Source organism: Agrobacterium sp. rho-13.3 (genome assembly GCF_033957765.2).
In the GTDB taxonomy this organism is placed as follows: Bacteria; Pseudomonadota; Alphaproteobacteria; order Rhizobiales; family Rhizobiaceae; genus Agrobacterium.
In genome coordinates this window covers 1,739,557-1,854,899 of sequence record NZ_CP192775.1, presented here as the reverse complement: position 1 = coordinate 1,854,899, position 115,343 = coordinate 1,739,557, and the positions used below count along the sequence as shown (strand labels likewise).

The following is a 115,343-nucleotide window of genomic DNA, read 5'->3' as shown; positions in this document are numbered from 1 at the left end:
TGCCCGGAAGAGAACCGAAACCGACTGCGGAGCGCGCATGCTGGCCGGCTTCACCAAATACGGCATTGAAGAGATCGGAGCAGCCGTTGATGACCTGCGGATGGTCCAGAAAATCCGGCGCGGCATTGACCATGCCGAGCAGTTTCACGATGCGGCGAACGCGGGACAGATCGCCCAATGCATCATGCATGACGGCAAGCAGGTTAACGCCCGTCAGGCGCGCATCCGCATAGGCCTTTTCCGCCGAAACATTCGTTCCGACCTTACCAGTGTGCATGAAACCATCTGCCTCACGCGGGCCTTGGCCAGACAAGTACAGCATGTTGCCTTCGATAACATGCGTCACGAAATTGGCGATTGGTGGAGCTGGCGGCGGCAGTTCGATGCCGAGCGCAGCAAGTCGGTCATAGGGCGTGTCCGCCTTTGCTTCTGACTTGATCGGGGACTGGGTCACGCAAACTCCTGTGTCATGCGAAATTGTATGTTCATGTCTGGCAGCACTCAGCGGTAGGAATAACCATGGCTGTGACGAACCAGTTTCCGCGCGCGCGGAATGTAACGGCTGGCGATAGTCGCTTCTGCGCCAATGACGGCGTAACGCGGCTCGAACAATTGCTTCAGTTGCGAGACGTCACCATTGGAATCGGTCGCTTCGAGATCGGAGTCGATGACATCGAAAATCGTGAAATCGGCTCGCGCACCGACTGACAGGCGGTTTTGCATGTCAAGCTTGATGACTTCGGCGGGTGCATGGGTCACGGCGTTGACGACCTTGTCGAAGGGCATGCCGACAGACATCAGCTTGGACATGGTCGTCGCCAGATCCCAGACCGGAAAGTTCATGGAATGGCCGTGCAAATCGGTGGAGATGGAATGCGGCAGCAGACCGCGCGCTATCGCCGCTTCGGCCACCTTGAACGAGAAGGATGCGCCACCGTGGCCGATATCCAGCCGAACGCCTTCAGACGCGCAGCGTTCGGCAAGGTTGAACAGGTCGTCGTCTTCCATGATGGACGAACCCGCCTTACCGTTAAAGCAGTGGGTAACAACATCGCCGGGCCCCAGGATTTCCAACACTTCGTCGTACAGCGCAGGCGGCTCTCCAACATGCACCATCATCGGTATCTTCAGAATTTTGGCAATCTTCTTGCCCAGTTTAACCGGCGTCACGCCCCAAGAGCCTGTAATGACGTGGCTGGCACGCACCTTCAGACCAACGATGTGTTCGCTGTTTTCTGCGTAGCATTCGAGAATACGATCAAGGTCGATATCTCTGATATCGCGCAATTCCGCGACACGATTGCAGGCAACCAGACCAATGGAGCCAAGGTTGAGGAATGCCTTGATGCGTTCCTTGGAAGGCTCGATGATATATTCGCGGAAGCCGTGGAAATTGGCTTCACCCGCAGATCCTGCATCGACCAATGTGGTGACGCCACGTTCCGCACCGCATTCCGAAGGGCGGATCGAGATATCCGTGCCGCCGTGCCAGATGTGGACGTGCAAATCCACCCAGCCGGGGGAAATCCATGCGCCCTTGCCGTCAATACGTGTGGCATCTGCGGGAGCAGCGATAGACTGACCGATAGCGGCAATCTTGCCGTCACCGCCGACGAGAATATCGGTCGTGCCAGTCTGTGCAGTGTCGCCAAAAGCCATTGGCTTGACGTTGGTAAGGAGGAGCGGTTTCGCGTTTTCCCCGGTCATATTACAAATCCCTTCGCAGTCTTGGATCGAGCATGTCCCGCAAACCATCGCCGACCATTTGCAGCGACAGCACGGAAAGAATAATGGCAAAGCCGGGAAAATAGGTCATCCAGTCGGCCTGCCCGATATATTGGCGACCGCTGGCGATCATTGTTCCCCAGGTTGGAATTTCTGGGCTGACGCCAAGCCCAAGAAAGGAAAGCCCCGCCTCCGCCAGCATGGCGCTAGCGAACAGGAAAGTTGCCTGAACGAGAATCGGCGAGAGCAAATTGCGCAAGACGTGCCGTGTCATGATATGCAGGGTGGATATGCCGAGCGCTTGCGCAGCTTCCACGTAAGGCAGTTCGCGGATCACCAACGTTGAGGCGCGGACGATACGGGCAAGACGTGGCGAATAAACAATCGACAGCGCGATGATGACGGTGGTGAGCGAAGGCCCAAGGGCCGCCACCAGCGCGATCGCGAGAAGAATATCGGGAAACGCCATCATTGCATCGATCAGACGGGCAATCGGCGTGTCGAGTTTCTGGAAGAAACCGGCCAGAAGCCCCAGCGTGACGCCGATGGCCGCCGACAATACGACGACGGACGCACCAATCAGCAACGACAACCGCGCTGAATAGATGGTTCGCGAAAAAACGTCGCGACCAAACTCGTCGGTGCCGAACCAGAAGATGTCGCTTGGCGGCTTCAGCCGGTTGACGATGGATAGCTTGGACGGCGAATAAGGCGCAATCCAGGGTGCTAGCGCAGCCAGCAGAACGAAAATGACCAGAATGATGAGGCCGAAAGCCACTGTCTTGCGCTTCAGAAACCGCCGCAGGAACTTGGAGCCATCGCTCGCGGCGGGTTTTGGTGTAGTTGCTGCCATATCGACCATCCGTCGCGCCCCCTTAATAACGCACACGCGGATCGATCGCCAAATACAGCATATCGATTGCGAAATTGATGAGGACGTAGAGCGCCGCAATGACCAGCAGGGCTCCTTGAATAACCGGATAATCCCGCCGCAGTACGGCAGACACGACCAGACTGCCGACACCCGGTAGGCCAAACACGGTTTCGGTGACGACGGCGCCTGAGATCAGCACGGCAGCGGTGAGCCCGACGACAGTCAGGATCGGGATCAGCGCGTTTTTCAAAGCATGTTTTAGGATGACACGACGTTCGACCAGACCTTTGGCGCGCGCAGTGCGAATATAGTCGTCGCCCAGGACATCCAGCATGGAAGCACGCGTAAAACGCAGGATAAGGGCGGACGAGACGACGCCGAGCGCAAAAGCTGGAAGCGTCAGATGATACATGCGCTCCATGAAGCTTGAACCCGGCCCGCCATAACCGGACACGGGAAACAGGTTCAGTCGCACCGCAAAGAACTGCATGAGGATGAGGCCGAGCCAGAAGCTGGGAATGCTGGCCGCCAGCATGGCAACCGTCGTTGCCGCCTGATCAATAAAAGAGCCACGTCGATAAGCCGCATAAATGCCGATGGGCAGCGCGATAACGCTGGCGATCAGGAGTGAAAACAGCGTCAGGAAGAATGTGGGTTCAGCCCGCGCCATGAGAGCGGATGTCACCGGCATGTTGAGGAATATGGACTGGCCAAGATCACCCTTCAGCATTTGGCCGATATAGATCAGATATTGCACGATAAGGGACTGATCCAGCCCCAGCCGCATGCGCAGATCGGCAATGTCCTGAGCGGACGCATCCGGACCCAGCATGACGGCAGCAGGATCACCCGGCGTGACGCGCACGATGACGAAAACGATGGTCACGACGAGAAACATCACGACGATCATGCCGAACAGGCGCTGGAGAATATAACGGATCATATACGTCTCTCTTCATGCTCCAAGACAGAAACATTTTCGAAACCGGAGCCGCCGCTTAGCGGCATCCGGACGATCGAAAAAAAGCGTCACTTCTTGATAGAAGCATTCCAGAAATACGGCCATGGAGCGGGGACCACGCCCTCGACCTTCTTGGCTTTGGCAGTCAGGCCGTTGAAATCGCCGATCTTCATGTAGGGGATTTCTGCATACATGGCCTTTTGAACATCGGCCCATAGAGCGATCCGCTTTTGCGGATCGGATTCGGCGGAAAATGCCTCGACGGTTTGCTTGCGCAGCGGTGTATCCCACCAGCCGGGCGATGACGGCGCAAGCGATCCGATCAGCGCAGGCTCCGGCAGGAAGGGACTGTGGGTGATATAAATGTCCCAAAGGCCCTTGTCTGCGCGCCGCTGCGTGAGCGTTGCCCAATCCACGACCTGCATATCCACCTTGAAACCGGCGAGTTTCAGATATTCGGCTGCGACCTGCGCCATCTTGTAATGGAATTCATACTGACGGCTCGTCAGAATACGGATGGGCTTTTCGCCGTCATAACCGGCAGCTTTCGCCGCCGCCGCCGCACCTTCAGGGTCAGCCAGATTGTAACTGCCTTCAACACCGGCGTCTGTGTTCCAGACGAAATTCTTCGGATAGATATCACCATCCAGCGCGTAGAAATCCGTGCTGCCGAAGGCCGCAGCCATCATGTCTTCCATGCTCAGCGCCTGGCGGATCGCCTTGCGCATGGCGACATCCTTGGCAACACCTTCTGCCGTGTTGAACACGAAAACAGGATAGCCGAAGGGCTTGAGAACAACCGGTTCAGTGACGGTAGACGACTTTATCTTGTCGAAGGATTCGACCGGGAGACTATCGATGTAATCGTACTGGCCAGAGACTGCCGCTTCTATACGGGTATTGGCGTCCGGCACGGGTACGAAACGGATTTCATCGAGATATTGATGACGTGCACCACCGTAGCCGTTGCTTTCGCCAGACCGGGGTGTGTAACCATCGAAACGCACAAGCTGGATATACTGGTCGGCCTTTCGCTCTTTAAGCATATAAGGACCCGTGCCGATGAACTCCTTCATCGGCTCATCTTGTTTTTCGGCTGGCAGAATGATCGCAGCGGAATTGTTGAAGGCCAACAACGAGACGAGTGGCGCATAGGGCTGTTTTAAAGAGATTGTCACCGTCGAAGGATCGGTCGCCGCGATCTTGTCGATGAAGGAAGCTGCTTGCTTACCGCGTGATGCCACCTTGATCCAGCGGTTCAGCGAGGCCACGACATCGTCAGATGCCATCTCGGAACCATCATGGAACTTGATGCCGGAGCGCAGCTTGATCGTATAAATTTTGCCATCCGCACTGATCTCAGGCAGGCTTTCGGCAAGCAGAGGCGTCGTCTTCCAGTCCTTATCGAACGTGTAAAGCGTCTCGAAAATATGCTGCGTAACGATGCCGACCAAATCCGCAGTCGATGCCATCGGATCGAGTGTCGGCGGCTCGCCAATCGTCGCAACATTGATCACGCCACCTTTGTCTTGAGCGGAAAGAAGCGAAGGTGCAGCGACAAGGGCGGAGGCAATAAGAAGTGCTAGCTTGAGTTTCATGCAGAGCTCCCGTTTTTGTTTGTTCCATTATTATGTTATTTAGATTGTTATAACAGAATAACCGAAAGCGGTGAGGTGTCAATTAGGATGACTCGCCTCTGGACACGAAATCTCATCAAGCGATGAATTGCCAACGACAACCGCGTCTCGCCTGAATGAAATTTCCTAGGCGATCCTGACCATGCGTGAGGGCGCACCAAAGGTGGGCTGAAATTCCAACTCCACGCTATCGTGGTCGGTTACCAACGACCTGAAATCTTGGTCTCAATTTAGGAATAAGAATGCAATTTCAGAAGTTTAGCGTGCTTTTTTCTTTCAATCTCTCAAGAAAAAAGAGATTTCTGCCGCCAAGGGCTCTGGGCTGAATGGTCTCGAGATGGGTCAGGCGAAACGCAGAATAGGTTCGATACGCCGAGTGAAGCCGACCTTTTAAGGCAAGCACAAATAATCATCCCAGCGCACTTATCTTCTTCTGAGACCACCTCTGATCGAAGAAATCTCCGACCTCCTTCAGCGTCCCTATTAAAAGCCGTTGGATGCGGAGACTTTATTGCTCTTATTTATAAGAAGCTATTGGGCAGTGAAGAAAGTGAGCAGGACTTTGCCCTTTTCTCCGATGAGACAAACGAAACGGTCGGGCTTGCCTGTCTGTCCACCGCGAGCAATGTAAGCTTCGCCCATAATCACAGTTTTTACAGATACGTTTTCGACTTTCGTGTCTGCGGCGCTGACAGCGAGAGTTTCCATATCAAAAACGAGGTCCGTAATCTCCGGGGATGTCTGTTTGAGCGCGATAAGGCCGGTGGATTGGCAAGCAGTTGCCGCAGTATCGTTGTTGGTTTGCGCCTGAGTGATAGACGAAGTCAAGGCGACCGTACTCGTAACAAATAGTAGCAAAGCTGTTTTCATATCTTGTTCCCCTGAACGTCAATGCTGTTTCTCAAACTGAAGCGCTTGGCAGGCCAATCGGTTCCGTCCGTCTGTGAATGACGTCTGCATTGTCTTGACGGATGCTTGACGGCGAAGATCGACATTGACCTCGCGGTGGAGTCAGCAAAGCGCGGCGCTAGCCCAGGCTGTTGATTGTCACTGAGAACTGACCCAGTAGCACAAGATCGGGAATGCGGACGAAAACTTGGACCACCAGGAGGTAGTTCATGTATTCCTATGTAGACAGACTTCGAGCAGTCATGCTCTATATCAAGCTCGGCAAGCGGGTTCCTCAGCATCTTGATGGAAGTACGATAGCTTTACGTCGAGAGCATTCAATAGGATTGTTGATTTAAATGCACCGCAACACCATCTCTGCGAAATGCCGAAGCGTGAAAAAAATGACATTGAACTGATCAGGACCTGGACCTTGCCGGCCGATGTCACGATGGGGTCAGCCGTTCGTGCAAAGGGCGTCCTTCAGGCAATACAGGCAAGGCTGCCTGCCATTTCAAAAAAATCGATCTCACTGGAAGGCGTCGATCTGATACTCGCGATGGCGGCTAGCGAAAAGACTGCCTTCAATGCTGCGGCGGCCATCGTGACGAAAGTGGTGACGGAGGCCGGAGCACTGCCGGTCATTCCGCGCGAAATCGAGGACATCCTCACCATCAAGACCAGCGAGCGACATCGTTGGCTCGCCGACGGCCGCCTGCCGAGCGCTGGCACGAGAACCGTCAGACTGAACGGACGTGCACGTCAGATCACGTTCCATGTTTTCGACCCCAAGGTGGTGGAAGATCTTCTCGACAAAGGAGCTGTGGAAGAATGGCGGGTGGAGGACGCCGAGGCGAAATCCGAAAAGAGGCAGCGTGCTGCATATCAGGCGAAACTGACACGCTCTCTCAAGAAGGAGGCTGCAAAGCGGTCCAAGACGTCAAAAGACAACGCCAATGATATGGCTCCCAAGCTTGGCGGCTGGGAAGATTTCGACGTCGACGGACTGCTTCGTTAAGCTTGTTTCCTAAGAAGGGTCGGCCACAAACGGGTGTGGTTGGGTCACGCTGGAAGCTGCTCGCGAATATGTTTGCCTTTTGCAACGCGGGCAGCACCTGCAGAATGATTTAGCCGACGGTCATCCGCCGCAAGACATTTGTCTTCCAGTAGAACTGGTGAACGAGCGCTCCAAGCACGTGGCCCGCGATCAGTATCCACAGGATGACTTTCAAGACATCGGCATGGAAAGAACCTGCCCCCGAAAATCCGAGATAATAGGCGGCCATGCCCGTCAGCGGCATGCCAATCAACAGGGCATAAAGCGCGACGTGCGCGGCTTTGGCTGCCAACCGGAAGATCGCGGGCTCCTGGGGCGGCGATGCTGGAACGCCTTGGCGGAAGCGGAGAACAAGACGAAGCACAACCAGAACCAAGATGGCGATACCGACATAGGCATGAATGTTGGCGCTTGCGATTTGTTCTGCCGTCGCAGAACCGGTCCGCCTGATGCTTCGGTGCCATTCGGTCATGCCATCAGGAAGAAGCAGATTGAAGATCACCAGCGCAGCCGTGAGCCAATGCAGTATGCGTTGAGGGAGTGAAAATGAAAGGGGAGCGGATATGGTCAATGACAAACCTTTCAACCCGTCGAGAGGGGTCTCAGGGATCTGCTTGCAAATATCCCCGAGACGTATGCTTGATTTCTAATTGGTCGGTGGACCTACTTCGTTACCGTCAACATGGCGTGCATACCCGCCTGGTAGTGGCCCTTGATGTTGCAGAGAAGAACGTAAGACCCCGGTGCAAGCTTGGCCTTCAGTGTGCCATCGGCACCCGGCTTCAGTTCGGCAACTTCGCCCATGCTGTTGAGCGTCTTTTCATCGACACGATCCTTGCCCTTGACGACAGCGATTGCCTGATCCGCTGACTTCAGCTTCACAAGCACCATTTCGTGCTCTTCGGTCATCGCGTCATTGTGGACAAGAAACGTCGTCTCGCCGGACTTTATGGTCGACTGATCCAGTGTCAGGGTCATCGGTCCACCACCCTCGCCTCCTTCGACAACCTTGACCGTGGAGGCGGCAAAAGCAGGCACGGCTACGAAGATGAGAGCAAATGCGGTGAGTGTGGTTCGGACGTTGAACATCGATTTTACCTTTTGATTGTGGACGTGTGGCACTTACTGGAGGTTGATTCTGACAGCTACCTGAACGCACGCATCAAAGTTGGCGCCCTGGCTGGAGAAACAAAAAAGTGGACCTTTGCATCAACCCCAGCCGCTACCCGCGTCGCTGGTCTTCATCGGCCGTCGCGCCAAAACGCCACTGGTCGTAGTAGTGCACAGCAGTATCTTGAGCGGAGCGCAGCACTGCGGGATTTTGCCAGACCATGAGGCCGCCTATAATCAGAGCCGCGACTAATGCAACGCCGATTAGCTTGCGCACCACGAACATCACCAACCAGATCGCGATGACGACAACAATTGCCATCACCCAAATGGAATAAAAGTCTTCAGGGATATAGATCTTAAAGGTTTCCATATGTGCTTATAGAGGGAGTGTTTTGACCGAACAAAGGCAACTCCGACGTCGATTACGTTTCGCCTCTAAAACCGCCAGTATTTTAGCCTTGAACTGATTTCTGCTGACGCCGGTTCGTTTAAGCAAGAACGCTTTCGGCCAACAACAGACGCCGCACTCCACTTGCAGTTGATCGGATACGAATGATCGACCCAGTCGTGTCGCTGTTGAGCATACGGCGGCGGTCGTCGTCGGAGAGATCATCCTATGCGCCAACGTGAACCCGCACAACAAGAGAGTCTCGGAAAATAATCAATTGAACCTCGACGAACCAAAGTGGTTCAAAGATATTCGAGATGAACAAGAGAGGACCTTTTCATGACCGCATTCACGATCCGCGTCCCGGACGAGGTGGCCGACCGTCTAAACGAGATTGCTCAAAAGCTCGACCGTTCCCGCTCTTACATGGCAGCACAGGCCATTGAAGATTTTGTTTCACGCGAAGAATGGCAGCTTGCAGAAATTGAAGCCGGAATTGCCGAGGCCGACCGAGGCGAATTTGCCAGTGATGAAGATGTGGCACGCGTAGTCGGTAAATATGTCAAGACGACTGCTCAGTCATGAAGCAGAAGCGCATTCGCTGGACCGTGCGGGCGTTGCAGCGTCTTGACGAAATCGGTGCGTACATTGCGCATGACGACCCAGATGCCGCTGCGCGGGTTGTAGCGTGCGTCGATACGTTGGCAGAGTTGCCGAACGCTGGTCGCATCGGTCGCATCACCGGCACGCGGGAAGTTGTATTGTCCGACATTCCCTACATCATCCCTTATCGGGTTCGCCAATATATCGAGATCATTACGGTGATGCACGCCTCTCAGAAATGGACAAAAAGGCTGTAGTTACAGTACGTCGCGGGGATAAAACATCAGCGGCAGGGAATCTGCCGTCGCCTTTGAACGGTAACGAACCGTCGACATATTTACCAAAGGCGGGCAGTCATGGCTCATGGATTTCCTTTCGGACGGTTACGCTTGACGCACAGCTTCATCCGACGATCTTGAGCTGACAAAAGCCCCTTCCAAATACAACACTTGTGATTGCCATCTGCGGGAAAAAGCGCATACTCAATGTCGCTCAGTGACTTTCCTTCGAAAGTTGCTCGTAGCCATTCGTCAGGATTGCCACATGAAAGTGCAGGAGATGACGACGCCTGAGTGCCAGGCTATACTTGAAGCCAACAGTACCGGTCATCTGGGCTGCATAGCAGCCGGCAAGCCGTACGTTGTGCCTATCCACTACAGTTACCGCGGCGGTACGCTTTACGCTTTCTCGATGCCGGGCAAGAAGATCGAAAGCCTGCGAGCCGACCCACATGTGTGCATTCAACTCGACCAAATCGAGACAACGCAGGACTGGCACAGCGTTTTGGTTGAGGGACTGTTCCAAGAGTTACCCGATGATGAGACGGGGCATACGGAGCACATGTATGCCTGGTCGCTTTTGCAAAAGAAGAACGACTGGTGGGAGCCTGGCGCTTACAAGCCAGGTGAGACAAATATCTCAAGCACCCCTTCACTTCCGATATTCTTCAGCGTTCAAATCGAAAGTTTATCGGGGCGTCGGGCGATCAGCGACTAGATAACCAAGCGCTTGCTCAGTATGATTATCATTCCAGGCAGAGGATGAGTTCTCACCGAACAATCTGTTCGGCTACCTTAAATGGGCTGGCCACAACGGCGCCTGCGGCTTGGAACACCAACGCTCCAACATTTCCACCTCCGCGGTTTTGCGCTTCCGCCCTCCGCAGCTCTCCACTAAACCGTGCCAGCGCGGCGTAGCGATCATGTCCGAGACCGTCAGACGACTCAACTGAACCTACGTCAATTATGTTGACATGGTGAGCAATCGCCGCATCTCGTACCAGCGGATCATTGATATCCAAACGACCTATGCGGGGTCGCTCGCCGCCGATCACGCTGGATATTGTCAACGCCCCGTCGGTCTTTGACACAAGAAGGGTAATCGGTGACTTCAGGCGTCCGAGATCGCGCAACTGAGACCTGAACACGTCAACGTCTATGTCAGGGGCGGCAAGGACGATCTGCAGCTTTTCCATAACGTCACGTCTGCCTTGAAGTTTAAGCTGCGCTGCGGCCTCCATGGACAGGAAGCCGCCCATGCTGTGGCCGAACAAAACAATACGTTTGACTCTGCGGTCTGTTGCTAGCGCCCCAATGATGCGTTCAAGCTCTCCACGCGAATAAAGAGCCGCGTCCCTGTCCGTCACGTAACCGGTATAGCTGGCCGCCGAGGGCCAGGAAAAAAGAATTGGCGGGCTTAATGTGTCCGCGTCGGCCGCCATCTGCGCTGTTCTAAAGAGCGCCTCCTGGTAGCTGTAGTTGTAACCATGAACGAAGACCGCAACAGTTCCGTCGAAATTCGCCGAACTCGTCGCGTCTTCGACAAGTTCCTTCTCCGAAAGTTTCTCACGTGCCGTGACCACAAATTCGCGACGGGGATCGGGATTTTTTGACGGGTAGACAATGGCGGTGGACTTGCGCTCCGAAGGCACGGAGAACCTGTATTTTTCGTAGGTGAGTTTCGCTGCCCAACGGCTTCCAAACCCCTTTCCGTCACTGTCCTGGTTACGGTTCGTGATCGCGAGCAGTGTAATCTTGCCGCTTTCGTTTTGGACGAGACTGATAGGCTGGAGAACAGATGATGGCGGCCGCGAAGCGCACGAGGTCGCGGCTGTCAGAAGTACGAGCATTAGAACAGTGAACCGGCCGCAGCCAAGCTTGATGTATTTGACACTCATAGACCACGCGCCTCGTTTACGAAAAGAGAGAAGTGGAAGGAGACGTGGACCGTCTTCTTCCTTAGTTGGCCGCGACGACCTCAGATTTGGCTGAGATGTCTTCGGTTGGTATGCGGAACCAAGCCACGTACAGAGCCGGGAGAAACAAAAGCGTCACAACCGTTCCCACGACGATCCCGCCCATCATGGCGTAGGCCATGGGCCCCCAGAAAATCTCCCGTGATATGGGAATGAGGGCGAGTGTCGCCGCCGCCGCGGTCAGCATGATCGGCCGCATCCGATGCTCGGTCGCCTCGACAACAGCGCGCCATGGCGGTGTGCCTTCACTTCTGAGATGCTCGATCTGGACCACAAGGATTACAGAGTTTCTGATCAGTATCCCGATTAGAGCCAGTATGCCAAGGATCGCGACGAAACCCATCGGCGCATTGCTCACCAGGAGCGCCGCGACGACGCCAATCAATGCTAAAGGGGCCACGGCAAACACAAGAAACAGGCGGCTGAAACCTTGGAGTTGGATCATGAGGATCGTCGCCATGGCGAACAGCATCAACGGCGCAACGGCGGCTATCGGTCCCTGAGCGTCACCGCTCGCCTCGACAGAGCCGCCTACCTCCACCTCGTACCCGACGGGGAGAGTCTCTCTGAATTTGTCGACTTCAGGCTTTAACTGTTCAACAATCGTCGCGGGCTGAGTGGAACCTTCGACCGCGGCCTTGATGGTGATTGTGGGTATTCTGTCCCGCCGCCCGATCATGGGTTGTTCGAGTTCATACCGGAATTTAGCGACAGCCGAGAGAGGTACAGATTTCCCATTTGCTCCGGGTAGCTGCAGATTTCGAAGTGTCTCGATTGAGCCCCGTTCGCTGTCCTGGGCCCTCCCGATAACATTGATCAGATAGATGCCGTCCCTTATCTGCGTTGCCGAAGACCCTTGTACAATCCCGTTCAGAGTTGTCGCGATATCTTCTGAGGTCACCCCGAGTTGCCTTGCCTTATCCTGGAGAACGTCCACCTTGACCACCCGCGTCGGTTCGTTCCAGTCGTAAGCCATGTTGGTGACGCGTGGGTTTTCATTGACGATCGCTCCGAAGGACTGGGCGATTTGGCGAACTTTCTGGATGTCCGGCCCGCTCACCCGATATTGCACTGGTTTTCCAACAGGAGGCCCAATGTCCAAAAGCTTCACGAACGCATCGGTTCCGGGGAAGGTCTTGGTGACATAATCCTGCAGGTCTGCGCGAAGTCTTTTTCTTGCTTCGAGATCCTTTGCGACGATAACGACCTGACCAAACCATGCCGCCGGCGTCTGTACGTCGTAGGACAGAATGAAGCGAGGCGCGCCCTGACCAACATAAGTCGACCAATGATCGATGTCGGTGTTTCCTTCAAGCTTCTCGCTCTCGAACTGCATCATCTGGCGGCTGGTTTCAGCGATAGTGGTGTTTTGAGGCATACTCCAGTCTACGATGAGTTCGACACGGTCGGATGCCGGGAAGAACTGTTGCTGTACAAGACCCAGTCCGGCAATGGACAAGGCGAAGGCGGCGCATGTCGTGGCAATAGTTACCCAGCGCCAGCGCATCGCCAAGCCGAGCATCCACGAGAACGCGGTCGCTATGCGTCCCTTGCGTTCGTGGTTCGACTTCATGGTTTTGGGTAGGATGGTCACGCCGAGCAGGGGGGTGAACAGGACCGCCACGATCCACGACACGACGAGAGAAACCGCAATGACAACGAAGAGTGTGAAGGTGAATTCGCCCGCGGCACTGTTGTTGAGGCCTATCGGAATGAACCCTGCGACAGTCACGAGGGTTCCCGTCAGCATAGGGAAAGCGGTCGAGGTATAGACGTAGGTCGCTGCCTTGCGCAGATCGTCACCGACTTCAAGCCGTGCAACCATCATCTCGACCGCAATCATGGCGTCATCGACGAGAAGGCCCAGAGCGATGATGAGCGCGCCGAGAGAGATACGCTGGAGTGAAATGCCCGCATACTCCATGACGACAAAGGTGATCGCCAAGACGAGCGGTATGGAGATTGCCACAACAAGCCCGGCGCGCACGCCCAAACTGATGAAACTGATGGCAAGTACGATGGCGATCGCCTCAAACAATGCAGTTGTGAACCCCGAGACAGCTTCTTTAACAACGGCAGGCTGATCCGAAACACGCTCGACGTCCACGCCAATCGGCAAATTAGACACGACGCGCTTCATCCGGGCGTCGAGCTCCTTCCCGAAATCCAGGAGGTTCGATCCAGCCGTCATGCCAATAGCAAGGCCGATCGCCGGCTTCCCCTTAAAACGGAACAGCGACGTTGGCGGATCGACGTAGCCACGCTTTATCGTCGCGATGTCGGTCAGCGGAAAATATCGGTCGTTGACCCTGAGATTGATCTCTTTGAGGCTCTCTTCGGAAGTGAACTGTCCACCGACCCGAAGCGCTATCCGTTCGGGGCCCGCGTCCATGAAACCGGACTGCGTTACCGCGTTCTGTGCCTGCAGCGTGTCAATGACAGACTGACGATCTATCCCGAGGGCGGCGATTTTGCGTGTGGAAAATTCGAGGTAGATCGCCTCGTCCTGAGCGCCGACGACGGCGATTTCCCCGACATTAGGAACAGTCAGTAGCTTGGCACGCGAGTCTTCAACAAGATCGCGCAGCTGACGTTGCGTCAGGCCGTCCGCCGTAAAAGCATAAATGTTACCGAAGACGTCGCCGAAGGTATCGTTGAAAAATGGACCCGCGACACCGCTCGGAAACTCTCCCTTGATGTCGTTGATCATGTTTCGAACACGAAGCCAGTTCCCAGTAACGTCCTTTGCCTTCGTCGTTGCCTTCAGCTCAAGGAAGACAGTTGTCCTTCCGGCTGTCGTCTCGCTGCGGGTGAAATCGAGCGAGTCCAGTTCCTCGAGCTTTTTTTCAATCCGGTCAGTGACCTGTCGCGTCATCTCTTCAGCGGACGCGCCGGGCCACTGCGCACTGACGGTCATCGTCTTGATCGTGAAAGCAGGGTCTTCCTCGCGGCCGAGATTAAAATATGAAAGCGTGCCAGCGAGTATGAAAACGATCATGAAGTACCAGACGAGCGATCGGTGCTCGAGCGCCCAGTCAGAGAGGTTGAAAGATTTCACTTGTTGATCTCCTGCCCGACGCGGACGGTCTGGTCGTCCTCGAGCTTGTTGACACCCGCAGTGACGACACGGTCGCCTGGCGCGACCCCCTCTGTCACCGTGATGGTTGTTTCAGACATGGGATCGCCATCGAGGATAACGACGCGGGAAGACACTTTCCCTGTTTGGGCATTGATGACCCATACCGAAGGCTTTCCATCCACCATCCGGATTGCGGACGCGGGAAGTCGAATGGTGGGCTGTGAGTCAGCGGCTGCGCTGGCCGTGATGACCGATCCAAGCCTGAGCGCTTGCGGAGGATCGACAAGTGTGAGCCTGGCGCGGCGGGTGCGCGTCGCGTCATCCGCTTCTGGTGCTATTTCGCGAACGATCCCTGTCGCGTGGATCTTGGGATCAAGCTGCAAAGAGACGTCGAAGGCAGTACCTTGTACCAGGAGCAAGCTGCCTGCTTCCGGCACGTCGATGACGGCCTCGCGTTCTTCCGGTCGGGCGACTTTTGCAACACTCTGTCCCGCAGAGACCACTTGGCCAACTTCCGCAGAGGTTGCCGTCACGACGCCGTCGAATTCAGCCAGCAGACGAGAATAACCAAGTTGCTCTTCGGCTTTGTCGAGATTTGCATGGGCTTTGGCAACAGCCGCCTCGGCCGTCCTGCGTTCCAGCTCAGCGGTCTCGTAGGCGGCCTTCGCTCCCGATTGTTTTTCGAAAAGTGTTTTTTGCCGCTTTTCGATCGTGCGGGCGTTTGTAAGCTGCGCCAGGCTGTTGGCAAGGTCAGACTGCGCGCTCTTGACGGAGAATTCGAGCGCGAGTGGGTCGATAGTAGCGAGAACATCGCCTTTGTTCACCAAGTCGCCGACTTGGACATTGCGAGCCACAACCCGACCCAGGATGCGGAAACCAAACTCCGTTTCCACGCGTGCCCCGACTGTCCCGGCAAAAGCCGTAGGTGCAACAGGGAGACGCTGGGCGATTATGGATATGACCGGGCGCGGCTGTTCTGCTGGCTCTTTTTCCTTCTGACAAGAGGCAAGAAGCGATGCTCCCGACATCAAGATGCAGAAACGTAATGTCGTATTCATTTGGCGGCTCCAGCAAAGTCAACAACCTGGCCATCGCTCAGGAACTTGGTGCCGTTGGAAACGACGATGTCGCCCTCGGCAACGCCTGAGCGGACTGAAAAGTGTTCCGTACGGTAGTTTGAAACGTCCACGGGACGGAGCGATACTGAATTTGTCTCAGGGTGCACGATCCAAACCGCTGGACGGCCCGCATAGGATCCCATTGCGGACCAGGGCAATTCTATTGTTTCGGCCGGTACGTAGCGTGCCGTGGCGATGACTGAACTTCCAAGTCGGGCGTCGCCAGCGCCTTCAAGGCTTAGCTTTACCCTAATTGTCCCTGTCGTAGTGTCTATGGTCGGGGAGACTTCCCTAACCTTCGCTTTGAAAGTCTCTGCACCAGACAACATTTTGACGTCCACGTCGCTCTCTATCGCGCGCCCCAGAAGGGCGGACTCGTCGGCGTTGATAACCGCGTCGCGCGGCCCGTCGTGAGCGAGCGTGAAAACCACCGCAGCCGCTTGTGCGATTTGCCCGACTTCCACGCTACGAGCGGTAATCACCCCGCTGGCATCCGCCTTAAGGTTGGTCTGATCGAGCGCGTCGCGCGCGGTATCAACCTGTGACTGTGCCGACTGGACGGTGGCCTGCGCCGTCAGTACTCCCTCTTGCGCATCGTCTAGAGCCGCTTGGGTGGTGACACCTGTCGTGAAAAGGCTCTGCTGTCGCTTCAAAGTCTGCATTGCCTGGGTTTGCTGGGCCAGTGCGGACTGGAAGCCGGCCAGTGCGACCTGGAGGTCAGCGTTCTGTTCTTCCGGATCAATTCGAGCGAGCACCTGCCCAGGCTGAACATGGTCGCCGACGTCGACACTAAGTTCCTTGATCCTCCCGCTCCCCCTGAACGACAGGTCGGTGGTGACCCTTGCACTGATTTCGCCTGTCGTTGAGAGCGTATCGGAAACTGAGGTCGCTTTCACGACGACCGTCTCTACTTGCCTAGCGCGCTTTTCTTTGGCCTCGTCTTCGGGTCTGCAGGCCGCCAAGGAAATAGCGGCAAAACCTAGAATAACGGTGTGTGAAAGTGCCCGTCTCATAATACGCCCCTTGAACAGCAATAGGATTGTGATAATATTGACTGACTAGATAGTCAACGAAAATATGATAGCGCTTCATTTCACAAGGTAGGATCGGGTAAATGGTGGAGAATTCGGGGAAATTGACGCGTGCCGAACAAAAGGCTCAAAGACCCATCCAGATTCTCGACGCGGCTTTCGAAGAGTTCGTTGAGCGCGGCTTCATGGCGACGCGCGTCGAGGATATAGCTGATCGCATTGGGGTCACCAAAGGTACGATTTATGTCTATTTCCCGACCAAGGAAGAGCTTTTCTCCGCGATGATCAGGCACATCTCGGTTCCGTTCGAAGTCGTTCTTACGGAGGCAAACGAGCTGTCTGGTACGTGTACGGAGCGCCTAAAATCTCTTATTCGATTGTTCTACGAGCGAGTGCTGGAGAACCGCAAAACACGTGAGATGCTGCGTTTTGTGGTCGCTGAAGGCTCGCGCTTTCCCGAGGTTGTTGACACACATTTTCGAGAGCTTATGGAGCCGATATTCGCGCGAACGCAGGTGCTATTGGACGAGGGCACGCATCTTGGCGAGTTCAGGCGCGCCCCCGCAGCGCGCGCCAGCATTATCTTTGCTCCGGTGCTGTCAATGGCAGTCGAGACGCTGATCTTCGGCAATCGCAAAGACCTCGATCTGCCAAGCTATATCGAGGCCCATCTCGACATCGTCATCAACGGGCTTGCGGTTTCAAGGGGGTAAGGTCATAAGCAGAGAACCCCGATAAGCACGCCAATGCAGCATGCGGAAATCAAGAATATGTCTGCCTAGCCAACCACAGTTTCAAGCACGGAGGATCGCAGGTTTCTAACTCAGGCACTTGCGGCCGGTCAGTCATCTCCCGGCTCTTCGATTGCATCTTCCGGCGATTAATACAGTGTAAAAATAGGGTTAGCGATGGCAACCGTTTGACTGGACACGCGTTGATCATCGCCGAATTTTGTTCTTTTTGAAATATGATGGAAGTCATGACCGCCGAACCGTCTGAGCTATATCGAGATATCTTTGTCGGAGACGGCGAAATGGCGCAAATGATGCGCCAGATTGATTGGTCGAAGACGAGTCTGGGTCCGCCTGAAACCTGGCCGCAAGCTTTGAAAGTGGCGCTTCGCCTTCTGCTCACGTCACGTTTTGAGATGTGGCTCGGTTGGGGTCCGGACATCAACTTTTTCTACAATGACGCGTATCGCCCTACATTGGGCAAAAAGCATCCGAACGCCCTCGCCGTCCCCACCAAGGTGCTCTGGGCCGAGATCTGGGACGACGTCAAGGATCGTCTCGCCACGGTCTACGAGACAGGCCAGGCGACCTGGGATCGCGCTCTGCTCCTGCTGCTCGAACGCGATGGCTATCCGGAAGAAACCTATCACACCTTCTCCTACAGCCCACTTGTGGGCGACAGCGGCCGGGTGGAGGGTGTTTTCTGTGCGGTGACCGAAGAAACGGAACGGGTCATCAGCGAGCGACGCATGGGCACTATGCGACAGCTTGCATCCGCGCTCGCGGTCGCTGACCGCGCGGATGATGTCTGCCTCGCGGCGTCCAAAGTCATGGCCGAGAACACTTTGGATCTCACCTTTAGCTTGCTCTACATCTTCAACGATGATGGCAGCGCAGAACGCATCTGGGCAAACGGGATATCGCGAGATCATCCTCTCGCGCCAGCTGGGTTGACCAACGACAGCGCTGTCTGGGATTTGCGGAGCATTTGGAACAGTCAATCGCCCGAGTTGGTTGATATTGGTGACTTTAGCGAGGTGCCGACCGGTGCCTGGCATCGGCCTGCAATGCAGGCAGCGATCATACCGCTTGTCGGACAAGGGGGTGACAAGCCCAAGGGCGTTCTTATCACCGGCCTTAACCCCCACCGCCCCATCAATGACGATTATCTGGACTTCCTTAAGCTGGTTGCTGGCCAGATCGCGTCGCGCCTCGCAAGCGCTGAAGCATTCGATACCGAGCGAAGGCGTGCTACGGCTCTGGCCGAAGCTGCCCAGATGCGGGAAGACGCCGCAGTGACCCTCGAGAAGTTGAACCGTCAACTGGTTTCCGAGGTCGAACTGCGCACGGCCGAGCGGGATCGCCTTCGAGCGCTGTTTCAGCAGGCCCCAAGCTTCATGTGCATTTTGCGCGGACCGGATCACGTGTTTGAGCTGGTCAACGACGCATATCTGCAGTTGGTCGGGCATCGAGAGCTAATTGGTTTGGGTGTGCGCGACGCACTGCCGGAAGTCGCTGGCCAAGGCTTTTTCGAGTTGTTGGATGGTGTGTTTCATTCAGGGCAAGCCTATGTCGGCCGCAACATGCCGGTCCTCCTCAAGCGGATGGACAAAGAACAACCCGAAGAGCGGTTTATCAATCTCATCTACCAACCGATTTTCGATCAGGCGAACACTGTTGCCGGCATTTTCGTCGATGGCTTCGATGTGACCGACCAGAAGCGTGCCGAAGACAAGCTACAAAGCCTCAACCACACGCTTGAGCAACGGGTCGACCAGCGCACGGAGGAGTTGCGCACCGCCTTGCTCCAGCTGGAGCGAGAATCGATTGATCGCGAGGCGGCGCAAATCGCCCTGCGACAAGCCCAAAAAATGGAAGCGCTGGGCAATCTGACGGGCGGCGTCGCGCATGACTTCAACAACCTTTTACAGGTGGTGAGCGGCAACCTGCAGCTTTTGTCCAAAGACGTCGCCGGCAACGCGCGCGCAGAGCTCAAGGTTCAAAATGCGCTCGCAGGCGTGTCACGCGGTTCCAAGCTCGCGTCCCAGCTTCTGGCATTCGGTCGACGGCAGCCACTCGAACCAAAAGTCGTCAACGTCCGCAAGCTCATCCAGAACATGGACGACATGCTGCGGCGGGCGCTAGGAGAGGAAATCGAACTGGAGATCGTCATCTCCGGTGGCCTCTGGAACACATTGATAGATGCGAGCCAATTGGAAAACGCCATCCTCAACCTTGCGATTAACGGCAGAGATGCGATGGAGGGCCACGGACGGCTGACGATCGAAACGGCAAACGCCGTTCTCGATGAGGATTATGCCCGCACTCACGACGATGTTCGACCTGGGCAATACGTGCTCGTCGCCGTGACGGACACGGGTTCCGGCATACCACCGGAGATTCTCGAGCACGTGCTTGAACCTTTTTTCAGTACCAAGAGCCAAGGCAAGGGAAGCGGTCTTGGGCTGTCGATGGTGTACGGCTTCCTCAAACAGTCGGGTGGTCATCTCAAGATCTACAGCGAGGTCGGCCATGGCACGACGATGAAGATTTACATGCCGCGGACAGTGCACGCCGAAGACACCCTGGCAGACATGAACATGGCCCCGGCAGAGGGCGGCACGGAAACAGTTCTGGTCGTTGAGGACGATGACGCTGTGCGCGAGACATCAGTGGCATTGCTTAGCGATCTCGGATATCGCGTGCTGAAAGCACGGGATGCACAATCGGCTTTCACGATCATCGACAGCGGCGTGCATGTCGACCTGTTGTTTACCGACGTCGTCATGCCTGGACCTATGCGTAGCACGGAACTCGCCCGAAAGGCCAAAGCCCTGTTTCCCGGCATGGCTATCCTCTTTACCTCAGGCTACACGGAAAATTCGATTGTCCATGGAGGTCGCCTTGATGCCGGCGTCGAATTGCTCTCCAAGCCCTATACGCGAGATGCACTCGCCCGCAAGGTTCGGCATGTGTTGGGGAACGCGGCACAACACAAGATCGCCGCAGACAGGCTCGAATCGCAGGAAATCAAGCAGGCCCAATCACAGCTAGCAACTTTGCCGGTCAGAATACTTGTCGTCGAAGACGAGCCGCTTATCCTCATGTCGACGGTCGACATGCTGACGCATCTTGGCCATTCAGTGCAGGAAGCAGGGTCCGCCGAGGAGGCACTCCGTATCCTTGAAAAGGAAACCGTAGACATATTGCTCACCGATGTCGGCCTGCCGGGCATGTCTGGATCTGATCTTGCCAGGCAGGTCAGGGATCGATGGCCCGACGTTCGCATCGTCTTTGCAAGTGGTGGAGACACCGGCCGGACCGAGTCTGGCGTGGGTAATGCGCTGCAACTCTCCAAACCGTTCCGCACCGAAGATTTGGCCGAAATCATAGCCAAGGCGATCGCTGTGGTTTGAGTCCAGGGCAACCGTTAATGACGCATCTGCGGATCGAAGAGATCAGCGGGATGAACGGGCGTCAATCTGGCATCGAGCGCTGTGGATCTGAGTTTACTGTGCCAGTTTTTCAGCCTCCAGCCGAAGGACAAAGACCAAACCGTCGACCGACCAATCATACGCGGTCACCCCAGCCTCCCTTACGGGGTCAACATTCCAAGCCGATTGACACTCAAGCCATCTCGCACTGGTAGCCGATCGTCATTTTGGCGCACCGACTTTCAGGCCAGTCCAGTGAGCGGCAAAGGCCCATAAATCCCCCACTTCATCAATCATCTTGTTCATCGGTTTCCCGGCTCCATGGCCAGCGCGGGTTTCGATGCGCACGAGACGGGGTTTTGGTCCGAAATCCTCCGCCTGGAGTGCGGCAATATACTTGAAGCTATGAGCCGGAACGACGCGATCATCCGTGTCTGCAGTCGTGGCCAATACCGCTGGATAATCCTTGCCCGCCTTGATGGTGTGGTAGGGCGAATAGGAAAGCAGATTGTAGAAATCGTCCTCGACTGCCGGATCGCCAAAATCGGTCATCCATAACTGGCCACCGGTGAACTTGTGATAGCGCAGCATGTCCATCACGCCGACGCCTGCCAAGACCGCCGCGAAGAGATCGGGACGCTGGTTCGTGACTGCCCCAACGAGGAGCCCACCACCGGATTCGCCGTGGATGGCAAGACCGTCCGCAGACGTAATGGCCTGCGCTTTCAGATATTCGCCAGCGGCGATGAAGTCGTCAAATACGTTCTGCTTGTTGTCGAGGCGCCCGGCATTGTGCCATGCCTTGCCATACTCACCGCCGCCGCGAATATTGGCGATTGCCATGACACCGCCCTGCTCGACCCAGGCCATTTGTGCGGGGTTGTAGTAAGGGATCATGCTGATGCCGAAACCGCCATAACCATACAGCAGTGTCGGAGCTGGCGCGGTGACATCCTTGCGGCGGACGACGAACATCGGAACGCGCGTGCCGTCCTTCGATGTGTAGAACTTTTGCTCGACGATGATCCGATCGAAGTCGAAACCGGCGTCCGGCTCGGCCCAGACAGTGCTCGTGTTGGTGGCGACGTCGTAGCGGTAGACCGTGGTTGGAGCGTTGAAACTGGTGAATATAAAAAATGCCTCGTCGTCTGGCGCACTTCCGCGAAACCCTCCCGCGCTGCCGATGCCCGGTAGCTCGACCACGCCATCAGGTATCCCATCGAGGTGGTAACGGCGGACTTCGGTTTTCGCATCGACGAGGTATGTCGCAATCAGCCTTTGCCCCAGCATCCAGGCGTTGGTGAGAACCGCCTCCTGTTCAGCCACCAGGTCCTTGAACGTCGCACCGGCTTCGGAAAGGTCCAATGTTACGATCTTCCTGCGCTCGGCTTTCTCGCTGGTCATGATGAAGAGCGTCGTGCCCACATTGCCGATAACGCTCCATTCGGCGTGAAAATCGTCGATAAGTTTGCGCGGCTTCCAATCTTCGCTTTCGAGATCCACGACGGAAAGGGAATTGGCACCCACTCCCGGCGTCGAATAGATCATCGCGTATCGACCGTCGTTGCTGACATCGACCACGTTTATCAGGTTGGGCTGGTCCTGGGTGGCGTAAAGCAGCCGGTCTTGCGACTGGTTTGTGCCAACAGCGTGATAATAAATGGCGTGATTGGACACGCCTGACTGCGCCGAGACACCTTTCTCGGGATCAGGATAGCGGGAATAGAAAAAGCCGGAGCCATCTTTGAGCCACGAAATCTCGGTGAATCTGGCCCACTTGACCGCGTCATCAAGCACTTTTCCGGTTTTCACGTCCAATATATTGATCGTGTGCCAATCCGTGCCGCCATCCTGTACGGCATAGGCCAGATGCGAACCATCATCGGATACCGACCACGCGGCGAGAGCCGTTGTTCCATCCTCAGTCCAGCCATTGGGATCGATCAGGATGGTTTCAGCGCCGTCCAAACCCGTACGAACGTAAAGCGCGGCCTGGTTCTGGAGGCCAGAATTGCGGGTATAGAAATAGCGCTCACCACGCTTTTCCGGCGCCGTGAATGTTTCGTGGTCGAACAGCGCCGTCAGCCGCTTCGTGAAGACTTCGCGACCGGGCAGTGTCTGGAGATAGGTATCCGTCGCCTCGTTCTGGGCTTTGACCCACGCGCCTACATCCTTATCACTGCGGACATCGTTTTCGAGCCAGCGATAGGGATCAGTGATCGTCTGACCAAAGTGCCTTTCTACAACGTCGATACGCTTGGTGTCTGGATAGCTGATATTGGGCATGGTTGGTAAAACCTCCGAATTTGCTAAAGCGCTGCTGGCGAACGCCAGCAGCGGAAGTGCGTAGAAGAATGCGAGAATTGTCATAGCGTCTCCGATTTCAGGCGTGACGAGACAGGGCCGTAGATGACCCATTTTCGATGGCTCGTTGCACAATGGATTTTTACCGCTCGACGGGATCGCAGATGGGCAGCGTACTGGCCGTACGGATCGCTTTCGCGAGTTGATCGATGATCTCCGGAAGCGTGAACTTCCTGGCATATGTGATGGCGGCGGTGCTGACATCCTCGTCGACCACCCGAATCGCAGCCATAACCGAAGCGGCGCAAAGGCGGACATCGAAATCGCTGGCCGGACGTTGAGCGCGTTGGGCAACGACCTCGATCAGTTGCCCCTCTCCGAGATGACAGGACATCAGCCATGCGGTTCGCAGAGCGGGTTCCTTCGGAAGCAATGCGATCAGCCGAACGGCGAGTACGTCGTCTTCAATCTCGTGTTGCGTTTGTTCATGGGGCCGGATCGCCGCATGAAGATAGGCTTCAATGGAAGCTTCCGCCGGCCATCGGCGCAGTACCGAGGCAAACCGCAAAGCGGAGACCGAAAAGAGCGGCTCTACACACGCCTCCTTTGAGCGAAAATAACGCCAGACAGTTCGCTTCGAGAGCCCTGCCGCCTCGGCAATGTCGTCGCCGCTCGTTGCCGCGAGTCCATGCTCTAAAAACAATCTGGCCGCATGTCGGGATACAATCAAACGAGCTTCTTCGCGTTCCGCAAGCATACCATAGACCCCGTCACTTAGTGACACCATAGATATGTCACTAAGTGACAGCGATCAACCCCTGTCTCGCGAAAAACGCGAATACATGCGCAGGTGCATGCATGTCAAAGCCTGTCGCGCTCGCATTCTCACTCTTATGGCGATGTATTGAAGCAACGCCTCATGGCATCCGCTGCACGTCGACCCCGCCGCAGTTACGGCGGATCACAGTCGCGGAGGCTGCCCGTATCACCGATGCAAGCCATCACACCATCAAGGACCATCTCAAGGCACTCGCGGATCAAGGGCACCTCGTCCTGCACCGTGCCGGCCGCGGCGCCTGGTGCGGTCTCTCCTGATGAACCGGAGTCAAGCCCAGCTGAATAAGTTTGCTCTTGAACGGAATCGAACCCCAACAAACAAACTTAGCTCTCCTAAACCAAGTAAGCCCCTGAATTTACAAACCCTAGTGATCTCATTCCGCCGCCACCTTCTCATCCGCCTTGCGGCCTTCCCATTCCTGTGGTGTGAGCGTCTTGATGTCGAACTGGTCGCGGGTGCGGGTATAGGTATGCCCGCCCATGCGGCCCACCGCATCCATGAGCTGTTGGTCGATATGCAGGTTGGCGGTGTTGACAGCATCGCTGCGAACGAACACGCCGACGACTTCGCCAAGGATGATTTCACGGGCTGGGCCGACCTGAAGGGTGGTGTGGCGGCGGCATTCCAAGGCGGCGGGCGCTGCGAGAATGCGTGGGCTGCATACCATCTGACCGGGAACGGTCGCGAGGCCCGCCTCCTCCATCTCGTCTACGTCAGGGCCGAACTTGATGGCGCAGATTTCCATCTGGTCGACCAGCGCGTTATCGCAGATGTGGACAGTGAATTCGCCCGTCTCGCGGATGTTGCGGGCGGTGTCCTTGAAGCGCATGTCCGAATAGTTCTCGACGCCGATGGCGACGATGGCTGGATCATGGGTCAGAACATTGAAGAAGCTGAATGGTCCTGCGTTGGGCGTCCCGTCCTTGCTGACCGTTGTTACCAGCGCAATCGGACGCGGGATGACAGTGCCAATGAGAATTTTGTAGCGTTCCCGCTCGCTGAGCTTGGCGAAATCGAAATGGGTGTGGTCGGTCATATCAGGCCTCGACAGGGATGCGGTGGGTTTCAAGTGGGGTGTGGCGGGAGAGGTTTTCGAACCCGTCCTTTGTGACGACATACATATCGCCGACATTACCGCCTGCCGACAGCGGCTCAAGCCATTGCGTGTGCAGCACGAACACCATGCCCTCTTCCATCCGGTCATAGTTGTGGGATGAGATATTGAAACTGTTCTGGCCACCGGCCATGCCGACCGAGTGGCCGAGATTGGGGTTATGCGGCCCATGCGTTGCCGGGTAAACATGCATGAGAGTGCGGCCCTGCGCCTCCCAGTCGATATTCTTGACATATTGGCGCGGGATCAGCCGCGCGCTGCCATCATCCATCGGAGCCCAGTTGTAAGGCATGGTGCGGGCTTCCGGTGAGGAAAGCATGCCGCGCTCGATCATCGGCTCGAAGGCCGCGTTGTTGACATCGCGCATCAGCGCGCCGGGCCGGATCAGCTGTTCGGCACGTTTGACGCCGTCAGTGCAGGCTGCCAGCACCTCCTCCTGCCGCTTGGTGATATCGCCAACGGCGATCATACGAGCGGTCTGGGCGGTGTAACCGCGATAGGTGATGTTGGAGACGTAGAGATTGATGAGATCGCCCGGACGGACGACATGGCCGTAAGGCTTGCCACAATGGGTGCCGAACTCGTTGATGCCAATCTGGTAACCGTCTCCCGTTTCGCCACCAAAGGAAAGCTGCGCTTGCGTGAAGGCGGCATAGATTTCGTGATCGGTCACACCGGGCTTGGCAACATGATAGGCGGCCTGCGTAGCGATGCTAACGAGTTGGGCTGCCGCTCGGAACATCTCGATCTCGCGTGGCGAGCGCACCTTTTGCATGCGGTCGAGAATGGCATTGTCAGCGACGAACTTGGCCTTCGGCATCAGTTCGTCAAGAGCAGCCCAGAAGGTGAGTGATGTACGATCACCGATGCGGCCGATCTGCGCTTTTGCCAGGCCCATGCCAGCCAGCAGTTCGGCGCATTTTTCAGCGGTCTTGATGACACTGTCGCCGGGACGGTCGGCGTATTCGCGCCCGATTGGGCCGATCTGCCAGATGTCTTCCACCAGCACCGGCTCCCCCCCCGGCGGCAGAAGCACGGACTGGGTAAAGAAGGATAGAAGCACCATCGGCTTGTCGGCATCCGTCGGGATGATCAATACGCCTTCACGCATCCAGTCGCAGATGTAACGCAGATAGTGGTTGGACGTGTGGAACCAGCCGACACCGCCGGTATGGACCAGCAGCGCATCATGCCCAGCCTCGACGGCTTGACGGCGGATGCGGCGCAGGCGGTCTTCGAACTCTTCAACGGGCAAAGGCAGCGGTGCAACAAAGTCGAAATCCGGTTGGAAATCGGCCAGCAGCGATCCGATGCGATAATTGCCTGACTTATTGGCATGTATGTTCATTGGGTATTTCCTTCCAAAGTATTTTTCTGTGTTCAGGCTTGCCGCGATGGCGCCAGCACCCGCCTTGCAACCAGCATCACCACCAGTGTGAGTGCGATCAGGATTCCCGACATCGCGGCGACACGGACATCGAGCGATTCCTCGATCAATGCGAACATGCGCAGCGGCAGCACGGTCGTCTGCGCATCGGCAAGGAAGAGCGAGACGGAGACATTGTCGAGCGACTGGATGAAGACGAGGAAGGCACCGGCCAGAATTCCGGGGGTGAGCAGCGGCAGGATCACGCGCCTGAGCGTCGTGTACCACGTCGCGCCCATGACAGTGGAGGCTTCCGCCAGCGAAGGGTTGATGCCCTGAGCGACGACGGATGCGGCGCGATACATCAGCGGCCCGAAGACGACGATATGGCCGACAACGGTGAGCCAGAGCGATGGCTGGAAACCGACGAAGTTCGCCACGATCAGTGCCGCCAGACCATAAACGAGGCTCGGCAGAACAAGTGGGGCCAGCAGAAACGGCTCCAGCGCATTGACCGTGCGGCGTCTCATCCGCGCCATGCCGATGGTAGCAGGCACGGCAAACAGCAGCGATCCCAGCACTGCGAGGCCCGCGATCTTCAGCGAATTGCCAGCTGCAATATGTTCTGTCCCTGAACGGACAGGATCGATCAGCGCTTCATACCAGCGCAGGGAGAACCCCTGCGGAGGATATTTGAGCGTCTGGCCCGAGGTGAACGACATGGTGATGGCAATGACAATCGGCGCCACGAGATAGAGCAGGCTGAGACTGCCGAAGCCAAAGACAAACGCTTTGTAGAGGAAAGTCGGGATCGGGTTTTCACGATGATTATGCATGGCCAACAAGCCTCCGGTGACGGGAAATCATGGTCATGGCAACGAGAAGAATGCCGGTCGACAATAGCAGGACGACGGCGATGGCTGAGGCCATGGACCAATCGAACAGCGTGCCAACCTCGCGGTAGATCAATTGCGGCACATAGACATTGCGAGCACCGCCGATGACGGCCTGTGTGACGAAGGACGCGCTGGTGCTGGCAAAGACGAGTATCCAGCCCGCCAGCAGGCCGGGCAACATCATCGGCAGGAGGACCGTGACGAAGATACGCCACGGCCCGGCACCCGAAACCTGCGCGGCCTCGGTGAACTGCACTGGCGTTCGCGACAGGATGGCGATCAGCGGCAGGATTATCAAAGGCAAGTCGATCTGACACATGGCCATGACGAGACCCAATTCGGTGGAGAGCAACGTGAACGGCCTCTCCGCAAGTCCAAGCGCGACGAAGGCCTCGCTGATCGGTCCCTGTCGTCCAAGGATAACGATCCAGGCGAACGTTCGCACCACATTGCTGGTCAGCATCGGGATGAGCGTCAGGAAGATGATGATCTGTCGCGCGGTCTTGCCACTGTGCCAATAGAGCAGTGCAATGGGAATGCCGAGCAAGGTCGTGCTGGCGATGGTCTGGAGGCCGAGCGTGGCGGTATTGACCAGCACCCGGTAGTTGAACGCATCGCCTAGAAAACGTACGTAATTATGCAGCGAAACACCGTCAGGACCGATGAAGCTGAACCCGACGAGAACGGCGAGCGGCGTCGCAAAGAACGCCACCGACAGCAAAAGCATCGGGATAACGTATGGGAAACCGCTCGCTTTCATGTGCTTACCTCAACCGGCGACGAGAGCGTCGAACTGGCGGATCCATTCCGCACGGTTCTTGTTGATTGCAGCCCAGTCCGGATAGACCAGCGATGCCAACTGTTCGCGCTTCACATAGGCCTCGATGCCTGGCGTGAGTTCCACTTCCTTGTTCGTCGGGAACATCTCCGTCGGTGGCATTTTGAGCTTGTCCTGCGCTGCCTTGGAGATGGCTGCATCCATATAGGCATAGGCCGCATCCGGGTTCTTCGCGCCCTTGGTCAGATGGATGTTGACGGGTGCTGCTGGAGAACCCGTTTCCGGCTGGACGAATTCGGCCTTAAGGCCCATGGACTTGAGACGCGCGACATTGCCTGTCGAGCACATGAAGACGGCGATTTCGCCCTGTTGGAACAGGGTCATCTGGTGGTTCGTGCTGGCGACGACGCCTTTGATCTGCTCTGGATTGTCCTTGAACAGCTTGAACACGGCCTCCATGTCGGTTGGGCCCTTGCCAAATATCTTGGCGATTTCGGTATAGGCCATGACACCGGTGTTGGAGGCGAATCCGGTCCAGGACACAAGGCCCTTGTACGCCGGGTTTTCGAACAGGTCGCGATAGTCTTTCGGTGCCGGAACCAGATCCGGGTTATAAGCGATGCCATTGACTTCGACCGTCACAGTCGGGCCGTACTCACCCTGAAATGCCGGATCAAGCATGTTCCAGTTCTTGAGCTTGGACGGATCGATCTTCTGGATCAGGTCATTCTCGATGGCGACGGCCATCTGGCCGGGCGACATCAGCAGTGTGTCGTAAGGCGGGTTTCCGGGGCTTGCCATCACTTTGGCAAGCTGGTCCTGCGCCATCGCGGGTGCAACCGTCAGATCGAAACCGGCTTCCTTGACGAGTGGCGTCAGTACCGTGCGATATCCGTCTTCCCAGTTGCCGGGAAAGGTTGCGGCAACGGCTGTGCCCCCAGCGGCACGAGCCGCGAAGGGAGCGGTGACTGCGACAGCCGCACCGGCGGCAAGCAATCCGAAATGACGTCGTGTGATGTTAAAGTCCTGCATCTGTTCACCTCTATTGTTGTTGTTCATTCACTGGATGCTTCCGGTTCGCTCGGAAAGGCGTGACACCTCAAGGTGTCAATCTCGGCAAAGAGCTGTGCTCCCGGCTCGGGAATGAAGGTGGAAGGTCCGCGCACCTGCGAAGCGCGCAGGCCCGTGCCGTCTTCAAGGAGAAGATCGTGGACGAGCGTCGGCCCAAGAGGAACGGACACGGTCAGCCGCGCTGGCAATGCGAATTCACTCGGTTTTGTTGAAAGACGGACGTCTTCGGGGCGGAAGGTGATGGTGACCCTGGAGCCAACAGTAAAGTTCAGGCGGCGCGGGAGAACGAGTGTCTTGCCATTCGTAAGCGCAATGGTCGTCGCCTCAGCATCAAGTGTCTCCACCGTGCCATGCAACAGATTGGCCTGCCCGATGAAGGTGTTGACGAAAAGCGTTTTCGGCCGGTCATAGACCGCCATGGGCGTGTCGATCTGCTCGACATTGCCCTTGTTCATCAGCACCAGACGTCCGGCAAGGCTTTGCGCCTCTTCCTGATCATGGGTGACGATCAGCGTTGTGATGCCGAGGGTTTTCTGGAGATGCAGGAGTTCGACCTGCAAATCGAAACGAAGCGCGCGGTCGAGCGCGCCGAATGGTTCGTCCAGCAGCAGAAGCGAGGGCCGCCCGGCAATGGCACGGGCAACCGCCACGCGCTGCTGCTGCCCACCGGAGAGTTCGCGGGGCAGCCGGTTGCCATAACCCTTCAACTGCACGAGCGAGAGCATTTCCTCGACGCGCTCCTTGCGTTTCGCACGCGGCACCTGCTGGCAGGCCAGCGGATAGGCGATGTTTTCAGCCACAGTCAGGTGCGGGAACAGGGCGTAATTCTGGAACACCATGCCGATGCCGCGGGAGCGCGCCGAAACATTGGCAAGATCCTGTCCACCGAGCTGGATGACACCGCTCTTCGGCTGGATCAAACCAGCAATCGCCCGCAGGACCGTGGACTTGCCGCAGCCGCTCGGCCCCAGAAGTGCTACGATCTCGCCAGCCGCAACCTCGAACGAGATATCGCTGATCGCATTCTGCCCACCATAGCTGTGGGTGAGGCCGCGAACGCTGAGCTGCTTGCCCTCTGCTGCCTTCGAGGCGTCTGCCATTGATATACCTTCGAGTTGTGCCGCGCCGTCAAAGCGCTCAGCGCCTGACGGCACTAGGCGGAGATGGGATCGGTCGGCGATGTGAGCTTCGTTGTGGGTCATGCCAAGGGATTTGCAAACGGTATGCCAGTTTGCCGATATCAACCGTCATTTATTTTCAACGAATTGATAAATAACATTTATTTTTGTTTTTTATAGTTCCGAATATTCATAATAATATCATATCGGATTTATCTTCGAATTTAAAAAATGGGCAATAGACGTCCATATCGCTTATTCATTAAGCAAGGTTTCAAGACCAAAGACGAGAAATTGCCGGGGATTCGCAGAAAACATCACTGTAGATCATGAACGTCGTTTTTTAAAAAATTGACGGAATACCTCGTAAAAGCAGCGACTTGGGTAGGTCCTGCATTAATTCAGATCGTCGGCAACACCATCAGAGATGATTTTTTAATCAATCTATTTTCGTAACTTCATACGAATATCTATACGGAAGCATGAAAATTCACGGCGTTTAAAATATGCGTTTAAAAACAGGACACTGAACACTCGCCCATCAAGCTGGCACGCCGATTGCTTTGAGGTTCCTGTGAATTCACGCTGATAAAAATCAAAAAGGGGATCGCATGCGCAGCTTTACGAAAACTCTCAAAAACGGCCTGACCGGCATCGCCTTCGCGCTGATGGCCACCTCGGCCCTTGCGGCAGAAGGTCCCGCCGTAAAGATGGTGCCAGACGCAGATGTCGCAAAACTGCCGGGTATCGCATTCGACCAGAAGCTGGCTGACCGCTTGCCTCCAGCGATCAAAGACAAGAAAGTGCTCAAAGTAGCAACCGACCTGACTCCGCCGATCAGCTTTCAGGCGGAAGACGGCAAGTTGATCGGGATCGATGCCGATATTGCAGCAGCGCTCGGCGTCATTCTCGGCGTCGATGTTCAAATGACCAATGTCGGTGCAGGTGCTGCCATCGTGCCCGCCGTCCTGTCCAAGCGTTTCGACATGACCATTTCCGGCATCAACGACGATGTGGAGCTGGAAAAGCAGGTCGATGTCATCGACTACATGTTTGATGCCACGACGATCATGACCATCAAGGGCAATCCTCTCGGCATCAAGAGCATGGAAGACCTCTGCGGCAAGAAGGTTGCCGTGCCGGTCGGCACGTTCCAGGCACGCTTGGTGGAGACAGCATCGGCCAAATGCACGACACCTATGAACATCATGTCCATCCCGAAAATGCCTGACGTCTTGCAGGCCGTGCGCACCGGCCGCGCCGACGCAACCGTCAACGGTTATGCAACCAGCGTCTACACAACGGAAAACCAGACCGGCAAGGGCGTTGGCCTGCAAGCACTTCCAGATGTTCGCCTCGCCGTTGGCTATCTCGGCATGTTGGTATCGAAGGACAGTCCAGACTTGCGTGATACGGTAATCGCCTCGCTTCAGCATATGGTCGATACCGGTGCCTATAAAGCCATAATGGAGAAATGGGGCCTTGGCCCGCTTGCAGTCAAAACCGTGAAGTTCAACGACGCCGCCAGCATGCCGGTGAATTGAGCCATGGCCCTATTCGCTCAACCCGTCAGCATGGCCATCGCACCACCGCTCGGCAAGCCGATACGGTGGGGGCAAATCACGTCAGGTACCAGCGCGATCCTCGCGCTGGCTCTCTTCATCCTCACCATCGCACGCAACCAGACTGTTCAGTGGGGCGAAATCCCGCGCTACATGGTCGATCCGGTCATCCTCGACGGCGTCGTTCTGACCCTGGAACTAACGGCAGGTGCCATGGTCTTCGGCATCGCCTTCGGCTGCATCGTCGCCGTCATGGCCACGAGCCAGAACATCGTTTTGAAGGCGCTCGCCGTCGCCTTCGTCTGGTGGTTCCGCGGCGTGCCACTGATCGTCCAGATCTTCTTCTGGTTCAACATTGCCCTGTTCATTCCGCAAGTGGGCATCGCCACCTATTCCATATCGATCAACGACCTCGTCACCCCTGCCCTTGCAGGCTTTCTAGCGCTCGGCCTGCATGAAGCCGCCAATATGAGCGAGATCATTCGCGGTGGATTGACCGCCGTTGATCGCGGACAGCGCGAGGCGGCCTCATCTCTGGGACTGCGACCGCTCCAGACCCTTCGAACCGTGGTTCTCCCCCAGGCGATTCGTCTGATTGTGCCACCAACCGGCAATCAGGCCATCGGCATGCTGAAAGCCAGCGCCATCGTTTCCGTCATCGGCATGCAGGACCTGCTGACCCAGGCGCAGGCCATCTATGCGCGCAACTTCCTCGTCATCGAACTGCTGTGCGTTGCCTCGCTCTGGTACCTCCTCATCACCACCATCGCATCCTTCGGGCAGCATTTTTTGGAAAAGCACCTAGCACCAAAAGGTCGAGATGCCGGTGCGCAGAAAGATACCCGGCGACGCGCCTGACGCGCCGCCACCTCCACCCTTAATCAAACGGAAATGCCATTGCAGCAAATCCGATCAGGAAACATCAAGGAGCAAAACATGAGACTCGGCATAGACGGACAGAAACTGCCCGAAGCCAGAAAGCGCGGGCCACTCAAAAGCCTCGAGCATGTCAAGGAACTCGGTCTCGGCGGCATCTTCTTCAGCACGGTCCTCGACATGAGCGAGACGTTGGACATAGGCGAACTGGCCGATATCAGAGCCAAAGCTGACGAACTCGGCCTTTACCTCGAAGCGGGCGTCGGCAAGATCAACCCCTATTGCAGCGCCGAGGCTCCGGAGTTCCGCGCAATAGGCGGTGGCGATGTTATCTTAGGCTTTACCCGCATGATCGAGGCGAGTGCGGGCATAGGCTGCCGCGAACTCTGGGTGTCGCCGGGCAACTTCAAGTCGGAATATCGCGGGCGGCTGGCCAATGACCGGTTCCGCACCGATGTAACCTGGGACGAGCAGTTGCGGGGTATCGAAAAGGTACTGCTGAAGCTCGCGCCTGTAGCGCGCGCGAACGGTGTTCACCTCAACATGGAAACCCATGACGAGATCACCTCGTTTGAAATCCTGCGGCTGATCGAAAAGGTTGGCGAGGACTGCATGGGCGTCGTCTTCGACACGGCAAACGGACTGCAACGGGCCGAACATCCGGTCTTTGCAGCAAAACGTGTCGCACCCTATGTCCGCCAGACCCATATCAAGGACGCCTATGTCGGCCATGCCACCGGTGGTCTCGATTTCCAGACCCGCCCCGTCGGTCGCGGCATTGTCGACTTTGCCACAATCATCCCCATTCTGGCCAAGGCCAATCCGGACCTGAACCTCTCCCTCGAAGTCGCAGCCTCCGTCGAAGACAAGCCGCGCAAGGCCAACCCCCGCCAGTGTATCGAGATCAACGACCCGATCTGGCGCGCAGGCCATCCGGATCTTAACGCTGAGGAACTGGACGCCTATCTCGAATTGGTGGACACGTTCGAGAAACGTGTGGCCGGCGGAGAAATACCTGATTGGGAAACCTATGAGGCAAGCCAGTATGGCTACCCGACCTATGAGCACCAGGCCTATGGCTTCAGCGAAGCGGTGATCTTCATCAAGGATTCTGCGCGCCACATTGAAGCGGTTTGTCAGGAGAGTGGAATTTCACTTTCGACGCCGTCCAGAAAGCGACAGGCAGCCTAATATCCCCGCTTTCATCGGAGACGTGTGTCATCACCTTTAAAAACCATGGGACGCACCGGAATTTTAGGATCAAGCGCATATACGCAGGAATATTTCCATGAAAATAATCATATCGCTTGATCCGATCTGGAGATGACAATGAAGACCACAAGGCGACGTCTAAGCGCCAAAGCCACAACAAAGGCTAGCAGCCCGGTGGATACGGCCGAAACCGCCAATGACGACGTGACCGAGCGCATCCGTAACACACTGGCCGCGGCCATTGGTGAGGGCGCGCTCAAGCCCGGCGTTAAGATTCTCGAAGACGCAATCGCAGACCACTTCGGGGTCAGCCGCACTGTCGTGCGCGGAGCACTTGGCGTGTTGGAGAGTGACCATCTTCTAGAGCGCAAGAAAAATCGCGGCACCTTCGTGGCTGAGCCCGGCATCGAGGAAGCAAAAGCCCTCTTCGAAGCGCGCCGCAAGCTTGAACACGTCATCCTCGAACTCGTCATGGACCGAGCAACCATCGATCAACTGGATGCCCTCGAAAAGCTGACGGACGAAGAAGAGCACATCCATCACCACGGCGATGAAAAGTCGAAAACGGTCCTATCCGGCAAATTCCATGTCGTTCTGGCAGAACTCGGCGGCAACGCCGTTATGACGGAGATGCTTTCCAAAATCGTCGCCCGCCTCTCCCTCGTCATGTCTCTCTATGAGGAAGAGCGCAAGGACGATTGCGGTGCCGATCACCATCGCCTGATCGTCGCAGCCCTGAAAGCGAAGGACCTGGCAAAGGCGCAGCAACTGATGGACCATCACCTCGCAGACATCGAGGGCCGCGTTAGGCTGACCGAGGGACAAGGTGACAGACATACGTTCTTGGCGGTGTTGGAGAATTTTTCCTGATTGCCACCTTGATGAAAATCGAACTGTCGTTCAACGACATACCTAGTTTGATAGAGGTCATAACCAGTCAGGATTTAATTCTGGAGCAACAGCGCATAGCCTGTATGCCGACGTTCACCTGTGCGGGTAAGTGCGCCCATCTCCACGAGTTGATGCGGTCTCGTGTGGCTGTGACCGAGATGTAGTTCTCTGCGCTCAAGCCGCCCACGAAACCCAGTGAGCCTTCTTTGCAGATGCGCGCGACTACCTTTTCTTGGCGCTCATTCAGTTGTCCTCGATATCCGTCGTAGGAACTTTGTTTTCTGGATGAAGAAATCTATGCGTTCGAGCGTCGCCTGTTGGGCGGCCAGATTGACCTGGCTATTTTATCTTAAAAGCTGTTGTCCGCGTTTTCTGAGGTGACAGATGTGACTACAATGGCCTATTTAAAACAGTGCCCAAGAAATCCAAGCAAACACCTGACAGTTCGAAAACACTGCTGCAACAACTTGCGGCAATGCCCGAAAAGCTATTCAGCAGCGCGTTCAAGGTGCAGTACGGCGCATTATGCTACCGTGAACCCGAAGGTTGTGACATCGAAGTTCTTCTCATCACGTCGCGAGGAACGGGGCGTTGGATCATTCCTAAGGGCTGGCCGATGAATAAGAAAAAGCCGCATGAGGCGGCCCGGATCGAAGCTTTCGAAGAAGCCGGCGTGATTGGCAGAGTGCACAAAAAGCCGGTGGGTCGATTCACATACCTCAAATGGCTCGAAACGGGGCAGGTTGCGCCATGTATCGTGGAAGTCTTCCAAATCGAAGTCACAAAAACTACGGATAGATACAAAGAAATGGGCCAACGAAATCTAGCGTGGGTCTCACGAGACGAAGCAGCGAGGCGTGTGAGGGAAGTTGAGCTCAAGTCCCTGATAGTAAATTTTCGTCCGAACACATGATCGGCCACTTGGCAATGTATCTAACAAAATTATCCCACCTTATTTCAAACCTCCGGCCGAGATTTCTGCGTTTCGCCTAGGTTTGCACACGAGTGCATTGCAAGCGTCCGCTCAACCTAGTACAGATCCAACATCGCGAAAGAGGAATAACGTACTTGATGGCCAAGAACTTTGTGACATCGATCGAAGTGGCCGAGAGGGCGGGAGTTTCACGTTCAGCCGTTTCCAGGACCTTTACCGCTGGCGCGAGCGTTTCTCCAGATGTGCGACAACGCGTGTTGAAGGCTGCGGGGGAACTTGGCTATCGTGTAAACCGGCTTGCGCAAACGCTAAACACATCGAGTTCCAACCTGGTTGGAGTTGTCGGGGCGAACTTGTCCTCGCCGTTTATCGCCAAGCAATTGGACATGTTAAGCCTGGGCCTTCTGCGACGAGGACAGCAGTGCTTGCTGCTGAATGCCGCCGATGCGCGAAGTAACATTACACCGTTGATCGAGTTGATCTTCGAGTTTCGGGCGCGTGCCGTCGTCGTCCTTTCCGGAGAGCCACCAGCCTCGATCATTGACGAATGTCTTGCGAACGGCGTTAAACTTATCGTCATCAATCGCAACAACACACGTGAAGACATCGATGTCATCCTGAGTGATGATATTGTTGGCGCTCAGCTTGCGGCCAACCGGTTGATTTCGGCAAGATGCCGGAAGATTGCGATTGTGTGCAGCGGCAGCCTCACTCCAACTCAAGTCAAGCGCGCGACCGCGTTTGAGGAGAGATTTTTGGAGCAGGGAGGAGAAGTTGTACGTTGGAGCGACGGGCCAACCGCCTACGAAACCGGCGTAGCCGCCGCCCAAGCCTTACTGCACGACACGCAAATCGACGGGGCATTTTGCGTCACTGACTTGATGGCGCTTGGGTTTCTTGATTCGGCGAGACAGCACTTCAATCGTTCGGTTCCTGACGAACTTTGCGTCGTAGGGTTTGACAACATTCCGCAGTCTGCGTGGATGGCCTACAACCTTACGACAATTGGCCAGTCATTTTCTGTGCTGACGGATTCCGTTCTTGCCGCCCTTGATCACGATGACGGTCACGTCTCCACACAAGTCGTTCCGGTAGAACTCATCGAACGCGGTACCGTCCGCTCCTGAACACGCATCTTCCTTTAAGCCAATAAATCCCTATTGCCATGAATGCACACGTGTGCAATGTTGAACACGTGTGCAAAGGAGATGTTGATGGCTTTAGGTGAGAGTTCTCGGAGCGACGTTAAGGAACGGGCTGAACTGTGCCACGTGGTAATCCGCTCGGCCGGTGCGCTGGCACTTGAAGGTTTCAGGCGCGTCGCCAAAGGTGGCTTTACCATGAAAGGGCCCCAGGATTTTCTGACCGAGACGGATGCAGCGTCTGAGGACCACATCCGTGGTGCGATCATGGCAGCCTTTCCCGACGATGGTTTTTTTGGCGAAGAGGGCGGCGGCGAGATTCGCGACCGAGTTTGGGTTGTAGACCCTATTGATGGCACCGCGAATTTCGCACGGGGAATCCCACATTTTTGCATTTCGATCGGCTATATTGAAAATGGTATCACGCAGTTCGGCGCTATCTACAATCCAGCTCTCGATGAACTTCACTTTGCTATGCTGGGCCAGGGCGCGACGCGCAATGGGATAACGATTTCAACAGCTGCGACGACGCGGTTTGATATGGCATCAATCGAGCTGGGTTGGTCAACTCGTATCCCGAACTCGACATATCTCGGCGTTGCTGAAGCACTCCTTACCAAGGGCGCGAACGTTCGCCGGTCCGGCTCTGGAGCTCTTGGCCTTGCCTATGTGGCTGATGGCCGGTCGGACGCCTATGTCGAACTGCACATGAACTCTTGGGACTGCGTTCCCGGCATGCTGATCGTTGCGGAAGCGGGCGGGGTTGTCTGCCCGTTCACGAAGCTTGGTTCTCTGCGTCATGGAGGTCCTGTTCTGGCATCCGCTGCTGGCATAGCGTCCGGCGTCAGCGAAGCCGCAAACATCCCCCTCGCATTGGGTAAGGCCGTCGTCAGCTCGATCAATACGGGAGCTCGAACACAGGTCGCCTAATGACGCCTTAAAGGGCGAAGGCAAATTTTGGAGTGAGTGCGGCCTGGAGAGCCGTCTGGGAGGGAACATGACAACTTTAGCGGAAATCGAAGCCACGGGGCGCAGCGGAAGAGTTACGCGAATATCCCGGCGTGTCGGTCATTTTCTAACAGCACCCGAGCGGGTGATTGCGCTTATAATGGCCGCAACTCTCTGCTTGCTCGTTATCGCTCCTTTGTTCCAGTTAATCCGTGAGACTGTCACGGTACAACCCTATGACGCCGTATATCTCCCTGGACGCGCTGTTGGTGAACTTACCTCGTTCCACTACGAGCGAGTATTTACTGGTCGCATGTCCTGGGCGCTGTTCTATAAACCTTTCATGAATTCGCTGGTAACGGCGTTTGGTGCGACAGCGATATGCCTTGCCCTTGGCGCCATTCTTGCCTGGGTGGTTGTGCGCACGAATGTCCCCTACCGTGAATTTGTCAACACCGCAGTCATTTTGCCTTACATGCTGCCCTCATGGGTCATGGCGCTTGCGTGGGTAACGTTTTTCAAGAATGATCGCGTGGCAGGGGCATCCGGCGTTTTCGCTTACCTTTTTGGCGTTCAGCCGCCTGACTGGATCGCATTTGGTAGTTTGCCGATTATTATCTGCTTATCAATGCACTATTACGTTTATGGCTTCCTGATCATCTCTGGCTCACTCTCGACCGTCGACAGCCAACTCGAGGAGGCAGGTGCAATAGCTGGTATGTCGCGTCTGCGTCAGTTCATTTCGATTACTGTTCCACTCGTTGTGCCAGCCGTGGGCTCCGCCGTGGTCATGACGTTCATAAGGGTCATCGGATCGTTTGGTACGCCGGCGGTTCTAGGAATGCCGATCCGCTATTTTGTTCTGCCAACGCAAATTTACGCCGCAATCGGCTCGCGCAATGTGGGCGACGGATATCTCTTGGCACTGGTTCTCGTTTTGCTTGCCGTCCTCTTTATCTGGATCAACCAGCGCATCATCGGTGTTCGTAAAAGTTTCGTCACGATGTCGGGCAAAGGATTCAGGCGGAAAGAGATCGATCTCGGACGTGGGCGCTGGCTGGTCTTCGCTCTGGTCATCCTACTGATGTGCATCACTGTTGTACTGCCACTGAGCTTGCTCGCGCTACAGTCCCTATCGCGCACAGCCGGTAATTATGACCTTTCAAACCTCACGCTGCATTACTGGATCGGCGAGCGCGGCGGAGTGAATGCGCTTTACGCTGGCGTGTTCAAGAACCCGCAGATCTTGAATGCTGCGTGGAACAGTCTTCGACTAGCATTATTCACCGCGTTAGCAACAGCTGTGCTCGGTTTCCTGATTGGTTACGTTGTCGTTCGCACCCGGGGCACTCTTTCGTCTCGCACGCTCGAGATGGCGGCGTTCTTGCCATATATCTTCCCGGCGGTAGCCTTTGGAGCGATCTATATTGGCATGTTCTCTCAGTCCTTTGGGCCGATCCCGGCGCTATACGGAACGTTCGCGTTACTCGTACTCATCGCGGCTGTAAAAAACCTGCCGTACACGTCGCGCACGGGTATTGCGGCTATGCTGCAGATTGACAAATCGCTGGAGGAATCTGCACGCGTCCAGGGCATTGGCTGGTTCGGTCGTATCCGGAGAATTGTAGCTCCGCTTGCTGCGTCAGGCCTTGTCTCCGGTATGCTGTTAAGCTTCATCGGCACCATGCGAGAGCTCTCATTGATCATCCTGTTGGTCACGCCATCGACGGCTGTTCTTGCGAGCGTGATCTACACCTATCAGACAGACGACGTACCTCAACTTATCGGGGCAGCCACCTTGCTCCTGGTCGCCCTGGTCGTTGGGTGCAACCTGCTGTTTAGGCTCGTTTTTCGTAATACGAAGATGGGATTTGCTTGAGGAGGCAACCCGAAAAAAGGAGGAGGACTTATGCAGAAGTTTTTAAAAGGCGCAGCGATCGCTACGTTAAGTTGGATGATCGGATCTGCCACATTTGCTCAGGACGCATTCGAAACGTGGGTGAAAACGGCTGAATTGGGGAATAGCCAGCCCACAGAAGAAAACTGGGACGAAATCACCCGCAAGGCTAATGAAGAAGGCGAAGTGACGATCTACTCGTCGTCCTCGAGCGTCAACGCGCTTGCCGAGGACTTCATGAAGCTTTACCCGAAGATCAAGGTCAACGCTTATGATCTGGGCTCAGAGAAGACGATTGAAAAAGTCGTCCGAGAACAGCAAGCCGGTATCTTCAATGTCGATGTGGTCAACACTGCCGGTACAGCGCAGATGATTTTCGACCTTCTTCCCAACCGCCGCATCGTGAATTATGTGCCCCGTTATCTGGTTGACAAGATTCCGACGGAACTCCGTGAACCCCTACTAACGCAGGTCGTCGAGGCCACAGTCCTCATGTACAATGCTGACGCGTACAAGGATGGACCGCCCGTCAAGAATGTCTGGCAATTGACGGAACCGGAATGGAAAAAACGCTTCGCGATGAAGAGCCCGCTCGGATCGCTGACATCCTTGGCACTGCTCGCCTCTATCGTAGAGCATTCCGATGACTTTGCGAAAGCTTATGAGACTTATACCGGCAAGCCAATTGAACTCTCGGACGGCATCGAAAATGCCGGCTACGAGTATCTGCATCGACTCCTGAAAAATGATCTCGTGATTTACGACTCCGGATCGAAGCTTGCGACCGCTTCGGGGCTCAAAGGGCAAAATAACCCGCCCATTACATTCTCGAGTATGCATTACGTCAACAAGAACAGCAGCGACGACTACGCCAATACCATTCTCTATGACGTCGACCCAGCAGGAGTATTTGCCTATTCGACATATACGTCGATCGCCGGGCAGGCTCCGCATCCGAATGCTGCAAAATTATTCATAGCGTTCCAAATGGGTTCGAAGGATCTCAAGCCGGACACAAAAATCGAAAAGCCTTACCGCGACGGTGCGAGTCTGAACATGCTTCAAGGGATGGCCGCTTATTTCAAGGTCGGCACCTTCTCTCCTCGAACCGACGTGCCCCTACCCAAGGGCGCTGAGAACTGGCCGAATGCGAAGAAGATCTTTGGATCTGCCGAGTTCCAGCGTGACAACGTTGCCGCTGTTAACGACTTCTGGGTCGTTGAGACAAGTCAATAAGAACCGTGTGAAATCAACCGGTCTGCCAACGCATGCCGGTTGGTACTTACGATCTCCGGAGGAAGTTATGAACGAAGTATCCCTCAAAGGCATTACGAAATCCTATGGTGCGCACCTTGCCATCCCGCCCCTCGACCTCGATATTCCGAAGGGAAAGTTTGTGACCCTTTTAGGGCCGTCAGGCTGCGGCAAGACAACCACTCTGCGGATTATCGCCGGTCTGGAGCAGCCCTCGGATGGGGAGCTTACGCTGGCAGGGACGTCGGTATTTTCTGGCCGCGACAGTCATTTCGTACCCCCGGAGAAACGCGGCTTAGGGTTCATTTTCCAAAGCTACGCTCTTTGGCCAAACATGAAGGTCGATCGCAATATCACTCTCGCTCTTCAACAAGCACGCAAGCCAAAGCACGAAATCCAGGCACGGCTCGGCGAGGCACTCCAAAAAGTGCAGCTTGAGGGGTATCAGGACAGATTTCCTTCGGAGCTTTCAGGTGGGCAACAGCAGCGCGTGGCCGTCGCCCGATTGATCGCAGCAAGAAATTCAATCCTGTTGATGGACGAGCCCCTATCCAATCTTGATGCGGTTTTGCGAACGGAAATGCGAACGGAACTGAAGCGGCTGTCACGCGACCTCGGCGCGACGACGATTTACGTTACCCACGATCAGGTCGAGGCCCTGACAATGTCTGACATTATCGTCGTCATGAAAGACGGGGTGATACAACAGATGGGCAGCCCCTACGAGATCTACCACCAGCCAAGCAATCTGTTCGTCGCTGAGTTCATCGGTGACCCCCGCATCAACCTGTTTGACGGAATTTTGGAGCAGCGTGAGGGTCGAAGCGTTTTGCACATTGGTGAGACGGAGATCAAGCTGCCGCACACCTTGACGCAGCCCTCGGGTCCAGTGCGCCTTGCCATTCGGCCAGAGCGGCTTACGCTCCATGGTGGGCCAGTCGTCAACAGTCTGCCAGCCGAGGTCGATGTTGTTCAACCGACTGGGTCACAGACAATTCTTTCACTGACGTCACAGGGGAATATGGTCACCGCCCTTATTCCGCGCTTTGTCGAGCGGTGGCCCACTCGAAAAGTGTGGCTGGAGCTCGACGCCGAGCACATCATGGTCTTCGATAACCAGTCCGGGAAACTTCTCCAGACAACAGGTGCGACCCGACAAGAGAACGCTGCGTAGCGCGTCAAAAACTCCGCTAGCCTGTTCCAAGGCTTAAGCAATAGGATCGGCGCGGACTTCATTTCGCGCCCAGAAAGGATCGAGTACCGGATATGGATGCACCTGTATATGAACGCCCCCCAATCAGCCTGATCACGGAAGGGCTACGACCGCACAATTCCAAGCTCTATATTGGCGGACTTGAAGGTGCGCGAGATCTTGACCTTTTGAGGCGGCACGGAATTGGCATCGTTGTGAACTGCGCTGTCAATCTCGACATCAACTTCGTGCGAGATCCCGCTCATCCTCAGGACGGTGATCGTAGCGCAACCGGCTATGCTCCAATCCGCTACTACAAACTCGGCATGATCGATGGTGGGGGTAGTCCCGATACAATGATGGTGGGAGGATACTACATTCTCCACGGCGCGTTGCATCAGACCATGCCCAAACGCGCGACTTACCCGTTCGAGAATGGCGGCAATATTCTTGTCAATTGCCGGAGCGGCCGTAGCCGCTCTGTATCACTCGCAGGTCTTTATCTCCACAAGCAGCAACCGGGCCTTTTTCCGACACTCGACGCGGCGATTGCGCATGTAAGGGAAAAACGCCTGCTAAGGCCGGACGAGTGGTTCGAAGCGCCCAAACCAATGCTCTACAACGCGGCACGTCTAGCATCCAACTGGATTGATATGATCGAAGCCAACAAGGCGCGTGAAGCAGTTGCGTAATCACACACCAGTCGCCGTCATTGCTGACGCACACTATCACGATCTCGAAGGCAGTTTTGGGCAGGCTGAACCAGTGTCTGGTAATGGGCTTACTGCGAGGAGCTGGTCAGAGACGCGTTGCTCGACGCGTGTATTTAACGAAAGCTTCGCTGCTCTTCCCGCGGCTCTCGAGATGATCGCTCGTCGTGGCATCCAACATGTTGTCCTTCTTGGCGACTATAGCGATGATGGTCAGGAGGCAACTGTTGAGGCAGTCGCTTCGCTACTGAACCGTTATGCTGAAGCATTTTCCATGTCCTTTTACATTTTACCCGGCAACCACGACGGTTATGCGGTCAAAGGACGACACCAGACTAAAGAATTTCTGACGTCGGACGGCAAGGCCACAGTCATTACCAGCGATCCTGACGTTGCCCAAAAAAATGTCAGGTCTATTCACACCTCCACGATGTATTGCAGCGGTTATCCCGAGGCACTTAAGCCCGTGGCAAGGCATGGTCTCACCCGCAGCACAAATTATTGTCACTGGGAGACACCATTTGGGACGTCTGATGCGTTCGAGGACCGACAATATAGGTTGAAGTCCGCCGACGAAACGACGGAGGCGCTTTTAATAGACTCATCCTATCTCGTCGAGCCGGAAGATGGTCTTTGGCTCCTGATGATCGACGCTAACGTGTTTCAGCCCTCAGCCGAGGCGACAGGCGTTAGTCTGGAAAGCGACTTTATTGACAGTACGGGTGCGGGCTGGAACGCGGTAGTCGCACAACGCCCCTATCTGATTTCGTGGATTGCCGATGTGCATCGTCGCGCAGCAACGGAGAAAAAAAACCTCTACTGCTTTTCACATTACCCGGTTGTCGATGTCTTCGTTGATAATCTTGCAAGTGAACAAGCCCTGTTTGGACAAACCAACATCGCGAACCGAACGCCGCAAGAAGGCGTGGCAGAGGTCCTGCTGCAAGCTGGTATGACTCACCACTTCAGTGGCCATATCCATGTTAACGGATCCAGCAAGCGAACTGTGGGCGACAGCACCCTGACGAACATAGCCGTTCCTTCGCTGGTAGCGTTTCCACCTGCTTTTCGCATCATAAACGGATCGATCAGTGAAATGAGTTGCGAGACTGTTAACCTGTTCGACCTACCGGTGGATCAGCGCCTGATGGACCTTTATCGTGTCGAATGCGAACAGATGGGAGAGCGAGAGCACCCTGCGTTTGCATCGAAAGCGTATGGCGAATTCCTCTACGCACATCAGGAGGCGCTGGTTACCCACCGCTTCTTTCCGCGGGAGTGGCCAAAGGACATGGTAGCCCTGTTTTCTGGGTCAACGCTTGGCCACCTGTTAACGCGATTTGACCTACCATCATCAGCTCTGGGCGAACTCGCGACGTCCGCTGGTACCGATCCGCAAAGTGTTGCATCGTTACCGTTGATACGTCTTGTAACGGATTGGTATGCGCTGCGCCAGGCGCAGGAACTGGCACTACCTTACATTCTGTCGGACAATCTGTCGATCTACAAAGCATTGGCAAACCACCACGCCGGACTTTCGGTATCGTCAGTTTCCACGACGAACGGTATGGCTATTTACTTTCTTGATACGTTTTTGACTGTGCTGAAGGTTTCACTAGAGCGCGCTGGCGCATGACCGACTACGACTACGAGCGGCGATGACATAGGTTGGGGAGAAAGAATTGAATTCCACGATTGTCATGATCAGTTTGCTGGGTGCGGTGGCGCTGCTTCTGTTTGGACTCGCGCAAGTCAAGGACGGTGTATCCCAGGCCTTTGGTGTGAAACTCAAGACCGGTCTTGCGACGGGTACACGCAGCGGATTGCGCTCATTTGTTTCTGGTCTGATTGCAACAATTGCTTTGCAGAGTTCAACGGCAACCGCACTGATGACTGCATCTTTCGTCGAACGCGAACTGATCAAACCGCGGATGGCCCAAATCGTTCTGCTCGGAGCCAATGTTGGGACCGCGATCACCGCGTGGATTGTGGCAGCGGGAACAGAATGGCTCTCGCCCCTAGCCATTTTAGTTGGTCTGATACTTTTTCGGGGCACCTCATCTGCGCGTCAGGGCGGTGGCAAAGCGCTGATCGGCATTGGTCTGATGTTGCTCTCGCTTCACCTTCTAAGTGGCGCCACAGAGCCGCTGCGCAGTTCACCAGCGCTCATGGCTTTTGTCGGCTTGCTGGACAATGCTTGGCCAGTCGCTCTGATTTTCTCAGCTCTGATTGCTTTTATCTCATCGTCTAGCCTGGCGGCAGTCGTGCTGATTCTGTCGCTTTCTTCAGCGGGCGTGCTGTCGACCGGGCTCATCATTGTTCTGGTCCTTGGGGCTAATCTTGGCGGCGCTGTTCCGCCCGTTCTGGCATCCTTATCGGGCCCTGCATCGGTTAGGCGTGTGACGCTTGGCAATCTCCTCGTCAGAGGAGCTGGCTGCGCAATCGTCCTTCCATTCGCCGGTTATTGCGCTGAGTTGTTGGCAATGTTGCCATTTGCCCCAACCAAGCTTCCCGTAGATGCCCATCTCGCATTCAACGTCTTGCTTGCAGCCCTGGCCTGGCCATTTTCGCGTTTGACCTCTCACCTTATGAAGTCCTTGATTTCTGATGACGCACCTGCCGAGTTCGGGCCGAAGTATCTGGATGCTCATGAGCTGTCGACGCCTGTGGTGGCGCTGGCAAGCGCAACGCGTGAGGTGCTCGGTATTGGGGACTTGGTTGAGCGCATGCTGATACGGGCCACAGATTCATTTGAGCGCTACAATCCTTCTCGGCTTGAAGAAGTTTCGGGATTGGAACGCCGAGTGGATCTGCTGCAGCAAGAAGTGAAACTCTATCTTTCGAAGCTTGGACGCAGTGGCTTGAATGAAGAGGATAGTCGGCGCTCCGTCGCAATCATCAATTACGCAATCAACCTTGAGCACATTGGAGACATATTGGAAAAGGGCTTGGTGCCGCAGATTGCCAAGAAGGGAATGCAGAGCCTTCAATTCTCGGTGGAAGGACATGCGGAGGTCAAAAATTTTTTCGAACTCACTCAGGAGAATCTTCGCATTGCCCAAACTATATTTGTCACTCGAGACTTCAACTTAGCGCGTCGAATGATGGAGCTAAAGGTAGAAGTCCGTAGAATGGAGAAACAGTCGTCCGCCAGCCACTTAGCGCGACTACGCGATGGTCGCGCAGACAGCATACGGACAAGTTCTTTGCATCTCGATATCCTGCGTGACTTGAAGCGTATCAACGCGCACATAGTTTCTATCGCACATCCCATCCTTGATGAAGGCGGGCTTTTGATTGAAAGCCGCCTTCGGTCTGCAGCTGAGTAAGCGCAGAGGTATCGCGATACTTTTTCTACGGTTGGCTTTTGTAGAGATTACGGAACGCTGTCCAACGACACGTCCCGCTTCCAAGTAGAACGAAGCATTCGTCGCAATAGCCGGACGTGAGGGCAGTTCACTGCCAACGATGAACATCCACGTTGCAACCACCGCAGCGAGGCACCAGATCACGATCCGCAAGATCCTGAAACTTTTCATGCCAACTCCCGCTACCTTCCCGTGCCATCGTGAACTATTCGCGGAAAGCCATAACCCCTCTAGCAGCCTGAGGCTCAAGACCCTTTTGACGCGTTTTGTCGGTTCTGCGCTGACGTGACGCACCGAGCCAGTTTCGATATTTGCTGGGACACCTGTTTCTTCCAAAACTGGTCTTGACCCTCAAGCTACTAGAGGTCTCACACTCGGGCCGAATCCAGTGAGGGTAGAGAATGCGTGAGGCGACAATGCAATCGGAAGACAAGGCGTGGCTACCGACCTTCGCAGCTTGGATGGTCGCTCTGGCTTCGACTTTGGGCGCGCTGTTCATCGGGGAAGTCATGGGTCAGGCTCCTTGCGACCTCTGCTGGCATCAGCGTGCCTTCATGTTCCCATTGGCTGTCCTGCTGGCTGTGGCCGCGTTCCGGTCGGATGGCCGGGCGTGGTTCTATGCAGCGCCGCTGGCCGCCATCGGATGGCTCATCGCTGCGTTCCACAATCTCCTCTATTTCAAGGTCATCCCGACGGCCATCAAACCATGCGGTCAGGGCCCCTCCTGCTCTGGCGACGGGATGATCCTGTTCGGGGCGCTTCCCATACCCCTTCTCTCGCTTGCAGCATTCACCACAATCATCATCCTACTTCTTATCGTGCGCCGGAGAACATCAGCATGAACAGACGCACCCTCGTCCTCGCATCGGCCTCGGCCGCTATCGTCGTGTTCGCCGGAGGCGCTGCCCTCTATAACGGCAACACCACCGAGCCGACACCTGCACCTGCACCAGTCCCCGTGTCGGGGAACAACACCCTGGTCAGGATGCATTCGCCTGTCATGGGACCGGTGTCCGCTCCCGTCACCATCGTCGAGTTCTTCGATCCGTCCTGCGAGGCCTGCCGGGCCTTCTATCCGATCGTCAAGCAGATGATGGCGCAGACGGGATCCGATGTCCGCCTCGTCCTGCGCTACACTGCGTTTCATCAGGGATCCGACGATGCCGTGCGGATACTTGAAGCCGCCCGCAAGCAGAACCGCTTCCAGCCCGTTCTCGAGGCCATACTGGATCAGCAGCCTGTCTGGGCTGATCACGGAAAGCCGAATCTGGAGAAGGCGTGGCAGATCGCGGCATCGGCGGGGCTGGATATCGACCAGGGACGCAAGGACGCGGCATCGCCGTCGGTCGATAAAGTTCTCGCCCAGGACATGGCCGATGTTAAAGCCAACAACGTTAAACAGACACCGACATTCTTCGTCAACGGGAAGCCGCTCACCGAATTCAGCCCCCAGGGTCTCCTGAACCTCGTCAGGGCCGAAATCAATGCGGCAAGACAGGTTCCTGAATTCTGACTTGAGATATAGGAGCCTGAACGCATGAGCGGACACCACCACGATCACGGAGCCGATGCCGGCGACAAGCGCATCTGGTGGGCGATCCTCGTCAACGTGCTTCTCACGTTTGCCCAGATCGCCGGAGGCATCGTCTCCGGCAGTCTGTCTTTGATAGCGGATGCAATCCACAATTTCAGCGACGCTGCTTCCCTCGTTATCGCCTACGGCGCGCGAAGGATTGCACGCCGTCCTTCCGACGATACGATGACGTTCGGCTATGTCCGGGCCGAGATCGTCGCGGCGCTGATCTGGCGTCTTTCCCGGTAACTTGTGACAGCACCTTCTGGCGCTGGCTTTCGATAGCAAGTTCCAGGAACGCCTGACCAATGGAATTTCATCGGCATCGGCCAGAAGCTTGTAGCGGCCGGATGCCCCGGCCCCGGCTGGACGTCCCGGCGGCAAGCATTGTGAGTAGACAGCACCCATCTTCTGAGGCTCGCTCGATACATCGATCATCTAGTGGGTGCCCAGCCTGGCGGCAGCGACATCGGCGAGAACCGACAGAGCTAGAGAGCTCACATCACGAGTGGGTCCAAACATGCCGATCGGCGCCTTGATCCTGGCGATCTCATCGGCGTTGAACGACCGCGCCTTCAGACGCTCAACTCGCCGATGGTGCGTTCTCGTGCTTCCCAGGGCTCCGATGTAAAATGCTTCGGATTTGAGAACCGTCTCCAGGATGTCCGCCTCGGTATCAATGTCATGATGCAGGAGCACGACCGCAGTGTACGAATCTATCCACTCAGACAACTGACAAGAAGTTAGCGCCGTGCCGACCTGCATCACATCATATGATGATGCTGAAGCAAGCTGACCCACCGCCTGGGCTTCAGCGGCTTGACCCGAAACGACAACCCGGGTCCTTGGAAGATAGGAACTTCTGAAGGTTTTATCGAACCATCCGGCGCGCGATTTCGTTTCCATTCTGAGCGATTGCGATGTGGGCGAATATGCCAGCGATGCCCCTACTCTGCGATCATTCAGGCGCACGACATCTTCCAGGGCACGGGCATCTTTCATAACGTGTATGGCGATCGTAATTCCTCCTCCGCAGGGGAGCACGATATCGAAGAAGGAAGAGCCCTCGCCGAACTTTACGACACGATCGCGCTTTTCGGCCATGGCCTGAAGAGCCTCAGCGGCCACCGCTGCTTCGACGCAGCCACCTGACACGTAACCACAAAACCTACCGTCGCCAGCGATCGCCATCTGGGCACCAAGCGACCGCGCCGCACCCCCTCGGATTTCGATCAACGTCGCCAACGCGACAGGCCCTCGATCGAAGGACGCTATAGCAAACCGTAGGATATCGATCGGATTGTCGGTTAACGACGCACGGACGGGCGTGGGTATGGCTAGGGCTAGATCGGGACTCACGAGCTGTCCTTTTTTTTGGGAAAGTGGCGGCCCAAGATCGGCCGCCACTTGTTCGTCATGCGACGTCAGGGAGACCACCGATGACCTTATCGAGCGTGATCGGGTAGTGCCGTACTCTCACACCCGTTGCGTTGTAGATCGCGTTGGCGATGGCGGCTGACACACCGCACAGACCGAGCTCGCCGATACCCTTGGCCTTCATGGGCGATGACATCGGGTCGGTTTCGTCCATGAATATCACCTCCTGATGGGGAATGTCTGCATGGACTGGCACTTCGTAACCAGCAAGATCGTGATTGACGAAAAAGCCACGTTTGGTGTCGACTGCGAGCTCCTCCGAGAGAGCAAGCCCGACCCCCATGGTCATCGCGCCGATAACCTGGCTGCGAGACGTTATCGGATTGATGATCCGACCCGCCGCGCAGACCGCGAGCATCCTTCTGATCCTCGTTTCTCCTGTCGCGATATCTACGCCCACTTCGACGAAATGACCACCGAACGTGGATTGCTGGTGGGTGTCGGTCAGGTCTCCCCATTCGATCGTGTCTTCGCCAACGAGGCCATCAGGGCCAGCCGCTTCCGCCAAGGGAACTGTTCGGTTTCCGGCGCGCACCGCGCCGTTCTCGAAAATGACGTCGTCGGAGTTGAAGCCGAGCTTGCTCGCGACAGCCTCGCGCAGCTTGACGCAGGCTGCATAGACCCCGGACGTTGCGGAGTTCGCGCCGAACTGCCCCCCCGATCCTGCGGAAACAGGGAACCGGGAATCCCCGAGATGTACGCCCACCATGGTCATCGCTACCCCCATCATCTCGGCGGCCGTCTGAGCGATGATGGTGTAGCTTCCCGTGCCGATGTCAGTCATATCCGTTTCGACCGTCACGACCCCCTCGTTATCAAGACGCACGCGCGCGCCGGAGGGCATGACCAAGTTGTTTCTAAACCCGACGGCAACGCCCATCCCGACGAGCCAGTTATTTTCGCGACGGCTTCCTGGCTTGCGACGATCATTCCAGCCGAAGCGCTCTGCGCCTAATCTGAGGCACCCGATCAGGTCGCGATGCGAGAACGGTCGCTCAGGTTTCTCCGGGTCGACTTGAGTGTCGTTGATGATCCGGAACTCGATTGGGTCGATGCCCAGCTTTTCCGCCATCTCGTCGACGGCGATCTCCAATGCCATCAGACCGGGTGCCTCTCCCGGCGCGCGCATTGCATTGCCCTCGGGCAGATTGAGCTCCGCCAACCTCATCGCTGTCATCCGGTTTTCCCCGGCATAAAGGAGCCTGGTCTGCATCGCGGCAGTTTCGAGCTGCCCCCCGGGCTGGTCACCCGACCACGTCTCGTGAGCGATTGCAGTGATCTTTCCACTCCGTTCAGTACCGATGCGGATCCGCTGCACGGTTGCCGGACGGTGGGTCGTGTTGTTCGGGATGAACGGCCGAGGAAGTGCGACCTTGACAGGACGACCCGCGGCCTTTGCACCCAATGCCGCGAGCACTGCGTCTGAGCGAAGGAAGAGCTTGCCGCCGAAGCCTCCACCGATGAACGGCGACATGAGGTGGATCTTCTCCTTATCCATGTCGAGGGTCGCGGCGAGATCGGAACGCCACCAGTCAATCATCTGGCTGGAGGTCCACACCGTCAGTTCGTCACCATTCCAGGCGGCGATCGAAGCGTGCGGCTCCATCATCGAATGAGACTGATCAGGTGTGGTGTAGGTCTCTTCCAATGACACGGGCGCGGCTCTAAACGCCGCTTCGAAGTCACCCACGGCCGTGTCGGGCGGTGCGCCGCCCGCATCTTTGGGCTTAACCGCTGTCTTCATGGCTTCGGCTAGGTCGTATGCGCCGGTCTCATGGTCGTAGTCGACCCTGACGAGTGCAGCGGCGGCGCGGGCCTCTTCGAACGTCTCTGCAACCACCACAGCTATCGCCTGATGGTAGTGCTGGACCTCGTTGCCCCCGAAGAGCTTTGCGGTATTTAGCTTGCCTTTGCCCAAATCGCCGACGGACAGTGTGGTGACGACAGAGATCACGCCCGGCGCCTTCTGTGCTGCGGAAGTGTCCATCGACCGGATACGGCCCTTCGCGATGGCCGAGCCAACCGGATAGCCGTAGGCATATTGCAGGTCCGGATCATGCCACTCATAGGCGTACATCGCCTTGCCCGTGGTCTTCAACTGGCCATCGATGCGCGGGATTGGCTGCCCGACCACCTTGAGATTATCGATCGGATTGGTTTTGGCTGGCGTGTCAAACTTCATAGCTCAACCCCTTGCTTCAGCGATCACGGCGCCGAGCGTACGCTCGACGAGATTGATCTTGTATCTGTTCTGTTCAGTTGGATGTGCGTCTGCAAGAAGCACCTGGCTGGTCGCCCTGGCCCCCCTTGGCAATTCGGAGTCGGCCACTTCAATACGCCATGGCTTGTGAGCCACACCGCCGACTGCAACCCGCCCCGTTCCATCTGGTTGGATGATGGCACCGACCGACACGAGAGCAAACGCGTATGATGCGCGGTCGCGGACCTTCTTGTAAATATGCTTGCCGCCGACTGGCGGAGGCAAGACGACAGCCGTGATGAATTCGCCCGCCTTGAGGGCGGTCTCCACGTGTGGAGTGTCCCCCGGCAAGCGATGGAAATCAGCAATCCCAATCGACCGCTTGGTGCCGTCGGCGGCAATCGTTTCAACAACGGCGTCGAGTGCCCTCATGGCAATGGCCATGTCGCTCGGATGAGTGGCGATGCAGGCGTCACTGACACCGACGATGCCGAGCTGTCGACTGAAGCCGCCGATGGCAGAACACCCACTTCCGGGCTGCCGCTTATTGCACGGCTGATTGGTATCGTAGAAGTAGGGACAGCGCGTCCGCTGCAGCAGATTGCCTGCCGTCGTCGCCTTGTTGCGCAACTGACCGGATGCCCCTGCAAGGAGCGCCCTCGAAAGCAAGCCGTAGTCACGCCGCACCGTTTCATGGGCAGCCAGATCAGTGTTGCGGGCAAGCGCCCCTATCGTCAGTCCGCCCTCCGGTGTCGCTTCGATCTTGTCCAAGCCAAGACCGTTCACGTCGATGAGCTGCGCGGGTGTCTCGATCTCGAGCTTCATGAGGTCAAGGAGATTCGTTCCTCCGGCGATGAACTTCGCCCCCGGATTGGCTGCTGCGGACTTGGCGGCGTCCTCTACCGAAGAAGCACGGTCGTAGCTGAAGGCTTTCATGATTTTCTCCCTGCGGCTTCAACGATGGCTTCGACGATGTTGGAATAGGCCCCGCAGCGACAGATGTTGCCACTCATCCGCTCGCGGATCTCCGCCTCGGTCATCGTCGCCTTCTCAGTCAGGTTTGAGGTGACGTAGCTCGGGATGTTTGCCTTGATTTCCTCGAGCACCGCCACGGAGGAACAGATCTGGCCGGGTGTGCAGTAACCGCACTGGAAACCGTCATGCTTGACGAATGCGGCCTGCATGGGATGGAGATTTCCAGGTTGCCCAAGTCCCTCGATCGTCGTGACTTCCTCGCCGTCGTGCATGACGGCGAGGCTGAGACAGGAGTTGATACGGCGACCATCGACGATCACCGTGCAGGCTCCACACTGCCCGTGGTCGCAACCCTTTTTTGTCCCGGTGAGGTGAAGATGTTCGCGTAAGGCATCGAGAAGGCTGGTACGGTTGTCGATATCCAAATCGTGGACTTGGCCATTCACCTTTAGCGATACTCTTGATACGTGTTTCATTGTCTCTCCTGCGGTCTGGGCCGCTCCCTGTCCGCCAGCGACACCGACGACCGCAACGGTGGCGGCAGAGGTGGCAAGTAAATGTCGCCGCGAGATTTCAATTTTGTCCATGACGCGCATTTTCCGCTCCATTTCTTCTTGTGGAATTGAATGGGTCCGGGCATCAACGTTTCGCACGTGAGTTAGTGCCAACGGTATCAGCGAATAAGGCATTTCAATTTCATGAGATTGTGAATTTTTCTCAGGAAAGAGCTGGGCAGGTGAGCGTGCGGACTGGCTACCTGATCCAAGCTACAGTGACTCGCGGAGTCTTGTCCTTTGCACAGACTACGGTTTGGGCTTGATCACCCCCCTATTTCGGGAGGCAGCCAGTCTTTCAACGCGGTCAACCAGATGTGTATCCTGTGCCGCTGGATGCGGATGGTCGGATGAAGCCATAATCCTTACGACCGCGTCCTTGACGTCTGCGAGGCTGGAGGGCCGATGGAAGCTTGTTATTTTGTTCAAGCTGTTCGGCGGTAAATTGCTCAGGTTTTCCGACCTCGAACGTGCGATCCCGTCGATCTCACAAAAAACGTTGATCCAGCAACTGCGCCAAATGGATAAGGACGGAATTGTGACCCGCCTTGTTCACCATCAGGTTCCACCGAAGGTCGAATATGGTTTGACTGAGTGGGGTCAATCCGTTGAGGACCTTGCCAATGACATAGGACGTGCAATCGCCGCACGTTGCGACATTCCGGCGGAAAGCTCGTGCGGTAAAGCTCTCTCGAAGCTGGTAAGGCCGACCAGATCGATCAGGTATTTCACTCGCTCACGCTTTTCCATCTCGGAGCCCAATACGCTGTGAAGACTGAGCGCGGTGTTTTCTCAACGCTGAACCACGGCAGGAGCCTGTGATCCCGGAAAACCATGCCTCGCTTCAAACTCGGCCGGTCGATGAGCCCGTTATTTAAGGTGAAGCCACCACTATCCGGCCTATCAAGCCCGGTCAGGAAGCGTAGCACTGTGGATTTGCCGCAACCGCACACCATCGAGCGCATGTACCGCGCGGCTTCGATCTGAAACCGAACCGGCGTTGAGAGCATTCGTGCGAGAAAGGGTGGATATTCCCGACGCATGAGATGCTGACGCAAGCCTCATCCAGAGTTACATATTGGCAGAGCACGGCTCAAAGGAACCTACGAACACAGGCTGCATCGTGGCCACGAGTGTACGTTTGGACAAAGCTGCAAGGCCGTTTGTACGGACCTTTCCTCCAAGTGGTGTGCCATCTCGCGTCTTCAAAGACCTAGCTGCAGAATGCATCAACTCTTTAAAATCGTTCAAAGCGATGCCATCGGCGCGCATGACTGCACCAATCAGCGGATCGCCGAAAATTTCAGCGAGGGTCATATCGTCCTTCGTGTGGTTCATCGCAATCTCCTTTCGATCGGTCCTACCCCTGCGATAACTTGACAGGCCTAAGATGGGGTGTTACCAGTAAGTAACATCTGAATAGTTACCGACCGGTCACACCTATGTCAACTCCACGTCAGGATAAAATTTAAAGCTGATGAAACCTGAGAAATCTGATCGCGCTTCCGAGCACAAAATCGCACCTCGTGACCGGATCGTGTCAACGGCCTGTCAACTGTTTCGTGAACATGGGATACGCGGCATAGGTGTTGATGCCATTGCGGAGGCCGCCTCGACCAACAAGATGACGTTATACCGACATTTTGGCTCTAAGGACGATCTTGTATGTGAAGCGCTCAAGCACAGTTCTGGAACGCTCGAGAAAGTCTGGGACGATCTTGAAACTGAGAACCCAGGCGACCCGAGGGCTCAGCTTGCGGCATGGGTAAAAGCGCGCGCGCAATGTCTTTCCAGCGAGCCTTATGGATGTGATTTGGCCAATGCTGCGGTGGAGTTGAAGGAGCAAGGACACCCTGCGCATGCGATAATAGAAACGTTGAAGATGGAACAGCATTCCCGGCTTGCAGATCTCTGCCGTTCGACAGGTGTGAGCGATCCGGAGCTTTTGGCTGATACGCTGTCCATGCTGTTGGAGGGAGCGCGCGTCAGCAAACTTGCAGCCGGCAAAGAAGGTCCGTCGATGCGGTTTACGCGTGCGTGTGAAGCGGCGATGGTCTCGTTCGGTCTAGGTGCACAGGCTCCCTCCTGAATTCGGCTGGAGCACGGAGGAAGTGATACCAAGAGCGAGATGGTATTATTTTGATCACCCAACCGAAAATAATCACTAGGCAAGACCTCGGCCCGTGCTTCGTATGTTGTTGTCGGACTTGCGGTCTGGCTGATTGGCGGCAATCATGAAAGACCGCCGTTCATATCGTTCGAATATGATTTCGAAGAGTATGCTTGTGTCGGCATGGTCCTTGGTGACGTAGGCCCAGTTCGTCGACGATGGGCGAAGCGCATAAAATCCAGCAACCACTGTGAGAACGTTGAACCCACTGGAAAGCTGGGACCTGAGGACCAGTAAAATGCCGAAGCCCGTTCAGGGTTGACGGCAAAACGTCGCTGAAAAAAGGCGATGTGTAGGGCCGCAGTATGCGGCCCTGAACCTCGCTTAGAACTGGCGACGGAAGCCAACTGTTATAGCATGACTGCTGAAATCCGTGCTCGATGTCGTGCCGTCCGTTGCGGTGAAGTCGAAATTGTCCGCAGCAGTGTAGCGATAGCCGATATCGAACGTCGTATTTGCAAAAAGGTTCGTGTCACGCAAAAACGAAATTGTGCTCAGTTCGATGCCAACACCCGCATCGAGATGATAAGCGAACTTGGTATCGTCGTCGTTCATCACAACGCCGGTCCCGGACGTGCCTTGGCGACGAAGCTTGAGGTTCATGGCACCAATACCGCCACCCAGATAGGGTGTGAACGCTGTGCCGGTTGGAACATCAATATAGCCGTTGACGTAGCCCTGGATTGTGCTTGCTGAGCCAAATGAATCACCACCAGCGCCAACACCCGCGACCGTGTGCTCATCGACATCCGCACGACCATAACCGACTTCAAGTTCAAGACGAGGTGAAACAAACCCGTATGAACCAAAGCTATAACCAGCTCTCAACGCGCTGTAATAGCCTAGGTCGTAATCCGTGCTAACGTCGGCACCGAGCGCTGAAAAACCCGTATCATCCAAAAACGTCAGGCTGTTTAATGTGCCGAGGTAAAACCCGCCTGGATCGGCGGCGACAACCGGCTCGTTCTGGACAGCAATATCCGCCGCAGAGGCAGACGATGCAAGGAGGGTGAGCAGGCCAGCAAACTTGAGAAGATTTTTCATTCGGAAACCTTTATGAATCAGCCCCCGCCGATAGGTCAAAGTGGTTGATTGCCCCATATCTGTCCACGTCGTCTTGCGTTTTGTGGTGCTAATAAACATCGAAATCAGCCAGGCGTTGCAGTCCGGCAACGAATGGCGCCACGAAGCATTGGCAGGCGAGGATAGATTACGAGCGCGGGCGGGCTGTTGGTCGCTCCCTGCGAAGATGCCGGGATTGGGATGCGCCATCCAACCGGCAGACCCTGCTCCGGACCGCATGGCGATTTATTTAATCCCCCTAATATGGAACGAATGATTGTTCAGTTGGTTACCTCGACACGGAGCTGTGATGACAGCCCGCATGAGAGGAAACCCCGATGAAAAAGATTATTCTTGCAGCGGCGCTGATTGGCGCGGCATGGCCAGCGCTTGCCCAGACGACACCCGCAACGGGCACCGATCCGAACACGCCAGCCGTCGCCACGCCGGACACCAAGAACCCAACGGCACCCGTTGAAGGTGCCAACAGCTTTACCGAAGCGCAGGCCAAGACGCGCATTGAGGAAGCAGGATATTCGGACGTTAAAAATCTCAACAAGGACGACAAGGGCATCTGGATGGCCGCGGGTATGAAGGACGGCAAGGCCGTTTCCATCGCGCTAGACTATCAGGGCAACGTCGTCGCGAAGTAATCCAATTCAAGTTGAGGAAAATATTATGAAAACCGTAACCGGACTTTTCGACGATCATAGCGATGCACGCAACGCTGTCAGCGCTCTTGAATTGGCAGGCGTGCCGTCCAAGGACATCAGCATTGTGTCGAACAATGCCGACAATCACCATGTTGAGGACTCCAATGCAGCAGAAGGCGCTGGCACGGGTGCTGGCATCGGCGCTGTGGTTGGTGGTGCCGGTGGCCTGCTGACTGGTCTGGGTTTGATGGCAATCCCCGGCGTTGGTCCAGTCGTTGCGGCCGGTTGGCTTGCAGCCACCGCAGCAGGTGCCGCTGCTGGTGCAGTTGCCGGCGGAGCGGCTGGTGGGATCGTCGGCGCACTGACGAGCTCAGGCGTGTCTGAGGACGATGCGCACGTCTATGCGGAAGGTGTTCGTCGTGGCGGGTCGGTCGTGACCGCGAAAGTGGAAGACGCTCTCGTCCCAGAAGCCGAGGCTATTTTGCAGCGCTCAAATCTCGTCAATCCGGCAGAGCGACGGAGTGCCTACAATGAACAGGGCTGGAAGAGCTTCGACGACACACTTGATCCCTATGACACCACGCGGATCGAAGAAGAACGCAACCGTTATCGTCGTCCCGGTCTTTAAGAACTGAAATCGAAAAAGCCGCCTTTTTTCAGGCGGCTTTTTCGATCCTGCGGTGCTGGGGCGCTGCTATGTTTCATCCATTGAGGAGAGCCATCATGGCCAAGAAAACCGTGCCCGCATCACCACCTGAAAAGCTGGAAATCGTCACCATTCATGATCAGAAGCTGCATCGCGGCGCGGGCGGTGAACTCCACCAGATCGCTGAAGATGGCGCCCCTGCCTTAACGACGGCCCAAGGTGGGCCAGTGTCCGACGATCAGAATTCGCTGCGCGTTGGCCCTCGCGGCCCGCTGGTGGTAGATGACTTTCACTTCCGCGAAAAAATGTTTCACTTTGACCATGAGCGTATTCCGGAACGCGTTGTCCACGCTCGTGGTTACGGTGCCCATGGCTATTTCGAAACATATGAGCCGCTCAGCGATTACACCAAGGCAGACATTTTTCAGAGAGCCGGCGAAAAGACACCGGCCTTTGTGCGTTTTTCAACGGTGGCAGGCAACAAAGGGTCGGCTGACCTGGCCCGAGATGTCCGTGGCTTTGCCGTAAAACTCTATACGCAGGAAGGAAACTGGGATCTCGTTGGCAACAATATTCCGGTGTTTTTTATTCAGGATGCAATTAAATTTCCCGACCTGATCCACGCCGCAAAACAGGAACCGGATCGCGCCTTCCCCCAGGCGCAAACCGCGCATGACAACTTTTGGGATTTCATCAGCCTGACACCGGAAAGCATGAACATGATCATGTGGACCATGTCGGACAGGACCATTCCACGGTCGTTGCGCTTTATGGAAGGTTTTGGTGTTCACACGTTCCGTTTCGTCAATGCGCAAGACCAGTCAACCTTCGTCAAGTTCCACTGGAAACCGAAACTCGGTCTTCAATCGGTTGCGTGGAATGAGGCGGTCAAGATCAACGGTGCAGATCCCGATTTCCATCGTCGCGATCTCTGGCACGCCATCCAGTCCGGTGATTTTCCAGAATGGGAGCTACAGGTTCAGCTTTTCGATCAGGCGTTCGCAGACAGCTTTGATTTCGACGTGCTGGATCCGACCAAGCTTATCCCCGAAGAAATCCTGCCGCCAAAGCCTATTGGCAGGCTGGTCCTGGACCGGATGCCTGATAATTTCTTCGCGGAGACTGAGCAGGTCGCCTTCATGACCCAGAACGTGCCGCCGGGCATCGATTTCAGCAATGATCCACTTCTGCAAGGCCGCAACTTTTCCTATCTTGATACCCAACTCAAACGCCTCGGTGGACCGAACTTTACCCATTTGCCGATCAATGCGCCCAAGTGTCCCTTCGCGCATTTTCAGCAAGATGGTCACATGGCCATGCGCAATCCGGTCGGTCGGGTCAATTACCAACCGAACTCCCATGGTGAGGGCCCACGAGAATCGCCAACGCAGGGGTATCGTCACTTCCCAGCGCAAGAACAGGGTACAAAGGCACGCCTGCGTCCTGAAAGCTTTGCAGACCATTACAGCCAGGCGCGGCAGTTTTACATCAGCCAGACCCTGCCAGAACAACGCCACATCGCCGCAGCCTTGACCTTTGAACTCAGCAAGGTTGAGACGCTCGCGATCCGTGAACGGATGGTCTCTCATCTGTTGAATATCGATGAGGGACTAGCGAACACCGTTGCTAAGAAACTCGGGTTTCAGACAATGCCCAAGCCCGCAGATACGGCAGTTGCAACACGCCAGGATCTTGAACCCTTGCCGTCACTGAGCATTGTCGAAAACGGGCCAGAACGCTTTGAAGGCCGCAAGCTGGGCATCTTGTTGACCGATGGCGTGGATATCGATTTGCTGAACACGCTGACAGCGGCTGTCACAAAAGCAAAGGCGAACTTTGAGTTTATAGCGCCCAAAGTTGGCGGCGTGACGGCATCAGACGGGACGCTCATTAAAGCACATCATATGATCGATGGCGGACCATCTGTTCTCTTTGACGCGGTAGCACTTTTGACATCGCCGGATGCAATGGAGGATCTCGTCAACGAGGCGGCAGCGCGCGACTTCGTTGCGGATGCGTTTCAGCACTGCAAGTTCATCGGCTACGACACCTCAGCAATGCCTTTGTTACAGAAAGCCGGGATAGCCGACGTTCTGGACGAAGGTGTTATTTCCTTATCGGATGAGAAGCCCAAGGATTTCGTTTCCAAGCTGGGTAAATTGCGCGTCTGGGGCCGTGAGTTCTCCGTGAAACTTGGAAAAGCATCACCGCCTGTCAAGTAAATAACCAGACGGCGCGGCAAACATGCCGCGCCGAAAGGACGACGTTTGGGAAACCAAGGCCATCCAAAGCACCCGATGCACGTTTGCGGAATATATATTCAAGTGAAATTAACCACGGAACCGTTCGCCTCCAGTCGGCTTATAGAGTGTGCGCCAATGGGTGCGATGCTGGAGCAAAATGCGTATGAGAACCAAGGTTTGTATAATCGGCTCCGGCCCAACAGGCATTTACACTTTAAAACATCTTTCCCATTCGCAATTGCCCTTATCGATAACCGTGTACGAAGCTGAGGCTGATGCAGGAAAAGGCACGCCCTACCTTCCAGGTGTCAACGACCCCGTCATGCTAGCGAACATTCCGAGCATTGAAATTCCAAAGCTCAATGAAACGCTCGTGGATTGGCTTTCCGGTCGGCCAGATGCCTATCTTGCTGAATTTGGAATTGTTCGCGTCGGCATTGACGAAAGGCAGTTTTATCCTCGTGTCGTTCTCGGCGACTATTTTTACGATCAGTTTATGGCTGTGGTCGCTGAAGCCGAACAACGTGGACACGTAATCGACATCTACGAAAATCATCGTGTGACTGATATTGCCTCGCAGCAGGATGATATTCGCGTGAGCGTCGACGGAGGTGAGCAGTTTAGCGCGGTATTCGACCATGTCGTCATGGCGACCGGCCATAACTGGCCGGGCAAAACACAGGAACGCCCCGGCTACTTCACCTCCGCATGGCCCGCATCGACGCTTAAAACGATCAAGGGCGGACGGGTTGGCATCCTCGGCACGTCATTGAGTGCCATCGATGCACTTATGACCGTCGCCACATCATGTGGTTCGTTCATGTTTGATGCTGCCGGCACATTGCAGTTTGAAGCGGCGAGCGACTGTCAAGACTTCTCGGCTGTGCTGATGTCGCGCAAGGGACTGCTGCCTGAGGCCGATTTCTATTGCCCGTTGCCTTACCTTAATCCTGCCGTTTGCACGCAGGATGCGGTTGGAACGCTGATTTCGCAAGGACCGTCAGGACTTCTCGACAAGGTGTTTGAGCTTTTCCGCCAAGAGATAACACTTGCAGATCCCACATATGCTGCGGATATCGGACTGAGTTTGTTGACCGTCGATACGTTTGCGGAAGCCTATTACGGTCGTCGTGACGACATTGATCCTTTCGTGTGGGCTTCGGCCAATCTTGGGGAAGCCGAGCGCAATATGGCCGCGAAATACACGGTGCCATGGCGGTATGCGATCATGATCACGCATGAGATCATCGCGACGATCGTGCCACATCTCGATGACGTCGACTTCAAAAGGTTCAACACATCATTCAAGGGCATTTTTATCGACGAATATGCGACCGTCCCGCACCTGTCGATAAAACGTCTGCTCGCTCTTCGGAATGCAGGCGTTCTGGAAATTCTCAAACTGGGCAGCGATTACAAGATCACGACCGAGAAAACCTCTCACGGCGCATGCGTTACGAAAGATGGCCAGGATGAGCTATTTGAAAACTTCATCGATGCCACAGGCCAAGCAACTCTGTCGGCAAACGAACTGCCCTTCCCGACTTTGGTGAGCCAAGGTGCCGTTCGCGAAGCACCGACCCCTGCCCGCGTCAGCATCTTTGCGAATGAAAGCCTGGTGCCTGCGAGCCGAACAGGAGGCATTGAAGTGGACAAGAACTACCGTGCTATCTCTGACGGCATCATATCCAGCAGGATTTACTGCGCGGCGATACCGTTTCTTCTGCACAAGAACCCATTCGTACAAGGTATTACGAGTGCTTCTGAAATCGGAGAAGTCGTTGCACGCGCTGTGATCGATGACTTGGTTGATGCCCCTGCCATCACTCTTTTATCAGCGTGAAATTATGACTTGTGCCCATTATCCGCCTGAACATGTTTGCTACGCATGAAGTATGTCGGCCAGGTAAAAGAGCTTTGGCGTTATCCTGTCAGTTCGCTGGGTGGACAGAGGTGCGACGTTATCGAAATCGACGCACATGGCCTCAAAGGCGACCGAAAGTTTGGGATATTTGATCCCGCGACCATGAGCGTGGCAACGCCTGAAAAAGAGGCCCGGTGGCGACCAGCCCTGTTTCTAGAAAGCACGATCGACGGTAATGGAAATGCCTATGTGCGCCTTCCTGATGGGTCACAATACCGCGTTGAGGATGGGGCGTTGATATCGCATCTGAGTGACCATTTCGGTTTCAATGTGGCAATTGGCCGTTACGCACACATTGAAACAGAGCACTTCAAAAGCCTGCCTATCATTTCCAACCGCTATTCACCAAGCGCCCTGCATCTCTTGACGACCTCGTCCATCGCAACGCTTTCGGAAATGACACCAGCAGTCGAGGTCGATCGCCGACGTTTTCGACCTTCTCTGCTGGTGACAACGGAAAATGACTTGGGTTTCATTGAGAATGAATGGGTTGGATCGGGGCTGCGAATTGGCGAGTTAAGGGTGAGCGTCACCGAGAAAACCAAGCGTTGCGGAATGACGTTTATCGCCCAGCCGCAGCTTCAGGAACAGCCCGAAATCCTTCGAAATATCGTCAGGCAGAACGGTCGTAACATGGGTGTTTATTGCGAGCCCCTACGCCCCGGACCAATATCGGTCGGAATGAATGTATACTTGGAAGACTGAGCAATAGATCACTCTCGAGAGTAATAGCCGAACCCCCTGTTTCCTGTGGGTGACGTCAATAATTGGGTCGCGCCTGGAATCAGCGCGCTCGACCCATCCTTTCCAGAACACACAAATATGCCGACCGATTGGTTTGCCAGTGGAACGAGCCACCGACGAGGGCGTTAGGATAACACGCAATACAGCGTTATCGCCGCCGGGAACTTCGCTTCTGCGGCCATTCGGATTTCACGGAGACATAGATGACCGACCGCCTCACGATGCAAGATCCGCGCGACCAGTATCCGAAACCTCCATTTGAAGCACAACCTCAGCCAATGCCGGGGCTTGTTCAAAACATGGTGCCCTCACCCGATCATGGCGAGGAAAGCTACAAAGGCTCCGGAAAACTGGCTGGACGAAAAGCTTTGATTACGGGCGGCGATTCAGGAATCGGTCGTGCGGTCGCCATTGCATTTGCCAGAGAAGGTGCGGACGTGGCGATTTCCTACCTTGAGGAAGAAGAGCCTGACGCTGAAGCCGTCATCGGTTTGATCGAGGCCGAGGGCCGGGTAGCGGTGTCGCTTCCAGGCGATATTACGGACGAAACATGGTGCCGGGAAATGGTCGAAAAGACCGTCAGCGATCTGGGTGGTCTTGATATCCTTGTGATCAACGCCGCCAGACAACAATACCGCGACGACATCAGTGAATTGTCGACCGACGATTTCGACAAGACAATGAAGACCAACCTTTATGCTCTGCATTGGATAGCGCAGGCAGCGGCACCTCACCTGAAGCCAGGATCATCCGTCATCACCACCGCGTCGATACAAGCCTACGACCCCTCGCCGATCCTTCTCGATTACGCCACCACGAAAGCTGGGATTGTCGCCTATACAAAAGCTCTATCAAAACAGCTCATCGAGAAAGGCGTTCGCGCCAACGTTGTCGCACCGGGACCATTCTGGACAGTGCTTCAGCCCAGTGGTGGCCAACCCGATGAGAAAGTGAAGAACTTCGGTGGAAACAGCGATTTCGGTCGTCCGGGTCAACCCGTTGAACTCGCGCCGATTTACGTGCTGCTGGCTTCACAGGAAGCGAGCTTCATCAACGGCGAAGTGTACGGTGCAACGGGCAGTGGCGGGATCGGCTGACGGGAATTGATGGAGGGATTGCACATGCCTCGGAGCCCCAGGAAATCTGATCACAAGACCTATGACGTTCGTGATCGTTTGATACTCGCGCTTTATGCACAGTTGCGGGCGGAGCGTGAAACGCGTGAGGCGATGGAATGGGTCATACACAATGGCGGGCTTTCCCCTGAGGTTCTGGAGGCAATGGCCTCTGACCCTATTCCGGTTGTCACGGCTGATGATATTGCAGCCGTCGACGAATCGCTAGAGCGCCTGCAATCCGAGCTTGGTCCTAAAAACGCACATAGATAACGACGCGAGCGAGCTGGCAACACCACATCAACTCTAGGATTTTGCCTTCTAACTTGGGCTTGGCTCTGCCTTTCCGCCTTCAAAGTGAAATAAGTAGTGGTCGAAGCAAGATGAGAAAATCCTAACGACGACAAACGCCCCATTCCGGATCGCGGAAACGACCGCATGAATACATATGCTTATCGGAACCAATAGCTAAAGCGAACGTTCGATAGTCACTACAACCAGCAATCAAAAAGGAGACTTTCCAATGGGTCGCGGCATTTTACTCTGGCTGCTGGGTATCCCCCTGCCAATCATCATTCTCCTCGCCATCTTCGTACGATAGGAATGGCGATGTCCCTGTCCAACACTCCGGGTGTCATACCCGTCGAATCTCCCCAGTCAGCGATCTCATGGGCACCCATCATCGGTGGTGCTCTCGCGGCAACGGGCGTTACGCTGATCCTCCTCCTTCTCGGTTCCGGCTTCGGGCTGACGATGGTTTCCCCGTGGTCGGGTGAAAGCAGTTCCGCGACTGCCATAGGGGTCACAGCGGCAATCTGGCTCATCGTCGTTCAATGGTTGTCTTCCGCTCTTGGCGGATATCTGACTGGCAGACTGAGAACCAAGTGGGCAGCCGTACATACGGACGAGGTCTTTTTCCGGGATACGGCGCATGGTTTCCTGAGCTGGGCTCTCGCTACAGTGCTGGTGCTCGGTTTCCTTGCTTCGTCGCTGACTTCGCTTGCGGGTGCAGGTGCATCCGCCGTGGGTTCGGCTGCGTCTACGGCCACCATGGCCGGAGCTGCTTCCGCCGCGTCTTCGGGCGGTGGCGCTGATCTGTCGACGTCTTATTTCACCGATGCGCTTCTGCGTCCGCAGAGGGTCACAGCCGAAGCTAGAACCGACAATGCCGCAGCAGTGTCCGAGGTGTCCCGCATACTGCTCCAAGGTGCTGCAAATGGAGAGGTTGCGGACTCTGATCGCGCGTATGTCGCGAGTATAGTGTCAGCCCGTACGGGTTTGAACGAGGCAGACGCCCGTGCCCGTGTCGACACGGTGCTCGGCCAGATCGAAGCCGCTAAGGTGAAGGCGCAAGAAGTCGCAGATACTGCCCGCAAGGCCGCAGCAACGACTGCGATAGTTGGCGCAATCTCGCTGCTGGTTGGAGCGTTTATTGCCTCGGTTTCGGCAGCGCTGGGTGGTAAGCAACGCGACGATGAGGAAGATCTGATGGTTTCGCGCGTATAACCGCTGATTCGATATATCTTGGGGCGCCGCTTGGTGCCCCAACCTTTCTTATGTGTCTATACCTTGTTCCATCTCGAGCAGAATTGAAACAATGGGAAACCACCTAAAGCTTTTACTCTCCAAGAAGGCGTGGCTCGAGATGCAGGAGGTCTAGGGCTGTAAACGGACATCACGATCTTAGACCCAGTTTCCACAGCCATGGACTTTAAGTACGTGAAATTGGCGGAAACAGCATCTCAACCCAGCCGGATAATCCGGTAGCTGAGCGGCGATACTGTTGCCTTCAATCGTCCATCCGACACACTGGAACCGACAGCATCTTTCGGCGCAACCGTTTCTCCGTGAGGTCCGTTCGTCGCCTTCAGATCATGGCCTTCGATGACCTGATCGAAAATAATGCGGCGCGTGCCGAAACCTTCAACGGCGATATCCAGTTCAATGGCTTCGGTCTGGTGACGGTTGACGATGAAAAAAGTCAGCGCACCGTCGGTTTCGGTTTCAACCACCGACACATCAAGATACGGTACGTTTTTCGCAAAGCTCGTTGCGTAGCCCGGAACATCAATCGCGAGTTTCAAAGCTCGCCCGCGTCCATATCGGGAAGCGAAAAGGAACGGATAAAACGTCGTTTGCCGCCACGCTTCTCCACCCGGCACCGTCATGATCGGCGCGATGACATTGACCAGTTGCGCAAGACAGGCAATTTTCACCACGTCCGACCGGCGGATGAAAGTGTTGATCATGCAGCCCACCAAAAGCGCATCTTCAAAGGTGTAGATATCTTCCAGCAGCGCTGGTGCGTGCGGCCAGCCACTTTTGCCCGCCAGCACGGCCTTGTCTGCCTCACGGGAGTGATACCAGACGTTCCATTCGTCAAAGCTGATGTAGACGTCTTTTTGCGAGCGCTTCTTCGCTTTGGTATAGGCAATCACACCCGCAACGGTGCCGATATAGTCGTCCAGACGCGCGCTCTCCGCCAGAAAATCCGCCGTGTTGCCGGTGTCGTAATCGAAATAGAGGTGCAGGCTGATGTAATCGACCGTGTCGTAAGTGTAGTCGAGAACCGTTGCCTCCCAATCCGGGTAGGTCGGCATGCGTGGTGATGAGGAGCCGCAAACCACCAGTTCAATGGACGGATCAAAAGCACGCATGGCTTTTGCGGTTTCAAAAGCAAGACGACCATATTCATCTGCCGTTTTCTGGCCGATTTGCCATGGGCCGTCCATTTCGTTGCCCAGACACCATATTTTCACGCCCCAAGGCGCTTCCCGTCCGTTCTCACGCCGCAGGTCCGACCAGTAGCTTCCGCCGGGATGATTGACATATTCGAGAAAAGACCGAGCCGCATCCAGCCCTCGGGAGCCGAGGTTGACGGCCAGCATCATCTCCGTGCCAGCGGCCTCCGCCCAATCGGCAAATTCGTGGATGCCGACTTGGTTGGATTCGGCACTGTGCCACGCCAGATCCAGACGAACCGGGCGCTTTTCGCGAGGGCCAATACCGTCTTCCCAATTATAGGCGGAAACAAAATTGCCACCGGGATATCGAACGACCGGTACGTCCAACTCACGCACCAGATCGATCACGTCGCGCCGCATTCCGTTAACGTCCGCCGTGGAATGCTCCGGCTCGTAGATGCCGGTATAAACGGCGCGACCGAGGTGCTCGATGAATGACCCGTAAATACGGCCATCGACGGTGCCAATCGCATAAGCACTATGCACTGTTCCGGTCGCGCGCATGCTGTCCTCCGTTTTTTGATCTGACCTGAAAAGAGTTACGGTTTCCCGCTTCTATTTGCGGTCCTTCGTCAACATTTTCTGGAATGCGCGGTAACTTTCCTTCGGCACACGATCCCGCGTCGCAGGGTCCATTCCGACGATGCCGAACTTGGGCTCGTAACCTTCGGCCCATTCGAAGTTGTCGATCAGCGTCCATGCAATATGACCGCGCACGTCTGCACCTTGAGCCTGCGCATCACGGATCGCGCCGAAATGTTTGTCGAAGAAGGCGATGCGTTTGCTCTCATCAGTTTCCGACATGCCGTTTTCGGTCACATAGATCGGCAAGCCCGGATAATCCCTGGATGCACGCACAAGGAATTCGGTCAGCGCCTGTGGGTAGACTTCCCAACCCACATTGCTCTTTTCCAAATCACCGCGGGATTGTGTGAACGGGAAAACCGGCACGCGATCATCATGTTTGTAGAGCGAACGCGTATAATAATTAATGCCGATCCAGTCGAGAGACGGGCTCATCGCCTTCATATCATCCTGCCAGTTGGCGGGCAGATAGGGCTCCAGAATTTTCGTCACACGCTCCGGATAAGTGCCCTTAACCGCACCATCCAGGAAGAAACGGTTGAAAATATCGTCACCCAGAGCCGCGGCTTCGATGTCTTGCGGGCTTTGGCTGAACGGCTCAGCCTTTTCCATATTCACGACGATGCCAAGTTTGTCTTTAATGCCTTCATCGCGCATGGCCGTGATACCAAGGCCGTGGGCGAGCAGCACATGGTGCATTGCTCTGGCCGTAGCGCGGACATCGCGATAACCGGGCGCATGGATGCCGAGGAAATGGCTCAGCACCGTCACGCACCATGGCTCATTGAAGGTCGCAATGCTTTCCAGCCTGTCGCCGAAATGGCGGCTGACATGCGCGGCATAATCGGCAAAGGCCTTGGTGGTGTCGCGGTTCATCCAGCCGCCGCGATCCTGCAAAGCGCTTGGCAAGTCCCAATGGTAAAGCGTGGCGAAAGGCTTGATGCCGCGCTCCAGCATGCCATCGATCAGCCGATCATAAAAATCAAACCCGGCAGGGTTGAGCGCGCCCGTTCCTTCTGGAATGAGCCGAGGCCACGCAAAGGAGAACCGATAGGCATCAAAGCCGCCATCCCGGATGAGATCGAGATCTTCCGCCCAACGATTGTAATGATCGCAGGCAATTTTTCCGGTATCCGCGTTTTTCACATTTCCGGGTGTCGCCGCAAAGGTATCCCAGATGGACGAACCGCGTCCGTCCGTCTGGCCACCCTCAATCTGATGAGCAGCCATTGCGACGCCAAAAACAAAATCGGGTCCAAAATCGGTACGATTGTGAGAGAACATGGGTGCATTCCTGAGGCCAATACGGCCATTCATGTGTTTAATGTCAAGCCCAAGACGGCCATTCAAAACGGCGGTGGCAGTCTCTTCCCGCACATGAATATGTGCGGGGTTTCACTTCAAAATCAAAGCCGTTTAAGCTCCGTAAACATCCAGCGCCTGAAGCAGCGCCGCGGTGTAACCGTAGCAATAGGCAAAAGCGACACCTTGCGGATCACGGCCAGAGATGGTCGGCACATGGTCCGGCATGATCATGTATTTGTAACCCACGTCCCTATAGACCTTGAGGGACCGGGCCATATCCATGTCGCCTTCGTCCGGGAAGGTTTCCATGAAGGACAGTTTCTTGCCGCGAATATTGCGGAAGTGAAGGTTGAAAATCTTGTTGCGGCTGCCGAACCAGCGAATGACGTCGTCGATCTCCTCACGAGGATTATCGAGCATTTCGCCAACCGTTCCCTGGCAGAAATTCAGGCCGTGATAGGCGCTTTCACGCATCGTCACGAATTTCTTCAGCCCGTCTACGGTTCCCAGAACGCGGGTTACGCCCTTATAGCCCGGCGGCGTGTAAGGGTCATGCGGATGGCAGGCAAGGCGAACGCGGCTGGCTTCCGCGACGGGCACAACCCGTTCAAGGAAATAGTCGATCCGCTCCCAGTTTTCCTCTTCCGACAGAACGCCAGCCTGACCCGGCGCGGCATTCTGATCGGTCTTGTCCCAGCGGAACGAAGCATTTTTCGAGCCGCCTCTTCCCAACTCGTCGGGGGTGCGCGGAATGCCGATGAGGTTGAGATTGTATTTGGCGGCGGGAATGCCGGCTTGGCCAAGATTCTCAATGAGTTTGCAGATCGCGTCGATCTGGCGATCACGATTGGGACCGGCCAGCAAAATGTCTGGATATGTGGCGGTTTCAATAGGGCTTGAAGGCAAGGGAAGCTGGATCATGTCCAGCGTCAGACCAAAACTTTCGACTTTTTCGCGCAAACGCTTGAGGTCATCGAGACCCCAGCTGTTCAAGGGGCCATCTGGATCAGCGCAGATGTTGTTGACCCCAAGCTGCGACCAAATCCGATAATCATCATCGTCACGCGCAGCCAGTTGAGTTCCTACATACATGTCGTTTCTCCTGATTTCTCGAAAGAGATAATACCTCTTTTTCAAATTGTCGAGTTTCAATATTTTTTTGTGAACTCAATCGCACCCCTGAGCATGTGCGGCCTTATTGTTGCAATCTAATAGGTTTGTTTCCACAACCTCGCCAACGATTGAGAGAACCCGATATACACTAGGAAAATCATCATTATTCAGGAAAATCGCATACTTATCTCAGGTTTATAAAGCGTTTACGAATTTACGCATTACTTGTATTTAATGGAGGGTGGTCCACCACTCGACTTTCGGGATTGCTTTCAACGTCTGCCGATTATTCGCCAACTCGCCTTGCGCACGAAGCAATATTGAGGTTCAATCTGGTCTGGAAGCGCGGTTTACCATTGCAGAGATCATACTAGATTAACGGCACAGTACACAAAAACCACATAATCATAGTATGACCCGCTCCGCGTCGAAATGGTATCTTGGAGGAGAAACCCATGAACGGTGTTCATTCAAATCGTCTTTTAGCAGCAGCCTTTTCAGTCGCGTTCGCAGGTAGTACAGTTGCCTTTGCCGCCACGCCAAACGATCAATTGGTCATAGGCACCTCACTCGCCCAGGTTCTCTCGCTCGACCCGCAACAGGGCACCGAAGTAAAGACGCAGGAGATTCTGGCAAACACCTATGACCGCCTTGTTTTCGCCGACCAGACGGATGGCAACAAGGTCAAATCGCAGCTGGCCGAAAGCTGGCAGGTTGACGACAAGGGCATCACTTTCAAACTGAAGGACGCGAAATTTTCCTCCGGAAATCCCGTTACATCCAAAGACGTATTGTTCTCCATCGTCCGGCTGATGAAGCTCGACCAGTCCGCCGCCACCAACTACAAAACGGCCGGTTATACGGCCGCCAATATCGAGAGCCTTGTTTCCGCTCCCGACGACAAGACGTTTCGGATCGAACTGACCGACAAGGTTATTCCCGAAGCTCTCCTCTACCGTCTTGCCATGGGTGTATCGTCTGTCGTTGACAGCGTTGAAGTCGAAAAACACGTCAAGAACAATGATTACGGCAATGAATGGCTGCGCACCAACACCGCGGGATCAGGCCCCTACGTGCTGCGCCGCTGGACACCGAATGATATCGTTCTTCTGGAAGCAAACGATGCGTATCGCGATGGTAAACCCACTATGCGCCGCATCGTCATGCGCCATGTTCCTGAAAGTCAGGCGGCTCGTTTGATGCTTGAGCGAGGCGATATCGATATCGCCAACGCGCTCACCGCAGCAGATGTCAAAACCTTCGAAACCAAAGCCGGTTTCGTCATCGATCAGGTCAAGACCGGTGGTTATTATGTGCTTGCGATGAATGCAGGTGCAGAACCGCTCTCCAAACCTGGTGTTCGTGAAGCGATTGCTTACGGCATAGACTACAAGGGCATTGCAAATACCATCCTTGGTTCATACGGACGGGTTCGCAATGTGCCGGTGCCAGAAGATTGGGCGGGCGCGATCCCTAATCCGGATTGGTCTTTCCAGCCTGAAAAAGCCAAGAAACTGCTGGCGGATGCGGGTTATCCGAATGGCTTCACGGTCACGCTGAAAACCATTTCGCAGACGCCGCGTGTGGATATGGCCACCGCTATTCAGGCAAACCTTGCCGACATCGGCATCAAGGTGAATATCCAGCAGGGCAATGGCGCAGACATTGTTGCAGCCCACCGCGCCCGCAATTTCGATCTGCTCATTCCGCAGACCGGCTCGTTCATGCCAACTGCCCTTGGTTCGCTGGATAACTTTGCTTCCAACCCTAACAATTCCAAAGAGGCCAACAACGCTGGCAACTTTGTCTGGCGCTCTGCCTGGGACATTCCTGAACTGAATGCCCTGCGCGAAAAAGCCAACAGTGAACGCGACGATGCCAAGCGCCTGGAACTCGTCAAGCAAATTCAGGAAAAGTTCATTGAACTGAAGCCTGCGGTCTTGCCAATGTTCGAGCGTTTCGAACCAATCGTACTGACCAGCCGATTGAAGGGTTACAGCGGCCATCCATGGTCTTTGACCCGTATTGAAGGCGTCACGAAATCCGACGCCAAATAATCAGGCCATTGCGCACATGAAAGAGTTTACACTCACCGAGCTTGCGAAACGCATTGGGCATCTGCTGCTCAGCCTTTTCGTCCTGCTTGTCGTCACCTTCGTGATCGGTCGCATTTTGCCGACTGATCCCGTCGGTGCCATCGTCGGCGAACTGGCCGATCCCTCTGCCTATCAGGCCATGCGAGAACGGCTGGGTCTCGACTTGCCCCTTTATCATCAGTTCTGGCTGTATATGACCTCGCTGTTGCAGGGAGATTTGGGCACGGCCATTTTGACGGGCAACCCCGTGACCGAGGATCTCAAAAAGGCGTTCCCGGCAACATTGGAGCTGGCGACACTTGCGGTCATCATATCCACGTTGCTCGGTGTTCCCCTCGGCATGACCGCAGCTTTCTTTCGCGATAGCTGGTTCGATAAATTCACGCGGGTCATCTCCCTGGTGGGCCATTCCATTCCGGTGTTCTGGTTCGGCATCGTCGGTCTGGTGATATTTTATGCGGGCCTTCAATGGGCTGGCAGCCCGGGGCGCGTTGATGTTTATCTGGAAGGACTTGTGGAGCCGAAAACCGGCCTGCTTCTGATCGACAGCCTGATGGCGGGCGATACGGAAGTGTTCTGGAATGCGGTTCATCACATCATTCTTCCGGCCTGCATTCTTGCCTATTCCGCGATGGCCTACATCACGCGAATGACACGCAGCTTCACGCTGGAGCAATTGAACCAGGACTATGTGGTGGCTGCACGCGCCAAAGGCGCATCCAGCATGCGCATCGTAACGCGCCATCTTCTGCCGAACATTGCCGTACAGCTCATCACCGTTCTGGCAATTTCCTACGGTGGTCTGCTTGAAGGCGCCGTCGTCACCGAGATCGTGTTTTCATGGCCCGGCATCGGTCAATATATGACCAATGCATTGATGACCGGCGACATGAACGCCGTTCTGGCAGGCACGCTCATCATTGGATTGATCTTCATGATGCTGAACTTCCTTTCCGATCTGGCCTATCTGGTTTTCGATCCCCGCACGAGAGAGGCCACAACATGAGCACCAGTCAAACCCTAGCGGCTCCTCCACAAACATCGGGTGCCCTCAGCCGCGCCACTAGCAGCTTCAAAAGCTTTTTCAAAAAGCTGGCAGATGAACCTCTCGGCATGTTTGGCTTTGCCGTCCTTTTGTTGCTGGTCATCGTCGCCATTCTCGCACCGTGGATTGCGCCTTACAGTGCGACCTCGCAAAATCTGTCTCAGGCACTGCAACCGCCGAGTCTTGCTCACTGGGCAGGAACGGATGAATTCGGGCGCGATATCCTGTCGCGGCTGATTTATGGCACCCGCATCACCATCCAGACCGTGCTTGCCGTCTCGCTCATCGTCGGCCCGATTGGCCTGTTGATTGGCATTGTTGCCGGTTTTGTGGGTGGGCGCACCGATGCGTTCTTGATGCGCGCGACAGACATCGTTCTCAGCTTTCCCTCACTCATCCTCGCGCTCGCCTTCGCCGCAGCGCTTGGTGCTGGCCTCAACACCGCCATCATCGCCATTTCGCTGACCGGATGGCCCCCGATTGCGCGATTGGCACGCGCCGAAACCCTCATCGTGCGCAACACGGATTATGTGGCGGCGGCTAGGCTTTATGGGGCATCCGGCTCCAGACTATTGCTGCTTTACATCGCGCCGATGTGCATTCCATCCGTTGTGGTGCGGCTGACACTCAGCATGGCTGGCGTCATTCTCACCGCAGCAGCGCTGGGTTTTCTCGGCTTAGGGGCGCAGCCACCAGAGCCGGAATGGGGGGCGATGATCTCGAACGGACGCAAATTCATGCTCGACAATTGGTGGGTCGCGGTCATGCCGGGCATCGCCATTCTCGTCACCAGCCTTGCGTTCAACCTTGTCGGCGATACGCTTCGCGATATTCTGGATCCACGCCATGCCCGATAATGAAACCATTTTGAAAGTCCGGGATCTCTCGGTGCGTTTCGGGCGAGCGGAGCTTCCCGCTGTTCGAAATGTAAGCTTTGATCTCGGCGCAGAACGGGTCGGCATCGTTGGCGAGTCCGGCTCGGGCAAATCCACGCTCGGTCGCGCCATTATGCGGCTTTTGCCGCCCTCTGCCCGTGTCGAGGCGTCGACACTCGACTTCGAAACCGCGCCACTTCTCAGCCGCAGCGAAAAAGCCATGCGCGGCCTGCGCGGCAACCGCATAGCATTGATTATGCAAGACCCGCGTTATTCTCTCAACCCGGTGCTGAAGGTCGGCAAACAGGTGGCAGAGGCAGCGCTTCTGCACCAGAAGATCGGCAAGAAGCGCGCTTTTGAACTTGCCGCTGAAATGCTCGGAAAAGTCCGTATCGCAGACGTCGAGCGGACCATGGAACTCTATCCGCACCAGATTTCCGGTGGCATGGGGCAGCGCGTTATGATTGCCATGATGCTGCTGGCCAAACCGCGTCTTGTCATTGCCGATGAGCCAACATCGGCACTGGATGTCAGTGTCAGAGGCGATGTGCTGAGATTGCTCGACCAGTTGGTTCGGGAAAACAATTCCGCACTTCTGCTCATCAGCCATGACATCCGCATGGTCGCATCCTTCTGCGAGAGAATTCTCGTCATGTATCAGGGACGGGTCATCGAAACTCTAAGAAGCCTCGATGACGCAAAACACCCCTACACGCGAGGGCTGATCGCGGCCATGCCAGACCCCAAACATCCTGTTTCCCGTTTGCAGGTTCTGGATCGCCAAGCCATCAACGCAGCAGGGAGCCTGTCATGATTGAGGTCAAAGACCTGGCCGTTTCCTTTGGTCAGGGTGAAGCACGCAAGCAAGTCGTCAAATCGGTCTCCTTCTCCGTCAAAAAGGGTGAGACACTCGGCATCGTTGGCGAGTCAGGCTGCGGAAAGTCAACCGTCCTTCGCTCGTTGGCGGGCCTGGACCGGCATTGGCAGGGAACGATATCCTTTGCTGGAACGCCGGTTGATCGCGAACGCACCAAAGAGCAATTGTTGCTGGCGCAGATGGTATTTCAGGATCCTTACGGCTCCATCCACCCCCGCCACCGTATAGAACGCGTGCTTGCGGAGCCCATTCGTGCCATGAAAAGGGGCGCTGGATGGGACCGCGTTACCGGTGCATTGGAGCAAGTTGGCCTGCCAGCCAGCTTTGCGGACCGCTTTCCACACCAGCTTTCGGGTGGACAACGTCAGCGCGTAGCGATTGCCCGCGCCTTGATGCTGGAACCGGATATCCTGCTTCTGGATGAGCCGACATCTGCGCTCGACGTCTCAGTGCAGGCGGAAGTTCTCAATCTTCTATGCGATTTGCGGGATGAGCGAACATTGACCTATGTGCTCGTCAGCCACGACCTCTCGGTCATCGCGCATATGTGCGACCGCGTTCTCGTCATGAAGGACGGCAGTTTTGTCGATGAACTGACGAAGGAAGACCTGCAACGCGGTGTGACAAACCACCCCTATTCGCAAATGCTTTTTGATGAATCCGTCAATGGGTTGAGGAAGGAGCGTGGTGCAGCAGAGGTGATCTTTTAAAATATTCGCCTAACCTACTTTCAAATCTCGATGCACATCTGCGCGCGCTGATGCGTGTCAAGCCCGAGAGGTCCTTCCTAATGGGAGGAGTTCTGAGTTAAGCTCAAACGCAGTACACTCGGCGAAACCTCCTAGTCTGATAGAGGTCACGGTTGGAACAAATCTGGGCCAAGAGTGACCCGTTCTTACGTCAGCAACACATCATCGGGATGATCACAAGGATGCTGGTTCATGAAGGCGCGACCCGTTCGCCCACAGTTGATATCGTTTTAGCAACCTGCCTCGCCTTCGTTGCCGGAGGCGTTAACAGCGCAGGATTCGTTGCCTTTGGATACTTTTCTGCCAACATGACTGGAAATGTGTCGATGATTTCGGATCACATTTCGCTCTCCACCCCCGTCATCGCATTGGCCTTCGCGACGATTGTCGCAATGTTCATCATCGGCGCTACTGTCGCGGCACTCTTCATCGAGACGGGAAAACGGCGGCATCTGATGAACATATATGCGGCGACGTTGTTGTGCGAAGCCGCTCTCCTGATTGCAGTGGGACTTTATCATTTTGGCGCGGGGCGAACCGCCAACGGCTTGCTGACGGCTGGTATCCTTAGTCTAACAATGGGAATACAGAACGCCGCATCGACACGGATTTCCGATGGACGTGTCCGGACCACCCATGTTTCTGGTGTTGCTACGGACCTCGGAGTCGGCATTGCGCTTCTTATCCATCGAAGGCGCCCAACGGATACACCGCAGATTTTGGAACGGTTGAAGTTGCATACGGCAACAATTCTTTCATTCCTTTTGGGAGGAATAGCGGGTGTATCCGGTTTCAGGTTCACAGGAGGCTTGGTGTTCTGCTGCCTTGGCCTTCTGTTGTTGGGAATTTGTGGGCGCTCTGTCCTCCGGCGACAATAATCACCTGCGAAGGGGCAAAAAATTCTGCGAACACGCGAGTTTATAAGAAAATTTTCAGACCAGAATTAAGATATTTCCGCCAAATATTACCTTGATACGCACGCTGCCGCGCATGAGCACTGTTGCTACAACGATGGGCGCATTTTTTAGTGCTCGACTGGGAAGCGCTGAACAGGAGGCCTACCCATGACCTTTGTCTCCTCGTCACTAAAAGTTCACCTCAACTCATTTCTCCAAGCGGGTTTATACCAAACTGTGCTCCGCGCCAAACTACGGAGGCGTTCGCATCTGGAAACAGCAGCCGAAGATGGCCGATAATCTGGCCAGCGCGGGGATCGGCCAGTCGATAAACGACGGCTTTTGCAACGCGTTCACCGGTAATTATACCCGCCTCGCGCAATTCGCCGATCTGCTGCGACAAGGTGGGTTGGTGCACGTCGAGTATGTTTTCCAGCTCGCCCACCGTGCGCGCGCCTTCCATCAAAACGCACAGGATAGAGAGGCGAACCGGGTTGGATAGCGATTTCATGAAGTCCGATGCGGCGCCAATTGCCTGGCATTTGATTTTGGGCACATGTGGCTTGCGATCATCGCCGCCATCTATCTTCTTGATCAATCTGTTTCCTCCACGCCTGAAATATTTTTCTTCGTTGCCGCGCAAATTCAGCGTCGCATTCCTCGCCAACTCTGCACTGTTCATTATATAAGTTTATATAACGATATTCAATGAGGTGAACGATTTGGCTTTCAGGATTGGCCACCATCCCAACAATCTGCATCTTCGGTTGGCCTCGCTCTGGCCGGGCGCCTTCGCCTCTTTCAAACCGGAATTCGTCAGTTATGTCGAGGGTCGTGAAACAGCCGACAGGCTGCGGAATGGTGAGTTCGACATCGGCGGCACCGGTTCCACGCCCCCCATTCTGGCCGCCGCATCCGGCCTCTCGGTAGCCTATGCCGCGGCCTCGGCTCCGCGTCCAGCCAATGGTGCGATCCTTGTTTCCAAGACCTCCGGGATCGACACCATTGCAGACCTAAAAGCCAAGCCGATTGCTCTGGTGGACGGCTCCTTTCTCACCTACTTTCTGGCCAAACGGCTTGAAGAAGCAGGGCTCAGACTGACTGACGTTGAGCGCAAGGACATATCCCCCCTTCAATCCCGCGAGGCGTTGCAAGACGGAACTGTTACAGCGTGGATTGCCATGGCACCGCATCTGGAACAATCACTTGCCAGCGGTGAATTTCGCGTGCTTGCCCATTGCGGCGATCTCATTCCCAACCGGTCCGTGTTCTGGACGATCAAGGATCGCGGGCTGTCGGCGGAAACACTGAAGGATTTTGCCGGCGAATTGCAGCGCCTCGGCCAAGACATTACCGCCGACCCCGAAAAGGCATCTGCCCTACTGTCCGTCAATGGCGATGACACTGAGCGCAGAGCTTGGACGCGCATCGTGTCCGAGCGAAACTGGCAGGCGATTGCCGCCGACACAAGCCTTTTGCGCGAGCAGCAGGCAGAAGCTGACACGCTGTTGGCCCATGGTGATCTTGGCATCAGGCTAACCATCGATACGAAAAACGGCAAAGAGATTTGAACATGAACGTCCTCTGGTACATGTGCGCGCCCGATGGTGCCTATCCCTGGAAGCCGGAAGGCTCCCGCACCATCGATTACGGCTATTACAAGCAACTCGCACAAGCTTATGATCATCTCGGCTTTACCGGGGCACTGTTCGCCACTGGCGCCCACGACGTCTGGCCTTTGGCGGGCGCGCTTCTGCCATACACCGAGCGGATGAAGTTCCTCATCGCCTTCCATCCCGGACTGATCGCCCCGACGCTTCTTGCCAAGATGGCCGCGACATTTCAGGAGTTTTCCAATGGCAGGCTGATGCTGAACGTCGTTTCCGGCGACGCCAAGATGCTTGGCGCCTATGGCATGATGCTGCCGCACGACGAGCGCTACGTGATGGCCGATGAATACCTGACGATCTGGCATCGGCTGATGGCTGGCGAAAGCGTCACCCACAAGGGCAAGTATTTTCAGACGGAAGGCGCAAAATTGGCGTTGCCTGCTGGCACCGATATCCAGCCGCCGCCACTGTGGTTCGGCGGCTCGTCCGACAGCGCCATCGAGGTTGCCGCCAAGCACGTTGAGACTTACCTCTCGTGGGGCGAGACCCCGGAACAGATGGGTGAAAAAGTCCAAAGGGTGAAGGCGCGCGCCGCAGAGCACGGGCGCGAACTCACCTATGGCATCCGCCTCTACGTCATAGTCCGGCAGACGGACGCGAAGGCGTGGGAAGCCGCTGCTGATCTCTACGAGCGGATGGACGAGGCGGCAATCGCCGGCAACAAGCGTTTTGTGTCCAACACGGATTCGATTGGCCAGCAGCGGATGAGCGCCATGCACGGCGGCATCAAACCCGCCAACCTGCGCGATCTGGAGATCGCTCCAAATCTGTGGGCCGGTATCGGCCTCGTTCGCCCCGGCCCCGGCACGGCCATCGTTGGTTCTCCGGACACCGTGATCCGCACACTGGAGGCCTATCAGAAAGTCGGCGTCGACACCTTCATTCTATCCGGCATGCCCTTGCTGGAGGAAGCCTATCGTTTTGGCGAACTCGTGCTGCCGAGGCTGCCGGTCGAACGTCTGAAGCAGGAACGCAAGCAATTCACATGGTCAACCTTGTTCGATCGTGATCTTGCCGGAAAGTCTGCCGATGACTGATATCAGCAACGCCCGTCAGGACCAGGCGGACAACCCGTTCACAGTGAAGCACGGCAGGCGTACATTGGCGAACATGGCCATGCGGCTCGTATCACCGCTCGCTATCATAGCGCTCTGGCAAATCGCCAGCGCGACGGGACTGCTGTCACCGCGCATTCTGGCCGGCCCAAGCGAAATCGTTTCCACAGCGGGACGCCTTGTCGCCTCCGGCGAACTGATCAAGGGGCTCGTCGTCTCGTTCCTGCGCGTATTGGCCGGTTTTTCGATTGCACTTGTCCTCGGTATCCTTTTGGCACTTGCCTCCGGCCTGTCCCGGGTCGGTGAAGCCATTATCGACCCGCCGATCCAGATGCTGAAAGCCATGCCATTTCTGGGATTGTTGCCTTTGTTCATTCTGTGGTTCGGCATTGGCGAAACACCGAAAATCGGGCTTGTCGCTTTCGGCGCCATCTTTCCGATCTACCTCACCCTGCATGGCGGCATACGGGGCATCGATAAGAGGCTGATCGAGGTAGGCCAAACGCTGGAACTTGGTACGCTTTCCACAATCCGCCATATCGTCATCCCCGGTGCACTGCCTTCGCTTCTCGTTGGCGTCCGCTACGGACTGAGCGTCTCATGGCTAAGCCTTGTTGTCGGAGAACAACTCAACGCCTCCAGCGGCATCGGCTACATCATCACCTATGCTCGCGATTTTCTGCAAACCGATGTCATCGTCGTATGCCTGCTGGTCTATGCCATCATGGGGCTGCTGACAGATTGGCTGGTCCGCACGATTGAAGCTTATGCGCTGCGCTGGCGCCCAGAGGTGATCGCATGAGCAATCTCGTCGACATCAGACAATTGCATCGATCTTTCGGCGGCCCGGCAGTTCTCGGCGGCATAGACTTGACCATCGCACCTGGCGAATTCGTGGCCCTGCTCGGCCGCAGCGGGTCTGGAAAATCCACCCTGCTGCGCGTTCTGGCCGGTCTGGACACAGCACCGGCGGAAAGACTGGAACTTCCCGCCCGCCGCTCCGTGGTTTTTCAGGAGCCGCGCCTTCTGCCGTGGAAAAGCGTCATCGAAAACGTGGCACTCGGCGTCCGTCGCCCTGATGCGATCCAGCGTTCAAAGCAGGCACTAGCCGACGTTGGCCTTTCGCATCGGCTGGATGCTTGGCCCCTCACCCTTTCGGGCGGCGAGGCACAACGCTGCGCTCTCGCCAGAGCGCTGGTGCGCGAACCCGAACTTTTGCTGCTGGACGAACCTTTCGCAGCCCTTGATGCACTCACACGTTTGCGCATGCACGATCTGGTGTTCGAACTCTGGCGCAAGCATCACCCCGCCGTCCTGCTCGTCACCCACGACGTCTGGGAAGCCGTGGCGCTGGCCGACCGTATTCTTGTCATTGATCAAGGGCAGTTCATCCGGGAAATCCGCGTCGATATCGATCACCCACGCCGGCGCAGCGACCCCGGAACCAGCCGTATTGAAGCCGAACTCCTCAAAGAACTCGGCGTCGAACCCTTACATGCCTGACACCCAAGCCAGAATGGCAGATTGGACACACCGATGATCACCAAACGTACATTCCTAGCCGCCGCGGCCCTCGTAACCGCAGCAGCCACCTTCGCCACCTCCGTTCAGGCCGCCGATCAGGTCGTGCGGATCGGCTGGCTACGTGGCCCCAACGACATCACGCTCGCCAAATCGCGTGGCACGCTGGAAAAGGCGCTCTCCGAAAAGGGTATCAAGGTTGAATGGGCCGGTCCTTTCCCGGCCGCGGCCCCCGCATTCGAAGCACTCAACGCCGGCAGCATCGACATCACCGCCGGCAGCTCGACTTCCGCGATTGCGGCACTTGCCGCCAAGATCCCGCTCGTCATCTTCGCCTATCAGAAAATGGCACCTGGCTCGGAAGGCATCGTCGTGAAAAAGGATTCCGGCATCACCTCCATCAAGGACCTCGCTGGCAAGAAGGTCGCAGTCAACCGTGGCGGCACTGGCGAGTATCTGCTGATGCAGGGACTGGAAACCAATGGCGTCGATCCCAAGAGCGTTGAGCGTATTTATCTCAGCCCCAGCGATAGCGGCCCAAGCTTCACTCAGGGACATGTCGATGCCTGGGCGACCTGGGATCCCTTCCTAACCATCGCTGAAAAGGCTTATGATGGCAAAGTCGTGGGCGATGGTGCCGCCATCAAGTCAGACAACGCCGTCGTTCTCGTGGCGAGCAGAGATTTTGCTAAATCCAAGGCCGATCAGCTTCAACTCGTCTTCGACGTCATCAAGTCGGAAAACGCCTGGGCGGTTGCCAACAAGGCTGAAGCCGGTGCCATTTGGGCCAAGGAAATGAACATCCCGTCTGATCTCGGAGCCAAGATCGGTGAGAACAATGCCGTTCCAACAACGGGCGTCACGGATGCCAACGTGAAGCAAATTGGGGCAGTTGCGGAATGGTACGTCAAGAGCGGCATTATTCCGACCTTGCCGGATGTTGATCCGGGGGTTGTCTCGCTGAAGTAAAGCTTGCTCGTGAATAGCCGCATCTGCGTCACCCATGTTAGGCGCAGATCACGAACGTCAGCACCAATACGGGTTTGGACAAGTGCGTTGGCAACCATAGCTGCCTTCCATAACGACCTGCGCTACGGAATTCACGTCTTGCTCGAAATGCCGAATTGACAGGTATCTGCTCACGCTGAAAAGTGTTTTCGGTCGCCATCATGGATACAATCTGGCGAAACAACGCGGACTGAAAAACTGGTGCAATCCAGCTGAAATTCCACATACGCGTGTGACCGATGAGCAGATTGGTTTTGCTCGACGTTTTTTCGCCTTGAATTTACTGTCGCTGCCAGTACGCACAGGTGCTATTGGAAGGTCGCACGCTCCCGGTAAGAGCATCGCGGAGAGTTTATTGTCAACGAAAGCGGGTAAGATCGTATGGCCGTTCTGAACAGACCACAAAGCCTAGGGCCTTATCCCGACAGGGATATCGGTTGCCAAGAGGCATTGGAGCAAGCATTTCTGCTTGTTGCCCAAACTTTAAAACCAGAGGACATCACGGCTGCGGCTGGCGGTACTTTGGTGCCTCAGTTGATGGCCCTTGCTAGGCAGGCTGAAAGCGTGGGGTGGACCTTGGAGGAAGCGGAAGTCGCAATCAGTGAGCTGTCACAGAACCTCTTGGACGACATGGCGCAGATGTAGTGGCAGCAAGATCGAAAGAATGACTCGCCGCTAAAGCGATTGTTGTTTCATCAGGCGAGTTGCATACCAAGTTCATGTCCCGTGGCATTGCTTACAACAATGTCAAACGGGTTTCCACACATGGCTGGACACAGACTGCCCGCGTTTCGGCGCGATTTAAAATTTTTCGCCAAAATATGTGCTATGGAAACATCATCATCGTCCAGTTGTCGGTGGCGCGTGGGGCATGAGATGGCATCGACACCGACTATTTTTAAGAAACCAGCGAAAAGTGTCTCCTATGAGCCCACGGATTTTGCAAAAAGGCATGGCATTTGTCTTGAAGATGCCCAAAGAATCCTGGCACTTCACAAAGGTGACCATGACTCATCAAACAGGGCAGCTCATAATCTCAACGGCCTAAACTGAATCCGTTTCACGGTGTTCCATCGAACCATCTGGCGAAATGACGTGCCGCTCGATCCTCCTTCACCGCGCACCTAACGTCTGGCGACGAAAGCGTGCGCATTGATGGTTTACATGGACAAGCGTGACGTACGACTCCGACCGGCGAAAGCCATGTCGCGTTGAATCAGCCAGTGGAGTAGATGGAGCATCCTGTATAGCACCCGACCCGTTTCTAGATGCATGGATTTGCGCAATCTGAGCGCCCGTACAGGGATATATCAGAACAGAAGTAGGATCACTCTCAATACGAGAGGCTTTGGTCTTTAGCGCGAGGATTCCTCTACACCGCTCGCTATTTGCTATGTGCCCGCCAAAAAGGTCCCACAAAGCAAAGTTTCTATAAAAAGTGCAACAGCAGATCGACCTGCAACGCCGAGCACTCTATGAAGACAATTCAGACAAATGATGGGAAGTGTTTTCTTACCGCGAGCACCGATCCGCATCACGATCATAACTAAAGAAATAAGGAGTAGAAATTGAAGGTAGATGTCCGTGATAACAACGTTGAGCAGGCTCTGCGCGTGCTCAAGAAGAGGATGCAGCGCGAGGGCGTTTTCCGCGAGATGCGGTTGCGTGAGCATTACGAAAAGCCGTCAGTCAAACGGGCCAGAGAAAAAGCAGAGGGCGTTCGGCGCGTGAGGAAAATGGCGCGCAAGAAATTGGAGCGCGAAAGCGGAATTGCTGCACCTAAGAAAACAATCAGTCGGGCGCGTTAAATTCTACTGTGAGACAGGGGCGGCTTTTCTGCCGACCGTCTTTAGAAACGATCTGTCCGCGTCCGATGCATTGCGGTCAGCCCTTGCCGATCAGGCAGGAAGGCTGGCCACAGAGGTCGCGGAAGATCGGCAACTGCAACTTTTTTGATGCCTCAGGACGTCGCGACCGAACATGCAACACGGCCGGATGCCTTTGATGCAACTTCCCATGGGGTGAACGCAGACGTGATAGCCTCTGAAAGCCAGAGAGCATCTCAGATTACAGGAAGCCCGCCAACTGTTGCTGGCAGGCGGCCATAGTGCGGCGATGCGGCCTTCGCGGTCGCACATGAAAGCGCCTCACAGTTCAGCCGTGAGTATCTTCGCCAATTCGGTGCGCCACCGGCAAGGCATGTGCAGGAAATACGTCAAGCGATTGGACGCCCGACGATGGCTTAGACGTCATTGGCCGAAAGCCAATCGCCAATAAGGCTCCAGCACCTGAGGCAATTGTAGAGCGTTTGGTGCGGCAAGTACCGGTTTCAGCCAAATTATTCTACTTGAACGGGATTTGAACGACCCGGCAAGGTTACTGTGAAAACCGACACGGCTCATTAATTTATGGCTGCGCAAATCGGCGGGGTGGGAAAACCACGGTAATCGGCCTCCTCTATTCCTAACGATTGGCTCGATGATCCCAACAACTTCATCATCATCATTTTGTTGATCGCCCAGTCCTCACAGGCTGCCACAACCATCAAGTCATGAACCCGCTTCTCCTCGACAAAATTTGTCTTCCGCTGATGGTGCAGGTTCATCAGAATTCTTGCGAGCTTGGTTTGAGCCGATCCACGATTGCGCTCAGCCACCTTCGCGACTTGAACGAGTTCCGCGAAGAACCGGCCACAGATCGAAGTATTTATAGCCATCCTGGAAGGGAAATAGCGGTAGACATTCGCGCTGCTCATTCCAAGGCATTTTGCAATCTCGGCGACGGTCGTCTGACGGAAACCGATGTGCCGAAAGTGCTGTTCCGCCACATCCAGAATACGTTCACGCATGGTCTAGACATCAGGCTCCATCGTCATCCTTCGGCTCGGGGGACTTGATCAGCGTTCATGTTCATCGAGTTTTTCACAGCGAATCTCTATTCGGCAGCCATCGCCCGCACATGCTCCGGCTCGTCTTCTTCGAGTGATCTCCCATCGTCTGTCGCCTTCGGTGGCTTAATCCGGAACCAGACGGCGTACAGCGCCGGGAGAAAGAGCAGGATCATCGCTGTCCCAGCCGCCGTTCCACCGATCAACGTGTAAGCCATCGAACCCCAGAACACCGAATGCGTCAACGGGATGAACGCCAGAATGGCGGCAAGTGCAGTCAGAATTACGGGTCGTGTTCGCTGCACCGTCGCTTCGATAACCGCGTGATAGTCATCAAGGCCAGCCGCCTGGTTCTCCTTGATCTGCTCCGTCAGGATCAACGTGTTGCGCATGAGGATACCCGCCAGTCCTATGAGGCCTAGAATGGCGTTGAACCCGAACGGCTGATTGAACAGAAGCAAGGTTGGGACCACTCCGGCGAGACCGAGTGGTGCCGTCAGCATCACCATCGTCATCGTCGACAAGCTGCGAACCTGCAAGATGATGACAATCAATGTGGCTGCGATCATGAGCGGGAAGACCTGAACCAGCGCCGCGTTGGCCTTGAGCGACTCTTCTATGTTGCCGCCCATTTCGATGCGGTATCCGACAGGAAGCGACGCGATCAGCGGTTGCAGCGCTTTCATCACCTGTTGCGATACTTCCGGAGGCTGCGTGGCCTCGTTGATATCGGACCGGATCGTGATAACCGGTGTCCGATCACGACGTTTCAGAATCGGCTCCTCGAACCGTATCTCCGAGTGCCCGAGTTGATCCAGCGGCACCTGACGGCCACTTCTGCTCATCAGCGAGAAGTCGGCAAGCCGGGAAGGATCGAGGCGGTTTTCACCGCCACTGCGTGCAACGACCGGAACATTGCGGATGTTGTCGCGCACCTGTGTCACCGGGATGCCGCTAAGCAGCAACTGCATCTGCTGTGCTGCCTCCGATGGAGAAAGACCAATCAGATTAAGCCTTTCCTGATCGGGCACGAACCGCAGAACAGGAGTGCGGTTGCCCCAGTCACGGTTCGCCTGCCGGACGTCCGGAACAGTTTTCATGATGGCCAGAGCCCGTTCGGAGATTTTGTAAAGCTCATCCTGATCGGGTCCCAAGATGCGGAACTCAACCGGGAACGGTGTATAAGGACCAAAGACAAGCTGGGTCACGCGCACGGACGCCTCGGGAACAAGACCTTCCGATATGGCGGCACGAAGACGGTGCTTCAATTCTTCGCGCGCATGCGCGTCGGGGGTGAGCACGACGACCTTGGCAAAGGCCGGATCTGGCAATTCAGGCGCCATGGCAAAGAAGAACCGCGGTGCGCCCTGCCCTATATAAGCCGTAACGATATCCGTTTCAGGCTGCGTCTGTAGCCAGTCCTCGACCTTCTTCACTGCTGATGTCGTCGCCTCGATGCTCGTGCCTTCAGGCATGCGCACCTCGACCAGCACTTCGGGGCGATCGGATGTCGGGAAGAACTGCTGCTTTACGCCCCCCATCCCGACGACCGAGACAGCCATCGTGATGCCGACCACAGCGCAAACCATAAACTTGTGGCGGACGGCAAACGCGATGGTCGAGCGCAGACGACGATAGTTCGGCGTGTCGTAGATGGCGTCATGGCCACCCTCAACCGGTTTGATATCCGGCAGCATCTTCACGCCGAGATAGGGTGTAAATGTTACAGCAACGACCCAGGAAACGATCAGGGCGAAACCCACGACCCAAAAGATATTTCCGGCATATTCTCCCGCCGTCGACTTGGCGAAACCAACGGGCATCAGGCCAATAATGGTGACGAGAGTACCGGACAGCATGGGGGCTGCCGTATGGCTCCAGGCGTATGCTGCCGCCTTGATGCGGTCCATGCCCTCTTCCATCTTCACCACCATGACTTCGATAGCGATAATGGCGTCGTCAACCAGCAGGCCGAGCGCAAGAATCAGGGCACCGAGCGTGATACGGTCGAAGAACCGCCCCGTCTCGAGCATGATGAGGAAGACAACGGCGAGTGTGAGCGGCACGGCAAGCGCCACGACGATGCCGACGCGCCAACCAAGAGCGACCAGGCTGACAAACAGAACAACGCCAAGCGCCATGGCGAACTTGAGCATGAATTCGCCGACAGCCTCATCGATATTGACGGCCTGATCGCTGACTTTGGTGAGAGTCATTCCCAGCGGCAATGTCTGCGCGATCGCAGCCGAGCGCGCTTCAAGCGCCTTGCCGAGATCCAGACCGTTCCAGCCGGCCTGCATCACCGCACCCAGCATGATCGTCGGCTCGCCCTCATGGCGGATGACGTAGGTTGCAGGGTCCTGATACCCGCGCCGCACGTCGGCCAGATCGGACAGCTTGAGCGTCCGTCCACCGACCGCGATCGGCGTGTCCGCAATCGCCTGCTCACTGTTATAAGCGCCGTCGAAACGGATGAAGACCTGAGGTCCTTTCGTGTCGATCGATCCCGCCGGCGTGACGGTGTTCTGTCTCTGCAAAGCTGCGGCGATATCCTGTGCAGATATGCCAAGCGTTGCCAACTTGGCAAAAGAGAACTCGACGAATATCTGTTCAGGGCGCTCCCCGACGATGTTGATTTTCTTGATACCCGGAACATGGAGCAGATCCTGACGGATGATCTCAGCCTGACGTACCAGGTCGCGCATCGGCATACCCTTCGCTTTCAGGGCATAAAGGCCGAAGCTCACATCCGAATATTCGTCGTTGACAAACGGACCCATCACGCCCGGAGGCAGATTTCGGGCTTCATCGCCAAGCTTCTTGCGCGCCTGATAGAATTCGCCTTCAACTGCTGACGCTGGCGTGTTGTCCTTGAGCGTGACCGTCAAAAATGCGTAGCCCGGTCGTGTCGTCGTCTCGACACGGTCGTACCATGTCAGTTCCTGGATGCGCTTTTCGAGGGGTTCGGCGACGAGATCCTGCATCTCACGGGCAGTGGCGCCTGGCCAGACCGACGTGACCGTCAGCGTCTTGATGGTGAAGGATGGATCCTCGGCGCGTCCCAGCTTGACGAAGGCATAGACACCCGCTGCGGCCAGCAGGACGATGAAGAAAAGGGTAACTGCACGTTCGCGGACGGCGATGGCGGAAAGATTGAAGCGCATTATTTTACCACCTCTTGCTGAGCCCCGGTGCGAACGCTGACACCGTCCTGAAGAAGATGCGCACCCAAAGCGACAACCTGCTGACCAACGCCGATCCCGGTGACAAACGCGGTCTCGTCGCTGATCCGCTTGACCTCGATCGGCGTGAAGGCCACCGTCGATGTGGTCCCGTTGACAATCCACACGCCTGTCTTGCTACCATTATCCAGGATAGCGCCAACCGGTACGGCCACCTCCGACTGCCGGTTTGTGTCAGTGATCTTGACTGTCACGGTTGAACCAAGCGGGGCCGTTGACGCAGTGCCTTCCAGAACATAACGGGCCTCGTAGGTGCGTGTCTGAGGGTCGGCAGAATCAGAAATCTGTCGCAACCTTGCGTTTCCGCTGAGTGCGTCGCCGCCATAGACGCTGGCCTGCGCCTGTGAACCTAGATCGGGACGCAGTGTTTCGGGTAGCCATACAACAGCTTCACGAGGGCCTGCTTTCGCCAGTTGAACGACGGTCTGCCCGGCAGCCACCACTTGGCCTGGATCCCCGAGAGTTTCGACGACCGTGCCATCCGAGTCAGCCAGAAGAACGGTGTAGGTTGCCGCGTTCTCTGCAACCTCGGCGTCCGCCTCGGCTGCGGCAAGCTGTGCTGTGGCCGTGTCAAGAGCCGCCTTTGCCTGCTCGTAACGCTGGGGCGTGGCTGCCAGACCATTTTTGACCAGTGCGGCATAACGTTTCTCGTCGGCCTGCGCCTGAACCAGAACGGCTCGGGCTGCGGTGACCGTGTTGCGCCTTGCTGTCAGCGCAAGCTGGAGATCGGTTTCATCGATGCGCATCAGGGCTTGACCCCGGCTCACCTGCTGGCCCACATCCACCATCCGTTCAACGATCTTGCCCGGAACCCGAAAGCCAAGATTGCTCTGCACCCGGGAAGCCACTGTTCCGGTCAATGAGCGCTCCAGCGTGTGGCTTCTCGTCACCTCTGCCACCATGACCAGCGGTGCAGCAGTCCTGGAGTCGGCAGCAACAGCTGGCTGTTTTCCAGTGTTGGGAACAAGGAAAAAGGCTCCGGCTGCTCCACCCGCCACCAGGCCTAAAAGAGTGAGGACATGTTTGCGTTTCATTTTACGTTCTCTTCTTGACCAGCGATCCAAACAAATTAGATTGCGACCTAACTCTATTTGCAATATAGATGTCAATCGAAATCTAATTGGAGATCATCATGAGAGTGAGCCGCGCACAGGCTGAAGAAAATCGGGACAGGGTGATCGATGTCGCGAGCCGCCTATTTCGTGAGCATGGCTTCGATGGCATTGGACTGAAGGACCTGATGAAAGGTGCCGGCCTGACCCAAGGTGGGTTTTACAAACAGTTTGCGTCGAAAGACGACCTCGCAGCACTCGCATCCAGGCGGGCGATGGAAAGCGCAACGCGCAGATGGTCTGCTGCTGCTTCAGACAATGACGATGCGCTTGAAGCTGTGATGGCGTTCTATTTATCGACAGACCACATGGGCGAAAAGGCGGAAGGCTGCCCTTTGGTGGCGTTGGGATCGGACGCTGCACGGCAAAACGCAGAGGTCAGGCGCCCGTTCGAGGATGGCGTGCGGGCTCATTTCGAGGTGCTTGAGGAACTGGTGGGCGGTGCCAAAACCTCCGATGCCAGTAGCAAGGCGATGGCGATACTGTCCCTCATGGTTGGCGCGGTTACGCTCTCCCGGATCATGGAAGACGAGGACCTGTCGCAAGCCATTCTCGATGCAGCTACCGGCCAAGTCAGGCGCATTGCCGGAGAGCATACGAGCAAGACTCCGAGTTAACGGCGGGCAAGGTCGCATCGCTGTAGATTGGAAAGCGGATCCAGACGTTATCGAACAGACAGCATGTCTTTCAAATCGAACCGGACCACTCTGTTGGCCGCGGCATGTCAATTTTTGAAGCAAATACGGGTGAAAAGCATGCGTCCGTTGATTTTCACTCCCACAATTGATCTCGATCGTCATGTCTGAGCATCAGGACTGCTCGCAAAGTCGTCTTTGAACTTGATTCATTTCGGCTCATTTTTGGGATGCCACCGTTGCGTATAATTTCATCAATTCATTATTTCGCATACACTTTGAGCAGACACGCCTGTTCGAAAGTATAGGTTCACGATTGTTTTTGTCTGAGGACTACCCATCCGAAACAGTGGGCACCCTATTCGCCGTTGCCCTTTTGTTGGGGGAAAAGGTAGTGCACCGTTAGCCACCAAGACATACGGGACGAGGTGGGGAATGAAGCCGAATACGATTTGCGTCCGCGTGATTTCACCCATTGTGACCAAAGGGTTTCGCAAACTGGCGGACCTTAAGGCTCTCGAATATCCGGGTCTTACGCTTTCCCATGTCGAGATCGCCACAGGTCCCGGTTCGATTGAAAGCGAATTCGAAGCCGCTATTTCCGTGCCTGGCACACTGATCGAGGTCAGAAAAGCTGACAGGGATGGTGTTGATGCGGTGATTATAGACTGCATGGGCGACCCAGGTGTTAGGCCAGCACGTGAAATCACGGATATGGTTGTCGTCGGCCCGGCACAGACTGGAATGCACATTGCCGCCATGCTCGGTCACAAATTTTCCGTCATCACGGTCATGCGGCGCTTAAAGCCATCCTTCGAGAATACAGCAGCTCTTTGCGGTCTTTCCACCAAGCTGGCGTCAGTGCGTAGCGTCGATATTCCCGTTCTCGCTCTGGAAGAGGATTTGGAAGAAACGCTGCGCCGGTTGATTGAGGAAGGCCGCAAGGCCGTCGAGGAGGATGGGGCAGAAGCGCTTGTCTTCGGCTGTACAGGGTTGATGGGGTGCGCTGCCGGGTTGCGGGCCGGTCTTCTCGCTCAAGGAATAGACGTTCCCGTCATTGATCCGATACCCACCGCAATTTTCATTGCCGCAGGCTTGGTCCGTGCGGGTCTCTCGCAGAGCAAAACGACCTACCCGGAACCACCGGAAAAACTATTGATCGGTTACGACTCGCTGCATGATGCCATGCTGCCGTGTGCAACTGAATAATAACGAACGGGATCAGGATATGGCAGCCAGCGCAATGACCAACACAGCGGAAAGGAGCACAGTGCCTGTTGGCGCCAGGCTTAGAGACCGCCTGTTTTCCGGTAGCCTCTTCTGGTTGCTGGTCCTTCCAGCGTTCCTGTTCTTCACTGTCTTTTTCGTCGTACCCACCGCATCGCTTTTCGCACTCGCCTTCAACAAATCCACAGCGGGCGTTATCAGCCTTTCAAGCGTCATCACATTCGACAATTTCGTGCGCATCTTCACACGCTCGATCTACTACGAGTCGATCTTGCGCTCCGTCGGCATTGCCGCGGTCGTCTCGCTTGTGTGCCTCGTCTTCGGTTATCCACTCGCTTATGTCATTGCCAAGACCGTCAGCCCCGGCCGCAACGCGCTTTTGATGATCCTCGTGCTATCGTCCATGCAACTCGACATGGTGATCAGGCTCTATGGGCTTATGGTCCTGCTTGGCGACAACGGCCTCATCAATGGAGGTCTCATCAAGCTGGGCATCATCTCAGCACCGCTGCCGTTGATGTACAACACCTTCGGCGTCGTGGTCGGCCTTGTGCAGATTACCCTACCGTTTATGGTTCTGTCGCTGATCGGCATCATCAAGTCCATCCACCCTTCGCTCGAAGAAGCCGCCCGATCACTGGGGGCATCCCGTGCGAAGGCGTTTTCCTCGATTGTGCTGCCTCTCTCCATGCCCGGAATCCTCGCAGGAACTCTGCTCGTCTTCGCGCTTGCCATCTCATCCTACGTTGTTCCCGCGCTGATGGGAGGATGGAAGGTCATGGTCATGCCGATCCACATCTATCAGCAGGTCGCGGAAACAGGACGTTGGCAGTTCGGCGCTGCTATTGCCGTCGTTCTTTTCGTCTCCAGCCTCATGGCAATAGCTGTCTACCAGCGCGTCGCGATGCGCACTACGGGAGGACGCAGCTGATGCGCGACGAACCAGCCATTCCGTTGATCTTCAGGGTCATATCGCTTCTAACGCTCACCATTCTGCTTGTGCCTGTTGTCATCGTGGTGCTGGCAGGGCTGAATTCTGGAGACTATCTGACGTTTCCACCGCAGGGCTTTTCACTGCGATGGGTTTATGCCTTCCTGACGTCACCAACATTCCTGTCGGCTTATGGTGTCTCTTTTCTCGTCGCTGCGATCTCGACAGCGATATCCACAGTGCTCGGCACCATGGCAGCCCTCTTCCTGTCTCGCGCGTCCGGCACTTTGGTTGGAATGTTGCGGGCATTTTTCATGATGCCGATCGTGCTTCCGGGCGTGGTCCTCGGCCTCGCGCTCTACGTTTTTTATGTCACCAGCGGCATTGGCTTGGCACGCAGCCTGACCGGTCTCGTCATCGGCCACGTCATCGTCACCTGCCCGTTCGTGATCGCGACAGTCACCGCATCCCTCGTCGGATTCGACCGCAGTTTGGAAGAGGCGGCCCGTTCGCTCGGTGCCTCACCGTTCACGGCCTTCCGGCTGATAACGCTGAAAATCATTGCGCCAGCCATTTCGGCAGGGACGATCTTCGCCTTCATTATCTCTTTCGGCCAGTTCGAGGTGACATTGTTTCTATCCTCGCCAAACCTCCAGACGCTGCCGATGACGATGTATGTGGCGCTTCGCTACGCTTTTGAGCCGACAGCCGCAGCAGCTGGCATCTTCGCGATCCTCCTGGTGGTTGTCTCGATGATTGCGACCTCGAAACTCGTCAATCTGAAACGCATCTTCGGCGGTTGAAAGACCGCCAGAGACTGGAACGCCTGTGCCGCATCCATAAGTTTAAAAAAGGGGAACATGGACATGACTGGAAAGACATTCGATCCCAATCGCCGCAAACTTCTGAAACTGGGTGCCGCAGCAGCCACCCTGCCGCTGTTCAACATCAATCACGCCTTCTCGAAGGATGTGACCTATGACGGCTCCGTCTTCGACGCCGGCGGTGCGGTGCTGCGCATCGGTGAATGGGGTGGCCCATGGGGTGAACTCGTTCACAAATACCTGCTCACGGACTTTGCCAAGGATTTCAACTGCAAGATCGAATACGATTCCACCTGGCCGTGGTTCCCGAAATTCGTGGCGAACGGCCCGCAGAAGCCACCGCTCGACGTGACCAACTGGAACCTGCCGGAAATGTTCAAGACCGCGGCAGCGGGTGATTTCTTCCACACGATCGAAGAAATCCTTCCGAACCTTCCCAACGGCAAGAACCTCTGGCCATTTGCAACATCAAACGGTGTCGGCGTGACCTGGGCGTTCAACCAGTATGTCCATGCCTACCGCACCGACCTCGTCAATCCGCCGCCGACCAGTTTCAAGGATATGTGGAAGCCGGAATTTGCCGGCAAGCGCGGAACCTACATCACCTCCAACACTTTGCAGATGGACTTCTTCCTCGTTGCCTGTAGCCTGTTCGGCAAGGATCAGTATGATCTGAAGGCCGGTTACGAAGCGATGCGTGCATTGATGCCCGCCAAGATTTCAGACTTCACCGGCAACATGCAGACGCTGATGGACCGTGGCGAGGTGATCATCGCCGTGCAGAGCGACGCCGAACCCATGCAGGCGCACGACAAAGGCGCGCCTTTCGCTGTGATGTACTGGAAAGAGTTGCAGCCGATCCTGACGCAGACATACACAATCAGCCGCTACTCCGAGCCTACGCAAAAAAAACTGGCCTACGCGTTGCTGAACCGTGCGCTGGAACCGTCCTTCATGACCAATATGGGCAAGGAATTCTATCTGCGTCCAACCGTATCGAATGCCGTTTTACCCGACAATCTTACGAAGGCCGGGATCATCAACAGTGCGGACGCCATCAAGGATTTCTGGCTGCCCGACTGGAAGGCCTATCTGGAGAACGAAGACGAGATCGTCGAGACTGTGAACGAAATCTTCGCAGGCTGAGCAAGACAGACAAAGTAACAGGCAGCCGCGTAACGCGGCCGCCTGCCAACGGTCACACGGGAAATGTAGAGCGATGTCGGATATCCAGTTAAAAAATCTCGTCAAATCATATGGCAGCACCATTGCTGTTGCAGGCATAGATTTGCACATCAAGCAGGGGGAATTCTTTTCCCTGCTTGGTCCGTCCGGCTGCGGCAAGTCAACGACCCTGCGCATGATTGCAGGCTTCATACGTCCGAGTGCAGGCCAGATTCTGATCGGCTCGGACGATGTCACACGGCTGCCACCGGAAAAGCGTGATATCGGCATCGTGTTCCAGAACTACGCGATCTTTCCCCACATGAACGTCGCCGAAAACATCGGTTTCGGCCTCAAACTTCGGAAAAAATCACCCGCCGAGATCGATAAGGCCGTGGCCTTCGCATTGGGCCAGGTTGGTCTCGTCGGCTATGAAAACCGCTACCAACGCCAGCTTTCCGGAGGCGAGCAGCAGCGCGTTGCACTGGCGCGCGTGCTGGTGACCGAACCACGCATTCTTCTGCTGGACGAGCCCCTTTCGGCGCTCGACAAGGCTTTGCGCGAGGAAATGAAGTACTGGATCAAGGATTTGCAGAAAAAGCTCGGCATCACCACGGTCTATGTCACACACGATCAGGATGAGGCGCTGACCATGTCCGACCGTATCGGCGTGATGCAGAAAGCCCGTGTCGAACAGGTTGGAACGCCGCAGGAAATTTATGAACGCCCGAAGACGCTGTTCGTCACCACCTTCATCGGCCAGTCGAATGTGATCGACGTCACCGTCAAAGGACGGGACGGCGAGCGCATGAGTGTCGGTTTCGCGGACTTCACCGCGCTGACCCGTGCGCCATCGGCTGATATTGCCACAGGAACCAACGTCAAGCTGGTCGTGCGCCCGGAAAATGTGATCGTGGGTGACGCTGGTACCGGCCTGCCGGCAACCGTGATTTCCGAAACCTATCAGGGAGCGCTGGTCCGCTACCGGCTCTCCATCGGCACCAAGGAGATCATCGCCGAGCGACAAAACCAGTCCCATGTGGAACGGCTTTCGCCCGGACAGGCGGTTGGCGTGACCTGGGACCCGGAAAGATCGGAGGCATTGATGGCCTAAGGGCCGCAATCGCCGAAACCAACCATTGATGCGAGAACGCAGCGTTTGGGCACATGCCCGCGCAACGACCTTGCATTGTCTAAAGACAAGTCAGGAGAAGAGATGCGTATAGGGATTGACGTGGGTGGCACCAACACGGACGCTGCCTTGATGGACGGAGCGGCCGTTCTTGGTGCTTGCAAAAGCCCGACGACAGCGGATGTCGGCTCCGGCATCGTCGCGGTCATGAAGAAACTGCTGGCCATGACGGGGGTGTCGGTCTCGCAAATTCAGGCTGTGATGATTGGCACCACCCATTTCACCAATGCCGTCGTGGAGCGCAAACGCCTGCTTGAAGTTGCAGCCATCAGGCTTGGTCTGCCCGCAACCAAGGGGCTGCCACCCCTGACCGACTGGCCGAAAGACCTTGCAGATACGCTCGGTCGTCACACATTTATGCTGCACGGCGGTCATGAATTCGATGGCCGCAAGATAGCGCCGCTTGACGAAAAAGGATTGATGGACGTTGCGCGCATCATCCGTGAGCGCGGCCTGACGACCGCTGCCGTGACCTCGGTATTTTCGCCAGTGACACCGGAAATGGAGCTTCGCGCCGCTGAAATCCTGCGAGAAGAAGTGCCCGGCATCGCTCTTTCGCTCAGTCATGAAATCGGTCGCGTCGGTTTCCTGGAGCGTGAAAACGCCTCGATCATGAACGCGTCGCTGGCCGATCTGTCTAAAAAGGTTGTGTCGTCCTTCCGCGAGGCCCTTCAGGAACTGTCGATCACAGCACCGTTCTACGTCAGCCAGAACGATGGAACGCTGATGGCACCCGATTATGTCGAACGTTATCCGGTGCTAACCTTCGCCTCGGGACCAACCAACTCCATGCGCGGCGCGGCCCTGCTGGCTGGCGAGAAAGAGGCCATGGTGGTCGATATCGGCGGAACGACGTCCGATGTGGGGATGTTGATGCAGGGCTTTCCGCGTGAATCCGCGGTTGCAGTCGATATTGGCGGTGTTCGCACCAACTTCCGCATGCCTGACGTGCTGGCAATCGGCCTTGGCGGTGGCTCCCTGGTGCGCGATGACGGCACCCGTATCGGCCCCGATTCCGTCGGCTATGAAATCACGTCTAAAGCAATGGTATTCGGCGGGGATACCCTGACCACCACGGACATCGTCGTGGCAGCCGGGCTGGAGGATATCGGTGACCGGTCACGCGTTGCCCATATTCCCGCCAGCACCATAGAAGCGGCACTTGCCACCATGCACCGGATGGTGGACGAAGCGGTCGATCGTATGAAGACAAGCGCCGATCCGCTTCCCGTCATCCTCGTTGGCGGTGGCTCCATTCTCGTTTCGCGTGATCTGCCGTCGGCCTCAAAGGTTATCAGACCTGAAAACGCGTCCGTCGCAAACGCCATCGGCGCAGCCATCGCCCAGGTCGGGGGAGAGGTTGATCGTATCTTCTCCCTGGAAGGCACATCGCGCGACATCGTCCTGGCCGGGGCCAAGGCGGAGGCTTCGGAGCGCGCAGTCAAGGCCGGCGCCGATCCGGCATCCGTCAAGATCATGGATATCGAAGAGGTTCCGCTCGCTTATCTGCCGGGCAGTGCCACGCGTATCCGCGTCAAGGCGGTCGGCGACCTGGTGATTGGCTGAGGAACCTCAAGATGAAACTCACACGCGAACATCTGGCCGATCTGGCCGTAGGCGCCGCTTTTCTCGGCACGGGTGGCGGAGGCGACCCCTATGTCGGTCGGCTGATGGTGCAGCAGTGCCTTGATGAAGGCTGTGAGGTCGAATTGATCGACCCGCAGGATATACCCGACAATAGCCTCGTCATTCCCACTGCCATGATGGGCGCTCCGACTGTGCTGGTGGAAAAGATACCGTCCGGAGAGGAAGCCATTGCCTCGCTCCACCGGTTGGAAAAACGGCTCGATAGAAAAGCCGATTTTACGATGCCGATCGAGATCGGCGGCATCAACTCCACCATTCCCTTGGTCGTTGGCGCTAGGCTTGGCCTGCCCATTGTCGATGCCGACGGAATGGGTCGCGCTTTCCCCTATCTCGAAATGGAAACCTTCGGCGTCTATGGCATTTCCGGCTCACCAATGGTGGTCAGCAACGAATGGGGTGATACCGCTCTGATCGAGGCTGTCGACAACCGCCAGATGGAGTGGCTGTCGCGGGCCGTTGCGATGCGGATGGGTGGCTGCGCCTATATCGCCGAATATTCGATGAGCGGTGCCGAGGTGAAACGAACCGCCATTCCCAACACGCTGACGCTTGCCATTCGTATCGGAGAGGTGCTGCGCAAGGCGCATGACGAGCACCGTAATCCCATAGAGGCTCTGCTCGGTTTTCTGCCATCGACACTCTATCGTTATGGCCGCATCATCTTTTCCGGCAAGATCATCGACGTCATGCGCGAAACGCGGGCTGGTTTCACCATGGGACGAGCGCGGATCGATGGCATTGCCCCTTTTTCCTCGCAGATGGACATCGAAATCCAGAACGAGAACCTGATTGCCCGTGTCGACGGCAAGGTGAAAGCCATCGTGCCGGACCTGATCTGCATCATGAACACTGAAACCGCAGAACCGATCACCAACGAAAACCTGCGCTATGGCCAGCGGGTAACCGTAGTTGCGGTCTCTGTGCCAGAGATCATGCGCACGCCCGAAGCACTCGCTGTTTTCGGCCCCTCCTGCTTCGGACTGAAAGAACCTTTTACCTCGATAGAGGAGATCGATTGAAATGAACATCATAACGGATCAGGATATCGACGACCTTGCTATCGGTGCGGCCCTGCTGGGCACAGGCGGCGGTGGCGACCCCTATATCGGCAAGTTGCTCGCCAAGGCGGCTATCGAAAAATACGGCCCCGTCTATCTGGTTCCTCTGGATGATGTCCCTGACGAGATAGCCATCGTCGCCTGTGGCGCGATGGGGGCACCGACGATCCTCATCGAGAAAATTCCCTCCGGCGAGGAAGGCGACCTCGCACTCGATAGCTACGAGGATCACACCGACATCGATGTTGATGCGCTCATTCCCTTCGAGGCAGGCGGTATCAACTCGATGGTCCCGATCATCATGGCCGCCAGAAAGCGCATACCGGTCATCGACGCCGATGGAATGGGAAGGGCGTTTCCGCAGCTCGAAATGGAAACATTCAATGTCTATGGCGTTCCGGCCAGTCCGGTCGCCATCGCCGACGAGCGCGGCAACTGCGTGCTGATCGAGACCAAGGATGCCGCAAAGGCGGAGTGGCTGGCACGCGGCGTGACGATCCGCATGGGTGGACAGGCCTATATCGTCAATTACGGCATGGACGGCAAAACAGCGAAGCGGGTTTCCGTGCCCGCCACCATGTCGCTCGCCATCGGCATCGGCCGCACGTTGCGCGAGGCAGCCAACAAGCATCACGACCCCGTCGCAGCACTCATCGCATTTTTTGCCGGGACGCATTACGGCCATGCCGAGATCATCGCATCCGGCAAAGTCATCGATGTGGAACGCAAAGAGGAAAACGGTTGGTCGGTGGGTATCGCGACGATAGAACCGTTCGATCCATCGAAACCAATGGTGAAAATCCGTATCCAGAACGAAAATTTGGTGGCGGAAGAAGACGGCGGCAAGGTGCTCGCCATCGTACCAGATCTGATCTCCGTGTTGGATTTAGACACGGCAGAAGCCATCACGACGGAACGCCTTCGCTATGGCCAGCGCGTCAACGTACTCGCGGTCAGGGTGCCGCCGATCATGCGCACGCCGGAAGCGCTTGCGGTATTCGGCCCCTCCGCCTTCGGCCTTCCCCATAGCTACAGACCCTTGGGGGCTTGACGGATGAAGCACATCGGGAACTGATGGAGACAAAGGCAGGTTCTGCCCTGCCGTCAAAACAGAGCAAGCCGATGACAAACCCTGCTGCGCACGAAAAGGCGGCCTATGTTGAGAGTGGTGTCGAAAGCGCCAGAGCGAGCTTGCGCTTTCGACCGCCGCGCATGTTGTTCAACAGCATAGAGCGTCCTTACCTTCTGTCGAAACTTATGGACGGGTTGGCACGCCAGATCGTGGTTTTGCGCGCGCCGCCGGGCTTTGGCAAGACGGCGCTGATGAAGGCCGCCTATGATCGAATCCTTGCCGGAACGCTGCGTCTTCCGGGCGGGCGTGAAACATCTACCATACACTGCTCCTGGCTGAGTTTGTCCGCGCTGGAATCAGTGCAGGATTTCGTCGTTGATCTGCAGCGGGCGCTGGCTCTTCCTCAGATCACAGGCCAAGGCAATGCTTTGCTGGAAACGATGGAAACGGTCGGTCGGCGCAATGGCGTGACACTTCTCTTTCTCGACAATGTCGATGCAGCCGGGCAACAACGGCTTTTGGAACAGATGATGCTGTCCGCCCCCGACAATCTGTGCATCGCATGCGCAACCTTCCTGCCAGCACCGATACCGCTTGCGCGGTTAAAAGCACGCGGCACGCTGAGCGAAATCACCGCAAGCGAAATGGTTTTCGGGCGGTCCGAACTCCAAAGGCTGCTGTCTCGTTCATCGACGGCAGCGTCTATCGATCATCTCATGCAGGTCACGCGCGGTTGGCCAGCGCTGGCGCAACTTGCCGCAGGGATCCCAACTGCCACGCTTTTGCGGGAAGACCAAAGGCCACTTTTGACCGAGCGGCACGCGGACATCGCGGGTTTCGTGCATGAAACGATCATCGACCAATTATCGCCTGCCCTGTACGATACGCTCCAGAAAATGGCGGGCTTTGACGAGTTTCGTCTGGATCTGGCAACCGACCTCGGCGCGGAGCCGCTATCGCCCGACGATCTTGCCGTTCTCGAGGCGCTCAACCCTGTCATTGAGCGAAGTGCCAGCGGTTGGCTTTCACTTCACCCCGTCCTGCGCGCCTGTCTCAACAAGGATATAGCAACCGCGCAGGAAGACGACCGCCACGCCCTGCACCGGCGTGCCGCCACATGGTTTGCAACCCGCGGCTTTCTGGAAAAGGCCGTTTCTCATGCGGCCCAAAGCGGTGACTTCCGCATGGCCGAAGAGATCATCGATCACGCGGGCGGCGTCGATATCTTTCTGCGTGCCGGACACAAGGTGCTGGAACACCTGATCGATAACTTTCCTCCAGAGGTTCTGCATTCCTCTCCTCGCCTTGTCGTGTGTTATGCTGTCGTCCTTTCCAAGCGTGGAAACGCCACGGCCGGAAGGGAGCGACTGGACCTACTGAAAGAAAACAACGACTGGTCTGACGCGGCACTGGCAGCCGTCAACCGCGACGTCCTGGATCACATTGACAGTTTGATTGATGTCTACGTGGATCGTCGGTTAGACGCTGTTCACGCCCGACATCTGGAACAGGTTTCTGCGACGCTACCACCCCATGAAACGTGGGAACTGGCCTGGATTCACAATCACCTGTGCATCGTCTACACGCGGCTCGGTGAGCTTGAAGCCGCCAGACGTTCTGCGCTCAAGGCACTCAGCTACTATCGTGAAGAGAAGGCGGTTTACGCGCAAGTGTTCATGCTGGTGCACCTTGGGCTTGTCGGCTCGCTCAGCGGCGAGTTCTCAGCCGCGTTACAATTTTGCAGGGAAGCGGAAGCGCTGGTCGAAAGCGCGCACTGGACCGATAGAAACCTTCTGGCCATCGCGCGACTTGCTTCCGCCGACGTGCTCTACCATCAAGGCGAGGTCCACCTCGTCGAAAAAATGCTGAGCGAATGCGTCGAGCCTCTCGTGCGTGGCGAAAGCTGGGTAGACCTGTTCACACGGCTTTTCTCGCTTCTGGCGCGCAGCCGCTTGCATGTAAGCGGTTTCGATACCGCAATTGCAGCCATCGACAAAGCCGAAGAGGTGGCCGTTGAAAGGGCGATGCCGCGATTGAAAATTGCCGCCGGTATCATGCGCGTCGATCTTCTTGTCCGGGTCGGCATGATCGAGTCGGCAGTACAGGCCAGTGAAAAGGTGGCGGCCTTGAAGGCCAGAACCGAGCCGGATGACTGGACTTGGAGGGAGGCTTACGACTACGAGATCGCTGCGGCACGCCTGGCACTTGCTCTTGGACACGCGCAAACGGCACTCGAAACACTCATTGAATTGATCGCCGCAAGCACCGGCTCCGGACGGGGTTATCATCGGCTGGTTGCGGAAGTCTTGGGCGTGCGCGCGGCATGGAAAGCGGGCAAGCAGCAGCAAGCGCTTTCATATCTGCAATCGGCAATCGCACTGGCTCGCGTTCACGAAGTCACACAAATGTTCATTGATGAAGGTCAGGAGTTTTCAACCACTTTACGGGCAATCGTCCGCCGTTTCGGACTGAAAGCCTTCAGTGTCGATGCCGTAGAGTTCTTGAGCCGCATCGCGGGCCATGGCTTTGGCCGCCAACCAAAGACCCCGATCAATGTTCGCTCAGCACACAATGCGAAAGGGCCTTCAGGCGGGCTTCTCAGCGGTAGGGAGACAACGGTGTTGAAGCTGTTGACGGACGGCTGTAGCAATAAGGAAATCGCTCGCACACTCAAACTTTCGGAGGCCACCGTTAAGTTTCACCTGAAGAATATTTACACCAAATTGGGCGTTAGCCGACGGACAATGGCCGTGTCGGTGGGCCGACATCTGAATTTGACTCAGGGTGAGTAAAAAACGGATTAGGCGTCTGGTGAAAAGATGGTGATCCGCAGGCGATCCAGGGGATGTCCGTTCCACCACGGGTACCGATGCGGACATTAAGGCCTGCTTCGCGAACGAGAACCACACCACCGACCATATCCCCCATGGTGGTGAGTTTTTGCAGATGGCCATCGAATGTGCCACGGCTGCAAAGACGAGCGAGATGGAGCGGAACGACCACAGGAGCCTCTGTTTTCTGCCAAGGACCGCAGAAGCACAGGATGCCAGTGGTTGAGATAGACCCTCGCCTTTCATGCTCGCCTGAGACTGGAGCATGGCAAGTCAAAAAAGGGCTCAATGCAAGATGGCAATCAACACTCATTAAAAGAACAGGCTGGACGGCCTTGGATTGGCTCTCAGCCTCCAGTTAAAATCAAATTGGCCGCCTTTTCCGCGATCATGATCACCGGCGAATTGGTATTGCCCGAAACAATCGTCGGCATGATCGAGGCATCGACCACCCGCAATTTCGAAAGTCCGTGCACCCGCAACTGCGGATCGACCACAGCCATCGTGTCGCTGCCCATCTTGCAGGTGCCGACCGGATGGAAGATCGTCGTGGCGATATCGCCGACGCGGCGGATCAGGTCCTCGTCGCTCTGATACTCCGTGCCCGGCAGCATTTCCTGCGGCCGGAATTTTCGGATCGCACCAGCATCCATCAGGCGGCGGGCGTGACGGATCGAATTGGTCGCAACGATCCGGTCGCCTGCGGTCGAAAGATAGTTCGGCCGGATATCGGGGGCTGCGGCAAGCTCCGGTCTGGCGACATGCACTGTGCCCCTGCTTTCCGGCCGCAGGTTGCAGACGGAAACGGTCACGGCGGGATATCGATGCAGCGGCTCACCGAGCCGGTCGGTGCTCAAGGGCTGCACGTGATATTCCAGATCGGCAGTTGCCACCGCCGGATCGCTCTTGGCAAAGATACCGAGCTGGCTCGGCGCCATCGACAGGGGACCGGACCGGCGCAGCATATATTCGAGCCCCATGCCCGCCCGGGTGAACAGGTTGTGATAGAGCTGGTTCAGGGTCTTTGCGCCCTCGATGCGAAACACCGTGCGGATTTGCAGATGATCCTGCAGGTTCTCGCCGACGCCCGGAAGATCATGGGCAACGTTCAATCCGGCAGCCGCAAGCACCTCGGGACGGCCGACCCCGGAAAGCTCCAGGATTTTCGGCGAATTGATCGCCCCGGCAGACAGCACGACTTCACGGTTGGCGTGGGCAACATGAATCTGCCCGTTCAGCCGGAAGCGCACGCCGGTCACCGCCCGACCGTCGAATTCCAGCCGCTCGGTCTCGGCTCCGGTCAGCACGCGCAGATTGCCCCGCTTCATCGCCGGGCGCAGGAAGGCCTTGGTGGTGTTCCAGCGCAGTCCTCCGCGCTGGTTGACCTCGAAATAACCCGAGCCTTCATTGTCGCCATCGTTGAAATCATCGGTCTTGCGGATGCCAAGCTCTTCGGCCGCATCGCGAAAGGCGTCGAGGATCGGCCAGGACAGCCGCTGTTTTTCCACCCGCCACTCGCCGCCCGCGCCATGCATGCGCGACTTTCCGCGATAATTGTCCTCGGACTTCAGGAAATAGGGCAGAACATCGTCCCAGCCCCAGCCGGAATTGCCCGCCTGCCGCCAGCCGTCATAATCCGCCGCCTGCCCGCGCATATAGATCATGCCGTTGATCGACGAGCAGCCGCCAAGCACCTTGCCGCGCGGATAGGGCAAGGACCGGCCGTTCAGCCCGGCTTCGGCTGCCGTCTTCATCATCCAGTCGGTGCGCGGATTGCCCATGCAATAGAGATAGCCGATCGGCACATGCACCCAGTGATACCGGTCGGTGCCGCCGGCTTCGAGCAAAAGCACGCGGTTCTTCGGATCGACCGAGAGCCGGTTGGCGAGAACGCACCCCGCAGAACCGGCGCCGACGACGATGAAATCGTAACGCCCCGCATCGATCACAGCATCATTCAAACGCATGGTCACGCCGCCACTCCTGCAACAATGGGCTGCACCGCCGTCAGACGCCGCCACAGCGGCGCCATCGCTTCGGCAATATCGTTATAGAGAGCGTAGCGCCTGGAATAATGCGCCTCAAGCGAGACGTTCGGACGATAATGCCGCTCGGTCTGCACCATGGCGGCAGCACCGGCAGCGAAATCGGCGAAGATGCCGACGCCGGTTCCCGCCGCGATCGCGGCCCCCAGCGCGCCGGTCTCGCGCGAGCGGGCGACGGTGACGGGAACGCCGAGCACATCGGCAAAAATCTGCGGCCAGATCAGGCTGCGCGACCCGCCGCCCGACAGCACGGCTTCGTTGAATATCGCACCCGACTTGCGGATCGTCTCGACATGCGCTCGGTGGCCGAAGGCAACGCCTTCCAGCAGCGCCCGGACGAGATGCTTCTTGGTGTGCCAGCCGGCAATGCCATAGAACCCGGCGCGCGCATGGCCGTCCTGCTGGGCGCCGTAGAGATAGGGATGGTAGAGCGGATCGTCTGCCGAGGGCTCGACTGCGCCTGCCAGCGCGCAAGCGGCATCAAACGGCGAAACCCCTTCCTTGTGCGCGCCTTCAAAAAATTCCTTAACCAGCCATTCGAGATTGGTGGCCGAGGTCGCACTGTTTTCCATCGCCATATAGCGGCTGCGATCGAAGGTCGAGGACATGAACACTGGTCCGTCGAGATCGGGACGGTCGATGATCACCTGGTTGATGCTCCATGTCCCGGCGATGATCGAGGCACTGCCGGTGCGCGTCACGCCCGAGCCGAGCGCGGAAGCGACGACATCGAACAGCCCGCCAACCACCGGTGTGCCGGCGGCAAGCCCGGTCTGCCTGGCAACCTCTTCCGTCACGGTGCCGGCAATATCGGCGCTTTCGATCAGCGGCGGCAGAAGGTGCATGCAGTCTCCAAGGCCATAGGCCTCCATCAGCGTCTGGTCGTAGCGGCGCGCGGCAAGATCGAGCAGCCCGGCGCCGGACATGTCCGACACTTCGCTGACGTGCGCGCCGGTCAGGCGGTTGACGATGAAATCCTTGGAAAAGAATACCGTGCCGATGCGGCTGAACTGCTCCGGCCGATGACGTTTCAGCCAAGCCAGCAGGGTCGGCGTCTGTGATGGCCACGGACGCTGGCGGGCAATCGGATAGGTCCGCTCGCCGACGCCCGATCCGCGCCATTCCTCGACCAGACCGGCCGCCCGCGTATCGATCGACTGGATACCAAGCAGCGGAGCCCCATCGCGATCCAGCGCATAGAGACCGTTGCCATGCCCGGCGCAACCAATCGCGGCAATCTGCTCCGGCTGGATCTTCGCCTTTTCGATGCACGCGCGAATAACCTGCCGCGCATTGTTCCAGAGCTCGTCCAAACCACGCTCGACATGCCCCGGGCTCGGCATGCGGCTATGCCCCTCTTCCGAAGCAGCCGCGATTTCGTTGCCTGCCTCGTCGAAAATCACCGCCTTGATGACAGTGTTTCCGGCATCGAGCCCCAAAAGATAGTGTTTCATTCTGAACCCCTCCCAAGGCTCTGACAGTTTTGCGGTTCCCGGCCGAAAGCCCAGCGCCATCCCCACTTCTCCCCGGCGGGGAGAAGTGAATTCACCACTTACCCCTGCTGATAAACAGCAAAAGCCTCTTCGCCGCTGACGTTCTTATGGATGATCGCCATCAGCCCGCGCACCACGGCACTCGGATTGGCGTGCTGATAGATGTTGCGCCCATAGACCATGCCCATTGCGCCCTGCCGCATCAAGGCCGCGGATTTATCAAACACCGCGCTGAGATCCTCCTTGCCGCCGCCGCGCACGAGAACCGGGCAGCGTGCCGCTTCCACCACCCGGTGGAAATCTTCCGGATTGTCCGTCGGATCTGCCTTGACGATATCGGCACCCATCTCGCGGGCAAGACGCGTCAGCGTAACAATCTTGTCGGCATCGCCATCGACCATGTAGCCACCCTTTTCCGTGACCGGCTGCATCACCAGCGGCTCGATCATCAGCGGCATACCATATTTGTCGCAATCGGCCCTGACGCGCGAAATGTTCTGCACGCACTGGCGAAACAGGTCCGGCTCGTCGGGCAGCATAAACAGGTTGACGACGACGCAGGCCGCATCCATCTCGATCGCGCCGATCAGCGGCTCGGCCTCGTTCTGCAAAACCGCCCACATGTCGCGGTGGCGGATGCGGTTATATGGGTTGCCCATGTCGATGCGCATCACGAGCGCCGGCTTGTCCTTGCCGGGAACGTCCTGCAACAGGTCGGCCTGGCCGTAATTCATTTGGATCGCGTCCGGTGCTGCAGAAACGAGCGCGTTCACCACGGCCTGGATATCCTCAAGTCCGTTGAGGAAAGCCGGTTCGTTGCAGACGCCGTGATCGATCGCTACGTCGAGGCAGCGGCCGTTGCCGAACAGCCGGTTCATCCGGACTTTGCTGGTGTGTCGCATTGTGTACTCCTTGGTTCGTTCCTTGCGGAAAGCGTATCGTGATCGACGCCGTGGCGCCCGGTGAGAAGGGAGAGAAAACGGTCGCGCTCGCCGACGCGCTGCGCCATCGTCCAGCGCTTTTCCTGCGCCAAAAGATCGAGCACGGCATCCATCATGTCGAGCGAGAGTTCGCCCAAAACGGCCAGCGTCGTTCTGCGCAGCAAAAGATCGTCGAGATGCTCGACCGCTTCCTCGCGGATGAGGAACTGCAATTCGCGCACCGAGTAACCGACATGCGGCATCGCCTGGTCCGGTGCTGCGGCAATAAAAGTGGCGACCGCCTCAGCGTCCGTGCCGTATCGGGAAAACAGCTCCGCCATCCGCGCGCCCGAAATGCCACTTTTTGTGGCGATACCCGCAAGCCAGGCCGGCGCATTGGCCGGAAACGCGCGCCCGCCGCCGATCGGCCGGTCGGTGGTTGCCAACTGACGGCGACGGCCAAGCCGTTCCAGCGCCATATCGGCTGCCATTTCGCCGAACGAGCGGAACGTCGTCCACTTGCCGCCGATCATACAAAGCACCGGCGGGCCAAAGTCCCTGGGTTCCACGACCGTGCAGAAATGATCGCGCGGAATGCGGCCGGTAAAGCTGTCGGTGCTGGCGGGCAGCGGCCGCACGCCGGCAAATTGGAAGACGATCTCCTCGGACCTGATCTTGATATCCGGCAGTACGAAAGCGAGCGATTGCAGGATGTAATCCCGCTCGTCCGCCTCGCAACGTACCGTTTCCGGATCGTCGACGCGGATATCGGTGGAGCCGACCAGAACCTTGTCGAGATAGGGAAACAGGATACAAATCCTCCCGTCCTCGTTCTCGTAATAGATCATATGATCGGCAAGGGCTGTGCGCAGCGCGTCATTATCGATGATCAGATGGGAGCCCTTGGTGCCTCCCATCAGCGGCGCTGGCCGCGACTCTGGAGAAAACAGGCTTTGATTGGCGATATCGATCCAACCGCCCGTGGCATTGATAATCAGCGCCGGTTCTATGGCCAGAGATGCGCCACCGATGTGGTCCTCAACACGATACTGGCCATCCTCCGTGCGGCGCAGCTCCGCATAGTTCAGCGTCGCAGCGCCGACGTTTGACGACAGACCATCCTGTAGCAACTCGATACCCAGCCGTTCCGGATGGCTGACCCAGGCGTCGAAATAGGTGGCGGAACTCTTGATGCCCGGATGGAGTGCCGGCCATTTTTCCAGCGTCGCGCGCCGGCCGCGAAACTGGTGGCGCGGCATCATCGCCCGCTTGCGCGTCAGGAAATCATAGATGCTGAGGCCCGTTTTGATAGCGATCGCACCCCGGCGGCTTGGGCGGCGGCTGAGGCCCAGGAACCGGACGATGCCATTGCCGAGACCGGAAAAGATGTCGAACACCGGCACCGTCGTCGGCAGCGGCGCGACATAATGCGGCGCGTTGCGCAACAGCCGGTCGCGCTCGACCAGTGATTCCTGCACCAGCTTGAATTCACCATTTTCCAGGTAGCGAAGCCCGCCATGCACCATGCGCGACAGGGCTGAACTGGCGCCCGAGCAATAATCGTGCTTGTCGACCAGCAGCACACTCAGCCCCTGCAACGCCAGCTCCCGAAAGACGCTGATACCGTTGATGCCGCCACCGATGACACACACGTCCACCTTCGAACTCTGGCGGAGCCCGTCCAATATCTCTTCACGTTTCATGATGGCGATCCGCTACCTGTCCATGTCAGTCAGTTTCGCCGTTATGGCCGTATCGATGGCGGCAAGGTCGACAGCATCCAGCCGGATGGTCCCGGCCCTTGCATTGTCGGTCGCCTGTGCCGGATTGCGCGCGCCGCACAGGGCAAAGGTCACGCCCGGCTGGGCCAGCGTCCAGGCAATCACGGTCTGCGCGATGCTGGCGCCGTGTTTGTCCGCGACTGGCTGGATGGCTTCGGCAAGCGCCGTTGCCTTCTGCCGGTTGCCTACCGAGAAGCGCGGATTGTCCTTGCGCTGGTCGTCACCGGAAAATACCCGGTCCGCACCGATGGTACCCGACAGCAACCCGAGCGCCAGAGACGAATAGCTGAGGGTTGCAATACCGTTGACCTTGGTCAGCGGCAGAAGGTCTTGCTCGATCTCGCGGTCGATCATACTGAACCGTTCCTGGATCGCATCGAGACCACCGACGGCAATATAGGCCTGGAGATCGTCCTTGCTGACATTGCTGGCCCCGATCGCCCGGATCTTTCCGGATGTACGCAGATCTTCCAGCGCCCGCATCGTCTCCTCGACCGGTGTGGTCGGGTCCTGCCAGTGGGTGATGTAGAGATCGATATGGTCGGTGCCGAGCCGTTTCAGACTTTCCTCGACCTCGTGCATGATCGCATCGCGTCCGAGATAGCGGTGCACAGGCTTGCCGTCCTGATCGAAGAAATGCCGACCCTTTTGAGTATGCCAGACAAGGCCGCATTTGGTGGCGATGACGGCTTTGTCGCGGCGTCCGGCCAGTGCCTTGCCGACGATCTCCTCGGAGCGTCCAAGCCCATAGGCAGGCGCTGTGTCGATCAGCGTCACGCCGGCATCAAGCGAGGCCTGGATTGCGGCAATGGATTCCTTTTCATCGGTCCCGCCCCACATCCAGCCGCCGATCGCCCAGGTGCCGAGCCCCACCGCCGAGGCGAAAACGCCGGATGTGCCGATCTCGCGTGTCAATTGTTGCCCGCTCATGCCCATTTTCCTTCGCCATTCGCCAGTGCCAGTACCCGCGCACCCGTTGCCTCGTCGGTGACAAGCGTATCCAGATGATTGCCTCTCAGAACGCTGAGGATCGGTCCCGCCTTGTTCGGCCCGCTCGCCACCCCGATCTTGGTGGGAATCGAGGCGAATTCGGGAAGGGTCAGCGAGACCAGCGAACGATTGAGGCTGTAATCGCAGATCTGGCCGCGATCATCGAGCAGATGCGCCAGCAGTTCGCAGGAAGCGCCGGAACGCTCGATGGCCGCGCGGTCGGTGCTCGATGACGGATGCAGGTCGTAATAGCTCGAGTCGTCCGACAGGATCGAACCGATGCCGACCACGGCGATCTTTGCCTCGCGCGCCCGTTTGAAGACATCGGCGACAGAGCGCATGTTGATCAGCATCCCGCGCTCGGCCGCACTATCGGCAAACAGCGGCGCATGGATCTGGTAGGAACGCCCGCCAAGACGATCCGCCATCATCGTCGAAACATGGTTGACGTCGGTATAGTGCTTGCCCTGGACGCATCCCGTTGCCGGGATGACCTCGATATCGAAGCGGCGCTGCGCCTGCAATCCGGCCACGACGGCGCTGACGCCCTTGCCGCCGGTAATGCAGATCGTATCGCCATCTGTGATCTCTTCCAGCAAAAGCCGGGCTGCGGCCTCGCCAACGGCCTGAAGCGCCGTCTGCGGATTGTCCGATACGGTCGGCACCACCACGGCGCGGCCGATACCGCCGAGAGCCAGAAGCCGTTCTTCCATGTCGACCAGCGGCTCGACCGGCGACTTGATCTTGATCTCCACGAGGCCCAGCTGGCGGCCGCGCTTGATCAGCCGGTTCACGGTGGCGTGCGAGATGCCGAGCTGGTCGGCAATCTGCGCCTGCGTTAGCCCTTCGAGGAAATGCAGGACCAGCGCCTGGTGCATCTGTCGGGCGATAACGATTTCCTCGCGTGGCGCATTGGCAGGCTTGAGTTTGGCGATGGGCATATCAGGCGGCCTTCCGTTTATGCAGGAAATGGTCGATCGAGACGGCGGCGAGCAGAATGCAACCTTTGATCATATCCTGCCAATAGACTGAGACATCAAGCAGGATCAGCGAGCTTGTCACCACCGAGAGTAAAGCGATGCCAAGGATCGCGCCGAGGATCGTACCCGAGCCACCATTCAGCGACGCGCCGCCGATCACAGCCGCTGCGATGATGTTGAGTTCCATGCCAACACCGAAGGTCGGCGTCGCGGCACCGAAGCGGGACATGTAGATGACGCCGGCAACGCCGGACAGCGTTGCGCAGAGGACCGTCACCCAAAATTTCACCTGGTTTGTCTTGATGCCGGAATAGAGCGCTGCCTTTTCATTGCTGCCGGTGTAGAACACCTTGCGGAAAGCCGTCGCCCGGCGCAGCAGGAAATCGAACAGCACGACGATGGCGACGAAAATCAGGATCACATAGGGAACACCGTAGAACGTGCCCTGCCCGACCGCCTTGAACGACGGCGGCAACGTAAACAGCGACAGGGGCGTGCCCTTGGTGATAATCAGGCAGAGACCACGCACGATCACCATGGCAGCCAGTGACGTGATAAAGTGGTTCAAGCCCACCACCGTGACGAAGAAGCCCATGACGCAGCCGATCAGGCCGCTGGCAATGATGCCGATCAGAGATGCGCTCCAGGGATCGAGCCCCATCAGAAACAGCGAGCCGGAGAGCACCATCGAAAAACAGACGACCGAGCCGACCGACAGGTCGATGCCGCCGACGATCAGCAGAATGGTCATGCCGACGACGACGATCCCTTCCACCGAGAACGACATCAGCATTGCCCGGAAGTTGCCGAGCGTCAGGAAGTACGGCGAGGCAAGGCTCATGGCGATGCAGAGCGCCAGGATGATTGCGATCAGTCCCGCCTCCCGCATCGTCCCCAGCCGTTTCCAGCCGGGCGCGCGTGCCTGATGTGCCGTTGCCAGTGTAGCGTCCGCCATGACCTTCTCTCCTGCCCCTGCTTGTTCTTTACGCGGCATGCTCTGATGCCTTTGAATTGTTGTGAATGCCGACACCGGAGGCGAGACGCATGATCGCCTCTTCCGTCATTGTCTCGCCCTCGACCTCGCCCGCAACCCTACCTTCGCGGATCACCAGTACACGATCGCACAGACCCAGCAGTTCCGGCAGTTCCGACGAAATGACGACGATGCCGATGCCGGAGCGCGCGAGATCGCGCAACAGCCGGTGGATTTCCGATTTGGCGCCGACATCGATACCCCGCGTCGGCTCGTCCATCAGGATAACCTTGGGATTGACCGCCAGCTGCTTGGCAATCGCGACTTTCTGCTGGTTGCCGCCTGAGAGTGACGAGACCGGCACGTCGATGCCGCCCATCCGCACACCAAGCCGCTTTGTCAAATCTAGGGCACGATCCGCCTCCGCCTTGGAATTCAACAGGCCCAATGGCCCGGTCAGTGATTTCAGATCGAGAACGGCAATGTTCTGGGCGATCGACAGTTCAAGAAATACACCGGACCCCTTGCGGTCCTCCGAAAGATAGACAACACCGGCCTTGACGGCCTGCGCATAAGACCGCGCCCGAAGCCGCTGTCCATGCAGCTGCACCTCGCCCTCGCTCACGGGACGCAATCCACAGATGCCCTCGGCAATCTCCGTGCGGCCCGAACCGATCAGCCCGCCGACGCCAAGAATTTCGCCTTGGCGCAACTCTAAACTGACATTGCTGAAGCGATCGCCATCACCAAGATTGCGGACGCTCAAAATGGTCTCTTCCGTCCGTTCCGTCAGCGGCTGCTTTTCCGGATAGAGCTGGGTGATCTCGCGCCCGACCATGCGGCGTACGATGTCGTCCGGTGTCAGATCGGCGACATTCTCCGTCGAGACATAGCGGCCATCGCGAAATACGGTTACCCGGTCGCAGAGGCTGAAAATTTCGGCCATGCGATGGCTGATATAGATGATCGAAATGCCCTGCGCCCTTAGATCGCGGATGATCCCAAACAGCACCTGCGTTTCGGATTCCGTCAGCGCCGCGGTCGGCTCGTCGAAGATCAGCACGCGGCAATCGAGCGTCAGCGCCTTGGCGATCTCAACCAGTTGTTGGCTGGAGATTGGCAATTCTCCGACCTTCCGGCGCACGTCGATCGGTGCCAGCCGGTTCATCACCGCCTGCGCGTCCCGCTCCAGCCTGCCATAGTTCATGAAAGGCGAGCGGCGGCGGTTGGTGGCGGCCATGAACATATTCTCGGCCACCGTCGCATCGGGGCAGAGGGCGATTTCCTGGTGCACGAGCCCAAGCCCGAGCGATTGCGCCATGGCGGGCGACGTCACCTTTACAGGCGCGCCATCGACGAGGACTTCGCCTTCGGTCGGTTGCAGCACGCCGGCAATGATATTCATCAGCGTCGACTTGCCTGCGCCGTTTTCTCCGCAAAGCGCATGAACCTCGCCTTTTTTCAGGCTGAAGCTCACATCCGTCAAAGCCTTCACGGCACCGAAGTGCTTGCTGAGATTGCGGATTTCCAAGACCGGCACCGACGTCATGATTGTCTCCTTCCTAACGCTTGCGGTGGCTGTCCGGAACATCATACTCCAGACAGCCGGCACGAAAAGCTTACTCCTCGATGCCCTTCGTGCCCCGCCGCTTCAGATACTTGTCCCAGTAGAAGTCGTCCGCATTGTCAGCCGTGACGATCGACAGGCCGTTGTCGACGAACGGAATGCTCATCGGATTGAAGCTGGCGCGCTTGGCGTCGTTCATCGGATCGATGAGTTCCGGATGCTTGGCAAGCCACAGCAGCATGAAGCCCATGTAACCCTGCATGCCCTGGTTCGGGTTGATCGAGCCGAACACTTCGCCTGCCTTAATCATGTCGAGAATGTTGGCGTTGACGTCGGCGCACATGACGAGGATCTTGCCGCCGTTTTCCTTGTTGGCCTGCGATGCGCCAATGGCCGAGTTGGCTTCCGGCATGAACACGGCACCGAGGTTCGGATTGGCTTGGACGAGGCTCGAAAGCGCCTGATAGGCCTTGGTCGGATCCTGGTTGGAGGCCGCACGGCCGACCAGCTTCATGTTCGGATACTTTTCAGTCATGCGGGCGATGAATGCCGCGATGCGCTTGTCGTGGTTGTCTTGGCCTGGGTTTTCCAGAACGGCGTATTCGCCCTTGCCACCCATCTTCTCGGCAATCGCGTCAGCAGCATAGGTGCCTTCGCGGGTATTGTCCGAAGTGATGAACGAGATGCGCTTGGAGAGCGGCGCATCGGCTGCGAAGGTCACGACGGCCGTACCCTGGTCGATCGCCCGGTTGATCGGCTCGATGAACGGATCGGAGTTCATCGGGTGAACGAGGATACCGGCCGGGTTCTGGGCCAATACCTGATCAAAGCTGGCGATCTGCTTGTTGACGTCATATTCCGGCGTTCCAGTATAAGCAGTCTCGCAACCAAGCTGCTGGCCTGCCTGCTTGAACATTTCATAGACCGGGAACCAATATTCAACGCCCGAGACCATGACGTTCATGACATATTTTTCACCCGGCTTGCAGCGGAACGGATTTTCCGTTTCGGCGCTCGCAGCGCCGGCGAAAAGTGTGGACGCAAGGACCGCCAAAGCGGTCGTGCCTAGAAATTTGCGCAAGATTCCTCCCCCGAGGCCTAAGCCCCTTCCAAATACCCGGCGGCGCCTAAGTAGCGGCCGATGATCCCATGAAGACCGGAGTTCCTCCTCGAAGTCCGGTAGAGGCAGATAAGCGCAACAGGCGTTACGTGTCAATATAATTCAAATGATGAAATATATTTCAAGTGCGCACGAATAGGAGGCTGGGCCAACACACTTGTCCTATGTGCGACGACGATAACGATGCCACCCCGGCGTTTGACGGCCCCGATAGCGTCCGCCAACGCCTTGTCGCCCGCATCCAGATTGGAATCGGGTTCGTCGCAGACGAGGAAAAATGGATTGCCGTAGAGAACTCGAGCGAGAACAACTCTCTGACGCTGCCCTGCCGACAGGTTCAGTCCGTCGTCGCCCACTTAGGTCTCGTAGCCGTCGTCAAGCTTAACAATCATGTCATCTCCGTCGGTCGCCCGCGCAGCCGCAATGACTGCTTCATCACGATGATTGCCGAGAACGCCGGCTACCATCTGGACCTTCGTGCTGAAGACCAACACAAATGGTACCTGGCCTTAGAGGCGGGAACATTGACATCGCCAACAAATCCATTAATCTGGATATATGGAAAACAATGCTGCTATTCTGGCTCTTGCCGCTCTTGCTCAACCAACCAGGTTAGAAACGTTTCGATTGCTGGTTAAACATGAGCCCACTGGAATTCCTGCGGGTGAGTTGGCCCGCGTGCTTGAAGTTCCCCAGAATACAATGTCGGCTCATCTCTCGACGTTGGCACGGGCGGGCTTAGTTAAAAGCGAACGTCAAAGTCGATCTATCATCTACCGTGCCGACCTTGACGTATTTCGTGAACTGACCCTTTTCCTGATTCAAGACTGCTGCGGTGGACGTGCCGAACTGTGTGCTCCACTCATCGCTAGCTTGAACCCATGCTGTGCGCCAGAACCGTTGCCCTCATGACAGAACTCGCGCTCCTACTCATTGCTGAATCAGACGCCAACCTTCGCAGGTCAAACTAACAACGGACAACCAACATGACCAAACCCACGCACGTCGCGCCGTTCATCTGCGCGAGCGATCCCGCTCGATCTCTCATCAAGGCTTTCGGCTGATGTCGACATTCGAACGTTATTTAACGGCCTGGGTTTTCCTGTGCATCATCATCGGGATTGCCTTTGGCCATATGATGCCAAGCGTTTTTCACGCAATCGGCACAGCCGAGATCGCAAAGGTCAACATCCCAATCGCGGTGCTGATCTGGTTGATGGTTATCCCAATGCTACTGAAGATCGATTTCGGTTCGCTGTCGAAAGTGGGTCGATATTGGCGCGGGATCGGAGTGACGCTGTTTATCAACTGGGCGGTCAAACCCTTCTCAATGGCATTACTCGGTTGGCTGTTCATCGGCTGGCTTTTCCGGCCCTACTTACCTGCCGAACAGATCGATTCCTATATAGCAGGCTTGATCATCCTCGCGGCGGCACCTTGCACAGCAATGGTTTTTGTCTGGAGCAATCTGACAAAGGGTGAACCACACTTCACGCTGTCACAGGTGGCCCTGAACGACGCAATTATGATCATTGCCTTCGCACCCATCGTAGGACTGCTGCTGGGATTATCCGCGATTACAGTCCCATGGAACACGCTGATCATCTCGGTTGCGCTGTATATCTTGATACCGGTCCTGATTGCTCAAATAGTACGTCGTACCTTAAATGCGGCAGCCATGGAAAATCTGCTTGTCAAACTCCAGCCGCTGTCCCTGTTCGCGCTTTTGGTGACACTGATCCTGCTGTTTGGCTTTCAGGGTGAGCAAATCATAGCCCAGCCTACGATCATTGCTTTGTTGGCAATACCGATCCTGATTCAAGTCTATTTCAATTCGGGGTTGGCCTATCTTCTCAATCGCATGTCTGGTGAGCAGCACTGTGTTGCAGGACCATCGGCGCTTATCGGAGCCTCGAATTTCTTCGAGCTGGCCGTCGCAGCAGCGATCAGTTTATTCGGCTTCAAGTCAGGTGCTGCGCTAGCCACCGTCGTCGGCGTTCTCATAGAAGTTCCGGTGATGCTGTCGGTCGTCTGGATCGTGAACCGCTCGAAGGGCTGGTATGAAAGCAGTCCCGCCGTGGCCAAAAGCACCGCTTCCAAAACCATACTCACCGAAAGGGCATGACCATGGACGTCATCATCTATCACAATCCGCAGTGCGGTACGTCACGTAACGCGCTGGAAATCATCCGCCACGCTGGCATTGAGCCGGGCATAATTGAATACCTAAAGAACCCGCCATCTCGTGAAACACTCCTCAAGACGATTTCAGATGCAGGTCTAACGGTCCGTGGCGCCATTCGCGAAAAAGGCACACCTTATGCAGAACTTGGTCTGGAAAATCTGACGCTGACAGACGACCAGCTTGTTGACGCAATGCTGAAAAACCCCATCCTGATCAACCGCCCCTTCGTCATAACTCCATTGGGAACACGCCTCTGCCGCCCTTCCGA

102 protein-coding genes and 4 pseudogenes (2 of these 106 only partly in view) are annotated in these 115,343 nt (G+C 56.5%); 60 read left to right on the top strand and 46 right to left on the bottom strand.

Going from position 1 to position 115,343, the window contains the following annotated elements:
* The 6 genes from RMR16_RS23225 to RMR16_RS23200 all read right to left on the bottom strand — a co-directional run.
* Nucleotides 1-454, bottom strand: partial view of a RidA family protein gene (locus RMR16_RS23225; RefSeq protein ID WP_320197964.1) — the 5' portion only. Its footprint begins 44 nt before the window's first position; only the first 454 of its 498 coding nucleotides appear in the window; the start codon lies at nt 452-454; its stop codon lies beyond the left edge, outside the window.
* A gap of 47 nt (nt 455-501) precedes the next feature.
* Nucleotides 502-1,707, bottom strand: coding sequence for an amidohydrolase/deacetylase family metallohydrolase (locus RMR16_RS23220; protein WP_320197963.1), 1,206 nt, complete (start codon nt 1,705-1,707; stop codon nt 502-504).
* Between the two features lies 1 nt (nt 1,708).
* Nucleotides 1,709-2,578, bottom strand: coding sequence for an ABC transporter permease (locus tag RMR16_RS23215; RefSeq protein WP_413785934.1), 870 nt, complete (start codon nt 2,576-2,578; stop codon nt 1,709-1,711).
* A 22-nt stretch (nt 2,579-2,600) separates the two neighbouring features.
* On the bottom strand, nt 2,601-3,542 hold the full coding sequence (locus RMR16_RS23210) for an ABC transporter permease (protein ID WP_320197961.1): 942 nt from the start codon (nt 3,540-3,542) through the stop codon (nt 2,601-2,603).
* 86 nt (nt 3,543-3,628) lie between these two features.
* Nucleotides 3,629-5,158 carry an ABC transporter substrate-binding protein gene (locus RMR16_RS23205; RefSeq protein WP_320197960.1) on the bottom strand — a complete coding sequence of 510 codons (1,530 nt, stop codon included), beginning with the start codon at nt 5,156-5,158 and terminating at the stop codon, nt 3,629-3,631.
* Nucleotides 5,159-5,728: 570 nt separating this feature from the next.
* The gene (locus tag RMR16_RS23200) at nt 5,729-6,067 is read right to left on the bottom strand and encodes a hypothetical protein (RefSeq protein WP_320197959.1); all 339 of its coding nucleotides are present in this window, start codon (nt 6,065-6,067) and stop codon (nt 5,729-5,731) included.
* Nucleotides 6,068-6,470: 403 nt separating this feature from the next.
* Between RMR16_RS23200 and RMR16_RS23195 the strand changes: the two genes are divergently transcribed.
* Nucleotides 6,471-7,103 (top strand): hypothetical protein, encoded by a 633-nt coding sequence (locus tag RMR16_RS23195; protein WP_320197958.1) that lies wholly within the window; start codon nt 6,471-6,473, stop codon nt 7,101-7,103.
* Between the two features lie 109 nt (nt 7,104-7,212).
* Here the strand turns inward: RMR16_RS23195 and RMR16_RS23190 are convergent, their stop codons facing one another.
* From RMR16_RS23190 to RMR16_RS23180, 3 genes are all read right to left on the bottom strand, one after another.
* Nucleotides 7,213-7,713 carry a cytochrome b gene (locus RMR16_RS23190; protein WP_320197957.1) on the bottom strand — a complete coding sequence of 167 codons (501 nt, stop codon included), beginning with the start codon at nt 7,711-7,713 and terminating at the stop codon, nt 7,213-7,215.
* A 92-nt stretch (nt 7,714-7,805) separates the two neighbouring features.
* Complete coding sequence (locus RMR16_RS23185; RefSeq protein WP_320197956.1) at nt 7,806-8,231, bottom strand: plastocyanin/azurin family copper-binding protein; 426 nt, start codon at nt 8,229-8,231, stop codon at nt 7,806-7,808.
* Between the two features lie 133 nt (nt 8,232-8,364).
* Nucleotides 8,365-8,625 carry a hypothetical protein gene (locus RMR16_RS23180; protein ID WP_320197955.1) on the bottom strand — a complete coding sequence of 87 codons (261 nt, stop codon included), beginning with the start codon at nt 8,623-8,625 and terminating at the stop codon, nt 8,365-8,367.
* A 357-nt stretch (nt 8,626-8,982) separates the two neighbouring features.
* Between RMR16_RS23180 and RMR16_RS23175 the strand changes: the two genes are divergently transcribed.
* From RMR16_RS23175 to RMR16_RS23165, 3 genes are all read left to right on the top strand, one after another.
* Complete coding sequence (locus RMR16_RS23175) at nt 8,983-9,228, top strand: CopG family ribbon-helix-helix protein (protein WP_320197954.1); 246 nt, start codon at nt 8,983-8,985, stop codon at nt 9,226-9,228.
* Nucleotides 9,225-9,503 carry a type II toxin-antitoxin system RelE/ParE family toxin gene (locus RMR16_RS23170; protein WP_320197953.1) on the top strand — a complete coding sequence of 93 codons (279 nt, stop codon included), beginning with the start codon at nt 9,225-9,227 and terminating at the stop codon, nt 9,501-9,503. The genes RMR16_RS23175 and RMR16_RS23170 overlap by 4 nt, the downstream gene beginning before the upstream one ends.
* A gap of 286 nt (nt 9,504-9,789) precedes the next feature.
* Nucleotides 9,790-10,242 carry a pyridoxamine 5'-phosphate oxidase family protein gene (locus RMR16_RS23165; protein WP_320197952.1) on the top strand — a complete coding sequence of 151 codons (453 nt, stop codon included), beginning with the start codon at nt 9,790-9,792 and terminating at the stop codon, nt 10,240-10,242.
* A 52-nt stretch (nt 10,243-10,294) separates the two neighbouring features.
* Here the strand turns inward: RMR16_RS23165 and RMR16_RS23160 are convergent, their stop codons facing one another.
* The 4 genes from RMR16_RS23160 to RMR16_RS23145 all read right to left on the bottom strand — a co-directional run bounded on the left by RMR16_RS23160 (nt 10,295) and on the right by RMR16_RS23145 (nt 16,710).
* Entirely contained in the window at nt 10,295-11,422 is a 1,128-nt protein-coding gene (locus tag RMR16_RS23160) for an alpha/beta hydrolase (RefSeq protein WP_320197951.1), read from the bottom strand.
* Between the two features lie 61 nt (nt 11,423-11,483).
* A complete protein-coding gene (locus RMR16_RS23155) occupies nt 11,484-14,558 on the bottom strand; it encodes an efflux RND transporter permease subunit (protein ID WP_320197950.1) in 3,075 nt (1,024 codons plus the stop codon).
* Entirely contained in the window at nt 14,555-15,637 is a 1,083-nt protein-coding gene (locus RMR16_RS23150; protein WP_320197949.1) for an efflux RND transporter periplasmic adaptor subunit, read from the bottom strand. Before RMR16_RS23150 ends, RMR16_RS23155 begins: the two co-directional genes overlap by 4 nt.
* Nucleotides 15,634-16,710: an efflux RND transporter periplasmic adaptor subunit gene (locus tag RMR16_RS23145; protein ID WP_320197948.1), complete on the bottom strand. Its 1,077-nt coding sequence runs from the start codon at nt 16,708-16,710 to the stop codon at nt 15,634-15,636. The genes RMR16_RS23150 and RMR16_RS23145 overlap by 4 nt, the downstream gene beginning before the upstream one ends.
* A 101-nt stretch (nt 16,711-16,811) precedes the next feature.
* Between RMR16_RS23145 and RMR16_RS23140 the strand changes: the two genes are divergently transcribed.
* Together RMR16_RS23140 and RMR16_RS23135 are read left to right on the top strand one after the other, a co-directional pair.
* Nucleotides 16,812-17,441, top strand: coding sequence for a TetR/AcrR family transcriptional regulator (locus RMR16_RS23140; RefSeq protein WP_320197947.1), 630 nt, complete (start codon nt 16,812-16,814; stop codon nt 17,439-17,441).
* Nucleotides 17,442-17,761: 320 nt separating this feature from the next.
* Entirely contained in the window at nt 17,762-20,875 is a 3,114-nt protein-coding gene (locus RMR16_RS23135; protein WP_320197946.1) for a hybrid sensor histidine kinase/response regulator, read from the top strand.
* A gap of 240 nt (nt 20,876-21,115) precedes the next feature.
* On the opposite strand, the gene RMR16_RS23130 is transcribed toward RMR16_RS23135, so the two are convergent.
* The 8 genes from RMR16_RS23130 to RMR16_RS23095 form a co-directional block, all read right to left on the bottom strand.
* Complete coding sequence (locus tag RMR16_RS23130) at nt 21,116-23,263, bottom strand: prolyl oligopeptidase family serine peptidase (RefSeq protein WP_320197945.1); 2,148 nt, start codon at nt 23,261-23,263, stop codon at nt 21,116-21,118.
* Between the two features lie 76 nt (nt 23,264-23,339).
* Complete coding sequence (locus tag RMR16_RS23125) at nt 23,340-23,954, bottom strand: TetR/AcrR family transcriptional regulator (RefSeq protein WP_320197944.1); 615 nt, start codon at nt 23,952-23,954, stop codon at nt 23,340-23,342.
* A 454-nt stretch (nt 23,955-24,408) separates the two neighbouring features.
* Nucleotides 24,409-25,071: a flavin reductase family protein gene (locus tag RMR16_RS23120; RefSeq protein ID WP_320197943.1), complete on the bottom strand. Its 663-nt coding sequence runs from the start codon at nt 25,069-25,071 to the stop codon at nt 24,409-24,411.
* Between the two features lies 1 nt (nt 25,072).
* Nucleotides 25,073-26,497, bottom strand: coding sequence for a Xaa-Pro peptidase family protein (locus RMR16_RS23115; RefSeq protein WP_320197942.1), 1,425 nt, complete (start codon nt 26,495-26,497; stop codon nt 25,073-25,075).
* Nucleotides 26,498-26,529: 32 nt separating this feature from the next.
* The gene (locus RMR16_RS23110) at nt 26,530-27,351 is read right to left on the bottom strand and encodes an ABC transporter permease (protein ID WP_320197941.1); all 822 of its coding nucleotides are present in this window, start codon (nt 27,349-27,351) and stop codon (nt 26,530-26,532) included.
* Nucleotides 27,344-28,171 carry an ABC transporter permease gene (locus tag RMR16_RS23105; protein WP_320197940.1) on the bottom strand — a complete coding sequence of 276 codons (828 nt, stop codon included), beginning with the start codon at nt 28,169-28,171 and terminating at the stop codon, nt 27,344-27,346. Before RMR16_RS23105 ends, RMR16_RS23110 begins: the two co-directional genes overlap by 8 nt.
* A 9-nt stretch (nt 28,172-28,180) precedes the next feature.
* Nucleotides 28,181-29,221, bottom strand: a complete 1,041-nt coding sequence (locus tag RMR16_RS23100) for an extracellular solute-binding protein (protein WP_320198017.1) — start codon at nt 29,219-29,221, stop codon at nt 28,181-28,183.
* A 23-nt stretch (nt 29,222-29,244) separates the two neighbouring features.
* Nucleotides 29,245-30,462, bottom strand: a complete 1,218-nt coding sequence (locus tag RMR16_RS23095; protein ID WP_413785933.1) for an ABC transporter ATP-binding protein — start codon at nt 30,460-30,462, stop codon at nt 29,245-29,247.
* Between the two features lie 527 nt (nt 30,463-30,989).
* Between RMR16_RS23095 and RMR16_RS23090 the strand changes: the two genes are divergently transcribed.
* From RMR16_RS23090 to RMR16_RS23075, 4 genes are all read left to right on the top strand, one after another.
* On the top strand, nt 30,990-31,922 hold the full coding sequence (locus RMR16_RS23090; protein WP_320197938.1) for an ABC transporter substrate-binding protein: 933 nt from the start codon (nt 30,990-30,992) through the stop codon (nt 31,920-31,922).
* 3 nt (nt 31,923-31,925) lie between these two features.
* Nucleotides 31,926-32,798, top strand: a complete 873-nt coding sequence (locus tag RMR16_RS23085) for an amino acid ABC transporter permease (protein WP_320197937.1) — start codon at nt 31,926-31,928, stop codon at nt 32,796-32,798.
* Nucleotides 32,799-32,876: 78 nt separating this feature from the next.
* On the top strand, nt 32,877-34,007 hold the full coding sequence (locus RMR16_RS23080) for a sugar phosphate isomerase/epimerase family protein (RefSeq protein WP_320197936.1): 1,131 nt from the start codon (nt 32,877-32,879) through the stop codon (nt 34,005-34,007).
* Nucleotides 34,008-34,145: 138 nt separating this feature from the next.
* Nucleotides 34,146-34,898, top strand: a complete 753-nt coding sequence (locus tag RMR16_RS23075) for a GntR family transcriptional regulator (protein WP_320197935.1) — start codon at nt 34,146-34,148, stop codon at nt 34,896-34,898.
* A gap of 74 nt (nt 34,899-34,972) precedes the next feature.
* Here the strand turns inward: RMR16_RS23075 and RMR16_RS23070 are convergent.
* Nucleotides 34,973-35,260, bottom strand: a pseudogene (locus RMR16_RS23070) (DUF4172 domain-containing protein); the annotation flags it as partial.
* 71 nt (nt 35,261-35,331) lie between these two features.
* Here RMR16_RS23070 and RMR16_RS23065 point away from each other — a divergent pair.
* The 12 genes from RMR16_RS23065 to RMR16_RS23010 all read left to right on the top strand — a co-directional run bounded on the left by RMR16_RS23065 (nt 35,332) and on the right by RMR16_RS23010 (nt 48,186).
* Nucleotides 35,332-35,832 carry an NUDIX hydrolase gene (locus RMR16_RS23065; protein ID WP_320197934.1) on the top strand — a complete coding sequence of 167 codons (501 nt, stop codon included), beginning with the start codon at nt 35,332-35,334 and terminating at the stop codon, nt 35,830-35,832.
* A 158-nt stretch (nt 35,833-35,990) separates the two neighbouring features.
* Nucleotides 35,991-36,980 (top strand): LacI family DNA-binding transcriptional regulator, encoded by a 990-nt coding sequence (locus RMR16_RS23060; RefSeq protein WP_320197933.1) that lies wholly within the window; start codon nt 35,991-35,993, stop codon nt 36,978-36,980.
* Between the two features lie 87 nt (nt 36,981-37,067).
* The gene (locus tag RMR16_RS23055; protein WP_320197932.1) at nt 37,068-37,925 is read left to right on the top strand and encodes an inositol monophosphatase family protein; all 858 of its coding nucleotides are present in this window, start codon (nt 37,068-37,070) and stop codon (nt 37,923-37,925) included.
* Between the two features lie 67 nt (nt 37,926-37,992).
* Nucleotides 37,993-39,822, top strand: coding sequence for an ABC transporter permease (locus tag RMR16_RS23050; RefSeq protein WP_320197931.1), 1,830 nt, complete (start codon nt 37,993-37,995; stop codon nt 39,820-39,822).
* Nucleotides 39,823-39,852: 30 nt separating this feature from the next.
* Complete coding sequence (locus RMR16_RS23045) at nt 39,853-41,076, top strand: ABC transporter substrate-binding protein (protein WP_320197930.1); 1,224 nt, start codon at nt 39,853-39,855, stop codon at nt 41,074-41,076.
* A gap of 67 nt (nt 41,077-41,143) precedes the next feature.
* A complete protein-coding gene (locus RMR16_RS23040) occupies nt 41,144-42,268 on the top strand; it encodes an ABC transporter ATP-binding protein (RefSeq protein WP_320197929.1) in 1,125 nt (374 codons plus the stop codon).
* A 92-nt stretch (nt 42,269-42,360) separates the two neighbouring features.
* Nucleotides 42,361-42,978, top strand: a complete 618-nt coding sequence (locus RMR16_RS23035; RefSeq protein ID WP_320197928.1) for a dual specificity protein phosphatase family protein — start codon at nt 42,361-42,363, stop codon at nt 42,976-42,978.
* Nucleotides 42,962-44,632: a metallophosphoesterase gene (locus RMR16_RS23030; protein WP_432355327.1), complete on the top strand. Its 1,671-nt coding sequence runs from the start codon at nt 42,962-42,964 to the stop codon at nt 44,630-44,632. The genes RMR16_RS23035 and RMR16_RS23030 overlap by 17 nt, the downstream gene beginning before the upstream one ends.
* 46 nt (nt 44,633-44,678) lie before the next feature.
* Nucleotides 44,679-46,325 (top strand): Na/Pi cotransporter family protein, encoded by a 1,647-nt coding sequence (locus RMR16_RS23025; RefSeq protein ID WP_320197926.1) that lies wholly within the window; start codon nt 44,679-44,681, stop codon nt 46,323-46,325.
* Between the two features lie 440 nt (nt 46,326-46,765).
* Nucleotides 46,766-47,206 carry a disulfide bond formation protein B gene (locus tag RMR16_RS23020; RefSeq protein ID WP_320197925.1) on the top strand — a complete coding sequence of 147 codons (441 nt, stop codon included), beginning with the start codon at nt 46,766-46,768 and terminating at the stop codon, nt 47,204-47,206.
* Nucleotides 47,203-47,877 carry a DsbA family protein gene (locus tag RMR16_RS23015; protein ID WP_320197924.1) on the top strand — a complete coding sequence of 225 codons (675 nt, stop codon included), beginning with the start codon at nt 47,203-47,205 and terminating at the stop codon, nt 47,875-47,877. The genes RMR16_RS23020 and RMR16_RS23015 overlap by 4 nt, the downstream gene beginning before the upstream one ends.
* 24 nt (nt 47,878-47,901) lie before the next feature.
* A complete protein-coding gene (locus RMR16_RS23010) occupies nt 47,902-48,186 on the top strand; it encodes a cation diffusion facilitator family transporter (RefSeq protein WP_432355324.1) in 285 nt (94 codons plus the stop codon).
* Between the two features lie 189 nt (nt 48,187-48,375).
* Here the strand turns inward: RMR16_RS23010 and RMR16_RS23005 are convergent, their stop codons facing one another.
* The 4 genes from RMR16_RS23005 to paoA are packed head-to-tail and all read right to left on the bottom strand — an operon-like array spanning nt 48,376 to nt 53,157.
* The gene (locus RMR16_RS23005) at nt 48,376-49,296 is read right to left on the bottom strand and encodes an XdhC family protein (protein WP_320198016.1); all 921 of its coding nucleotides are present in this window, start codon (nt 49,294-49,296) and stop codon (nt 48,376-48,378) included.
* Nucleotides 49,297-49,351: 55 nt separating this feature from the next.
* Complete coding sequence (paoC, locus tag RMR16_RS23000) at nt 49,352-51,556, bottom strand: aldehyde oxidoreductase molybdenum-binding subunit PaoC (protein WP_320197923.1); 2,205 nt, start codon at nt 51,554-51,556, stop codon at nt 49,352-49,354.
* A 3-nt stretch (nt 51,557-51,559) separates the two neighbouring features.
* Nucleotides 51,560-52,510 (bottom strand): FAD binding domain-containing protein, encoded by a 951-nt coding sequence (locus RMR16_RS22995; protein ID WP_320197922.1) that lies wholly within the window; start codon nt 52,508-52,510, stop codon nt 51,560-51,562.
* The gene (gene paoA, locus RMR16_RS22990; protein ID WP_320198015.1) at nt 52,507-53,157 is read right to left on the bottom strand and encodes an aldehyde dehydrogenase iron-sulfur subunit PaoA; all 651 of its coding nucleotides are present in this window, start codon (nt 53,155-53,157) and stop codon (nt 52,507-52,509) included. Before paoA ends, RMR16_RS22995 begins: the two co-directional genes overlap by 4 nt.
* Nucleotides 53,158-53,379: 222 nt before the next feature.
* Here paoA and RMR16_RS22985 point away from each other — a divergent pair.
* Nucleotides 53,380-53,451, top strand: a pseudogene (locus RMR16_RS22985) (arsenical resistance protein ArsH); the annotation flags it as partial.
* Nucleotides 53,452-53,461: 10 nt separating this feature from the next.
* Nucleotides 53,462-53,785: pseudogene (locus RMR16_RS22980) on the top strand (winged helix-turn-helix transcriptional regulator); the annotation flags it as partial.
* 46 nt (nt 53,786-53,831) lie between these two features.
* On the opposite strand, the gene RMR16_RS22975 reads toward RMR16_RS22980, so the two are convergent.
* Both RMR16_RS22975 and RMR16_RS22970 read right to left on the bottom strand, forming a co-directional pair.
* Nucleotides 53,832-54,059 (bottom strand): ATP-binding cassette domain-containing protein, encoded by a 228-nt coding sequence (locus RMR16_RS22975; protein ID WP_413785948.1) that lies wholly within the window; start codon nt 54,057-54,059, stop codon nt 53,832-53,834.
* Nucleotides 54,060-54,174: 115 nt separating this feature from the next.
* Nucleotides 54,175-54,441 carry a hypothetical protein gene (locus RMR16_RS22970; RefSeq protein WP_320197921.1) on the bottom strand — a complete coding sequence of 89 codons (267 nt, stop codon included), beginning with the start codon at nt 54,439-54,441 and terminating at the stop codon, nt 54,175-54,177.
* Nucleotides 54,442-54,580: 139 nt separating this feature from the next.
* On the opposite strand from RMR16_RS22970, the gene RMR16_RS22965 reads away from it, so the two are divergent.
* Nucleotides 54,581-55,192, top strand: coding sequence for a TetR/AcrR family transcriptional regulator (locus RMR16_RS22965; protein WP_320197920.1), 612 nt, complete (start codon nt 54,581-54,583; stop codon nt 55,190-55,192).
* A 405-nt stretch (nt 55,193-55,597) separates the two neighbouring features.
* Here the strand turns inward: RMR16_RS22965 and RMR16_RS22960 are convergent, their stop codons facing one another.
* Nucleotides 55,598-56,545 carry an outer membrane protein gene (locus tag RMR16_RS22960; RefSeq protein WP_432355321.1) on the bottom strand — a complete coding sequence of 316 codons (948 nt, stop codon included), beginning with the start codon at nt 56,543-56,545 and terminating at the stop codon, nt 55,598-55,600.
* Nucleotides 56,546-56,673: 128 nt separating this feature from the next.
* Between RMR16_RS22960 and RMR16_RS22955 the strand changes: the two genes are divergently transcribed.
* From RMR16_RS22955 to RMR16_RS22920, 8 genes are all read left to right on the top strand, one after another.
* Nucleotides 56,674-56,988, top strand: a complete 315-nt coding sequence (locus RMR16_RS22955) for a PepSY domain-containing protein (protein WP_320197918.1) — start codon at nt 56,674-56,676, stop codon at nt 56,986-56,988.
* 25 nt (nt 56,989-57,013) lie between these two features.
* Nucleotides 57,014-57,616: a general stress protein gene (locus RMR16_RS22950; protein ID WP_320197917.1), complete on the top strand. Its 603-nt coding sequence runs from the start codon at nt 57,014-57,016 to the stop codon at nt 57,614-57,616.
* Between the two features lie 95 nt (nt 57,617-57,711).
* A complete protein-coding gene (gene catE, locus RMR16_RS22945; protein ID WP_320197916.1) occupies nt 57,712-59,856 on the top strand; it encodes a catalase C in 2,145 nt (714 codons plus the stop codon).
* Nucleotides 59,857-60,040: 184 nt separating this feature from the next.
* The gene (locus RMR16_RS22940) at nt 60,041-61,720 is read left to right on the top strand and encodes an FAD/NAD(P)-binding protein (protein WP_320197915.1); all 1,680 of its coding nucleotides are present in this window, start codon (nt 60,041-60,043) and stop codon (nt 61,718-61,720) included.
* A gap of 45 nt (nt 61,721-61,765) precedes the next feature.
* On the top strand, nt 61,766-62,506 hold the full coding sequence (locus tag RMR16_RS22935; protein WP_320197914.1) for an MOSC domain-containing protein: 741 nt from the start codon (nt 61,766-61,768) through the stop codon (nt 62,504-62,506).
* A gap of 242 nt (nt 62,507-62,748) precedes the next feature.
* On the top strand, nt 62,749-63,642 hold the full coding sequence (locus RMR16_RS22930) for an SDR family oxidoreductase (protein WP_320197913.1): 894 nt from the start codon (nt 62,749-62,751) through the stop codon (nt 63,640-63,642).
* A gap of 24 nt (nt 63,643-63,666) precedes the next feature.
* Nucleotides 63,667-63,933 carry a hypothetical protein gene (locus RMR16_RS22925; RefSeq protein ID WP_320197912.1) on the top strand — a complete coding sequence of 89 codons (267 nt, stop codon included), beginning with the start codon at nt 63,667-63,669 and terminating at the stop codon, nt 63,931-63,933.
* 336 nt (nt 63,934-64,269) lie between these two features.
* Nucleotides 64,270-65,166 (top strand): hypothetical protein, encoded by an 897-nt coding sequence (locus RMR16_RS22920; RefSeq protein WP_413785932.1) that lies wholly within the window; start codon nt 64,270-64,272, stop codon nt 65,164-65,166.
* Between the two features lie 236 nt (nt 65,167-65,402).
* On the opposite strand, the gene RMR16_RS22915 is transcribed toward RMR16_RS22920, so the two are convergent.
* From RMR16_RS22915 to RMR16_RS22905, 3 genes are all read right to left on the bottom strand, one after another.
* The gene (locus RMR16_RS22915; RefSeq protein WP_320197910.1) at nt 65,403-66,908 is read right to left on the bottom strand and encodes an alpha-N-arabinofuranosidase; all 1,506 of its coding nucleotides are present in this window, start codon (nt 66,906-66,908) and stop codon (nt 65,403-65,405) included.
* Nucleotides 66,909-66,959: 51 nt separating this feature from the next.
* Nucleotides 66,960-68,273 carry a GH1 family beta-glucosidase gene (locus RMR16_RS22910; RefSeq protein ID WP_320197909.1) on the bottom strand — a complete coding sequence of 438 codons (1,314 nt, stop codon included), beginning with the start codon at nt 68,271-68,273 and terminating at the stop codon, nt 66,960-66,962.
* A 132-nt stretch (nt 68,274-68,405) separates the two neighbouring features.
* Nucleotides 68,406-69,386 carry a mannonate dehydratase gene (locus RMR16_RS22905; protein WP_320197908.1) on the bottom strand — a complete coding sequence of 327 codons (981 nt, stop codon included), beginning with the start codon at nt 69,384-69,386 and terminating at the stop codon, nt 68,406-68,408.
* Between the two features lie 476 nt (nt 69,387-69,862).
* On the opposite strand from RMR16_RS22905, the gene RMR16_RS22900 reads away from it, so the two are divergent.
* The 6 genes from RMR16_RS22900 (at nt 69,863) to RMR16_RS22875 (ending at nt 75,927) form a co-directional block, all read left to right on the top strand.
* A complete protein-coding gene (locus tag RMR16_RS22900) occupies nt 69,863-71,464 on the top strand; it encodes an ABC transporter substrate-binding protein (protein ID WP_320197907.1) in 1,602 nt (533 codons plus the stop codon).
* 16 nt (nt 71,465-71,480) lie between these two features.
* The gene (locus RMR16_RS22895; protein WP_320197906.1) at nt 71,481-72,509 is read left to right on the top strand and encodes an ABC transporter permease; all 1,029 of its coding nucleotides are present in this window, start codon (nt 71,481-71,483) and stop codon (nt 72,507-72,509) included.
* Complete coding sequence (locus tag RMR16_RS22890) at nt 72,506-73,405, top strand: ABC transporter permease (RefSeq protein WP_413785931.1); 900 nt, start codon at nt 72,506-72,508, stop codon at nt 73,403-73,405. The genes RMR16_RS22895 and RMR16_RS22890 overlap by 4 nt, the downstream gene beginning before the upstream one ends.
* Nucleotides 73,395-74,237 carry an ABC transporter ATP-binding protein gene (locus RMR16_RS22885; protein ID WP_320197905.1) on the top strand — a complete coding sequence of 281 codons (843 nt, stop codon included), beginning with the start codon at nt 73,395-73,397 and terminating at the stop codon, nt 74,235-74,237. The genes RMR16_RS22890 and RMR16_RS22885 overlap by 11 nt, the downstream gene beginning before the upstream one ends.
* Nucleotides 74,234-75,010 (top strand): ABC transporter ATP-binding protein, encoded by a 777-nt coding sequence (locus tag RMR16_RS22880; RefSeq protein WP_320197904.1) that lies wholly within the window; start codon nt 74,234-74,236, stop codon nt 75,008-75,010. Before RMR16_RS22885 ends, RMR16_RS22880 begins: the two co-directional genes overlap by 4 nt.
* A gap of 152 nt (nt 75,011-75,162) precedes the next feature.
* On the top strand, nt 75,163-75,927 hold the full coding sequence (locus RMR16_RS22875; RefSeq protein WP_432355313.1) for a YoaK family protein: 765 nt from the start codon (nt 75,163-75,165) through the stop codon (nt 75,925-75,927).
* A 220-nt stretch (nt 75,928-76,147) separates the two neighbouring features.
* Here the strand turns inward: RMR16_RS22875 and RMR16_RS22870 are convergent, their stop codons facing one another.
* Nucleotides 76,148-76,543 (bottom strand): ArsR/SmtB family transcription factor, encoded by a 396-nt coding sequence (locus RMR16_RS22870; RefSeq protein WP_320197903.1) that lies wholly within the window; start codon nt 76,541-76,543, stop codon nt 76,148-76,150.
* A gap of 124 nt (nt 76,544-76,667) precedes the next feature.
* Between RMR16_RS22870 and RMR16_RS22865 the strand changes: the two genes are divergently transcribed.
* From RMR16_RS22865 to RMR16_RS22830, 8 genes and pseudogenes are all read left to right on the top strand, one after another.
* Nucleotides 76,668-77,516: a PhnD/SsuA/transferrin family substrate-binding protein gene (locus tag RMR16_RS22865; RefSeq protein ID WP_320197902.1), complete on the top strand. Its 849-nt coding sequence runs from the start codon at nt 76,668-76,670 to the stop codon at nt 77,514-77,516.
* Between the two features lie 2 nt (nt 77,517-77,518).
* Complete coding sequence (locus RMR16_RS22860) at nt 77,519-78,652, top strand: LLM class flavin-dependent oxidoreductase (protein ID WP_320197901.1); 1,134 nt, start codon at nt 77,519-77,521, stop codon at nt 78,650-78,652.
* Entirely contained in the window at nt 78,645-79,472 is an 828-nt protein-coding gene (locus RMR16_RS22855) for an ABC transporter permease (protein ID WP_320197900.1), read from the top strand. Before RMR16_RS22860 ends, RMR16_RS22855 begins: the two co-directional genes overlap by 8 nt.
* Nucleotides 79,469-80,173: an ABC transporter ATP-binding protein gene (locus tag RMR16_RS22850; protein ID WP_320197899.1), complete on the top strand. Its 705-nt coding sequence runs from the start codon at nt 79,469-79,471 to the stop codon at nt 80,171-80,173. The genes RMR16_RS22855 and RMR16_RS22850 overlap by 4 nt, the downstream gene beginning before the upstream one ends.
* Before the next feature lie 33 nt (nt 80,174-80,206).
* Nucleotides 80,207-81,160, top strand: coding sequence for an aliphatic sulfonate ABC transporter substrate-binding protein (locus tag RMR16_RS22845; RefSeq protein ID WP_320197898.1), 954 nt, complete (start codon nt 80,207-80,209; stop codon nt 81,158-81,160).
* Between the two features lie 420 nt (nt 81,161-81,580).
* Nucleotides 81,581-81,844, top strand: coding sequence for a hypothetical protein (locus RMR16_RS22840; protein WP_320197897.1), 264 nt, complete (start codon nt 81,581-81,583; stop codon nt 81,842-81,844).
* A gap of 923 nt (nt 81,845-82,767) precedes the next feature.
* Entirely contained in the window at nt 82,768-83,007 is a 240-nt protein-coding gene (rpsU, locus tag RMR16_RS22835; protein WP_320197896.1) for a 30S ribosomal protein S21, read from the top strand.
* 250 nt (nt 83,008-83,257) lie between these two features.
* Nucleotides 83,258-83,445 (top strand): annotated as a pseudogene (locus tag RMR16_RS22830) (helix-turn-helix domain-containing protein); the annotation flags it as partial.
* 155 nt (nt 83,446-83,600) lie between these two features.
* Here RMR16_RS22830 and RMR16_RS22825 read toward each other — a convergent pair.
* The 3 genes from RMR16_RS22825 to RMR16_RS22815 all read right to left on the bottom strand — a co-directional run bounded on the left by RMR16_RS22825 (nt 83,601) and on the right by RMR16_RS22815 (nt 88,362).
* A complete protein-coding gene (locus tag RMR16_RS22825; protein ID WP_320197895.1) occupies nt 83,601-84,047 on the bottom strand; it encodes a TetR/AcrR family transcriptional regulator in 447 nt (148 codons plus the stop codon).
* 86 nt (nt 84,048-84,133) lie between these two features.
* Nucleotides 84,134-87,250, bottom strand: coding sequence for an efflux RND transporter permease subunit (locus tag RMR16_RS22820; RefSeq protein WP_320197894.1), 3,117 nt, complete (start codon nt 87,248-87,250; stop codon nt 84,134-84,136).
* A complete protein-coding gene (locus RMR16_RS22815) occupies nt 87,250-88,362 on the bottom strand; it encodes an efflux RND transporter periplasmic adaptor subunit (RefSeq protein WP_320197893.1) in 1,113 nt (370 codons plus the stop codon). Before RMR16_RS22815 ends, RMR16_RS22820 begins: the two co-directional genes overlap by 1 nt.
* Before the next feature lie 98 nt (nt 88,363-88,460).
* Here RMR16_RS22815 and RMR16_RS22810 point away from each other — a divergent pair, with 98 nt between their 5' ends.
* The 10 genes from RMR16_RS22810 to RMR16_RS22765 all read left to right on the top strand — a co-directional run bounded on the left by RMR16_RS22810 (nt 88,461) and on the right by RMR16_RS22765 (nt 100,982).
* On the top strand, nt 88,461-89,057 hold the full coding sequence (locus RMR16_RS22810; RefSeq protein ID WP_320197892.1) for a TetR/AcrR family transcriptional regulator: 597 nt from the start codon (nt 88,461-88,463) through the stop codon (nt 89,055-89,057).
* A gap of 453 nt (nt 89,058-89,510) precedes the next feature.
* Nucleotides 89,511-90,284, top strand: coding sequence for an aspartate/glutamate racemase family protein (locus tag RMR16_RS22805; RefSeq protein WP_320197891.1), 774 nt, complete (start codon nt 89,511-89,513; stop codon nt 90,282-90,284).
* Nucleotides 90,285-90,303: 19 nt separating this feature from the next.
* The gene (locus RMR16_RS22800) at nt 90,304-91,233 is read left to right on the top strand and encodes an ABC transporter permease (RefSeq protein WP_320197890.1); all 930 of its coding nucleotides are present in this window, start codon (nt 90,304-90,306) and stop codon (nt 91,231-91,233) included.
* Nucleotides 91,233-92,036, top strand: coding sequence for an ABC transporter permease (locus RMR16_RS22795; protein ID WP_320197889.1), 804 nt, complete (start codon nt 91,233-91,235; stop codon nt 92,034-92,036). Before RMR16_RS22800 ends, RMR16_RS22795 begins: the two co-directional genes overlap by 1 nt.
* 63 nt (nt 92,037-92,099) lie before the next feature.
* Nucleotides 92,100-93,203 carry an ABC transporter substrate-binding protein gene (locus RMR16_RS22790; RefSeq protein ID WP_320197888.1) on the top strand — a complete coding sequence of 368 codons (1,104 nt, stop codon included), beginning with the start codon at nt 92,100-92,102 and terminating at the stop codon, nt 93,201-93,203.
* 73 nt (nt 93,204-93,276) lie between these two features.
* On the top strand, nt 93,277-94,335 hold the full coding sequence (locus RMR16_RS22785; RefSeq protein WP_320197887.1) for an ABC transporter ATP-binding protein: 1,059 nt from the start codon (nt 93,277-93,279) through the stop codon (nt 94,333-94,335).
* Between the two features lie 102 nt (nt 94,336-94,437).
* A complete protein-coding gene (locus RMR16_RS22780; RefSeq protein ID WP_320197886.1) occupies nt 94,438-95,979 on the top strand; it encodes a hydantoinase/oxoprolinase family protein in 1,542 nt (513 codons plus the stop codon).
* Nucleotides 95,980-95,990: 11 nt separating this feature from the next.
* On the top strand, nt 95,991-97,079 hold the full coding sequence (locus RMR16_RS22775; protein WP_320197885.1) for a DUF917 domain-containing protein: 1,089 nt from the start codon (nt 95,991-95,993) through the stop codon (nt 97,077-97,079).
* A 1-nt stretch (nt 97,080) separates the two neighbouring features.
* Nucleotides 97,081-98,169 carry a DUF917 domain-containing protein gene (locus tag RMR16_RS22770; RefSeq protein ID WP_320197884.1) on the top strand — a complete coding sequence of 363 codons (1,089 nt, stop codon included), beginning with the start codon at nt 97,081-97,083 and terminating at the stop codon, nt 98,167-98,169.
* Between the two features lie 23 nt (nt 98,170-98,192).
* Complete coding sequence (locus tag RMR16_RS22765; protein ID WP_320197883.1) at nt 98,193-100,982, top strand: LuxR C-terminal-related transcriptional regulator; 2,790 nt, start codon at nt 98,193-98,195, stop codon at nt 100,980-100,982.
* A gap of 386 nt (nt 100,983-101,368) precedes the next feature.
* On the opposite strand, the gene RMR16_RS22760 is transcribed toward RMR16_RS22765, so the two are convergent.
* The 10 genes from RMR16_RS22760 to RMR16_RS22715 all read right to left on the bottom strand — a co-directional run bounded on the left by RMR16_RS22760 (nt 101,369) and on the right by RMR16_RS22715 (nt 113,246).
* Entirely contained in the window at nt 101,369-102,988 is a 1,620-nt protein-coding gene (locus tag RMR16_RS22760; protein WP_320198012.1) for a GMC family oxidoreductase, read from the bottom strand.
* A gap of 2 nt (nt 102,989-102,990) precedes the next feature.
* Nucleotides 102,991-104,520 (bottom strand): FGGY-family carbohydrate kinase, encoded by a 1,530-nt coding sequence (locus tag RMR16_RS22755; protein WP_320197882.1) that lies wholly within the window; start codon nt 104,518-104,520, stop codon nt 102,991-102,993.
* 98 nt (nt 104,521-104,618) lie between these two features.
* Complete coding sequence (locus RMR16_RS22750; RefSeq protein WP_432355303.1) at nt 104,619-105,461, bottom strand: class I fructose-bisphosphate aldolase; 843 nt, start codon at nt 105,459-105,461, stop codon at nt 104,619-104,621.
* Nucleotides 105,434-107,182: a glycerol-3-phosphate dehydrogenase/oxidase gene (locus RMR16_RS22745; protein WP_320197881.1), complete on the bottom strand. Its 1,749-nt coding sequence runs from the start codon at nt 107,180-107,182 to the stop codon at nt 105,434-105,436. The genes RMR16_RS22750 and RMR16_RS22745 overlap by 28 nt, the downstream gene beginning before the upstream one ends.
* Nucleotides 107,183-107,194: 12 nt before the next feature.
* Nucleotides 107,195-108,190: an aldo/keto reductase gene (locus tag RMR16_RS22740; protein ID WP_320197880.1), complete on the bottom strand. Its 996-nt coding sequence runs from the start codon at nt 108,188-108,190 to the stop codon at nt 107,195-107,197.
* Nucleotides 108,187-109,191, bottom strand: coding sequence for a sugar-binding transcriptional regulator (locus tag RMR16_RS22735; protein WP_320197879.1), 1,005 nt, complete (start codon nt 109,189-109,191; stop codon nt 108,187-108,189). Before RMR16_RS22735 ends, RMR16_RS22740 begins: the two co-directional genes overlap by 4 nt.
* 1 nt (nt 109,192) lies before the next feature.
* Nucleotides 109,193-110,185 carry an ABC transporter permease gene (locus RMR16_RS22730; protein WP_320198010.1) on the bottom strand — a complete coding sequence of 331 codons (993 nt, stop codon included), beginning with the start codon at nt 110,183-110,185 and terminating at the stop codon, nt 109,193-109,195.
* A 28-nt stretch (nt 110,186-110,213) separates the two neighbouring features.
* Entirely contained in the window at nt 110,214-111,752 is a 1,539-nt protein-coding gene (locus RMR16_RS22725; RefSeq protein ID WP_320197878.1) for a sugar ABC transporter ATP-binding protein, read from the bottom strand.
* Nucleotides 111,753-111,822: 70 nt separating this feature from the next.
* Nucleotides 111,823-112,851: a substrate-binding domain-containing protein gene (locus RMR16_RS22720; RefSeq protein WP_320197877.1), complete on the bottom strand. Its 1,029-nt coding sequence runs from the start codon at nt 112,849-112,851 to the stop codon at nt 111,823-111,825.
* A 131-nt stretch (nt 112,852-112,982) separates the two neighbouring features.
* Nucleotides 112,983-113,246, bottom strand: coding sequence for an ATP-binding cassette domain-containing protein (locus RMR16_RS22715; protein ID WP_413785930.1), 264 nt, complete (start codon nt 113,244-113,246; stop codon nt 112,983-112,985).
* A gap of 202 nt (nt 113,247-113,448) precedes the next feature.
* Here RMR16_RS22715 and RMR16_RS22710 point away from each other — a divergent pair, with 202 nt between their 5' ends.
* The 3 genes from RMR16_RS22710 to arsC form a co-directional block, all read left to right on the top strand.
* The gene (locus RMR16_RS22710) at nt 113,449-113,802 is read left to right on the top strand and encodes an ArsR/SmtB family transcription factor (RefSeq protein ID WP_320197876.1); all 354 of its coding nucleotides are present in this window, start codon (nt 113,449-113,451) and stop codon (nt 113,800-113,802) included.
* A 151-nt stretch (nt 113,803-113,953) separates the two neighbouring features.
* On the top strand, nt 113,954-115,015 hold the full coding sequence (gene arsB / locus RMR16_RS22705) for an ACR3 family arsenite efflux transporter (RefSeq protein WP_320197875.1): 1,062 nt from the start codon (nt 113,954-113,956) through the stop codon (nt 115,013-115,015).
* Nucleotides 115,012-115,343: the 5' portion of an arsenate reductase (glutaredoxin) gene (arsC, locus tag RMR16_RS22700; RefSeq protein WP_320197874.1), read on the top strand. It continues 97 nt past the right edge of the window; only the first 332 of its 429 coding nucleotides appear in the window; it begins with the start codon at nt 115,012-115,014; the stop codon falls past the right edge of the window. Before arsB ends, arsC begins: the two co-directional genes overlap by 4 nt.

Excerpts from the sequence above, each read along its gene's own strand:
- RMR16_RS23220 (WP_320197963.1), bottom strand. The coding sequence starts at position 1,707 with ATGACCGGGGAAAACGCGAAACCGCTCCTCCTTACCAACGTCAAGCCA.
- RMR16_RS23215 (WP_413785934.1), bottom strand. The coding sequence starts at position 2,578 with ATGGCAGCAACTACACCAAAACCCGCCGCGAGCGATGGCTCCAAGTTC.
- RMR16_RS23210 (WP_320197961.1), bottom strand. The coding sequence starts at position 3,542 with ATGATCCGTTATATTCTCCAGCGCCTGTTCGGCATGATCGTCGTGATG.
- RMR16_RS23205 (WP_320197960.1), bottom strand. The coding sequence starts at position 5,158 with ATGAAACTCAAGCTAGCACTTCTTATTGCCTCCGCCCTTGTCGCTGCA.
- RMR16_RS23200 (WP_320197959.1), bottom strand. The coding sequence starts at position 6,067 with ATGAAAACAGCTTTGCTACTATTTGTTACGAGTACGGTCGCCTTGACT.
- RMR16_RS23195 (WP_320197958.1), top strand. The coding sequence starts at position 6,471 with ATGCCGAAGCGTGAAAAAAATGACATTGAACTGATCAGGACCTGGACC.
- RMR16_RS23185 (WP_320197956.1), bottom strand. The coding sequence starts at position 8,231 with ATGTTCAACGTCCGAACCACACTCACCGCATTTGCTCTCATCTTCGTA.
- RMR16_RS23180 (WP_320197955.1), bottom strand. The coding sequence starts at position 8,625 with ATGGAAACCTTTAAGATCTATATCCCTGAAGACTTTTATTCCATTTGG.
- RMR16_RS23175 (WP_320197954.1), top strand. The coding sequence starts at position 8,983 with ATGACCGCATTCACGATCCGCGTCCCGGACGAGGTGGCCGACCGTCTA.
- RMR16_RS23170 (WP_320197953.1), top strand. The coding sequence starts at position 9,225 with ATGAAGCAGAAGCGCATTCGCTGGACCGTGCGGGCGTTGCAGCGTCTT.
- RMR16_RS23165 (WP_320197952.1), top strand. The coding sequence starts at position 9,790 with ATGAAAGTGCAGGAGATGACGACGCCTGAGTGCCAGGCTATACTTGAA.
- RMR16_RS23160 (WP_320197951.1), bottom strand. The coding sequence starts at position 11,422 with ATGAGTGTCAAATACATCAAGCTTGGCTGCGGCCGGTTCACTGTTCTA.
- RMR16_RS23150 (WP_320197949.1), bottom strand. The coding sequence starts at position 15,637 with ATGAATACGACATTACGTTTCTGCATCTTGATGTCGGGAGCATCGCTT.
- RMR16_RS23145 (WP_320197948.1), bottom strand. The coding sequence starts at position 16,710 with ATGAGACGGGCACTTTCACACACCGTTATTCTAGGTTTTGCCGCTATT.
- RMR16_RS23140 (WP_320197947.1), top strand. The coding sequence starts at position 16,812 with ATGGTGGAGAATTCGGGGAAATTGACGCGTGCCGAACAAAAGGCTCAA.
- RMR16_RS23135 (WP_320197946.1), top strand. The coding sequence starts at position 17,762 with ATGGCGCAAATGATGCGCCAGATTGATTGGTCGAAGACGAGTCTGGGT.
- RMR16_RS23130 (WP_320197945.1), bottom strand. The coding sequence starts at position 23,263 with ATGACAATTCTCGCATTCTTCTACGCACTTCCGCTGCTGGCGTTCGCC.
- RMR16_RS23125 (WP_320197944.1), bottom strand. The coding sequence starts at position 23,954 with ATGCTTGCGGAACGCGAAGAAGCTCGTTTGATTGTATCCCGACATGCG.
- RMR16_RS23120 (WP_320197943.1), bottom strand. The coding sequence starts at position 25,071 with ATGACCGACCACACCCATTTCGATTTCGCCAAGCTCAGCGAGCGGGAA.
- RMR16_RS23115 (WP_320197942.1), bottom strand. The coding sequence starts at position 26,497 with ATGAACATACATGCCAATAAGTCAGGCAATTATCGCATCGGATCGCTG.
- RMR16_RS23110 (WP_320197941.1), bottom strand. The coding sequence starts at position 27,351 with ATGCATAATCATCGTGAAAACCCGATCCCGACTTTCCTCTACAAAGCG.
- RMR16_RS23105 (WP_320197940.1), bottom strand. The coding sequence starts at position 28,171 with ATGAAAGCGAGCGGTTTCCCATACGTTATCCCGATGCTTTTGCTGTCG.
- RMR16_RS23100 (WP_320198017.1), bottom strand. The coding sequence starts at position 29,221 with ATGCAGGACTTTAACATCACACGACGTCATTTCGGATTGCTTGCCGCC.
- RMR16_RS23095 (WP_413785933.1), bottom strand. The coding sequence starts at position 30,462 with ATGACCCACAACGAAGCTCACATCGCCGACCGATCCCATCTCCGCCTA.
- RMR16_RS23090 (WP_320197938.1), top strand. The coding sequence starts at position 30,990 with ATGCGCAGCTTTACGAAAACTCTCAAAAACGGCCTGACCGGCATCGCC.
- RMR16_RS23085 (WP_320197937.1), top strand. The coding sequence starts at position 31,926 with ATGGCCCTATTCGCTCAACCCGTCAGCATGGCCATCGCACCACCGCTC.
- RMR16_RS23080 (WP_320197936.1), top strand. The coding sequence starts at position 32,877 with ATGAGACTCGGCATAGACGGACAGAAACTGCCCGAAGCCAGAAAGCGC.
- RMR16_RS23075 (WP_320197935.1), top strand. The coding sequence starts at position 34,146 with ATGAAGACCACAAGGCGACGTCTAAGCGCCAAAGCCACAACAAAGGCT.
- RMR16_RS23060 (WP_320197933.1), top strand. The coding sequence starts at position 35,991 with ATGGCCAAGAACTTTGTGACATCGATCGAAGTGGCCGAGAGGGCGGGA.
- RMR16_RS23055 (WP_320197932.1), top strand. The coding sequence starts at position 37,068 with ATGGCTTTAGGTGAGAGTTCTCGGAGCGACGTTAAGGAACGGGCTGAA.
- RMR16_RS23050 (WP_320197931.1), top strand. The coding sequence starts at position 37,993 with ATGACAACTTTAGCGGAAATCGAAGCCACGGGGCGCAGCGGAAGAGTT.
- RMR16_RS23045 (WP_320197930.1), top strand. The coding sequence starts at position 39,853 with ATGCAGAAGTTTTTAAAAGGCGCAGCGATCGCTACGTTAAGTTGGATG.
- RMR16_RS23040 (WP_320197929.1), top strand. The coding sequence starts at position 41,144 with ATGAACGAAGTATCCCTCAAAGGCATTACGAAATCCTATGGTGCGCAC.
- RMR16_RS23035 (WP_320197928.1), top strand. The coding sequence starts at position 42,361 with ATGGATGCACCTGTATATGAACGCCCCCCAATCAGCCTGATCACGGAA.
- RMR16_RS23020 (WP_320197925.1), top strand. The coding sequence starts at position 46,766 with ATGCGTGAGGCGACAATGCAATCGGAAGACAAGGCGTGGCTACCGACC.
- RMR16_RS23015 (WP_320197924.1), top strand. The coding sequence starts at position 47,203 with ATGAACAGACGCACCCTCGTCCTCGCATCGGCCTCGGCCGCTATCGTC.
- RMR16_RS23010 (WP_432355324.1), top strand. The coding sequence starts at position 47,902 with ATGAGCGGACACCACCACGATCACGGAGCCGATGCCGGCGACAAGCGC.
- paoC (WP_320197923.1), bottom strand. The coding sequence starts at position 51,556 with ATGAAGTTTGACACGCCAGCCAAAACCAATCCGATCGATAATCTCAAG.
- RMR16_RS22995 (WP_320197922.1), bottom strand. The coding sequence starts at position 52,510 with ATGAAAGCCTTCAGCTACGACCGTGCTTCTTCGGTAGAGGACGCCGCC.
- paoA (WP_320198015.1), bottom strand. The coding sequence starts at position 53,157 with ATGGAGCGGAAAATGCGCGTCATGGACAAAATTGAAATCTCGCGGCGA.
- RMR16_RS22975 (WP_413785948.1), bottom strand. The coding sequence starts at position 54,059 with ATGGTGTGCGGTTGCGGCAAATCCACAGTGCTACGCTTCCTGACCGGG.
- RMR16_RS22970 (WP_320197921.1), bottom strand. The coding sequence starts at position 54,441 with ATGAACCACACGAAGGACGATATGACCCTCGCTGAAATTTTCGGCGAT.
- RMR16_RS22965 (WP_320197920.1), top strand. The coding sequence starts at position 54,581 with ATGAAACCTGAGAAATCTGATCGCGCTTCCGAGCACAAAATCGCACCT.
- RMR16_RS22960 (WP_432355321.1), bottom strand. The coding sequence starts at position 56,545 with ATGGCGCATCCCAATCCCGGCATCTTCGCAGGGAGCGACCAACAGCCC.
- RMR16_RS22955 (WP_320197918.1), top strand. The coding sequence starts at position 56,674 with ATGAAAAAGATTATTCTTGCAGCGGCGCTGATTGGCGCGGCATGGCCA.
- RMR16_RS22950 (WP_320197917.1), top strand. The coding sequence starts at position 57,014 with ATGAAAACCGTAACCGGACTTTTCGACGATCATAGCGATGCACGCAAC.
- catE (WP_320197916.1), top strand. The coding sequence starts at position 57,712 with ATGGCCAAGAAAACCGTGCCCGCATCACCACCTGAAAAGCTGGAAATC.
- RMR16_RS22940 (WP_320197915.1), top strand. The coding sequence starts at position 60,041 with ATGAGAACCAAGGTTTGTATAATCGGCTCCGGCCCAACAGGCATTTAC.
- RMR16_RS22935 (WP_320197914.1), top strand. The coding sequence starts at position 61,766 with ATGAAGTATGTCGGCCAGGTAAAAGAGCTTTGGCGTTATCCTGTCAGT.
- RMR16_RS22930 (WP_320197913.1), top strand. The coding sequence starts at position 62,749 with ATGACCGACCGCCTCACGATGCAAGATCCGCGCGACCAGTATCCGAAA.
- RMR16_RS22925 (WP_320197912.1), top strand. The coding sequence starts at position 63,667 with ATGCCTCGGAGCCCCAGGAAATCTGATCACAAGACCTATGACGTTCGT.
- RMR16_RS22920 (WP_413785932.1), top strand. The coding sequence starts at position 64,270 with ATGTCCCTGTCCAACACTCCGGGTGTCATACCCGTCGAATCTCCCCAG.
- RMR16_RS22915 (WP_320197910.1), bottom strand. The coding sequence starts at position 66,908 with ATGCGCGCGACCGGAACAGTGCATAGTGCTTATGCGATTGGCACCGTC.
- RMR16_RS22910 (WP_320197909.1), bottom strand. The coding sequence starts at position 68,273 with ATGTTCTCTCACAATCGTACCGATTTTGGACCCGATTTTGTTTTTGGC.
- RMR16_RS22905 (WP_320197908.1), bottom strand. The coding sequence starts at position 69,386 with ATGTATGTAGGAACTCAACTGGCTGCGCGTGACGATGATGATTATCGG.
- RMR16_RS22900 (WP_320197907.1), top strand. The coding sequence starts at position 69,863 with ATGAACGGTGTTCATTCAAATCGTCTTTTAGCAGCAGCCTTTTCAGTC.
- RMR16_RS22895 (WP_320197906.1), top strand. The coding sequence starts at position 71,481 with ATGAAAGAGTTTACACTCACCGAGCTTGCGAAACGCATTGGGCATCTG.
- RMR16_RS22890 (WP_413785931.1), top strand. The coding sequence starts at position 72,506 with ATGAGCACCAGTCAAACCCTAGCGGCTCCTCCACAAACATCGGGTGCC.
- RMR16_RS22885 (WP_320197905.1), top strand. The coding sequence starts at position 73,395 with ATGCCCGATAATGAAACCATTTTGAAAGTCCGGGATCTCTCGGTGCGT.
- RMR16_RS22880 (WP_320197904.1), top strand. The coding sequence starts at position 74,234 with ATGATTGAGGTCAAAGACCTGGCCGTTTCCTTTGGTCAGGGTGAAGCA.
- RMR16_RS22860 (WP_320197901.1), top strand. The coding sequence starts at position 77,519 with ATGAACGTCCTCTGGTACATGTGCGCGCCCGATGGTGCCTATCCCTGG.
- RMR16_RS22855 (WP_320197900.1), top strand. The coding sequence starts at position 78,645 with ATGACTGATATCAGCAACGCCCGTCAGGACCAGGCGGACAACCCGTTC.
- RMR16_RS22850 (WP_320197899.1), top strand. The coding sequence starts at position 79,469 with ATGAGCAATCTCGTCGACATCAGACAATTGCATCGATCTTTCGGCGGC.
- RMR16_RS22845 (WP_320197898.1), top strand. The coding sequence starts at position 80,207 with ATGATCACCAAACGTACATTCCTAGCCGCCGCGGCCCTCGTAACCGCA.
- RMR16_RS22840 (WP_320197897.1), top strand. The coding sequence starts at position 81,581 with ATGGCCGTTCTGAACAGACCACAAAGCCTAGGGCCTTATCCCGACAGG.
- RMR16_RS22825 (WP_320197895.1), bottom strand. The coding sequence starts at position 84,047 with ATGCGTGAACGTATTCTGGATGTGGCGGAACAGCACTTTCGGCACATC.
- RMR16_RS22820 (WP_320197894.1), bottom strand. The coding sequence starts at position 87,250 with ATGCGCTTCAATCTTTCCGCCATCGCCGTCCGCGAACGTGCAGTTACC.
- RMR16_RS22815 (WP_320197893.1), bottom strand. The coding sequence starts at position 88,362 with ATGAAACGCAAACATGTCCTCACTCTTTTAGGCCTGGTGGCGGGTGGA.
- RMR16_RS22810 (WP_320197892.1), top strand. The coding sequence starts at position 88,461 with ATGAGAGTGAGCCGCGCACAGGCTGAAGAAAATCGGGACAGGGTGATC.
- RMR16_RS22805 (WP_320197891.1), top strand. The coding sequence starts at position 89,511 with ATGAAGCCGAATACGATTTGCGTCCGCGTGATTTCACCCATTGTGACC.
- RMR16_RS22800 (WP_320197890.1), top strand. The coding sequence starts at position 90,304 with ATGGCAGCCAGCGCAATGACCAACACAGCGGAAAGGAGCACAGTGCCT.
- RMR16_RS22795 (WP_320197889.1), top strand. The coding sequence starts at position 91,233 with ATGCGCGACGAACCAGCCATTCCGTTGATCTTCAGGGTCATATCGCTT.
- RMR16_RS22790 (WP_320197888.1), top strand. The coding sequence starts at position 92,100 with ATGACTGGAAAGACATTCGATCCCAATCGCCGCAAACTTCTGAAACTG.
- RMR16_RS22785 (WP_320197887.1), top strand. The coding sequence starts at position 93,277 with ATGTCGGATATCCAGTTAAAAAATCTCGTCAAATCATATGGCAGCACC.
- RMR16_RS22780 (WP_320197886.1), top strand. The coding sequence starts at position 94,438 with ATGCGTATAGGGATTGACGTGGGTGGCACCAACACGGACGCTGCCTTG.
- RMR16_RS22775 (WP_320197885.1), top strand. The coding sequence starts at position 95,991 with ATGAAACTCACACGCGAACATCTGGCCGATCTGGCCGTAGGCGCCGCT.
- RMR16_RS22770 (WP_320197884.1), top strand. The coding sequence starts at position 97,081 with ATGAACATCATAACGGATCAGGATATCGACGACCTTGCTATCGGTGCG.
- RMR16_RS22765 (WP_320197883.1), top strand. The coding sequence starts at position 98,193 with ATGGAGACAAAGGCAGGTTCTGCCCTGCCGTCAAAACAGAGCAAGCCG.
- RMR16_RS22760 (WP_320198012.1), bottom strand. The coding sequence starts at position 102,988 with ATGCGTTTGAATGATGCTGTGATCGATGCGGGGCGTTACGATTTCATC.
- RMR16_RS22755 (WP_320197882.1), bottom strand. The coding sequence starts at position 104,520 with ATGAAACACTATCTTTTGGGGCTCGATGCCGGAAACACTGTCATCAAG.
- RMR16_RS22750 (WP_432355303.1), bottom strand. The coding sequence starts at position 105,461 with ATGCGACACACCAGCAAAGTCCGGATGAACCGGCTGTTCGGCAACGGC.
- RMR16_RS22745 (WP_320197881.1), bottom strand. The coding sequence starts at position 107,182 with ATGAAACGTGAAGAGATATTGGACGGGCTCCGCCAGAGTTCGAAGGTG.
- RMR16_RS22740 (WP_320197880.1), bottom strand. The coding sequence starts at position 108,190 with ATGAGCGGGCAACAATTGACACGCGAGATCGGCACATCCGGCGTTTTC.
- RMR16_RS22735 (WP_320197879.1), bottom strand. The coding sequence starts at position 109,191 with ATGCCCATCGCCAAACTCAAGCCTGCCAATGCGCCACGCGAGGAAATC.
- RMR16_RS22730 (WP_320198010.1), bottom strand. The coding sequence starts at position 110,185 with ATGGCGGACGCTACACTGGCAACGGCACATCAGGCACGCGCGCCCGGC.
- RMR16_RS22725 (WP_320197878.1), bottom strand. The coding sequence starts at position 111,752 with ATGACGTCGGTGCCGGTCTTGGAAATCCGCAATCTCAGCAAGCACTTC.
- RMR16_RS22710 (WP_320197876.1), top strand. The coding sequence starts at position 113,449 with ATGGAAAACAATGCTGCTATTCTGGCTCTTGCCGCTCTTGCTCAACCA.
- arsB (WP_320197875.1), top strand. The coding sequence starts at position 113,954 with ATGTCGACATTCGAACGTTATTTAACGGCCTGGGTTTTCCTGTGCATC.